Below are 115343 nucleotides of genomic sequence, written 5' to 3' on the forward strand. Positions count from 1 at the left end.
AGCCTCCGGACGCATATGCGGCTTGCTCCGCCTCCTGCGGCGACGCATAGCCTTGCGGCCACACGCCTGCCTGCTCGTAGCTCTGCGGCCATCCGCCTACGTGACCGTAACCGCCATGCTCAAAGCCGTTGTGGCCGAATGGCGCATAAGGCTCGTGGCAGCCCGGCTGCTGTCCGAATACCGGTTTTTCCGCACAATAAGCTCCGTCCGTGTAAGGGGTATGCAAATCCGGTCCGGCTCCCGCGCCTCCGTACAAACCGGGCTGGCTTGGAAACCACGGCTGGGACGGATAGGGCTGACCCTGAATCTGTCCGGCCGGCTGGATGTATTCTTCCTCAGAGGCCACCAGTTCCTGATAGGACGGAATGCTCTGCGGAATCTCCACATCCGGATACGGAAGCGTCTGCGGTTGTCCCCAGCCGCCCTCGTATGCTCCGTGATCTCCGTACGAGACGGGCAGTTTGCCGTCGAACCCGCACGGCTCTTTTTTCCAGGGCTCCTGGTGCTGCCCGTACGGAAACACAAAAGGCGCGTAAGGAGGGCACGGCTGAATCAACGGAAGATTCCCCGGATGTCCTCCGAAGTGCGGAATCGTTTCCGCTTCTTTTACATAAGAAGGATATGGAGCCGGAGCAACGGGCTCGCAGGGGCTCTGGGGCGGCGGCTGCGGTGTGTAAGACGGCAGCTCGACCTGCGGCAGCACAAGTTGGGGCAGCTGGTATTCAGGCACCTGCGGCTGTACCGGAGGCTGGGGAACCGGCTGCACCGGAGGCTGCTCGACAATCGGCAGCTGAACCTGCGGCTCAGGCTGGGCCGGTTGGACGGGAGGCTGCTCGATAACCGGCGGCTGTACCGGAGGCAGCACCGGTTGTAAGGGAAGCTCTGCCTCCGGCTTCAATTCCACCTTCTCTTCCTCCACCGGCGCGGGTTCCTTTACTTCTGGAATCTCATTGATTTCCGGCAGCTCCGGAATCTCCGGAAGTTCGGCCGTTTCCGGCTTCTGCTCTGCCGGTGGTTCGGGCGCGGGAACAGCCGGCTGGATCGGGGAAGTATCCTTCTTGCCGTGAGCTGTTCCGCCATGATGAGGCTGACTGCCGTGCGAGCCTTCTTCCGCTTGAGACTTTTTCGGAATATAGACCGTTTCGCCGGTCATCAACACATTCGGGTTTTTCAGTTGGGTATTCGCTTCGATCATATCCTTCAGCGGAATTCCCCATGCTTTCGAAAGCTTCCACAGCGTATCTCCCTGCTGCACAATGTGCTTCACCAGATGATCCGGCACGGGATGATGAGGCGTGTGGGGCTGCTGCGGTTTCGTCGGCGTTCCCGGAATTTTCACCTTTTCACCAACGTTGATTTGGTCCGGGTTCGCGATCTGAGGATTCGCTTCGATCAGCTTATCGAGATCAACGTCGTATTTTTGGGCGATTTTATACAGTGAATCCCCTTTTTTAACCATATGGATTTTCAACGGGTCTTACCTCCCTCTTCTAAGTACGTATCCGTCTTCCCCAATCCGATTGACATTACATCTTATGCAGGCTTATGGGCATTTGACATCCCCTGGACGAAAAAAAGCCGCGGAAAATTCAAAGGGACAGGCGCAAACACAGCAAATCCGGGCATAAAAAAAACCGCTGCCGCAGGAAGTGCCCCTTCCCGGGAAACGGATTTTTGAAAGTTTGTTGAGTCGTTTTGGAAAAAAACCGGTCCAACCGGTAAAAAAATCGGCACCGGACCCCAAACGAACCGCGCGAGACGGTCTATTCGTATACTTTAACCCCGTCGACATTCACAATGCTGCGGAATTCCTGCAAAAGCTTCGTCGTGATCGGGCCGGCCTTGCCTTCCCCGATAGTGCGTCCGTCCACTTCGCGAACCGCGATAACTTCGGCGGCTGTACCCGTAAAGAACACTTCATCGGCCACATACACGTCGTGCAGGGTAAACGGTTCTTCCTTCAAGGTATAGCCTTGGCGCTCGCAAATCTCGATGATCGCCGCACGCGTGATGCCTTCCAGCGCACCGATATAGCAAGGCGGTGTGTACACGACGCCTCTTTTTACGATAAAAATGTTATCCGAAGAACCTTCGGCCACATATCCTTGCGAATTCAGCATGATCGCTTCGCCCACGCCGGCCAGATTGGACTGGATTTTGACGAGAATGTTATTCAGGTAGTTGAGCGATTTGATTTTCGGATTTACCGCGTCGGGAATGTTGCGTCGGCTGGAGACCGAAACGGTTTTGAGACCGTTAACGTAGGCCTCCTCCGGATAAATCGACAGCTGCTCCACGATAATGATGACGCTCGCTTTGGGCGAACGGCGCGGATCGAGTCCGAGGTCGCCGGGCCCGCGGGAAACGACGAGACGGATGTATCCGTCACGAAGTTCGTTGCGCCGGATCGTCTCCACCAGAGCGTCCTGCATTTCCTGATAGCTCAGCGGAATGTTGAGCATAATCGATTTGGCCGAATCGTAAAGACGGTCGAGATGCTCCTTGCATTTAAAAATGTTGCCACCGTAAATGCGGATGCCTTCAAAAATTCCGTCCCCGTACAAAAAACCGTGATCGTAAACGGATACTTTGGCTTCTTCCTTCGTAACGTAGCTGCCGTCCAGGTAAATCCACTGCTGTGCCATAATTCGTTGTTACACCTCCGGGGTTTGGGTTTCGTACTGATACGTCGGGTAGCAGCCCAGAATCCGGACTTGGCAGCCGATCGCTTCGATTTCTTCGAAAGCGGCGCGGACGAGAACCGATTCCAGTGAGCCCTCTACGTCGATGTAAAAATAGTAGTTGCCGAGCTTGCGTTTCGTCGGGCGGGATTCCAGCCTCGACAAGTTGATCCGGCGCCAGGCGAAGGCCGACAGCACCTGGTGAAGCGCTCCCGGGTAATCTTCGGGCGGCGTGACCAGAATGGTCGTCTTTGTATGGCCGGAGACCGGCAGCTCAAGCTTTTCACGCCCGATCAGAATAAAACGGGTCGAATTGTCGGGGTTGTCCTGTATTTTCGACGCGAGAAGCTCCATTCCGTACATGCCGGCGGCATTTGTCGTACCGATCGCTACCACGTTCGGGTCTCCCAGCTCGCTGACAAGCCGGACGCTCTCCCCGTTGGAACCCGTCTGCTCGATCTCCGCCTGCGGCATATACGTGCGCAGAAACTTGCGGCATTGGGCAAGCGCGACCGAATGGGACAGCACTTTGGTAATGCTTGACCAGGAGACGGGCGGGGAGCTTGCCAGTTCCCCGTTCTCCAGCCTCACCAAGCCGTTCTTGTCATCGGCCGCCCGGTGGGCACTGCCCGGAAGACCGATCAGGTTCATATCTATAGGATAAACCCATTCCACCTGCATCGGCAAATCAACCTCGTGAACGAGCCAGTCGATATGCAGGGTAACGGAGCCCTCAATCGTATTCTCAATCGGAATGACGCTGTAATCCGTTTCTCCCGAAGCGGTCGCCAGGAATACATCGGAGATAAGCTTGAACGGCACATACTCGTACCGGTCTCTCCCGAGAAAATGGTACACGCTCTCTTCCGAGAAGGTGCCCGGTCCCAGCATCGCTATCCGTTTCTTCCTCATGTTATTCCGCTCCTCCCGCAAATTCCTCGAAGGACGGTTCCCCGCCCGTCAGCTTCCAGACGCGGACGCCTTCGCTGGCAGGTCTCAGCCATCGCGTTTCCGCCTCGATGCCTTCGGCGCGGAACGTCTCCCGGAGGAACGCTTCCAGTTCCTCCTGCCTTCCCTCGCTCTTATCGGCGAACGCGATAAGAGTCGATCCCGCGCCGCTGAGCGCAGCTCCCAGCGCACCGTGGTCGGCCGCTTCCCGGAGAATCTTCTCCATGCCGGGAACGAGAGCCGCGCGATACGGCTGATGGAGCGCATCCTTCATCGCGTGCCGGATCATACCCAGCTCGCCGGCGGCAAGGGCCGCGACGAGCAGAGACGAGTGGCCGATGTTGAAGACGGCGTCTTTCATCGGCACCTCGGAAGGCAGCACCCGGCGCGCAAGCTCCGTGGAGAGCTGGAACGCCGGCACGGCGACCAGCGCCTCCAGACGCTCGTGCGGCTCGATGCGCACGTGCTTCGCCTCGCGGCCGTCCCAGTAGGCCGCGATAATGCCTCCGAACAGCGAGGCGCCGACGTTGTCGGGATGCTTTTCCATGCCGGAGGCGATCTGGAAAAGCTCCTCCGGCGGAAGGTCCGCTCCGCTCAGCGCGTTAGCCGCCGCAAGCGCTCCGACGATAGCGGAAGCGCTGCTGCCCAGCCCCCGCGTGAGCGGAATGTCGCTGTCCATGCGGATGCTCAGCTCCGGCATGGGCAGACCCGCGTGATCGTACAAGGTGCGGGCCACTTTGTAGATCAGGTTCGTCTTGTCCGTCGGAATTCCCTGCATATTGCTTCCGAAAAGTTCGATCTGTGTCCGGTCCGCCTCACTCATCTCAATCCGGGCGTACAAATCAAGGGCCATGCCGAGCGCATCGAAGCCCGGTCCCAGATTGGCGGTGCTGGCCGGAACGCGGACGCGTACCGCTGCGGGCGCCATTAGCTGCCCACCTGCTCCAGCTGCCGGATCGCGTCCATCACGGCCGCTTCCGAATCTTCTACGACGAGCGGCTCGGCTTCCACGCTCTGAATGGCGTTGTGCGGATCTTTAAGCCCGTTGCCGGTCAGCACGCACACGACGGATTGTCCCTGCCGGAAGTGTCCTTCCCGCTTCAGCTTGATGACGCCCGCCAGGGATGCCGCCGATGCCGGCTCGGCAAAGATGCCTTCCTGCGAAGCAAGCTTGCGGTAAGCCGACAAAATTTCTTCATCGGTGACATAGTTGATTTGGCCATCGGATGCGTTTGCCGCATTTACGGCTCCGTCCCAGCTTGCCGGGTTGCCGATCCGGATGGCGGTCGCCACGGTTTCCGGATTGAGGATAGGCTCTCCCTTGACGATCGCCATGGCGCCTTCCGCTTCGAATCCGATCATTTTGGGCAGCGAGGATGATTTACCTGCCGCCTGATACTCCTTGAAGCCTTTCCAGTAGGCCGTGATGTTGCCCGCATTGCCGACCGGGATCGCCAGATAATCCGGCGCCTTCCCGAGCTGATCGCACACCTCGAAAGCGGCGGTCTTCTGTCCTTCAATCCGGTAGGGATTGACGGAATTGACGAGTGTAATCGGCTGCTTTGCCGTAATTTCGCGGACAATTTCCAGCGCCCGGTCGAAATTCCCTTCGATGGCGATCACTTTTGCCCCGTAAATGATAGCCTGCGCCAGTTTGCCGAGCGCAATGTTGTTGTTCGGAATAAGCACGATGCAGTTCAGCCCGCCGCGCGCGGCGTAGGCGGCAGCGGCCGCCGACGTATTGCCGGTGGAAGCGCACATGATCGTGGGGCTTCCTTCCTCCATCGCTTTGGCTACGGCCATCACCATGCCGCGGTCTTTGAACGAACCCGTCGGGTTCAGTCCTTCATATTTGACGTAAAGGTCGAGACCCAGCTCCTCCGACAATTTTTCCGCGCGGATAAGCGGGGTGTTTCCTTCGTGCAGCGTAAGCAGCGGTGTTTTTTCCGTAACCGGAAGGTAAGATTTATATTGATGCAGCAAGCCCATATATCTCATTTTCTTCTGCAGCCTCTTTTCTTAAAAGTTAAAATTTAGCCTTCTACGCGGTAAACGCTCTGGATCGTCTGGATGACATCCAGGCTTTCGAATTCGGCCAGGACTTTGTTCATGCCCGCCTGATTCGCGTCGTGGGTAATGATAATGATTTCGGCTTTCGGATTATGCTCGTTCGGATGCTGGAAGACGGACTCCAGGCTGACTTCGTGCTTCGCGAAAATTTGCGTAATCTGGGCAAGGACGCCCGCCTTGTCCTCCACGTGGAGAAGCACAAAATATTTCGAAGAAATTTGCTCGTCCGTTTTCAACTTTTTCTCCAGGTAAGGCACCGTGCTGCGCTGGCCGTTTACGCCGAGATTCAGGTTGCGCACGACAGCCACGAGATCCGCCACGACGGAAGTTGCCGTCGGCATTTCACCGGCGCCGGGGCCGTAGAACATCGTCTCTCCCACGGCTTCGCCGTATACGTATACGGCATTGAATACGCCGTTGACCGAAGCGAGCGGATGCGACGTTTTGACCATCGTCGGCTCGACGGATACGGAGATGTGATCGTCATGCTTCTCCGCGATGCCGAGAAGCTTCACTTCGTAGCCGAGCTTTTTGCCGTATTGGATGTCTTCCTTACTGACGCTGGAAATTCCTTTGACCTTCACGTCGGTCAGCGCTACTTCCGAATGGAAGCCCAGCGTGGAGAGAATGGTCATTTTACGGGCGGCGTCCAGCCCTTCCACGTCGGAAGTCGGATCGGCCTCGGCATAACCGAGCATCTGCGCTTCTTTGAGCACGTCCGCGTAAGCGGCGCCTTCCTGGCTCATTTTGGTCAGGATATAGTTTGTCGTACCGTTGACGATCCCCATGATTTTCGTAATGCGGTCCGAAGAGAAGCCCTCCACCAGCGTACGAATAATCGGGATTCCCCCCGCCACGCTTGCTTCATAGAATACATCGCAGCCTTTTTCGGCGGCTTTGGCGAGAATCTCGGGCCCGTGCATCGCCATCAGATCCTTGTTCGCGGTCACGATGTGCTTTCCTTGCTCCAGCGCTTCCAGAATATACGCCTTCGTATCCTGGACGCCCCCCATCACCTCGACGACCACGTCGATTTCAGGATTGCGGATAATATCCCAAGGCTGGTCGGTAAGCTTCTCGCGGCCAACGGTAACGGAACGCAGCTTGCTCAAATCCTGCACAAGCACTTTTTCCACTACGATAGCGGAGCCTGTCTGTTTCTCCAGATCTTCCCGGTGGCCTTCCACAATCCGGACTACACCCGTTCCGACGGTCCCGAGTCCAAGCAAGCCGATTTTAATAGGTTTCTTCATAGTCATAATTCCTCCCGTATACGTGATGTTCTTTTTCAGTTCTTAGAGTTTGTACCCGGTTTGTATCCGGTTACCCGTTCCTGCCGGTGGGGCCCCGGAGTTAAATCGAGCTGCCCTGTCCGATTACGGCGGCTTTCTTGACCCCGTCCTGGGATTCCAGCAGTTGAACCAGTTCTTTCGCTTTATCGCCCATCAGGGACGTTTCTACGGAAATGACCACGTTCGCCATTCCCTGCAGCGGAATGCTTTGATTGATCGTCAGCACATTACCTTCCTGTCCGGCAATCAGCGCAAGCACCCGGGACAAAATGCCCGAACGGTGCTCCAAATTCATGGAGATGGTGACAATGCGCTCTTTATCCAGCTTGTTCAGGGGAAATACGCCGTCTTTGTACTTATAAAAAGCGCTCCGGCTCAGCCCTACCTGCTCTACCGCCTCGTGAATCGTTTTTACTTCTCCACGGGCCAGCAGTTCTTTGGCCTGCACCGTTTTGAGAATGCCCTCGGGCAAAATCTGCTCGTTGACGAGATAAAAGCCGGACTCGCTCCAACCTGCGGCCTGTTTAGGTTCCATTACAGAAAGTCCGTCCTTTCCAGAAAGACGTGTGTTCTTATATAGAGGACATTATACTTCAACTCTACAAATTTCGGCAATAGGAAAATGGCATTGTTTCCGTATGCCCTGCCGTTTACCCTGATTTCCCCCGGTTGATGAAGCGGAATCTCTCGCTTTGTACTTTGATCCGGCTCTTTGACGGCCGCTGATTTTATCCTATCCGGCCGGGCTGGCCTCTGCCGAAACTCGAATATTTCAGGTGTCTTTCTTTTTATCGGTTTTTTCTGTCTTTCGTTTGAAAAACAAGCGCCGCTCAGGCTCGGAAGGCGCCAAAATGCTTTCCCGACGGGAGTTTGCTTGTCCTTCTTCCCCTATGGTAAGCTGAAAATCAGCAAGGAGGCGACACGTTTGATCACGTTGCGATTAATATCCGCGGCTCTTTTGTTCAACTCCCGGGGTGAACTGCTTATGATGAAGCGGTCCATGAAAAGGACGCTCTCCCCCGGTATGTGGGCGGCGGTGGGCGGACATTTGGAAAGCTTTGAAATGGCACGTCCCCGGGCCGCCTGCCTGCGCGAAATCGAGGAAGAAACCGGCATACGCGAGGACGAAATTTCGGGACTCCGTTTGCAGTACATTCTAATGAGGTTAAAAGATCACGATATACGCCAGCAGTTCATTTATGTCGGTCATACGGATGTTTCACCCCGGATCCGGACCTCGGAAGGCGATCTGCACTGGATCCCACGGGCCGAGATTCTGAACCGCGAGCTTCCGTTTATTTTCCGCTATGCGCTCCAGCATTATTTGTCTTACGGAGACACGCCCCATACGTGGATCGGAACGGCTAGGCTCGGCACCTCCGGTATTCCTGAAGTGAACTGGACCCCGCTCCAAGATCCCGAAATAACCTGAGTCAACGGACCCGGAAAGGACGAAAATCTCTTGAATCGGATACACGCGCTTCTCGACAAGCAGAGAAACTTTTACGCAACGGGTGCGACCAAGCCTCTGAACTTCCGGATGGAACAGCTTCGCCGGTTAAAAGCCATGATCCGGGATCATGAGGAAGCGATTATGGAAGCTCTGAGGCAGGATCTCGGAAAATCCGACTTTGAAGCGTTCGCTACGGAAATCGGTATTCTGCTTGAAGAAATCAATCATGTGCTTAAACATCTTAAACGCTGGAGCAAGCCGCGGCGGGTCAAAACGCCCCTTACGCATATCGGATCGCAGAGCCGCATTTATGCGGAGCCATACGGCATAGCGCTTCTCATATCGCCGTGGAACTATCCGTTCCAGCTGGCAATCTCCCCTTTGATCGGGGCCATGTCCGCAGGAAACTGCGCGGTACTGAAGCCTTCCGAGCTTGCGCCGCATACATCCGCGCTGCTTGCCCGGCTTCTCGGCCAGACCTTCGGGGAAGAATATGTGGCCGTTATCGAAGGCGGTGTCGAGACGAGCAACGCGCTGCTCACGGAGAAGTTCGATACGATTTTTTTCACGGGAAGCGTCGGGGTCGGACGGATCGTCATGGAGGCGGCCGCCAAACATCTCACCCCTGTCACGCTGGAGCTGGGCGGCAAAAGCCCCTGCATTGTGCATGCCGACGCCAACATCAGGCACGCGGCCAAGCGCATTGTCTGGGGCAAAACGCTGAACGCGGGACAGACCTGCATCGCGCCCGATTACTTATACGTCCATGAAAGCGTCAAGGATGAGCTGCTGAACCGGATGCAGGAAGTGGTAGACGCCTTCTACGGCGATCCGCTTGCCGAAGGCAGCCCGTACCCGAACATCATCAATGCCCGCCACTATAACCGGCTCAAAAGCCTGATGGAAGCGGGACAGCTCGTGTCCGGCGGAAGAACCGACGACCGCTCTCTTAAAATTGAACCGGCCTTTATCGACGGAATCGGCTGGGAGGACCCGGTTATGCAGGAGGAAATTTTCGGCCCCCTCCTTCCGGTACTCACTTACCGCAATCTGGAGGACGTGATCCGGGAAGTAAATGCCCGCCCGAAACCGCTCGCCCTGTACGCTTTTTCCGAAAGCGAAGAAGTCCAGCAGAGGATCATCCGATCGATCTCGTTCGGAGGAGGCTGCATCAACGATACGATCCTCCATATCGCAACTCCGTACCTTCCTTTCGGAGGCGTCGGGAACAGCGGAATGGGCGGGTACCACGGCAAAGCGAGCTTCGATGTGTTCACTCATCGTAAAAGCGTGCTGAAGCAGACGAGCCGTTTCGATCTGCCCTTCCGCTATCCCAACGCCAAAAACGCCTTGAAAAGATTAAAAAGCGTTTATAAATAAGCCGTTATCCGTTATCGGGCTATCCGGCATAGAGAGGCATCTCCGGCTGGCAGCCTGTTATGTCCCGGAAGATGCGGTGCGGGATGATTTCGCTGCGGTTTCCATATACGGAATCATCTCATCCTAACCGGGCGAGGGAAACGATTTGAACCTGAACGAAAGCGATTGACCGAATCTATAGATACTACGCCAAAAAACCCCCGTGCCTGCCGGCAATGGGGGTTTCTCCTGTTAAGATCTTTCTACGAATTCGAATTCATAATCGTTCAGACGGATCGTCTGGCCGTCGACTGCGCCGCGCTCGCGGAGCGCCTTGTCGATCCCCATATTCCGAAGAATCCGGGCGAATCGGAGCACGCTCTCTTCCGTTGTAAAGTTGGTCCGTTTCATCAGCTTCTCAATGCTCGGGCTCTCTACAACGAAAACATCGTTCTCGCGGCGAATAACGAAATCGTTATCATATTCGTTCTTCTTCTCCATCCGGTACACTTTGCGCTCTTCGACTTCCTGTACTTCCTCAATAAGCGGAGCGTCGGGAATCGCGTCCAGCATATCGGCTACACGATACAGGAGAGGCTGAATGCCTTCCTTGGTGACGGCCGAAATGGCGAAGATTTCTACCGATTTGCCGTCAGCTTCCATCTGTTGACGGAATGCGGCCAAATTCTCCTGGGCTTCCGGAATGTCCATCTTGTTGGCGACTATCACCTGCGGACGTTCTTCCAGCTTGGCATTGTACAGCTTGATTTCCTCGTTGATCTTCTTCCAGTCCTCATACGGATCGCGGCCTTCGGTGCCCGCCATATCGACCACGTGCACGATGATACGCGTCCGCTCGACGTGACGCAGAAATTCGTGGCCGAGTCCGACACCTTGGCTGGCGCCTTCAATAAGGCCCGGCAGATCGGCCATGACGAAGCTTCTGCCTTCGCCGAGATCGACGACGCCCAGATTCGGTGTAATCGTCGTGAAGTGGTAGGCTCCGATTTTCGGAGTTGCCGCCGACACGACGGACAGCAGCGTCGACTTGCCTACGCTCGGGAATCCGACAAGGCCCACGTCGGCCATCACCTTAAGCTCAAGAACGACCCAGCGTTCCTGGCCTTCTTCGCCGTTCTCCGCGATTTCCGGAGCGGTATTTTTGGCCGTGGCGAAGCGCATATTGCCCCGTCCGCCGCGCCCGCCTTTGGCAATGACCACTTCCTGCTGATGACGCGTCAGGTCGGCGACGATTTCGCCCGTGTCGTCATCGATGACAAGCGTGCCGGGAGGAACGCGAACGACCATATCGTCCGCATTGGCTCCGTGCTGGCATTTGTTGCGGCCTTTTTCGCCGCGTTTGGCTTTAAAGTGCTTCTGGTAACGGAAATCGACCAGCGTCCGGAGACCTTCGTCCACGCGGAAGATCACATCGCCGCCATCGCCTCCGTCACCGCCGCCGGGGCCGCCTTCGGGTACATATTTCTCGCGGCGGAACGCGACAAGACCGTCGCCTCCGTCGCCGCCTTTTACATAAATCTTCGCTTTATCTACAAACATGTGCATCACACCTCAACTGATGTCCGGTAAGGCAGCCGCAGGGCGAAGGCCGCCTCCTGTTCCTGATAGTCATTCTGTTCTACAACCGCAGCCAAGGTACGGCCTGTCCCCGATTCCAACACAAGCGACAATGCCTCTTCCAGAAAGCTCCGGTTATACGGTCCCTGATATACAAAATCGAGCAGCAGTGAATCCTCTTCGGGAACGAGCTGCATACTGAGCATGCCGCCTTCTTCATTTTCTCCCGCAGACGCTTGTTTGAAACCTTCAATCAGCTCGGGAATCAACTTGCAAACCGCATCGCCGTCCAGCGCCAGCTTGCGGATATTTACTTCCTGGTCAAGCTCGACTTCCAGCTTCATGTGCCGGCCTCCCGCCTTCGCGGTCAGCAAAAACACGATAAGGCCCGGATCGCCCAGCTTGGCCATAAAGCTCTCATGCTGGAGCTTTCCCATCACAGAGGCGACTACTCCTTGGAGACGATCGTATTTCTTCAATTGAATATACCCAAGCAGTACCTGGATATCGTTCATCCAATCGTGCCGCAGATGATTGATCGTCAGAAGCATTTCCTGCTGTGCGAGCTGCTGAATGCGTGTACGCTCTTCATCTGCTTCCTTGAGCTTCATCCGGTGCTGCATATACAGAGCCGCTGCAAAACATGCGGCGGTAAAGGCACCCGCGGCCAGACGAAGTCCTGCTGCCAAAGGCGCGGCAGCCAGCATTACCAAACCGAGCAGACCCAGCAAGGCTGCCAGTATCCACAACCTGTTCCTCATGTACGCATACGCTCCGTTTCCGACTTCCCATTAGCACATTATACCATTTCCGGTCCCAAAACGCATCCGGCGTACAGATGGACGCAAGATCCGGATGGATGCCTCTAAAAAGCAAGAAAGCCCCAGCAAACATTACGTCGCCAGGGCTGTACATGCATGAATTTTTAACTTATGCTTCTACAGTAGCCGCTACTGGAGCGGTTTCTACCGGGTAGACGCTAACTTTCTTGCGCTCACGACCCCAACGCTCGAACTTAACAACGCCTTCCACTTTAGCAAACAGCGTGTCATCGGAACCGATGCCCACATTGTTGCCCGGGTGAATTTTCGTTCCGCGCTGACGCACGAGAATGCTGCCTGCGGTAACGGTTTGACCGTCGGCACGCTTAACGCCAAGACGTTTTGCAATGCTGTCGCGACCGTTCTTTGTGGAACCTACACCCTTCTTGGATGCGAATAGCTGAAGATCCAATTTCAACATGGTGTCAACCTCCTTCATTATAGGCTGTATGAATTGCTATATAGTCACTGTAGGAACTTGCAATAGTATGAAGCATAACGATCATGGATTCGATGATCGTCTGAACCTGAGCCATCCGTGCCGGTTCCGCATCAAGAGGAAGGATAACGTCAAGCCAGCCCTTCTCCATCTCTGTACCCGGTACAACTCCTGTTAGCGTTTCGATCGAATTGACCGTCCCGACCGCAATGGCCGATACCGCGGCGCAGACAAGGTCTTTGCCGGGAACGTCGAATTCCGCATGGCCTTCGACCTGGTACGCTTCTATCGTAGGGTCTTGTTCAGACCGCCTTAAAACCGTAACGTGAATCATCTGATGGCCTCTTAAGCTTCGATTTTCTCGATTACGACTTTCGTGTACGGTTGACGATGACCTTGCTTACGACGGTAGTTCTTTTTCGCCTTGTACTTGTAAACGATGATTTTGCGTCCTTTGCCTTGCTTCTCGACTTTGCCGGAAACTTTAGCACCTTCTACGACTGGAGCTCCTACTTGAAGACCGTTGTCGCCAGAAACAACCAGAACACGGTCAAAAGTGACCACATCGCCTGCGCCGGCTTCCAACTTCTCGATGTAAAGAACATCGCCTTGTTGTACTTTGTATTGCTTGCCGCCTGTTTCAATAATTGCGTACATTTCGTTGCACCTCCTCATGTCTCAGACTCGCCAATATCCAGGTGACGTTCAGCGGCAGAGCCTCTGCCCGTGCTTCACAAACCCGATCCGTGCGGTTACAGCGCATGCCTAAAGCAACGCACTCATAGTAGTATAGCAAAAGGGTTCGTCCTTTGCAACGTTTTATTACAAAGCGAAGGACGCAATACTCTCTTGAGAACTCCGGTCTGGCAAAGTGCCGGGATGCTGGTCGGGTACCCGGTGCCGGGCGTCGGAACAAAAATAAACCGGACAGCGTAAATTTCCGCTGTCCGGTATTATCCGCTGCCTGTGCCGTATTCCGGTTTCCGGCCCTATCCGTTCCGAATCGGCCAAGGCGTACGGTTTTATGCTGAGTACTTCACGCCGGCGGCAGTGCTTGTACTTATGCTTGTGTTTATGCTTGTACGCAAGCTGTAACGGTCAGCAACTTCTGCGCAGACAGTCCGGCTTGGCCCCATGCGGGCGTGGCGGCAGGGCTTGAACGTGCGGATTACTACTTATGCCTGCGCAATACTTCCACCAATCAAGCTGCACACGTTCCAGACGCTCCGACAATAAATTCTACTTGCGCTTGCGCGTTATTTCCAGCAGGCCGAGCTTCGTCCAGCCGAGGAGTATCGTTTTAGAGCGGTCTTTCTTGACCGCCTCCGTCATGCACTCCAGCACGCGGTCGCGGTGCGCGGACTGCTCCATGTCGATGAAATCGACAATGATGATGCCGCGCAAATTGCGCAGCCGCAGCAGCCGCGGGATCTCGGCGGCGGCTTCCATGTTCGTGCGGAACACGGTCTGCTCCAGGGACGAAGTCCCTGTAAACCTTCCCGTGTTCACATCCACGACCGTCAGCGCCTCCGTCGGGTCGATGACGAGATAGCCCCCGCTCGGCAGCCAAACCTTGCGGCGCTGCGAGCGGGAAAGCTCTTCGGCGATGCCGAACCGCTCGAAGAGCGGGGTACCGCCGCCGTCCAGGCGGACGCGCGCCGCAAGCTCCGGGCTGCGCTGCCGCAGCAACCCCTGCAACTCCGCGCGGACGGCTTCGTCGTCCACCCAGATCTCGAGCACGTCCTCCGTGATCACGTCCCGCGCAAGGCGCGGGAGCAGCTCGAGATCCTGGTAGATGCACGCCGGCGCCGCGCCGGCCGCCGCCCTCTGCTCGATCACCGCCCAAAGCTCCCGGAGATCGAGCAGGTCGCGGCGCAGCTCCTCTTCGCTGCGCCCCTCGGACACCGTGCGGAGAATGAGTCCTTCTTCTCCGCAGCGGAGGCTGTCCGCCACCTGCTTCAGGCGGACTTTCTCTTCTTCCGCTTCGATTTTGCGGGAGACTGCCGTATACCCCGCTCCGGGCATATAAACCAGCCAGCGGCCCGGAATGGAATAATGAGTCGTGACACGGGCTCCCTTGGACCCTTCCGGTTCTTTGACAACCTGAACAAGCACCCGCTGGCCGGGCTGAAGAAGATCTCCGATAGGCGGTTTCGTCTTAGGCTGTTTCTGCATATTGACAGGCAGCACGTCATCTATGTATAAAAAAGCGTTCTTATCCAATCCGATATCTACAAATGCGGCCTGCATGCCAGGCAGTACGTTTACCACACGGCCGATGTAGATGCTTCCTGCGCGCTGCGTCTCGCTTGGATGCTGAGCCTCGTATTCCACGAGCTTGCGATCTTCGAGCAGAGCCGCCTGAAGCGAAGCCGCTTCGCAGCTTACGATCAGTTGTTTCATGGCGTTCACCCCATCATTATTGTACATGAAGGAGGGAAGTTTCGCACTTTACTGAATAAAAGCAAGGAAGCGGGACAGACAGCCACACCCTGCCCGGGAAACGGACAAGAAAACTGGAAGCCGGCCCGTTTTCTTCTTCAAGGAAGCAGCTCGGAAACCGTGCATGACCGGTTTTTATGCGTCAAATAAGTATCGACCACCTGCTGCTCAGGGAGAATGCCTTCTATCGTTCCCCCGCTGCCCATTACGTAGACGGGATGATATTTTTCACGCATAAACAGCTTCACCACTTCCCCCACCTTCCGCTGTCTTGCGACGGCAATCGGCCTGGCCTGCGTCCCCTTCAGCATAAGTCGCTCCGTGCTCGCTTCGCGGTTCATCATAAACCGGAGAAAATAAAAAGGCAGATGCCTGCGGCTCACCCAATTCTGATAGAGCAGAAACAAGCCGACGATAAGGACGTTCATTTGAATCCTCCCCGTCCCGGCCGGCCAGACGGCGGCAGCCGTCATCGTGAACCCGAGTGCGATAGAAATCCAGACGGAGCACACGAGAGTCCGTTGGAAGGGCAAGCCCAGGCTGAGCAGGCCTTGCAGCAGCTTTCCTCCGTCAAGAGGCAAAATCGGAAGCAGGTTAAACAAAGCGATAACGGCGTTAATTTCGATAAAATAGGACCACCATTCCGGGTCCCCCGCTTCGAGGAAGCGGCAGAGGAAACCGAGAGCGATCAGCCAAAGATGCTGAAGCGGCCCCGCGAGCGCAACGATCATTTCTTCCCGCAGAGGAACGGAAGCCAACTCGTCGACGACAAGTACGCCTCCGAACGGCAGCAAACGCACCTCCCGCACCCTCCAGCCGAAAGCGGCCGCCGCTCCGAAATGGCCGAGCTCATGGAGAAAAACGATGCCAAACAACGTGGCCGATTCCAGAAAATGTCCGGTTGCCAGCGAGAGCAGCATCACGATGGTAAAAAGGGGATGGAAGCGGAAGCGTACCTGCAGCCGGTTATTCAAAAGGGATCACACCCGCCGGATCCACGTAACGGCTTTCCTTTTGGACGGCAAAATAGAGAAGCCCTTTATCGCTCTTGCTGTCTCTGGACACTTGACCGATGGCTTCGCCCCCTTTGATCCAGTCGTTAACCTCGACGCGGGACTGCTCGATCTGCCCGTACTCGGACTGCAGCCCTCCGGGATGACGGATGATGATTGTGTAGCCTGTCTCGTCTTTGGGGCCCGCAAAGGTGACTTGTCCCGCATCGAGTGCGTACACGGGAGTATGAGGCTCCGCCGCCACGCTTATGAAAGGCTTGTCAGCCGTGTAGGTCTCGTGGATTTTTCCTTTCAAGGGGACGAAGTAGGAGCGTTTTTGGGCATCGGCTTTTACCGCCGGATTTTCTTCATCCGAATGAAAGGCCGGAATAAAAGAGGGAGCCCCGGCAAACGTTTTCTGATACCAGGCGGACAGCTGCTGAAAATTGAGCGGCTCACGGAGGGCCGCCGTGACATATCCTTTCCCTCGCTCGATCAAGGGATGCTGGAGCTGAAACATTCCCCAGATCAGACCGAATAGCATGGCACTGGCGACCAGCTGCCGCAGAAACCGGACGCGGTAAGGAATACGCGGATTGTATCCGCCTCCGTCCCCAGAGTCCCTGCCGCCGGGTTCTCGGGCATAGTAAGCGCCGGGCAGCCCGAGCTCGCGCTGCATTTTTTGCTTCCATACATATTCGGGGTCGTTCCATCTGTCGTCAAAATCTTGCCCCTTCCCGACTAAAGGAAGAATGGCAGGCACAGGCTCCACTTCCGAAACCCGACTTTCAAAGGGCAAAAGTTCGTTTGACCCTCGTTGCCGTAAAGTTTTTTCAGGCGGGGTCTCCTGCAGCTTCCTGATTTTTTCCAATCTGCGCTGGCGCACGTTATGCTTGTTCTCCATGACTTAACCTCCTGTGAGGCGGGGCTTGTTTACTACAGCATATGAGCGGCTTGTACGAAATATGAGCATACAAAAAACAGGCCTCGGAGGCCTGTTTATTTATCGTCTTCTATGGCGTGATCGTGGATTTTAACGCTTAGTACCATTCCTATACAAAGCATATTGATTAACAAAGATGTCCCCCCATAGCTGATAAAAGGAAGTGTGATACCGGTCAAAGGCATCAACCCAATCAACATGCCGATATTCTCGAATATCTGGAAGACATACATGGCTACAACTCCGACAACCAGATAGGAGCCGATTCGGTTCTTACTTTGTATAGCTATCAGAATCATTCTGTAGATAAGGAAAAAGTAAAGCATCAGAAGCACGGCTGCGCCGCGGAACCCGAATTCCTCACCAACCACGACAAAGATGGAGTCCGAATACGCATAAGGAATAAAGTTGGAATGAATAGAGCTTCCGTTCAAGTAGCCTTCACCCGTCAGACCGCCGGAACCGATCGCTCTGTATGAGTTTTCCATCTGATAACGGTCGTTCAAGCTTGCCGTAGACGGATCTAAAAACGTGTCGATCCGTTTAAACCAGTGCTGTTTGAAATGGAAATTCTCAATCAGATACCCACTGATCTCTTTCGGATGCATGGAGTAGAAATAGAAGAATAAAAACATTCCGCCCCCGAAAACGATAAGACCGATGAGCGCATGAGAATATTTAACGTTTCCTATCCATAGCATTCCGATAAGAACACCGATTAGGATGATCGCATTCCCCAAGTCGGGTTGAATAAAGACTAAGGCAAAAGGAAGTAAGGTTAGCAATCCCATCGGGATCACATCTTTAATGATTTGGAGGTCTTCTTCATTCTTTCTGCGGAGCCAGGCAGCAAGTGCAATGATCACACAAAGCTTACAGAGCTCGGCCGGCTGAAACAGGAAGTCCCCTATTTGGATCCATCCGCTCGCCCCATTGATCGCTTCTACTCTAAGTACAAAAACAAGCAGCCCGATGCTGATCAAATAAGGAAACATCCAAAACCGGATAAGGATTCTATAGTCCAAAAAACTGCATGCCGTTAAAGCGAATAAAGCAATAACGTAAATAATGATCGTTTTCGTCCAATTTACATGAATGTTAGGGTCGTCTATATCCGCGCTATATACCAAAAAAGAACTGATGGTAATTAGCACCATCAGCAACAGGATGATGGTCAAATCTAATTTTTTTAATTTGGCAAGCATATCGCACTCATCCTAATTTAAAAAACTTTTTCAATTTAGCCAGCATACCCGGCTTTTCGTCAAGCGGCATAAGAGGAACCGATTCGCCAAGTATGCGTCGTGCGACATTGCGGTATGCGATGGCAGCCCGTGAGGTCGGGTTCATTACGGTCGGTTCGCCGGAATTTGCCGCCTTAATGACATGCTCATCATCCGGCACGATTCCCAGCAGGTCGATGGCCAGTACGGAACAGATCTCGTCGATATCGAGCATTTCGCCTTTTTTGACCATGTTCTGGCGGATCCGGTTAATAATCAGCTTCGGAGCATGAATTTTCTCGTTCTCCAGCAGGCCGATAATCCGGTCCGCATCGCGTACCGCCGCATTCTCGGGGGTCGTGACGACAATCGCTTTGTCCGCTCCGGCCACCGCATTGCGGAAACCCTGCTCGATTCCGGCAGGGCAGTCGATGATAACGAAATCGAAATCTTTTTTCAATTCCAGCACGATATCCTTGACGCTCTCCGGGGAAACGGCATGCTTGTCTTTGGTTTGTGCGGCCGGAAGCAGATACAGTTCTTCAAACCTTTTATCCTTGATCAGCGCTTGAGGAAGCCTGCAGCGTCCTTCCACAACGTCAACCAGGTCATAAATGATCCGGTTCTCCAGCCCCATAACCACATCCAGGTTGCGCAGCCCGATGTCGGTATCGACCATACATACTTTCTTGCCCTGCAGAGCGAGTGCTGTCCCCACATTGGCCGACGTGGTCGTTTTGCCGACGCCGCCTTTTCCGGAAGTGATAACGATTGCCTCTCCCATGGTATTCACTCCTCAGCGTTACGATAATTGCGTGCAGCCGGTTTGCAAAAAGGCCATCCGGCTATTAAGCAAGCACCATACGGTGCAGTCCGTTCAATTTATCAATTTCCATACGCCCGTCTTTGATATAGGCGTATTCCATAAATGCTTCCTGGAATCCCCATTCGTCCGGAGGACGGCTGATTACGCCGGCAATGCGCAGCTGAGTCGGACGCATATGGGATGCCGCAACGATCGCAGCCTCGTCCCCGTCCACACCCGCATGTGCCATTCCCCGCAAGGAACCCATGATATAGATGCTGCCGGTGCACAGGATCGTGCCTCCGGGATTAACATCCCCCATGTACAGCAGATTGCCTTCATGTTTAAGTGTCTGTCCAGACCGGACCATCCCTTTAAGCATGGTAATGGGAGCAGCCGTTCCGACAAGCGGCTCCGGTTCATCGGATTCAATGGACTGAATGAGCAGGTTGCCCTTCTGTCCGATGATGGCCCGGATTTCTTCCTTCTCCTCGTCACTGACGCTGCGTTTGCCGAGTCTGACATGAACACGCACGATAGGTCCGGTCAGAATGCGGTCGTGAGTGCTCTCCACCTTGTGCCGCAGTTCTTCTAGAACAGTCGCAAGCTCGCATGAATCGTCGAGAAGAAAGTTCAGGCCGTCTTTGACTCCTTTTATAATCACATGATGTTTACCTGCCGTCGTCATAAACGTTCCAACCTCCCAACCCATACAATTCGGCCTGCTGCCCGGGTTTTCCTGCCGGGTGAAAACGAACGGTCAAAATTAATGTTCCGCCCGGGATCCTTGGCCTTGCAGGGCTTCCATGAGCTTGCGCATCGGAATGTACACCGCCAGGGCGAACAGCATGTTGAACAGCACGCTCGGCAGCATAATATGGGTAAACGCAAACTGGAAATTCACCGTTACGATGTTAAATAAACGGTTGATTCCGAATTTGATAATTTCGAAAATAAGAACGCCGACCCCCATCGTCATCAAAGTGGTGAAAATGAGGTTCGTCTGCCTGCGGGGAAGAAGCCCCGCTATGTAGCCGACCAATCCGAATCCGAAGGAGTAGACGCCGAGTATGTGTCCGAAATAGACGAAATCGTGAAGCAGCCCGAAACCAAGGCCGTACAGCAGTGCAGAATGCCGGTTCAAATAAAGTCCGATATACAAAATAATGATCAGCATAAAATTGGAAGAAATCCGGACGCTTTGCTGCCAGGAATCTGGAATCAGCCAGTGAATAAGCGATCCTTCCAATATGAGCAGCGAGAACAGAATGAGCCAGAGCGAGTTGCGTACCATGGCTATTTCACCTCGGGTATTTCGATGATAAAGACTTCCCTGATATGTCTGAAATCAGCGAAAGGCTTGATCGTCGCTTTCTGGGTAATCCCGAAATCCCCGGGTTCGCGGGAAACGACCGTTCCTACCGGAATACCGCTCGGAAATACTTTGCCGATATCGGAAGTAATGACGGTGTCGCCGACCGCAAGCTGGTCGTTCTGGTCGATTTTGTTCATGACGAGCAGGCCCTTTTCCTTGTCGTACGACTCAATGATCCCGTAGGAGCCTTGACCCTCGGCGGATTTGTACTCCTTGCCTTTGACGGTTGCGGAAATAGCGGGAGCCTTGTTGTTCGTATCGCTCAAATCCGTAAGAAGCTGTACGTTGGAGGTGAATTCCGTTACGGTGAGCACCCGTCCGAGAAGACCGTCTACGTTAATAACGGCCATATTGGGCCGGATGCCGTCTTTCTCGCCCAGATTTACGGTGATGGTTCCGTTATAAGGATCTGGACTTGCCGCGATCACGTCGGCAATCCGGTATTTATAATTGGACACCTGCTTCTGGCGCTCCGTGAAGCCCAAGGCTTCTTTATAGCGTTTATTCTCGTCTTCAAGCGCATTCAGCTGCTGGGTGGCGAGTGCGTAGTCGGTCAGTCTTTTTTTCAAGATCTGATTCTCGTCATAGATGGTTTTAAGCTTGCCGACGTCCTCGAAGAAGCCAGCCACGCCCGCTGCCGGTCTGTAAAATACGCTCTGCGTCCAGGCGATCGAATCTTTCAGAAATTTTTCCGGCCAGTAAAATTTCGTCCGTCCGCTAAGCGTAAGTCCCATCAGGATGAAAAAACAGATGAGACCCACAAGCAGAACCATCAGCCTCTTGTTCCCCATGAATTTCAACAATTCAACACCTTCTCACGTCGGCACAGTCAGACTTAGCGTCTGTATTTGGCGCCGGATTTGGCACCTTTGAACAGATGGATATGATCCAGGGCGCGGCCGGTCCCGATGGCTACACAATCAAGCGGATTATCCGCAACGATAACCGGCATTCCGGTTTCGCCCGCAAGCAGTTTATCGAGATTGCGCAGAAGGGCTCCTCCGCCCGTCAGCACGATACCGCGGTCCATAATGTCGGCGGCGAGCTCCGGCGGACATTTCTCCAGCGTCACTTTAACCGCATCGATAATGGCGTTCACGGTGTCGGTCAACGCTTCCGTAATTTCGTCGGAAGTGACGGAAATCGTCTTCGGCAGACCTGTCACGAGATCGCGGCCGCGGATTTCAAGAAACTCCGGCTGTTCCATCGGCAGGGCGGAGCCCACTTCCATTTTGAGCGTTTCGGCCGTGCGTTCGCCGATCATCAGGTTATAGGTGCGTTTGATGTACTGGGTGATGGCTTCGTCCATCTCATCGCCCGCGATGCGGATAGAACGGCTCGTCACGATTCCCCCGAGGGAAATAACGGCCACTTCGGTCGTACCGCCGCCGATGTCAACAACCATGCTTCCCGTCGGTTCCCAGACCGGAAGGTCCGCGCCGATTGCGGCCGCGAACGGCTCCTCGATCGTGTAAGCGTCACGTGCGCCGGCCTGCTTGGTCGCGTCTTCCACGGCGCGCTTCTCGACGGCCGTAATGCCGGAAGGTACGCAGACCATGACATTCGGATGACGCTGGAACATGAAACGATCCTTCTGTGCCTGACGTAAGAAATAACGGATCATCGTGGCGGTCGTTTCGAAATCCGCGATTACGCCGTCTTTCATGGGACGAATGGCACGGATGTTGCCCGGCGTACGTCCGATCATTTTCTTCGCGTTGTCGCCGACGGCCTCAATGGTTTTCGTATCCGTGCGGATGGCGACCACCGACGGCTCCCTCACGATAATTCCTTTGCCCTTCAAATACACCAATGTATTTGCAGTACCCAAATCGATACCTAAATCCTTTGTAAAACCTCCGAACATAATAAAACGGCTCCTTCCCAAAATCCATCTTCTCTCTGATTAACTGCTTAAATGGCAGCAAAAAAATACCGACGGTTTATTGTTTCGTCATAGTTTTCGTAGTCATTGTCGAAATTAGGGGTCTTTCCACGAACATAATCTTTATTATATTACATATGACCATGCTCCTTCAAACTGACATAGCGGTCATCTCCGATGACAATATGATCGAGGACTTCGATTCCTATAATATCACCGGCTTCTGTCAGCCTGTGCGTAAGTTCAATGTCCTGTGGACTTGGCGTTGGATCCCCGCTGGGGTGGTTATGTACACAAACGATGGAGGCGCTGCTGCGCTGAATCGCGGCGCGGAAAACTTCGCGCGGATGCACAATGGAGGCGTTCAAACTTCCGATGGACAGCGTTTCGCGTCCGATGATGTGGTTTTTCGTATTGAGGAACAAACAAACGAAGTGTTCTTTCTGCAAATAGCGCAGTTCGTCCTTAAGCAGATCGAAAACATCAAACGGAGAACGCACCGTCGTGATTTCTTCCGTGCGGGTCCGGGAAATCCGTCTTCCCAGCTCGATTCCCGCCATAATCTGGAGCGCCTTGGCGTCGCCTATCCCCTTGATTCGGACAAGCTCTTCCCGGCTGGCTTCGACCAACCCCCGGAGTCCTCCCGTTTCGGAAAGAATCCGCTGTGCGAGCGCCAAAGCGGACTCGGAGTATGTTCCCGTACGAACCAGGATAGCCAGCAGTTCGGCACTGCTTAGCGACGAAGCCCCTAGCTGCATCATTCTTTCGCGGGGTCTCTCTTCCGGCGGAATTTCACGCAAGGTGACAATTGATGATATCATATATTCCCCTCTTCCGGTATGTTCTCAGGCCAATTTCCAACATTTCCTTCAAAACCGGCGCCAATTGTCCGAAAAGCGCCGTCTGCCGGGCTTTTTACTGTCTTCATCCGGCGTTGGCCGGACCCGGTTTTACCGGAGCATCCGCAGACTCAAGACTACGGGCGACCGAATCGGAAATTCCATTGAAAAGTCGCATGAGGTCATTCGTTTATTCTCATGCGGTCCCCATATAAAAAACCGCACAAAACCATCCAAAGACAGAGGGGCTGTTAAATAGGACGACACAGGTCCTAAAAAAGTCTGCACACCTCGACAAAAAATATGAAAGATGAAGCACAGGTAAACATTCTGACGGCGGGTTAAGTTCGGAAATCACGGCGGATGGCTGTAAATAAAGCGGCAGATTGAAAAAGCGGTATGATAGAGAGCAGGAGAAGTGAGTAAACGGATGGGAAAGCAGCTTTACCAGCGGAGAAAGACTAAAGCGGAATGCGAAAGAGACAAGCGGAAGCGGTAGACGCGTGAAGGAGTGAATCGAGAGGTAAAAGAAAGAGCGCAGGGGCCCGAAAGCGGAAGGAAGGCGGAGTGCACGGATGGTGCAAGCAGTTAGTAATTAAACCGACTGGACGTATGTAACAGCGGGAAGGACAGCAGGGAGGCAGATGCCCAGGAAGACAGGCGGCCGGATCGGCAAAGCGTCTCTCTGACGAGAAATACCATGCCCGTGAAAGCCGGGTCCGCGCCGCCTTCGCAGCACCGGGTGTCTATTCCTCATTTATCGTACAATAAAGCGGGTCCCGTACCCTCCTTAAATGCGAAGCGCAGGCAAGGACCGCTTCAGGAAATCAGATTCTTCTCGGCAGCGGCGGCTTTCTTCTCCGTCTCGTTCAACGTACGGAGCATACTGCCGATCGTCACGCCTTTTAAATATTGAATCATGTTCTGTTCGGCTCCATCCAGCATGTTGTCCATCACATTCTGCATGTTTGCAGAAACAAGACATTCATTCCCCTGGTCGCCTGAGCACCAGTTCGGTTTGAGGGTGCCGAGCGAAGTTAGCTGATAAATGTCGCCGAGCGTAATCTCATCGGGGTCGTGATTAAGAATAAATCCGCCTCCGCAGCCTTCCTTGGTACGGACAAATCCGGCTTTGCGCAGACAGCCCATAATTTTGCGTATACGCGCGGAATGGGTGCAAACGTTGGAAGCAATATCATCGCTCGAAGCCATGTGTTCCGGCAGATGGGCAAGAAGCACCAGACTGTGCACGGCAATCGTAAACTCGCTGTTCATGACATAGCCCTCCTTTCTCCTGATGTTCTCTCTATTGTAGCAGAATCAGCTCTTAATGAAAACGGTTCAGTACCGGGGACATTTACCTAGATGACGCGGATGCCGAACGGCTCAAGCATCTCGCTCAAGAGTGATACCGGGAGACCGACGACATTAAAATAATCCCCTTCTATCCCCTCGATCAAGGTGGCTCCGATCCCCTGAATCGCGTAGGAGCCCGCCTTGTCCGAAGGCTCTCCCGTCGCGATATAACGGAGTATCCGTTCCTCGTCCATCTGCTTCATCGCGACTTTCGTCCGGCGGTGCCTGACCGATACGTTACCGCGGTCCGCGCTCATGCAGGCGACTCCACTGTATACCTCGTGAGTCCGGCCCTGCAGTGCGAAAAGCATGCGGAGAGCATCCCGTTCGTCCTTGGGCTTACCCAGTACTTCCCCGTCCAGCACCACAATCGTGTCGGAACCGATAATGACGGTTCTGTCCGGTGCGTATGAACCCGGCAAGGCGTCAGCTACCGCTTCCGCTTTGCGCACGGCAAGCGTCTCCACGATCTCCCGGGGACTCAGGCTCTCCTCCACGGTCTCATCCGCATCGCTGGAGATAATTTCAAAATCCAGCCCCATCCCTTTCAGCAGCTCCCGCCGTCTGGGCGAGGAGGATGCGAGAATCAGTTTAATGCCCTGCTCATAGGGCGCGCTGCCGGATCGGCTCATAACCGTTGCCTCCATTTTTCTCAAAACATATAAAAATGCGTTTTCTCACGGACTATACCTTACGGTACAGCCAGAATGCGGCCGCGAGGCCCAAAATGCTGCACAAATTCAGTTTGATCTGCAAAAGGATATCGTACTGGATGACCTGCAGGTCCGCTTTGGGCTGCCAGACGATATCCGTCGTTTTGGTCAGAAACGCCAGTGCTTTGACCGGTGCAAGAAGTTGTCCCACAATGATGCCGACGACAAGACCGATCACTAAAAACAGAACGAGGGTGAAGCCGTTTTTCTTCATCCGTTATCCTCTCTCTTCCCTTGTTTCTCCCTTATTATACGAAGCGGCACGTTTGGCATCAATCCGAAAAAACAACAATTTGTAACATATTTCCGGCTTACTAACCTGGAAAGTCCCTGTACAATTGGAAACGGGAGGGGAAAAACAGGATGAAAAAAACTACAAAATTAGCAGGGCTGACCCTCGCGCTTCTGCTGGTCTTTCCTTACGAGGCGATAGCCTACAAGGTTGTCGTCGATCCCGGTCACGGGGGGAAAGATCCGGGAGCCATCGGTGTAAACGGTCTCAATGAAAAAACGGTCAACCTTGACGTTTCCTTGAAGCTCCGCGACGAGCTCAAGAAGAAAGGCGTCGAAGTCGTGATGACCCGGTCGGACGACCGTTATTTGTCCCTTGACGAGAGAGTTCAATTTACAAATGCCCAGAAAGCCGACGTTTTCGTATCCGTGCATGCCAATTCGAATCCGAGCGCTTCCGCGAACGGATCGCAGGTGCTGTATTACGACAGCCGTTATCCCCAGGACGATTATCCCGCCAGCCCGGAAATGGAAGCCCTTACACCCTCTAGCAAGCTGCTGGCTCAGAAGGTGTTAAGCTCCGTTCTGTCCCAAACCGGACTGAAGGATCAAGGGCTGGTGCCGAGCGCGGTTTATGTCGTCCGCAAAGGAAAAATACCGAGTATTCTTGTCGAAACCGGATTTTTGAGCAATAAAAAAGAAGCGGATCTACTGGCCGATCCGGCCTTCCGCACCAAAATGGCAAAAGCGATCGCGGACGGAGTCTACTCCTACCAGCCGCCGGTTTTCCCGGATACGGCCGGGCACTGGGCACGCGAAGCCATCCTGCGCATCAAAGACAAAGGCTGGATGGAAGGCATCGGGAACAGTTTCGAACCTAACCGGGCGCTCACCCGCGCGGAGTTCGTAACCGTGATGGACCGCGTCTTCGGGTTCGATGGCCTGCTAGGAACGGGAAATTCCGTGCCGGCACCGGTTTTCAGCGATTTGAAAACGACCCAGTGGTCCTATCCGGTAATGACGAAAGCCGTCCGCCTCGGACTGCTCGACGGGTACGCGGACCAGACCGTACGCCCCAACCAGTCGATCACCCGCGGCGAGGTATCCGCTATTCTCCAGCGGCTTCGCGAAATGAAAGGCTTTCCTACTTTGACGCCTCCGGCCGGTCAGGACGTTTACTCCGACGTCCCCGCCTCCATGTGGTGTGCGGGCGCGGTCTACACGCTTGCGAAAGCCGGTATCGTCGACGGGACAAGCCCGACGGAATTCAAACCGAACCGATACATAACCCGGGCGGAGATTGCCGTCATGATGGACCGCTACTCCAAGCTCCAGCCCTAAAAACAAACACGGCCCGCAAAATTCGCAGGCCGTGTTTTTGTGTGTATGGAGCGGCGGCTTGAGCCTATGCCGATGCGGCCGTGAGCTGCTGCATCAGCCGCTTCTCGGCGAAGACGTACCGCATCAGCGCCTCCTGGGCTTCCGCCAGAAGCGGGGCGGACGGCGACTTGCCGTACTCGCCGAGCTTCGTGACCGCCTTGGCGAGAGCCGCGTTCATCTCCTCGACCTGCGGCTTGGCCGCGTCGGGAATTCCCGCGGCTACCGCCGGCTGCAGGGCCGCCCACGCCTTGGCGGCGGCGTCGAGCGGCTGCAGCGAGGCCGCGTCGAGCGCGCCCGGCGAAGCCTCCGCCATCTTCGCGGCGGACAAGCTGCCGGCCGTGCCGGCGACCTTCGCGCCCTGCGCGAGATAATCCGCGAGCGGCTGGGCGCTGCCGCTCTTCCAGTACACCTTGCCGACAGCGGGAAGATCGAGCGGCTTCGCGAAGACTTCGATTTTCTTGGCGGCAAGGGCGGCTTTCAGCTTCGCGGCGTCCTCCTTGCTCCCGGCCACTCCGACGTATACCGTCGTCTTCGTGCCGGGTTCGGCTGCCGCCGCGGCGCCTTTGCTCCGCGCGTCGGTGCGTGCGGTCTCCGCGCTCTGCGGCGTGCTGAAGATGCCGTTCTGCAGCACGGTGTAGGAGCGCGCCGGGATGGACGCCGCCGCAGTCGGCCCGCCGGCCGGCGAGACGGCGGCAGGCGCGGAGGCCGCCGGTGCGGAAGCGGCCGGTGCGGCGTCATCCGGCTTCAGCGGCGTGACCGCACCCGGACTCGGCTGAGCCTGGGCGGTCGCAGCCGGACCCGCGTCGATCGTGATCGGCTTCTCCGCACCGCCCGAGAACATGGAAAGGACGAAATAGCCGAAAGCCGCCCCGGTTACCATCGCTCCCGCCACCGATGTAGAGATGCGCAGCAAGCCTCCCCGCCCGGTCCGGGAAACGCGTACGCCCGATTTTTGGGATTCCTCCCAATGAAGTCGGTTGTACGGATCCTCGTAGACAGGCTCCCTGCGGTATGCCGGCGTCTCGTCTTCATAATAGGCGGGCTCTTCCCGGTTCCGGCCCCGCCTCGGATTGTGACCCAAAGGGGGCGATTCCGCAAGCTGCCGTTCATAGTAGTCCCTCTCCCCGGCGCTTCTTCTCTCCCTCATATCCGGCACCGGCACGCCGCCGGGTACGGAACGGGCATGACCGTCATCTTCCCGCTCGTCTTTTTGCGGAGCATACAGGCTGTTATAGCCCGGCGAGGAAGCTGTCCCGTAATCGATAAAGCCGCTGGGATCCTCCGGCCAGCCCATGTTGGACGGCAGGGGATAGCGTTCCCCTCGTCCCCGTTCACCCGCATGGGCCCGCTCCGCTGCCGGTTCTTCCCTAAACCGGTAATCCGTATAATCGTCCGCCTGCTCGGAAGGACCCTCAAAGTCCCTTCTCCCCCTCCCGGCATCTTCGTCTCTGCGTTCCCCGAACGCGGTCCGGTCCAAATCCTCGTATTCCCGTCTTCTTTCTTTTTCTTCCCTGAAACGTTCGTTGATCGTGCTTTCAAAATGGCCCGAGTCTCCCCGGTAACCCGGTTCCGTTTCCCGGATAAGCTTGGCGATCCGTTCTGTCTCGGTATCGTAAGGACTCTGCCAAGTACCGAAATCGGCCGTATACTCATTCAGCCCTTCCCGGTCCGCGGGTGCCTCTTCCGATTCCCTGCGGTTTTGCCGGTTTCGTTTCGCTCTATCCGCCTCCGCGTCTCTCCAAAGCGTTTCCGACACCGAAAACTCTTCTCTCGTCAAAGGTATAATTTTGCCGCCCGATTTATCTTCTTTACGGTTTGTCCGGTCGTTTCCGTCTATACGATAAGAAATTCTCGCTTTATTCATACGGCCCATCTCCTTATCCGCGTTCTGCTATCAGCCTATGAACGGGAACGGAAAAATATGTCCGGGCCCCGGAAATTTTACTAGACTGGAGATTTCCCAAAAGCTGGTATATGGTATACATATACGGTCCATAACGGAGGGAACCCCATCGTGAAGCTTGGTGATACAAGAAAAACTTTGCTGTTTGCAAGTATACTCGCTGTTTTGGGCTTTATCGTTTTTGCGGCCATTCCGGACTCCAATCCATCCACGACTCTGTACGTGTTCAATCCCCACGCTGATTTAACGCGGGAACAGCTGGAACAGCTGAATGGGGCGCGCATTGATATCATTTCTTATAACCCGCCTATGGAAACGTTTAAGATCACGTCGTTCCCCACCTACGTTCTGGTAAAAACCGAAACACAGGAATTAGTAGGGATCACGAACGATTTTGCGGAACTGGCGAAAATGCGAAAGACTATCAAGTAGGCTTTCAAGTTCGCGCCGCGCCTCACGCCGCTTTGGACAAAATGGCGTTACTTGCGGCGGAATAGTAAAGCGGCCATTCTCCTTTTTACGGGCGGACTGACAAATCGGCCCTCTCCCTTCTCGGAACGTCTGATTTCCCCCATAAAAAAACCTCCCGTCAGCGAGAGCTGCGGAAGGTTTCGTACTGCGGCGTGCCGCATGTTTTCGAATTTTACTGCAAAAGATTTCTCAGTTCGCCTCATAGCGGGCGCGAAGCGTTTTCGCGAGACCGTCCGCCGTTTTCCAGATGTCTCCGGCTCCCATCGTAATAACGAGGTCGCCCGGTTTAACGCGGTCCGTCAAATAGACCTCCGCTTCGCCGCGGGTCGGAATGTAGGTGACATTCGGATTGCTGTTCTTGCGGATCAGTTCGACGAGTTTCTCGGAGCTGATGCCTTCGATCTGCTTCTCGCCGGCCGGCGAGTAGATGTCGGTGATCAGCACCTCGTCCGCCTCTTTGAAAGCATGGCTGAACTGTTCGAATAAGTAAAACGTACGCGTATAGCGCTGGGGCTGGAACACCGCGATAAGATGCTTGCCGGTCGCTTTGGCCGCCGAGATTGTCGCCTCGATTTCCGTAGGGTGATGGGCGTAATCGTCGATTACGAGAATATCGTTCACTTCGCCCAGCACCTGAAATCTCCGTTTGGCGCCGCGGAACTCCTCGATCGCCCCGGCGATCTGCTCGAAGGTAAGGCCGGCTTCCAGACACGTGATCAGCGTGGCCATCGCATTGTATACGTTGTGCCGGCCGGGAACCGACAAGCGCACCTTGCCGAGCGTTTCGCCGCCGTGGCGGACGCTGAAGGATACTTTCCGGTCGCCCAGCTCGATATCCGTCGCCACATAGTCGGCATCCCGGTCAATGGCGTAAGTAAGGGTCTCGCTTTTGATCTGCGGAAGCATGCCCCGCAAATATTCGTCGTCAAGACAGATGATCGCCTTGCCGTCTTCTCTCACCTGACTGAGAAACTGGGCATAGGCTTTTTTCAGATTCTCAAAATCTCCGTCATAGTTTTCGAGATGATCCGCCTCGATATTATTCACAAGCGCCAGCGTCGGATGATACTGCAGGAAAGTGCCGTCGCTCTCGTCCGCTTCGGCCACCACATAGTCGCCTTTGCCCGCTTTGGCATTGGAGCCGATGTTCATGATTTCGCCGCCGATGATATACGTCGGATCGGTTCCGCAGCGTTCCATCACAAGCGCGATCATGGAAGAAGTCGTCGTTTTGCCGTGCGCTCCGGCGACCGCGATCCCTTTGCGCTCATTCATCAATCTCGCAAGCATTTGCGAGCGGTGAATGACCGGAATGTTCTGCTCTCCGGCCGCGACCATTTCCACATTGTCCTTGGACAGCGCCGTGGAATAGACCACGAGGTCCGCTCCGTTCACGTTCCCGGCTTCATGCCCGATATAAACGCGGGCACCTTTGGCCCTAAGCTTTTCCGTCAGTTCCTGCTGGGCCAGATCGGAGCCGGACACCTGGTAACCCATTTCCAGCATCACTTTGGCGATCGCACTCATACCGTAGCCGCCGATGCCGATAAAATGTACGTGTTCTGGGGTATTCAATGTCGTTCTCACCATCCTTTTTCAGAGTCGGTCGTGTATAAGAGCCAAGAACGAACATCAGAAATCAAGTAGAGCGTGCCGGATACGACCGCCAGATCATCCTGTCCCGTTCGGTGCTTCAATTGTTCCAGGGCTTTCTTCCAATCCGGTTCCACCACGATATCGATATCCCGGTTCACGTCCAGTTCCCGGAGGGTCTCCCGGGCCCGGTCGGCCAGACGGGACGCACTTTCTTTTTTATGAAAATCCGGTTCCGTAAGGATAAGCGTATCCACCATTGGTAGTATATGCCTGAAATAGCCGGGTTGATTCTTCGTGGACAACATGCCGGCCATCAAATGCAGTTTCTTGTAGGAATACGTGTCTTTCAAAGCTGCGGCCAGTGTCTGCGCCCCTTCGGGGTTATGGGCTCCGTCCAGCAGAATCCGCGGATTATCGGAAACCATCTCAAGGCGGCCGGGCCACTGTGTTTCGCTCATGGCGGCGAAAAGATCTTCGTCGTCCACGATAAGCGCGTTATACTGGCGCAGGACTTCGAGCGTCATTAACGCCGCAGCGGCATTTTTCAGCTGGTGCGCCCCGTTGAGGGAAACCGGCACGTTCTCGATCGAACGGAACGGTCCCGTGAAGTTCAGCTTCTGGCCGTCCAGCTCCGTCGATACGGGCTCGTAAGTAAACTGCTTGCCGAGGAGATAAACGGTCGTGCGTTTGCTTTTCGCATCCCGGATAAACAGTTCCGCAAGCTCAGGCTGTTCCACGGTCGTGACCAGGGGCACGCCGGGCTTAATGATGCCCGCCTTCTCAAGCGCCACCTGTTCCAGCGTATCGCCGAGAATGTCCATATGATCGTGGCCGATGTTCGTGATAACGGAAATGACCGGCGAAACGATGTTAGTGCAGTCAAGCCGGCCGCCGAGCCCCACTTCCAGGACGACATAATCCGGAAACGTGACCGTGCCGAAATACAAGAGCGCCAGCGCCGTGCAAATTTCGAACATCGTCGGGGAACCCAGCTCGGTTTCCGCCATTTCGTCGGCGACCGGCTTCAGCCGGTTCGCCAGGAGCAGCAGAGCCTCTTCTTCAATATCTTGACCGTTATACTGTATACGGTTCGTAAACTTTTCGAGATATGGGGACGTAAAGGTTCCGACATCGTATCCGCTGCGGACAAGAACCTTCGTCAGGAAGGCGCAGGTCGAGCCTTTGCCGTTCGTGCCGCCGACGTGTATAAACTTCAGTCTCCGGTGAGGATGACCGAATTTCTCCATCAGCAGGTCCATTCGTTTGAGCCCCGGTTTGATGCCGACCGGCACGAGACCGGTAATCCAGTTCACTGCTTCGGTGTAAGTCTTGAACGGGGAAGCCGCTTCTGTATGTTGTTCCATGACTATCATCCCTTTGATTGATGTGAATCGCGGTGCTCCCCGCCAAACCGGACGGGTGCACCGCGATATAATGCAGGCTTAGGCTTTCAATTCGGCCAGACGGGCAACGACTTTGTCGCGCTTGTCCGCGTAGTCGGCCATTTTCGCTTTTTCTTCCTCAATGACTTTGGCCGGAGCTTTGGCGATGAAGCCCTCATTGGAAAGCTTCTTCTCGATCCGGGTCACTTCTCCGATGAGCGTCTGCATTTCCTTCTCCAGACGGGCCACTTCCTGGGCAATGTCGATAAGTCCCGCGAGCGGCAGGAATAGCTCCGCTCCCGTCACGACAGCCGTCATCGCCTTATCGGGCGACGCCAAGCCTGCGGAAATGCTCAGCTCCGAAGTGCTGCAGAAACGGCGGAGATACTCTTCGTTGCGGGAAAGAATCGTCTCCACGTCCTGGCCGGAAGGCTTGACGAGCAGCTCGATTTTCTTGCTCATCGGAACGTTCACTTCCGCACGGATGTTGCGCACGGAGCGGATAATGTCCATGAGCAGCTCCATCTCGCGCACTGCCTCCGGCGCTTCGAACTGCGCATCGTACACCGGCCAGGCGGCCAGCGTAATCGTATCGCCTTCGTGCGGCAGATGCTGCCAGATCTCTTCCGAGATGAACGGCATGAACGGGTGAATCAGGCGCTGCGTCCGGTCAAGCACATAGGCCAGCACGGATTTCGTCGTTTTCTTGGCCGCTTCGTCCTCCCCGTACAGGGAGAGCTTGCTGAACTCGATGTACCAGTCGCACAGATCGTCCCAAATGAAGTTGTACAGCAGACGGCCGGTTTCGCCGAATTCGTATTGGTCGATCAGCCGGGTCACATCGCGTGCCGTTTCGTTCAGGCGGTGCAGAATCCAGCGGTCGGCCGTTCCGAGCTTGCCGCTCAGATCGATGTCCGCGGCCGTGAAGCCTTCGAGATTCATCAGCGCAAAGCGCGAAGCGTTCCAAATCTTGTTCGCGAAGTTGCGCGTCTGCTCCACGCGTTCGATACGGAAGCGCAGATCCTGTCCCGGCGTGCTCGAAGTCGAAAGCATATAGCGCATCGCATCCGCGCCGTATTTCTCGATAATTTCCAGAGGATCGACGCCGTTGCCCAGCGATTTGGACATTTTACGGCCTTCCGAGTCGCGGATGAGGCCGTGCAGAAGTACGTCTTTAAACGGAACCTGATCCGTAAATTCCAGACCGCTGAAAATCATGCGGGCGACCCAGAAATAAATAATGTCATAGCCGGTCACAAGCACATTCGTCGGATAGTAGCGCTGCAAATCTTCCGTCTGCTCCGGCCAGCCGAGTGTCGAGAACGGCCACAGCGCGGAGGAGAACCAGGTATCCAGGACATCCTCGTCCTGACGGATATTCTCGCTTCCGCAGTGCCCGCAGGCATGAGCGTCCTGCTGAGCGACGGTCACTTCGCCGCAGTCCGCGCAGTACCAGGCCGGAATGCGGTGTCCCCACCAGAGCTGGCGGGAAATGCACCAGTCGCGTACATTTTCGATCCACTGCAGGTAGATTTTCTCGAAGCGGTCCGGAACGAAATTGACGCCGGTGCCGTTCTTCTGCGCTTCAATGGCGCGCTCGGCAAGCGGCTGCATTTTCACGAACCACTGCGTGGACAAGTAAGGCTCTACGACGGCGCCGCTGCGCTCGCTGTGTCCGACCTGATGCACGTGTTCCTCGATTTTGACGAGGACTCCCTGCTCCTGCAGGTCGGCGACGATTTTCTTGCGGCAGTCCGCACGGTCCAGTCCCTGGTAAGGGCCCGCGTTCGCATTCATCGTGCCGGATTCGTCCATCACGAGAATTTGCGGCAGGTCGTGGCGCTTGCCTACTTCGAAGTCGTTCGGATCATGCGCCGGTGTGATTTTAACCGCGCCGCTGCCGAAATCTTTCTCGACGTACTCGTCGGCGATCACCGGAATTTCACGGCCGACCACCGGCAGCACGAGCATTTTTCCGATCATATGCTTGTAACGCTCGTCTTCCGGATGAACGGCAACGGCCGTATCGCCAAGCATCGTTTCGGGACGGGTAGTCGCTACCGTAATGGAGCCGCTGCCGTCTTTAAGCGGATAAACGAGATGATACAGATTGCCCTGGATTTCTTTGTATTCAACCTCGATGTCGGACAAAGCGGTCCGCGCTTTCGGGTCCCAGTTAATAATGTATTTTCCGCGGTAAATAAGGCCCTTGTTGTACAGGCTCACGAAAACTTCGCGCACGGCTTTGGACAAGCCTTCGTCGAGCGTAAACCGTTCACGGGAATAGTCGAGGGAAAAGCCCATTTTCGCCCACTGCTCGCGGATAGTTTCCGCATAAAGGTCTTTCCATTCCCACACTTTCTCCAGGAACTTCTCCCGTCCGAGGTCGTAGCGGGAAAGCCCTTCTTCGCGCAGCTTCTGCTCCACCTTGGTTTGTGTGGCGATGCCCGCGTGGTCGGAGCCCGGAAGCCAGAGAGCGTCATAGCCCTGCATCCGCTTCGTACGCACCAGAATATCCTGCAGCGTAAAATCGAGCGCATGGCCCAGGTGCAGCATTCCCGTTACGTTCGGCGGCGGGATTACAATCGTATAAGTTTCCGCGTCCGGACGTTGTCCGGCACGGAAATATCCGTTAGAAATCCAGTAGTCGTACCATTTTTTCTCGCTTTGCGAGGGATCGTAGGTTGTCGGCATGGATACCGAGTTTTTATCGCTTGTTTCTGCCATAGTCCATTTCCTCCATTCAAGTACCTTGCGCAGCTGCTCCAGCTAACAAAAAAATCCCTTCGCCGCAAAGGACGAAAGGATGTGCTTCCGTGGTACCACCTTCATTTCACGCCTGCTCCCGATACGAGCGAAACGTGACACTTGAGACGCATATAACGGTGCGGGCCGGTTCACGCTACACTTTTCCGCCTTAAAGCGGATGAGTGCTCACGCAAACAACTCCGGGGCGACTTCGTACGGCCGTTTGTTTCCCTGTGGAACCTTCCAGCGCTGCAATTCCACTCTCTGAAGGGCTCGCCGTCTACTACTCCCCATCCACGTCGATTCAACGTAATGAAAAATGTTTGTAAAGCAAACCGTTAAATTACACTTTATGATAAACCAAACGGACCAAAAACGTCAATCTTTTCAATGCGAAAAGGCTATTACTCATCATATCCATGAAGGCGCCCGCATAAACTGGTAGCGGAAATTTTTATTATCTGAGGGGGATACTCATGCAAAAATGGTGGTGGAAAACCCGGTACACCGTTCGGGGCGTGCTTTTCCCGCTCATCTGCATTCAGTTTGTCCGCACGCTGATCTTTCCCAACGGCCTGGATGTTTTTCTTTTGTTCGTGCTTTTTTTGGCCTATCTCGGGTTTCTTCTGGACGTCTATTAATAATAGTAGGTTTGCGAAAAAAAGACGTAAAAAACCGGCAACGCTGGATGCGTCACCGGCCGTACCTTTTACTTCACGATGGTATCAAGAAGCATGCGGCCTGTCTCCATCTGAATATCGTACTCACGTTGATACTCGTTGATAATGTCGGTGCTGAATCCTTCATTCTGAAGCGTATTCTGGGCACTGCCCACAATATCCCTGAAATCGGACACGCACTGGGCGAAACGCTCGGAAGCTTCCTTATAAAGAGTGGATTTCTGATGCGTTGTCGTGGCCTGTGAAAACTGGATCGCGTAAGAAACGAGATCACGCTGGCACGCCGATTTCAGCGCATTCAGCTTTTGAATCGTTTCTTTGTTGATGGAGTCGTACCGGTCGTCACGGTCCTTGCCGCCGTTGCCGTTACCTTGGCCATTGTTGCCATTGCCATTGCCGTTGCCGTTGTTTCCGTTATTTCCGTTACCGTTGCCCTGGCCATTCCCTTGGCCGTTGTTTCCGTTGTTTCCGTTGTTTCCATTGTTGCCGTTGTTGCCGTTGTTGCCATTGTTGCCGTTGTTTCCTTTATCTTGGCCGTTGCCACCGGTCTGGCTGCCTTTGTCGGCGTCCTTGTCCGGACCTTTGTCCTGGCCGTTTCCGTTATTCTGCCCTTTCCCGTTACCGGAATCCGGAACCGGTGTTGGGACCGGTGTTGGAACTGGTGTCGGGACAGGCTTAGTCTCCGGCTTAGGGATAGGGAACTTCTGATTGCCGCCCGTAAGAATCGGGAGCAGGTATTCATTCAGGAAGCCCCACACGTTATTGGCGAGCTGATCGAAACTCGCACGGGCATTCTGGTTGACCTCCGCTTGCGCATTCGCCTGTCCCGGCTGGAAAGCCGGGGATAACAGGGCCAGCAGCAGTGCGGCCACGAGCGCTTTATTTAACTTTTTCACACTTACACTCTCCTCTTGGCGGGCGTTCTGCCGGAACCAAAGCTTACTCGTTAACGGACTGCCGGTACGATTTGCCTTTGCTCAAGCCGTATTTGCCCGCAATGGCGATCAGCTCGTTATACTCGTCTTCGCTCAGTTTGGCCAGAATAATCGCCTTCGCCTTTTTCTTTTCCTCGCGTGACACACCGTCCTGCATCAGGAGGCTTAGCTGCTTGATGTCGCTTGCCTGCAGCCGTTTCAGCAGTACGGATGTAATTTTCATCCGCTCTGCCCAGGAAATCTCCCCGCGTACGCGCTCGGCCCGGTCCGCCGGTATGGCTGCCGGGTCTTGGGAGCGGGTCTTCGCGCTTCCGCTCCCCCTTACGGCCTCCGCCGGTCCGGACGCTCGGCGCTCTGCCTCACTCGGGGACGGCTTGGCGGACGGCGCCCCAGATGCAGGAGCTTCCCCGCTGCCCGGCGCGGCTTTTACGCCCGGGAAAGCCTCCTGCGGACGGGAGCCGTCCTGCGCGTACGTACCGGGCAAAGCCGGCACCCCGCCGCCCGGAACCGGGCGGCTGCCGGGCGCGTCCCTGCCGGGCACTTCCGATTCGGTGTCCTCCCGCCCTATGCCGGCGGAGGCCGCCGTCCGGATTATCTCATCCGAAATCATGACCGCGGCAAAACTTCCCGCCATTCCCGCTAAAAGAATACCTATCCCCAGCCAAAGGAACAAGCGGCGTCGTTTGTTCATCTCCCGGCCTCCCGCCTTTTAATCCGGTTGCCTGCCCGCCAGAGCCGAATTCCCCCAGGCACCGCCCACACGGCTGCCGCCAGTCCCGCCAAGCCTCCGGCTGTATCCAAGACAACATCCTGTATTGCGCTGGTACGCATTGCTGCAGCCGATTGAACCCATTCATCGCCCGTCGCGAAAGCGATGACATACAGCAAGGAAAAGAGCAGCCGCTTTCCGCGCCGGTTTTCCATAAGAGAAAGAGCCCGGTACGCAAGTGCGGCAAGTACGGCATAAACAACCAGATGAGCTGTTTTACGGAAAATAAATTCGATGAACCGCATCGGATCGGACTGCGCCCGGATAATCGTATGGTGATAGCGCACCGTCACCTGCGGGATGTAGTCATGAATCTCCTCCTTTGTGAAAAGTTTATGCAATAAAGGCTGTATGCTCTGCTCGCGAAACGATTGATGAGACCAATGGAAGACGAGCAGCGTCCACAGCAATACAGGCAAAATCCATAAAAGCTTAGAGCGAGACGGTTTTGGCCGCACTGGCATTTGCGCTTCCGGTTGTGACGGCGGGACGCCCGACGGAATAATAAACGAACTCCCGCTCCTTCATCTCCCGGACGGAGAAACAGTTGCGCCCGTCCACGATAATCGGGGCCGTCAGCAGTTGTTTCACCCGGGCCAGATCCATTTCGACGATTTCGCTCCATTCCGTCAGAATGAGGCAGGCATCGCAGCCTTCCAGCGCTTCTTCAAGCGTCTCGAAATCTTCGTAATACTCGGCGATCTGATTTCGCGCGGCCTGCATCGCGATAGGATCGTAGGCACGTACGGAGGCGCCGAGCCGGACCAGTTCCGGAATAATCGTCAAGGACGGGGCATAGCGCATATCGTCGGTGTTCGGCTTGAAGGCTAGTCCGAGAACACCGATCTTTTTGCCTTCCAGGCAGCCGAGCGCCTGCTTCAATTTGTCCACGACGACGAGCCGCTGTTCGTCGTTGGCTGCGATAACCGATTTCAGCAGAGAGAAATCGAAACCAGCTTCTTCGGCGATATAAGAAAGCGCGAAGGTGTCTTTGGGGAAGCAGCTTCCCCCGTAGCCGATGCCCGCCTGCAGGAATTTAGCGCCGATCCGGCTGTCCAGACCCATACCTGCGGCAACGGAAGTGACGTCGGCGCCGACACGTTCGCAGACGTTGGCGATTCCGTTGATAAAAGAAATCTTGGTGGCCAGAAAAGCGTTGGCGGCATATTTGATCATTTCCGCGCTCTCCAGATTCGTCTGGAAGATGCGGGTGCGGAAAGGGGCGTGAAGATCGGCGATCCGCTTGGCCGCCTTGTCGCTCGTGGCGCCGATAACGGCACGCTCCATGTTCATGCAGTCCTCGATGGCAGATCCTTCCCGTAGAAACTCGGGATTGGAAACGACGTCGAACTGGACGAACCGGTTTTTCCGGTTTTCCATAATAATCTGCCGGACCTGCTCCCCGGTTCCGACGGGAACCGTGCTTTTGTTCACGATAATTTTGTAGCTGTTCAAATGTTGGCCGATCGTACGGGCAACCTCGTGCACATAGCGCATATCGGCTTCGCCGTTTTCGCCCATCGGCGTCCCGACCGCGATGTAAATGATGTCCGACGCTTCGATGGCGTCGCCGATTTCGGAAGTAAAAAACAGACGGTCGGCATCGACGTTTTTCTTCACCAGCTCTTTGAGACCCGGCTCGTAAATCGGAATTTCGCCTTTGCGCAGCATCGCGATTTTGAACGGATCGACGTCGCAGCATATAACCCGGTTGCCGATTTCAGAGAAACAAGTTCCGGAAACAAGCCCTACATAACCACTGCCGACTACTGTAATTTTTTCCATTCTACTTCGCCACCTTACTGATAGGATTGTGAAGCGCAGCATGCTGCTCGTGAACCGATTGAATGTAGCCCAGCAAATCCTGCTGTAAATCCTCGCGCTGAAGAGCGAAATCCAGGGTGGCTTTGATAAAGCCGAATTTGTCTCCGACATCGTAACGGACGCCCGAGAAGTTGTAGGCGACAACAGGCTTCTGCTCGTTCAGCCTGCGGATCGCATCCGTCAGCTGAATTTCGCCGCCCGCTCCCGGCGCCTGATTTTCCAGAATTTCAAAAATTTCCGGAGTCAGCACATAGCGTCCCATAATCGCATAGTTGGAAGGAGCCGCTTTACGCGAAGGTTTTTCCACGAGCGTTTCCAGGAAAAAGACATCAGGCTCAATGGAGGAACCTCTCGGCGCGATTACACCGTACTTGGAAACATCCTCGTCGCTGACCCGCTGCACGCCCACGACGGACGAGGAGTAGCGGGAATGAATGCGGAGCAGCTGCTTCAGGCAGGGCTCTTCGGACTGCACGATGTCGTCGCCGAGCAGAACGGCGAACGGCTCGTTGCCGACGAAGCTGCGGGCGCACCAGATGGCGTGACCGAGACCCTTCGGTTCTTTTTGCCGGATATAATGAATATTCGCCATATCTGAAATGGCTTGAATTTGTTTAAGTTCTCCGTGTTTACCCTTCTTGTCTAGGGTTTCTTCCAGTTCGAACGACTTGTCGAAATGATCTTCAATCGCGCGCTTGCCCCGTCCGCTGATAATCAGAATATCTTCGATGCCGGACGAAATGGCTTCCTCGATAATGTATTGGATCGTCGGTTTGTCCACGATCGGGAGCATTTCCTTCGGTTGGGCTTTCGTAGCTGGCAGAAAACGGGTACCGAGACCTGCCGCCGGAATTATCGCTTTACGCACTTTCATGATTCATTCCTCCTTATGGTCGTTAACTGCGGGTCGCTCTAAGCGTTCAAAGCGTGAAGCAGAATGCCGATGACAAAATCCTGATCCGATTCGCTGAGACTTGAACCGGAAGGCAGGCACAAGCCTTGTTCGAACAAGCGGTCGGACACGCTTGTTCCCTCTTCGTGCGGGTAGTAGGCGCACTTACCGTACAGCGGCTGCCGGTGCATCGGCTTCCATACCGGCCGGGACTCCACGTTCTCGTCCGCCAGGCGCGCGATAAGCTGTTCCGTCGTGATGCCGGCGGCGGCCGGATCGACCGTAAGCGCGGTCAGCCAGCGCGTGGAACGCCCGTACGGAGCCTCGGGCATAAACGAGACGCCCTCGATGCCGCCAAGCGCCTCGCGGTACCGGTCGAACACGGCCCGGCGGGCGTTCACGCGCTCATCCAGCACACGCAGCTGCCCGCGCCCGACACCGGCGAGAATGTTGCTCAGCCGGTAGTTGTAGCCGACCTCGCTGTGCTGGTAATGGGGAGCCTGGTCTCTCGCCTGCGTCGCCCAGAAGCGGGCCTTCTCCAAGGCTTCCAGGTCGTCCGACACCAGCATGCCTCCGCCGGAGGTTGTAATGATCTTGTTGCCGTTGAACGAGTAGACGCCGAAACGTCCGAGCGTTCCGCTCGACCGGCCGGAACAGGTCGCTCCGAGCGACTCAGCCGCATCCTCAACAACGGGAACGCCGTAGGCGTCGAGCAGTTCCAGAAGCGGCAGCATGTCCGCGCTCTGGCCGTAGAGGTTGACGACGACCGCCGCTTTGGGCAGTCGTCCTTCCCGTTTCGACTCGGCGAGTGCCCGCTCCAAGGCAGCCGGCGACATGTTCCAGGTCGCTTCGTCCGAGTCGATCAGCACAGGCTCCGCACCCTGGTACATGATCGGGTTGACGCTGGCGACGAACGTGAGCGAAGAGCACAGGACGCGGTCGCCCGGGCCTACGCCTAGAAGACGCAGCGCCTGATGGATACCGGCGGTGCCGGAGCTGAGGGCCACGGCTCCCTTCGAGCCGGTGTAAGCCGCCAGCTCGGCTTCGAACGCGTCCACGTTCGGTCCGAGCGGAGCGATCCAGTTCGTCTCGAACGCTTCGCGGACGAACTTCTGCTCCTCCTCGCCGATATGCGGAGGAGACAGGAGAATACGGCTCCGGCCGGTTCCCGGCAGACCATCCGTGGTGCCCGGAACGGCACCTGTTTGCAGCTGTGCGGCGCGGGCCGGTGAAGAATGAGTTTGTAGCTGTGCGGCCATATTCGGTCCTCCTTTTGATTGATCCGGTCATTCGTTGAAATGGAGTAAGAGTGTTCTACCGTCATCTGCACGTTTCGGACGGTTTAGACCTCCGTTCTTTCAGTGCGGTACACGATTTATAAAACCAGAATTGGAATCCTTGCAATAAATCCGCTTGCACCGAGTGCAGTGCGGCTCAGCTCCCGGTGCGCCTGCGGTGCGGCATGACGCAGGCCGTCCGCAAACGGGCACGCTGCCGGACAGCTCGCTCGGCACCCGCGAAGCGGCACCCCCGCCTACAGTACCCCGCCCCTGACGGGTCAATGCAACGCGTGCGAACCCCAGGCGCCCACTGCGCCTGCACGGCGTTCGGACCGCTCAGCCGCTCACGCCTGCCGGATCACCCGGGCAGGCACGCCCGCCGCCGTGCATCCGGCGGGAATATCGCGCACGGCCACGGCTCCGGCGCCCAGCGTGCTCCACTCGCCGACGGCGAGACCCTGGATCACGGAGGCGCCGATGCCGATGTGCGCCCCGGCTCCCACGGCGACACCGCCCGCCAGAGCCGCGTTCGGCGACACATGCGCGTAGTCGCCGATCACGCAGTCGTGCTCCACGACTGCGCCGGTGTTGACGATCGCGTGGGCGCCGATCCGGGCCCCCGCGTTGACGACCGCGCCCGGCATCACGGCGGTGCCGGGCGCCAGGCTCGCGTCCCCGCTCACGACGGCGCGGGGATGGATCAGCAGCGCGAAGCGGCCGGGCTGGGCGCCGAGCGATTCGGCGACCCTGCGGCGCACCGCGCAGCCGCCGATGGCGACGAAGACGCGCAGGTCTTCGTCTTCCGCGAGCATGCGGGCGGCCAGCGCAACCGGTCCGCGGAGCAGGCCGTCCGCTCCGGCGGCCGGGGCCGTATAGCGGTCATCGAGCACGGCGGCCAGCTCGTAGCGCCCGCCGGCCCGCGCGATGTCGCGCACAACCTTGGCGTGGCCGCCGTCGCCGATCAGGAGAAGCCTGTTCACGACGAGCTTCCGATACCGGAGGCGGCGCTTCCGGTGTACTTGTTCGTCGTGGCCTGTCCTTCCTGCGACACGCCTTCCCTGCGGACGACTTTAACGGCGGTCAGCAGAAGAATTTTGACGTAAAGGCGGAAGGAGCGGTTGTCGACGTACCACACGTCGAGTCTGAACTTGTCTTCCCATGAGATCGCGTTACGCCCGTTCACCTGCGCCCACCCCGTAATCCCGGGACGTACCCAGTGGCGCCGCTTCTGCTCATCGGTATACAGGTCCATATACTCCATCAGCAGCGGCCTTGGACCGACCAGACTCATATCGCCCTTGATCACGTTCAAAAGCTGCGGAATTTCGTCCAGGCTGAGCTTGCGCAGCAATTTGCCGAATGCGGTAAGCCTGACTTCGTCGGGAAGAAGATTTCCGAATGAATCTCTTTTGTCGGTCATCGTCCGGTACTTGTAGACGTAGAACGGCTGACCGAAACGTCCCGGCCGTTTCTGCTTGAACAGCACCGGTGACCCCAGCTTCATCCGGACAAGAAGTCCGACGACCGCGTAGACCGGAAGCAGCAGAAGCACCAGAGGCAGTGCGATGGCAAGATCCGCCGTACGCAGGACGGCATGTCCCAGCCATCTTCCGATGCGGCTCTTTTCTTTTTTTCCCGCGCGAAGCTCTTTGTACATCGTTTCTAGTCGTTCGACGACGATCTGCTCGGTGAATTCCCGCTCGATTCTGCACCGTCCGCCCTGGCCCAGCATGGTGCCGTACGCTTTGTTCTCGATGAGTGTCCGGAACGCTTTGGCGAGCGCCCCCGTATTTTTGTAAGGAACGAGCAGGCCCGTATCTTCATGCCGGACCAGCTCCCGCGTACCGAGCACATCGCTTGCGACCACGGGTTTGGAAAAAGCCATCGCTTCCATCAGAAAACGCGGAATGCCTTCTTTCTCGGAAGTCAGGACGACGATGTCGGCCATTTTCAGAAAAGCATACAGGTCGGAACGGTGCCCGATCAGCAGCACTTCCTTCTGCAGGCCGAGCTCGGCGATCCGTTCGAGAATCTGCTTTTCCAGCGGCCCTTTGCCCGCCAGCAGACAAACGAAATCCGTGATTCCCTGGCTTTTCAGCAGGGCAAGCGCGTCCAGCAGAAAATGATGATCCTTCACCGGCTCCATTCTCGCACCCATGAGCAGAACGGTCTTGTTTTGCGGGACACCGTAGGTCGCCTTTAACGTTTCCAGCTCTTCCCGGCTGATTTTGCCGGCCGCCTTGTCCAGCTTGTCCAGATCGACGCCGTTGCCTTCGTAGTACACGATCTTGCCCGCGTTCAGAGACTGAAGCTTCGGCATATCTTCCCGGTTCTGGGAAGCAAGCGCGTCGCAGAAGTACGTGCCGATTTTTTCAAGTGTCCGGTAAATCGTATAAGCCGTCTTGGACTGGCCTTCATAGAACGGCAGGCCGTGGCTCGTATGCATAATGACCGGAGTGCGGGCCAGCCAGGCGGCGGCTCGTCCGATAATTCCCGCCTTGGCCGTATGGGTATGGACGATGTCATAGCCTTCGCGCTTGATAAGCCGTCTCATCCGGAGGATCGAACGCACATCTTCCACCGGACGTATTTTGCGGTTCATCTGCACGAACTTCAGTTTGAGTCCGCTGTTCTTCATCGCCTGCTCATCGTAGCCTTCCGGAGATGAAATCAGGTGGACTTCATGCCCGGCCCGCTGCAGGACGGACATTTTGTCCGCCAAAATTTTGTGAGAGATAGCCGACGTACAAATATGGGCGATTTTGCTCAAGCGAAGCCTCCCCTTTCCGACTTAGATGCGTTTGCTTTAAGATCCGGACCCGTAATACCCGACATACCAGTCGGCGAACTTCTTAAGCCCTTCCGAAATGGGCGTCGACGGACGGAATCCGACATCTCTCTGCAGAGCATCGATATCCGCGAAAGTCGCCTTTACGTCACCAGGCTGCATGGGCTTGAACTCGATATCCGCCCTCGTACCCAGGCTCTCTTCCAGCGTCCGGATAAACGTCATGAGCTCAACCGGCGAATTGTTGCCGATGTTGTACACTTTATAAGGCGCGTAGCTCGTGCTCGGGTCGGGATTTTCCCGGTCCCAGTCCTTGTTCGGCACGGGCGGACGGTCCAGCAGCCTCACGATGCCCTCGACGATATCGTCGATATACGTAAAGTCGCGCCGCATTTTGCCTTCATTAAACACTTGAATGGGCTTGCCTTCGAGAATGTTGCGGGTAAAAGAGAAATACGCCATATCCGGACGCCCCCACGGTCCGTATACCGTAAAGAAGCGCAGCCCCGTCACCGGAATCCCATACAGGTGGCTGTAAGAATGAGCCATCAGCTCGTTCGCTTTTTTGGTAGCCGCATACAGGCTGACGGGATGGTCGACCGAATCGTCCGTCGAGAACGGCATTTTGGTATTGGCGCCGTATACGGAGCTGGAGGACGCATAGATGAGATGATCGATTTTGTAAGTCCGGCACGCTTCCAGGACGTTCAGAAATCCGGTCAGATTCGAATCGGCATACGCCCTCGGGTTCTCGAGGCTGTATCTTACGCCCGCTTGAGCGGCAAGATTGACGGCCACCCGGATATTATGCTCGCCGAACACCCGGTTAAGCTGCTCGTGGTCGCATAAATCAGCCGTATAATGATGATAATTCGGGTAATTTTGAAGCTGCTTCAGCCTGTCCTGTTTGAGCGTTACGGCATAGTAATCGTTGAGATTGTCGTAACCGACTACCTCCGCCCCGCTTTCCAGCAGTCTTAAAGCCAAATGGTAGCCGATAAAACCGGCCGATCCGGTGATCAGAATAGACACTGCCTACACTCCCCTGCTTACATATTGATGAAAAGACTGCCAGAACTCGCTGCGGTCGCGGTCCAGCTTCGTCTTGGTGAAATTAGCCGCTTTGGCAAAATTCCGGCTTGCCTGCTCCAGCATCCAGTCCCGGTTGATGACCGTTCCCGTAAGCAGAGCCGCAAGCTGTTTGTCCTGGCCCGGCTTGAACAGGCAGCCCGGGTCGAGAAGCTCGGGAATCCCCCCGGCCGTCGAGCCGATTACGGGACAGCCCCTTCCCATCGCTTCAATCGTGGCGCGGGGAAGTCCTTCCTGAAAGCTCGGCTGGATGTAGATATCCACGCTGTCCAGCCAGCCGAACACCGCACTGCCGCTCGGAAGGACGCCGTCGAACTGGACGTTCTCCTGCAGCCCGAGGCTGCCCGCCATCGCGATCCAGCGCGACTTGTCCCCGTCCCCGAGAATGCGGAACTTGAATGGGGGCAGTTGGCCTTTGATCCGCGCCAGCGCGTTCAAGGCGGTGTCGATGCCCTTAGTTTTGCCGTTTAACGAACCGATCAAACCGATGGTGACCGGCGTTTTCATGCTGCGGATCCGCTCCAGCCTGCGCTGCAGCACGTCTTCGCCCATCTCGGGAAGCTCGACGTTCGAGCACGACTGAGTGCGGCCGCTCGGGCACGGGTACCTTTTCTGCAAAAATTGTTCCGTCACATAAATCGCGTAGGGAGCTTCCTTGACGTCGGACTTCGTTTTCCACGTGGCGATCGGCGCATACAGCTTGCCCTGCATACTGCCATAGTTCCACAAACCGTCCCAGGCGCAGGCGACCACTTCGACCGCAAACGGCTTGCCCAGCTTCTTCGCAATGGCGATCGCTTCGGAGCCGATTTCGCTCGGCAGACGGGCGATCACCGCGTCCGCTTTCATGACCGCTTCCGTCAGCACGCGCTCGACGTAGCCTTTTTTCGTAATTTTATTAACGGGATTGCTGAGGGAGGGCAGGACGATAAAATTGACGCCCGCTCCGCTCGACAAGCTTTTCTTCTCCATTTCATGGGCGGAGGTCATTCTCTTGCCCCGGGACACGACCGTGAGAGAGTCGAATACGGAAAGATACCTCTCCCATACGGCGTAAGGCAGCTTGCCGCTTGAGTAAAATTTCCCCGAATCCGTAAAGTAAAACGTATGATCATGTGCCCACAGAACGTTCATAGTGACCCTCTTTTCTGATTGACTTAATGATTTTGGCCGGCACGCCCGCCGCCACTGTCATGGAGGGAACCGGTCTTGTTACGACGGCACCCGCAGCGACGATAGAACGGCTTCCGATGCTCGCGCCCGCCAAGATCCTGCATCCGCAGCCGATCCAGACATCCCGGTGGATATGGATTTTGGAACAAACGACCGGATTGTCGCGGATGGGAAGAGACTCGTCCTCCCAGCTGTGCTGGAAGGAAATCAGCGAACTCTGGTGCGCGATGGACACTTCATCGTCGATCTGAAGCTCGCCGCACGCGTCCAGGTAACACTGCTTGTGGATGCTGACATTGCTGCCGATCCGCAGGCGCTCCCAATATTTGATCTCCACCGACCGGCCGACGAAGACATTGTCTCCGCAGCTCAGCGCCAGGCACTTCAGCAGACAGTACCGCATCGCCACACCCGCCGTGTCCGGCAGAAGATCGGTCAGCGTCCAGGCGTACTTAAGCGCCGGCCTCGGGAAGAGACGGAGAATGCGGATGACGATGTTCAGCACCGTTTTGAATTTGTGAAACCGGTCTCGGCCTCTCATGGATTCCTCTCCTTTTGTCCCGGATAGACTTCAGCCATTTCAGCGTCCAGCCGGCCGTATAGGCCTGAAACATATACAGCAGGGGCAGAATGGGCAGCTTCTTGCGCACCATGTTGTCCCCGATCGTGCCGACGCCGTATTCCAGATCGCGGCCCGTTACGGTCATATAGCCGACGAGCACCAGCGTGCAGGCATAAGCGAAAAGCAGCACCACGACAATTCCGTAAAACGCCCTCGTCTCTTTATACCGGATAAACATCAGCACCGCAAAAGCAAGCCCTACAAGCATCGCGACGGCTTCCATGGAACGGTACATCACGTTCGTGTCCCAATTTTCCAGATTTATGGGATTTGGGCTCAGGAACAGGAAAGCCGTCAGCAATACCGCATTGACGATGCCCAGTCCGCCGATTTTGACGGCGAGCACCCCGGCCGATACGGCCAGCATGGCGACTGCGGTTTTGAATCTTTTCGTAAACAGCAGGTAAAAGCAAAGCGTATACACGATGGCATAGTCGCGCAGGCCGGTCGCGTACAGCATGACGAGCAGGAACAGTACGTACTTCCGCTTCAGCAGCAGATGTGTGCAGTACAGGCCGAGCGCCACACACGTGACGTCTTTTGCGAAAAGCGAAGTCATCATCATGAACGACGGGCTGACGAACAGTCCCAGAATGATCCAGCCTTCATACAAACGGCGGTTTGCCTGCTCATAGCCGAAAAACGACCGGTTCAGCGCATAGATCAGATAAGCGATCCAGATCAGCATCACCGAATTGTACGTGATGATGACAAGCGGATCGGACACGTCCAGAAATTTAAAGAACGGCATATACATCAGCCCGAAAATCGGGTAGGCCGACGAATTGAACAGGTAAGTCGAAATATGCTCAAAAGCGTAATTCAGAAAATCACTCAGTCCCAGGTACGTGACGACCTGCTCGTAATAATGATTTTCGTCGGGACCCGCCAAGGGAGTCGCCGTGAGCGCATAAACGAACTTCCCAATCAGCATCACGCAAAAGCCGATATACAGCAGGAACGGCTGATCCGGCCAACGGATCATGCAGAAGAGCGGCAGCAGCAGAACGAAAAAAGAAATGATCCCCATGCGCTCATCCAGCAGAAAAATTCCTTTTTCCAGAAGCAGCATAAGGAGTACATATCCGATCACGAACAGGTTCCGAAGGGGAGGCGCTCCCTTCGGCAGCCCGGCTGCGGGGCTATGGCGCCGCAGCGTACATCCGCTCCAGTCTCCGCACACTTGTCTGAATGTCGTATCCGCACTCCTGCAGCGCCTCCAGCCGGACGGGCCAGTCCAGCCGCGATCCGGAGGTTTGCTCCCGGATCGCCCCGGCCCACGTCTCGGCCGGTTCGTTCAGGGACAGGCGGCTGACCAGCCCCAGCTTCAGGTCCGCTTCTGCGGGCACCTGATCGGAGATGAGGCAGGGAACGCCCGCAGCCTGCGCCTCGATGACCACGATGCCGAGTCCTTCGTACAGCGAAGGCAGCAGGAAGAGGTCGAAGGCTCCGATCAGCTCGGGGATGTTCTTGCGGACCCCGAGCAGGTGCACGTTGTCCGCAATTCCCAGCTCGCGGACCCGGGCTTCCATCTCGCTGCGCAGCGGTCCGTCCCCGATCAGCACAAGCTGAGCGTCCGGACGGGTCCGCAGGAAGCGGGCAAAGATTTCGAGCAGAAACCGGTGGTTCTTCTGCTCGCTGAATCTGCCGATGTGCCCGATCACGGGCACATGAGGGTCCGTGACCCCGACCGCTCTGCGGTAAGCCGAGCGGTCTCTCTCCAGCTGCCCGTAAGGCTGCACCTGGATCGAGTTCGGGAACACGACGACCCGCTCGTCCCGCCAGCAGTCGGGCCCGAAAAGCGCTTCGCAGGCGGAGCGGGAGCAGCCGAGCATCGTCGTGGAGTTGCTGCGGATCAATCCCCGCATATACCTGCGGTACAAGTTGCGCAGCCACGATTCCCGCTTGCTGTCGTGCGTGTTGTGGCTGTGGCTGATTCTTACCGGGACGTTCATCTCTCCCGCAAGCTTCAGCACGTAGCCGCTGAACTGGTAAATATGGCTGTGCACGACCTGATACGGCCCGTGCTCCTTCAAGTTGGCGAGGAAAGCACGGCGGAAGGCGCGCAGCCCTTTTTTCGGATGGGGCTGCCTGAAGATGCGCCCTCCCAGCTCGATGATCTCGTCATCGTAAAATCCTTTTTCTTCAAACTGTACGGCAAAATGAAATTCGTATTTATCCCGGTCAATCGTCCGGTACAGGTTCATCAATAACGTTTCGATCCCGCCGGGATGCATTTTTCCGACGACGTGAAGAATTTTCGTTTTAGGCTTCATGCAGAATCCTCCCGACGTAAGTAACAAGCTCCCGTTTCTTCTGGTTGACGATCCGGACGGAGCCTTCCTGGCGGCTCTTCTCCGGGACAAGCCCGGCAAGCACCGCTTTGGGGTCCGTACGGAAATCGAGCACGTGCCCGGAAAGGCCCAGATCTTTAAAAATGCTTGCCAGTTTCTTGTCCCAGGCGATGCCGTAGGTAGGCTTGCCGAAGGAGATGGCCGGGATGCACGCATGCAGGCGCTGCGCGATAACCGTATCGCAGTCCCGGATGCTCTCCACCAGATCCCCGACATCGTCCGGATAAGGGGCGAATTCCACGCCGGGCATTCCGGCCAGCCGCGGTTTGACGTACCGTTCCACGAAGGCGTTGTCGGTATCCGCTCCGTTCGTAAAGACCCGGACGCGGCTGCCGCCGTCGGCCGCCCCTTTCGCCAGGCTGTACCACCAATCCGCGCAATCGTCCCGTTCCCACTGGTACGGGGAATGCCGCCTCATCTCATTGGGGTCCATGATGCCAAGTCCGATGGTCCGGGCGGTAACGGCTCCTGCGTCCCCGGCCGCGCGCCTTCCCGGAAATGCTTCTAGGGTAACCAGCGCCGGATCGGATAAAGCCACGGCCTTGTGCGCCAGAGACGGGGCGATGGAAAGTAAATAAGCCAGCGAATCTTCGTCTCGGACTGAAATCGTTTTGGCGTAATGCAAAATATCGGTAAACCACTTCCGGGCCAGAAAGCTCCAGGGCCCTCTCATGCCGACGAACACGACATGCAGCGGCTTGCCCTGTCTCTTCACTTCCCGGACCAGACGGCGCATGGCGATAGGAAACGACAAGTACGTGTCGATAAACAAATGCCCTCCGCCGATCAGCACCGCATCCGCCCGGGTGACAAGCTCGCGGATCTGCTCGCCGAGTACGGCGTCCTTGCGCTTATGGACCGAATACGACTTCATGTAGCGCAGAAAATCCGGCGTCAGCTTTTTTTTCACACTGACTTCGTTCAGTTTGTAGTCGCGCGTTAACGCGGGCTTACCGGTTTCCCGGGTTGATCCGCCGCCCTCAGCGGGTTCTTTGTACAGACCGGCCGTCAAATCGAAGTTGGTGACGGTATATTCCCCGCACGTGCGGATCAGTTGATTGACGGTCATGGCGATAAGCCCGTCTCCCAGATTCGTCGAATGGGGCACACCCGCAAGCAATATATGTTTCACGTTAATTCCCTCGCTTTTTGTTGGCGGTCATCCAGGCAAACATTCCGATGGAAATATTCAGCTTCCGCCGGATGACGATCACCATGGCTGTTTTCCAGCAGACGGTGCAGAGCAGATTCGTAACGGCCGCTCCCAGCATGCCGAAGGCAGGGATCAGAGCCAGGTTCAGCACAATGTTCAGAACGGCGGAACCGGCCAAAATCCGTCCCAGCGTTTTCTGCTGCCCCGTCATCGTCATCAGCGTACCCGTCTGTCCGCTGAAAGCGGAGACGAGCTGGCTGGTGGACAAAATCAGCAAGGCCAGCGAACCCCGTTTGAACTCTTCTCCGAACAGGCCGAGAATGGGATCGTTCAGAAACAGGAAGGCGACGTAGATGACTCCCGCAAACAGGAATCCCGCCAGGTTGCTCAGACTGAGCACTTGCTGGAGCTGCTTGTCGTCCTTCTTGGCGTAAGACTCCGAAATAAAAGGAGCCGCCGTCATGTTGATGGCCGTCAGGCCGAACGAAACGAGCGTCGCGATCCGGACGGCCGCCCCGTAAATCCCCGCCTCGGTCGTCCCTTCCATCCAGCCGAGCATCAGCACGTTAAGCTGGCCCAGCACAAGGTACATGCCCGAGACAAACATGAGCGACAGGGACACGTTCACCCATTCGCGGGTGTTGTAGGCGGTGCCGGCATCCCGGGTCTGCGGGGTCAGTCTGCGCTTGAGCACCCAGGCGCCTATGGCGTAAGACACGGCCATGGCGGCCAGGAAGAGCAGCATCGCCTCGCCCGCTCCCGCCTTCGACTCCGCGAAGGCGTTATAGAGGAACAGCAGCGCGATGAACACGACCGGGCGGATGATTTTCTCCGGCAGCTGCGCGTGCAGCATCTCCTTCAGCGCCTGAAGGGAGCTTTGGCGGAGCAGGGCCAGGGCCATTACCGGTATGCCGAGCAGACCGGCTATGTAGGTATAGAGCAGTTCGCCGTTCATGGTCCCGCTCATCAGGAGCACGACGAGAAGCGAAATGACCGTAACGGCCAGCGACAGCCCCGCCGTGATCTGATTCGCCCGGCGGAGCAGCCCTTTCACCTCCGCCCACTGCCCGTGCGCCCGGTAGGACGAGACGTAGCGTACGATGGCGGTGTCGAACCCGAGCTTCGTCGGGAAAACAAGGAACGTCACTACGGTCGTGACGAACGAATAGTAGCCGTAGCTGACGGCGCCCAGCTGTCTGGCCAGCAGGATTTGCAGAATCAGCGCGATGCCGATTCCTCCCACGTTAACCAAGAAGGACAGCGAGCTGCTTTTCATCAGCATTTTCGATAAAGAACGCTGTGTAAGTGGTTTCGCGGTTGTATTCATACTCATCCCGGATTCAATTCCATTCCTGCTTGAGTTTTAAGAAACATTGCGGTAGGTCGGCACCAGATGCTGCAGCAGCGCGCGGATTTCCTCGGGATCGCTGCCGAGCACGCGTTCGAGACGGCGCATTTCGAATTCCAGCTCGGTCCGGTTGATGTTCATCGGCTTTCCGATAAAAATCCGGTCGTGCATCGTGGAGGACATGCCTTCCTCACTGGTCAGCAGCTCCTCGTACAGCTTCTCGCCGGCGCGGATGCCGGAAAATTCGATATCGATGTCGACGTTCGGCTCGTAGCCGGAAAGCCGGATCAGGTCGGTCGCCAGATCGACGATTTTCACTGGTTTGCCCATGTCGAGAATAAACACTTCGCCGCCCTTGGCGAAAGCCCCCGCCTGAATGACGAGCTGCACCGCTTCCGGAATGGTCATAAAATAACGCACCATCTCGGGATGGGTTACCGTCACCGGGCCTCCCCGGGCGATTTGGTCCTTGAATCTCGGGATCACGCTGCCCCGGCTGCCCAGGACGTTCCCGAAACGGACGGCCACGAATTTCGTCTTGCTGTGCTTGTCCAGGCTCTGGATAAACATTTCCGCGATCCGCTTGGTCGTTCCCATGATGCTCGTCGGGTTGACCGCTTTGTCCGTGGAGATGAGCACGAAACGCTCCGCGCCGAATTCGTCCGCGCATTCCGCGACGTTTTTGCTGCCGAACACGTTGTTCTTGATCGCCTCCGACGGGTTGCGCTCCATGAGCGGCACATGCTTGTGCGCTGCGGCGTGGAAAACGACCTGCGGGCCGAACTCGCGGAACACGTCCGCAATACGGGTCCGGTCCTGCACATCGGCGATCACCGTTTCGATCGGCAGGTTCGGGAACAGCCGGCGCATTTCCATCTCGATGCCGTAAATGCTGTTCTCGCCGTGGCCGAGCAGGAGCAGCCGGGCCGGTTTGAACGGGGCTACCTGGCGGCAGAGCTCGGAGCCGATAGACCCGCCCGCGCCGGTGACCAGCACGATTTTGTTCTGTACGTAATCGGCGATATTTTGTAAATCCGTCTGGATCGGATCGCGTCCGAGCAGGTCTTCCACCTGCACGTCGCGCATCTGGTTCGCCGCCATTTTTCCCTGGATGTATTCCTGGATGTGCGGAATGATTTTCAGACGGGCTTTCGTCGTTTTGCAAATATTGATAATGTCCGAAATCTGCGTCTTCGACACCGAAGGCAGCGCGATGATAATATCGTCGATCCGCTGCTCTTCCACGATCCGGGGAATATCGAGGCGGTTCCCCATGACCGGTATGCCGTGAAGCTGAAGCTTCTGTTTGTAGGGATCGTCGTCCACGAAGGCGACCGGCTTCATCATGAAGCTGTCGTTGTGCGCAAGCTCCTTCACGAACATGACGCCGCAGCTTCCGGCTCCGACGACAAGCGTCCTTTGGGCGGGTTTGCCGCCCCGGGACCTTGAGCTGCCGTAAAAATTGTCGCAGAACACGCGCCAGACAAATCGTGAACCGCCCAGCATCAGCAGGATGCCGTTCAGATTCTGGAGGAACATGTACAGCGTAATCTCTCCCGCGGACAAGAACGATGTCACCGCATACGAGACCAGACAAGATACGATGACCGCTTTGGCGATCGCTACCATCTCACCGACGCTGGCATACTGCCAGATCCGGTTATAGAGCTGGAAGTAGAACATCGCGCACGCCAGCGAGATACCGGATACCAGTGTGTAGAGCATAATGACACTCATGACTTCCTGCGGGATGCCGCCCCGGAAATGCGCCAGGAAAGTCAGGTAAATGCTCGCCCATACGATAATCATGTCGATCAGGACTAGCATGGGCGTCCGTTTAGAATAACTCATCTTTTCCCCTCCCTTAGTGTTGAAAACCGTTTTGATAAAAGGATGATGAATCTAAATGGATAAAGCCGCCTTTTCCCAAACCAATCAGCTGCTGTAGTCGTAATATGTATTCATCTTGGCGTCCTTGCGGGCGACTTTATTCAGCACGACGCCCAGTATCCTTGCATGGACGAACTGCAGGCTGTCCCGCGCTTTCTGCACCAGCTCGCGTTTGACGCCGCCCGCGTTCACGACGAGCACGACGCCGTCGCACTGGGTCGCCACGACCTGAGCGTCGCTGACGGCGAGAACGGGAGGCGTATCGACCAGAATCACGTCGAACTCCCGCTTAAGCCGCTCCAGCAGATCCGTCATCCGCCGGGAACCGAGAATCTCGGACGGGTTGGGCGGCACGGTGCCGCAGGTCATGACGTACAGGCCCGGAATGTCCGTCTCCTTGAGCGCTTCCTCCACTTCGGCCTGCCGCGTCAGCACATCCGTCAATCCGGTGCGGTTCGAGAGGCCGAACGTGCGGTGAGCCGTCGGTTTGCGCAGGTCCGCGTCGATGAGCAGCACCTTCTTGTCCGTCTGGGCGTACACGACGGCCAGGTTGTCGATGGTGGTGGACTTCCCTTCCCAGGGGCTGGCCGAGGTGACCATCAGCGTCCGGATTTCTCCGTCCACTCCGGAATATTGAATGTTCGTCCGCAGGGTGCGGTATGTTTCGGATATCGGCGACATGGGATTGCTGTGGGCGATAATCGGCCGCTGTTTACTGGATTGGGACACCGGATGCTTCACCTACTTTCTTCCCCAGCGGGGTGCGTTTGGGCTTCATATCTCCGGCCCGTATTTCCGGAACGGCTACAAGGGTCGGAAGGCCGAGATAATGCTCCACGTCTTCCTCCGTTTTCAAGGAGTCGTCGAAATATTCGAGTGCGAAAACGAGTCCGATCGCAAACATGAGCGAAGCCAGAAAGCTGATGGCCACGTTAAGCGGCACATTCGGCTTGACCGGCGCCGGCGTTTTGGCCGGGTCCGCTTCGTGCAGCACGAAGACGTTGTCGATTTTCATAATGTTCGGAATCTGCTTCTGAAACATTTGCGCCACCGTGTTAATCATCTGGGCCGCTTTGGAGTAAGATGCATCTTCAAGACTCAGCGTAAAAATCTGCGTATCGCTGACCGAACTGAACTGGATGCGCCGCATAAGATCGTCGGAGGTCACTCCGTATTCCGGATGCTCCTTGACGACAAGATCCATAATCGCCGGCGTTTTGATAATTTCTTTGTAAGTGTGAATCAGGGAAATATTCGTGTTAATCGCATTCATATCGAGCCTCAGCATTCCCTGGTTGTCCGCAGGGGAGTTCACGATCAGCTTCGTGGAAGCCTGATAAACGGGCTTCAAGTAATATTTGCTTACGACGCCGGTAATGAGACAACCCGCCGCCACGATCAGCAGAATGAGCCACAGTCTTTTACGGAGGACAGCCAAATACCGTTTAATTTCAAAATCTATACTCACTGAATTGAATCCCTCGCTTTCCTTTGGTATTCGTACGACGCGGCCCGGATGAAGGCTTTCGTGCAGCCGGGCCGCCGCTTCATACGCTTCATCGCATTAAAACAATGGTTAATTGCCGCTTTGTAACCTTAAAGCACAAAGGTGCGCCATCTAGCGGAACATCGCAAAAAGCCTTCGCGGCCGGCTTGAGACCGGCTCCAGTTTTTCCAAGGGGAGATCGTTCGCTACCCGGATGGCGTTGCGGCGGCAGTATTCCGCGTAATCACGGCCTATCTTCGCTTCTATCTTCGCGTAGGCTTCGCTCAGCCTGAACGGTCTGCGGACCAGATCATGCGCATCCGACGCAACCAGATGGATCAGCCGGCGGGAGCATAGCTCGTAAGCGAGTGATTGTACTTTCGAGCCGAACGTACCCAGGATGGAGTCCGAGGTAAGCTGAAACACCGCTCCCCATTCCGCCAGCCGCAGCAGCTTGTCCGGATCTCCCGCAGCCTCCGCATTTCTCTCCGGGTGCGCAATGACGGGGACGAGCCCCAAAACCGAACATTCGTGGCAAATTTCGGCCAGCTCCCCGGGAAGGGAGTATGCGGGACATTCAATCAGCAGATACCGGGTTCCGCCGAGCGTAAGCAGCGTATCCTCGTACCAGTCGTCAATCAGATTCGGGGTAACGCGGATCTCCTGGCCGCTTTTAACGTGAAGCGGAATGCCATGCTCCAGCAAGGATGCATTCAATCCGGCCACCGCTTCTTCTATTTCAGCGGGAGAGGTGAAATATCGGCTTGTCCGGTGGTGAGGTGTAGCGAATACCGTCGATATTCCATTCGACACCGCCATTCGCGCCATTTCGAGTGAATGCTCCAGGCTGCCTGGTCCATCATCCAGACCGTGAAGGATATGGGTATGGATATCAATCATTCATTTTCCCTCCAGATCCGAATGTTACTAAAATTATGTCACAAATCGTATGGATTGCATGAGGGTGTATAGTTATAAATTCATGTAGTTACTACTGCTTATTTTGCAAAGCGAAGTATGAGCTGGATTTCCTGTTTGTTTTTGTTTTTATTTATCACATTTTCCAGTTATTTATAATTTTTTTCGAGTATTTCACGGTTAAAATGCTTTCTTCGGAGACTTGTAAGGTACAACGAATCAGACCTTTGTCTCTACGCCGTAACCGTCCGTACATGTTTCTTTTCCACGGTAAAAGTCCCCCGATGCTTGTCAAAGACTGGCTCCGCGGGCTTTCAGGGGGTCGTAAACGTATTTTTAACAGTTGCTACCAAAGACAGGTCCCAGGGAAAGCCATTCGGCTCAATTTTCGATTTGGGGGTGGGACAGGGTAACTATGCTAGGTCTTAGGGACGGATTTAGGGGCGGAAAAAGAAGGACATTTAATTCCCACAATTTCACTTGGAATAGTCCCGGCTTGTACCTACCTCTTCCGAAAACCGGGACAAAATCCCTTTTTCCGTCCCAGTCTTCCGGGCAATACCGCTACTAAATTCCCGTCCGGTACGTGCTTATCATGCGGAAAAGCCGACATTGGGCTCTCCCGTAACGACTCAACCCCGCGGAAACAGCCGTTTTTCGGCCGGTTCAGGTTATATTAGCCTCCGGGCAGTGACTTTGGACACAAGGAGGCGCACGCCTTCCTTCTTTCAGCCCAATCCGATACGGTCTCAAGAGCTGTTTTTTGCAAGCGTTTCCATTCAAATTTTTAGGGGCTTCTCCTGTACTTTCCTTTTCATGTTCAAAACTCTGCCCGGCTTCCCGCCGGCCAAAAGAAAAAAGCCGCACGCGGCGGCTCCTCTTTCAACCCCAATTATTCTGTTCATCGGTGCTATCGGAATTTATCGGACCTCATCGAACTTATCGAACCTCGGGGGACTTGCCGGAATGTCCGCCGGATTACTGGTCGGAGGAAGAAAACACGGCTTTCCCGGGGATATAAAGGATCTGTCCGGGGCTGACTTCCTGATCCTCCAGCCGGTTGTAAAGCTGCAGCTCCCTCGGATTGATCTCATACCGCTTGGCGATAAGATCGAGCGAGTCTTCCTTCTGTACGATGCACATCGTCACTTTGCGGAACTGCTGATCTTCTTTTTCCGCTTGGATAAAAAGCTTTTTCCACTCCAAGGAGTCTGCCTTGGATTCTTCCGAGCCCGCCGCGGCGGCGTATTCCTGCTCATCCTTTTCGGTTCGCTCGTAAGAGGATGCGCTGCTGCTGCCTGCACCATTTGCGAAGAGCGACTGGAGACCGGAACCTCCGGACGATGGCGAGTCCTGCTGCTTCTTGCTTCCGAACGCCACCTTCAGCTCCTTCGTTTCTTCCTGCACGGCAGGCTCTTCACCGGCGAATACTTCCAAGCTCTCCTCGGGGGGAACGGAAGCGATCACCGGCTCTTTATCGGGCTCGATGACTTCCGCCTCGACGCCGAAAGCCGGCGCCGTTTCCCCGCCGTCCGCTTTACCGGCCGCCTCCTGCTCCCCCGGAGAGGCCGAAGCGGGGTCCGCCGCCTGGGCAAGCGGCTGCTGACCCGCACCCGCGGACGGCGTGCGCTGCTCCTGCGCCTCTTCCTCGCCCGCGCTGCGGTAGGAGCGCTCGGACGAGAGCTGATTCAGCGTCAGCTCGCCGAAAGACCGCTCCGCATACGCAGCGGACGAATCCGCCTGCGGCGAAGGTGACTTTGGCGCGGCCAGCCGGTCCCAGGCGCTTGGCGCCGGCGCGGACGGCGCCGCGGTCTGAGCCTCTGGCTGCTCCCCCCGCGTCTCGCGCAGCCAAGGGTTCTCGGCCTTGTAGGCGCTGCCCGGATTAACGGGAGCCTGCGGCTGCGCGTAGAACTGGGCCGATGCCGACGGCTGCTTCGCCGGCCCGTCCGCCGCGGCCGCATATTCCGTCTGCTGGCGAAGCTGCAGGCCGTCGCTTGCCCCGGCGGATTCACCGGACTGCTCCACCGGAGCAATACCGGGCTGCTCTGCCGGAGCATGCTGCGGAGCGGAAGCCGTCTCGTGCACGAAAACAACCTCTTCGTCCTCTTCGCTCCATCCTCCGGCTTCGTATGCCATCTCCACGCCGTGCAGGGAAAGCACCCCGGTCACATTCAGGCTCCGTGAATTCAGCACGTCCACGTCAAACGTTTCGATATCGACCAGAATATCCTCGATCCGCTGTACCCGGCTGAGCGGCAGCGTAATCTCCACCGGAATGGAATGCTCCAGCGAACGTTTCGTTTCCTGCTCATCCAGATAGCTTCCGTTCAGCAGCAGGCTGCCTTTCAACAAAGCTTGTTCCTGCTGGGGTATTACCTCTATGCGGGGAATCAGTTCCACATCGTCCAGATCCCGTATGGCGGCGGCTCCTTCCGCCAAATGTACGCGTTCGTAGATGTCGAATCGCAGACCGTTCTGCTCTTCCGTCAACGTTGCCATCCTCCCTTCGGTTGTCCTCTAGTAAAGCTGCGTCTTATCGCGGGACTCCGTTCTTTACTATGTATATGAGAGATGGAGGACGGCATGACTGCATTTTCGCATTTATACGTTCAAGTCGGCAAGAAGCTTACGGAAATCTTCCGGATAAGGGGCATCGACGGCCAGATTCTCGCCGGTAACCGGGTGACGGAGCACCAGGCGTGCGCCGTGCAGCGCCTGCCTTCCGAAAGCGCTCATCCGTCCGCCGTACAGCGAATCCCCGAGCAGCGGATGGCCGATGTGGCTCATATGCACGCGGATCTGGTGCGTCCGCCCGGTTTCCAGCCGGAGCTCCAGCAGTGCCGCGTCTCTGAAGCTCTCTACCGTGCGGTAATGAGTCACCGCCGCGTCCCCTCCGGGAGATACACGGCGGCGCGCCCGGTGATGACGGTCTTTGCCGATCGGGGCCGAAACCGTTCCCGCCGGAGGTACCGGCCGGCCGCCGCAGACGGCCGCATAAATGCGCCCGATCCCCTTCTCCCGCATCGCTTCATCGAGCAGAAGATGCGGCAGCTCATACTTCGCGTACAGCACGGCACCGCTCGTATCCTGATCCAGCCGGTGGATGTGGCGGACACCGCAGCTCTGTCCCGTGGATTCGTAATAGCCGGCCACCGCGTTCGCTAGTGTCCCTCCCTGCCCCGGTTCCGACGGATGAACCGCCATCCCCGCGGGTTTGTTGACGACAAGCAGATAATCGTCTTCAAACAATACCTGCAGATCGGTCCATTCTCCCGGCACGGATGAAGGCTCGTCAGGGAATACCTTCAGCAGGACTTTCTTCCCCTGGCGCCGGATTCCGTCTTCGCGCTCCAGCCTGCGCCACAGCTTGAGCGGAACCGGCAGTATGGCGTGGACCTCTTCCCACGTACACGTATCGCCCGGGAGGGTCAGCTCAATCCATTCCCCTTTTCTTCTGCCCGTCACGATAGCGCCCTCCCTTCCGCAGCCTGACTGCCATGGCGGCAAGCAGCACGACAAATACGAATACGATAAAAATCAAATCAATCGGAAAATCAAAAAAATAATACCGTTTCATGCCAATAAACAGCTCCGTTCGTCATCGAAAGTCTTCCCCATTTTATCATCTCCGCCTTTTAAAAGAAAACAAGCTCCGCGCGAAGCGGTACGCCCTTTCCCTGAACGGCATCGGCCGGCTTTCCGGCATTGGCCCGCCACAAGGCAGAAAACGAGAGCTGCCCCAGCTGTGGTTGACCACCTTCATGTGACGCCGAGCGCTGCGTGCTGGGAGCTTCGCGCGATGCGGAAAAACGGCTGATCTCTCGGGACGGAACCCGATGCAAGCACAAACACCGCTCCTTGCGTCCGCACTGATACGCACAAAATTCCCCGGTCCTGACAGACCGGGGATTCATCATACAGCAGGAAAATCCGAGCAAAACAGCCGGCTAACGCCTACAGCCGTTTCAAAGCTTCGCGATTCACCTCAATCGTCGCTTCGATGTCTTCATCCGTATGAGCGGCCGAAACGAACATACCCTCGAACTGGGAAGGAGCTACCGAGACACCCAGATCCAGCAGATGGCCGAAATAACGGTTGAAAACCGACAGATCAGACGTTTTGGCCGTCTCGTAATTGACGACCTTCTGCTCCGTGAAGAACGGGCACACCATGGACCCGACGCGGTTCAGCGTGCTCGCTACGCCGGTTTCCTTGGCGTTGGCCAGGAATCCTTCCGCCAGCCGGGCCGACTTACGTTCAAGATCCTCATATACGCCCGGCTGTCCAAGCAGCTTAAGGGTCGTATAACCCGCCGCCATCGCGAGCGGATTTCCGGACAGCGTACCCGCCTGATAGATGGGACCGCTTGGCGCAATCTGCTCCATGATGTCTTTGCGTCCGCCATAAGCGCCAACGGGAAGCCCGCCGCCGATGACTTTGCCGAGACAGGTGAGATCCGGCGTCACACCGAATAACCCTTGCGCACAGTTCAGATGAACACGGAAGCCCGTCATCACTTCGTCGAAAATGAGCAGAGCCCCGAATTTGGAAGTCACTTCGCGCAGCCCTTCCAGGAACCCTGGCAAAGGAGGCACGACACCCATGTTGCCCGCAATCGGTTCGACGATGATGGCGGCGATATCCTCGCCGAATTTTTCGAACACCAGCTTGACGGTCTCCAAATCGTTATAAGGCACCGTCAACGTGTTTTGGGCGACCGATTCCGGCACGCCCGGGCTGTCCGGCAGGCCCAGTGTCGCTACGCCCGAGCCCGCTTTGATCAGGAGCGCATCGGCATGACCGTGGTAGCTTCCCTCGAATTTCAGAATCTTGTTGCGCTTGGTGAAACCGCGGGCCAGCCGCAGTGCGCTCATCGTCGCTTCCGTACCGGAATTCACCATCCGTACGATATCGATGGAAGGTACGCGCTCGGCGACCAGCTTGGCCATTTCTGTCTCGATCAGCGTGGGCGCTCCGAAGCTCGTTCCTTTTTCCGCCGTCGATTTGACGGCTTCGATCACTTCGGGATGGGCATGTCCGAGAATGAGAGGGCCCCAGGAACCGATATAGTCGATATATTCGTTGCCATCAATGTCATATACCCGCGAGCCGCTTGCGCGCTCCATGTACATCGGAGTCAGACCGACCGATTTAAATGCGCGGACCGGGCTGTTCACCCCTCCGGGGATCACTTTCTTGGCTTCGGCAAAAGCAGCCGCGGACTTCGTATCGTTGCGTTTGTGATTCAGTTCCATTATTGCCGGATACCTCCTGGTTTCAGTCATCAATAAGCTCAACCGGGCCGCTCGGACAGACGAATGCGGTAAAACCGCCAACCACCGCCGTCCTCTGCCGCCCGCTTGACTAAAGCCGGAACGCTTCAACGAACAAAGACGGCCCGGCTTCTGCTTGTCAGTATTTTCTATTATACACGCTTCCGCGCGTGATTGCTGTAAGAGGTACATGACGTTCGCTATCACCGCGCGCGTTACCTGTGAGCATAGTCAGCTTCTTGCTTCATTTCGGCAAGCGGCGGCTCGTTGCGGTGCGGAGCGTTGTACTTGGTCTTGTACTTGGTCTTGTACTTGCTCTTGTACTTGCTCTTGTACTTGCTCTTGTACTTGCTCTTGTACTTGCTCTTGTACTTGCTCTTGTACTTGCTCTTGTACTTGCTCTTGTACTCGTATCGCGCCCTTAAGCATCCCGTGAAGAACCACTGCCCGGGATTTATCCATCGCATCAGCTTTCACGTTTGCTGTTGCGGCACTGGCGGCGACTCCGGCGACGGCCCTGGTTCTGCGCTAGACCTTCGCAGCCGCCTTCACGCCATCTGCCGAAGCCTCCCCAGCCGCTCCTCCGCCAGCTCCGCCCGTCAAGCGCTCGACCGCTTCGAACGCCGCTTCCCGTCCCTGACGGATGCAGTCCGGCAGACCGACGCCGTGGAAGCCCGCGCCCGTCACGTACACGCCCGGCATACGCTCGGCAAGATCGCTCCGCAGCTCCCGGACATGATCCAGATGACCGACCGGATACTGCGGCATCGACCGGTACAGGCGGGTCACTTCGTAGAACAGAGGCTCCGCCGTGATGCCCATCAGCTCCGCAACGTCCTTGCGGACTTTAGCCACGATTTCTTCGTCTGTGAGATGAACCCAGTCTTCCTCGCCCGAGCGCCCCACATAGCAGCGGAGCAGTACGTGTCCTTCCGGCGCTGTGTGAAGCCACTTCGTGGACGTCCAGGTACATGCCGTAATCGAGCGCCCTTCGGATCTCGGGATCAGGAAACCCGATCCGTCGAATTTGACGTTCGCGTCTTTCTCCCGGTAAGCGATGACTACGTTCGCCACCGATACGTAATTGATCGCCTTCAGCTTGTCGACAGTCGGGTGATCGCCCAGCAGCTCCGCGGAATGATACGTCGGCAGGGTCAAAATGACGCTGTCGGCCGTCTCCCGCTGTCCGCCTTCGTACCCGAGCTCGTAGCGCTCCCCTTCCTTGCGCAGTTCCGTTACTTTCGTGCCCGTCCGAATCGCAATTCCTTCCTCCCGCAGCACTTCCTCCAGACGCTCAACCAGCGTCTGCAGGCCGTTCTTGTAGGTCAGGAAGACGGAATTGCGGCCGGGTGCCGGCAAGTTCAAAGCCTCCTGCTGGGATTTCTTCCGATTCGACATCATGCCGTAGATCAGACTGCGGTACTTCTGCTCCATTTCGCCGAACTGCGGAAAAGTCGACTGCAGACTGAGCGCATACGTATCGCCGGCATAAATGCCCGCCAGAAGCGGTTCGACGATCTGATCCAGCACTTCTTTGCCCAGCCTCCGGTGAAGGAAATGGCCGAGAGATTCGTCCTTGTCGTCTTCCTTCTTGGGCAGCACCAGATCCATCAGCGCCCGCGCCTTGCCTTTTGCAGAAACGAGACCCGTTCTCATAAACGGTTCTATATCCGTCGGAATGCCCAGCACGAGTCCCGCAGGCATCGGATGCAGAGTGCCGTCCCGCAAAATATACGTCTTCTTCGCCTCCGGATTCGTACCGGTGAGCTCCCCTTCCAGTCCGAGCTCGCGGCTCAGTTCAATGATCGGAAGCTTCCGGGCCAGGAAAGAATCCGGCCCCTTCTCGATGACGAATCCCTCTTTACGCAGGGTATGGATTCTGCCGCCAAGCTTTTCCGTTCCTTCAACCAGGGTAACATCAGCCGCACATCCGGCCTCCTTCAACCGCTTCTGCACGTAATAAGCGGCGGTCAATCCGGTGATGCCTCCGCCGACAACAATTACTTTACGGGCCTCGTTCATAGGGCTACTTCCTTTCCGCCCGGACCGCATCTTAAGGCCGTCCGGATTATAAAATCGCAAAGAGGCGCATCCGAATGTCTGCGCTCTCTTATCGTCACATTTAAACTTGCTTCGTCAATTCGCCGTACTGCTTCCATACGGCATCGCTGAGCGTCTGCATATACAACGGGTCCGTATTAAGCGAATCCGTACGTTCCAGGTGCAAGCCGATTTCCTTGGCAAGCTGCTGCGCCTCGATGTCCAGATCGTACAGTACTTCCAGGTGATCCGATACGAATCCGATCGGACACACGAGTACGCGCTTCTCGCCCTCCTGAGCGAGAGTTCGCAGTACATCCAGAATGTCCGGGCCAAGCCAAGGTGTTGCCGTTTGGCCCGCGCTCTGCCACGCAAACTGCCAGTTCTCGATGCCGGCTTTCTCTGCGATCGCCCGCGACGTTTCTAGCAGCTGCTCCGGGTAAGGATCGCCCAGCTCCAAAATCTTCTCCGGCAGACTGTGCGCCGAGAACAGGACACGGACGGAGGAGCGGTTCTCCTCTCCGAACTTGTCCAGCGCGCGCTCCACCCGCTCGGTAAGAGCTTGAAGCAGCTTCGGATGAAGATGGTAGCTGTCGACAAACGTCATGGAAATGCCATGCTCGGCCGCTTTTTCGCGTGCGCGTTTGTTATAGCTGCCGATGCTCATCGTCGAATAGTGGGGGGCGAGAACAATACCCACGCCTTCCGTGATTCCGCTTTGAGCCATTTGCTCAATACCGTCTTCGATAAAGGGATAAGCGTGCTTCAAGCCCTGAAAACAGACGAATTCCACCTCGTCATGCTCGGAAGCCAGTGCACTTTGCAGACCCGCTACCTGATTATCCGTATTTTCCCGCAGTGGAAAAACACCTCCAACAATCGCTTCATAACGGCTTGTCAGCTCATGCAGCTGTTCGGGACTCGGCTTGTTGCCGCGCCGGATATGCGTGTAATAGGCTTCGATATCCTCCATGCTCTGGGGCGTGCCGTAAGACATCACCAGTACGCCGACTTTCTTCCTGCTCATGCTCAGACCCCCTTGCCCGTGTTCCGCCCGGCCAGCGCCTCGGCGGAATACGCATGTATAAAATCAGTGAGTTCCTTCAATTTATCCAGCGACGCTTCCGGGAACAGGCCGTGACCCAGGTTGAAAATGAAACCCGGCTCCGTGATCCCCTGGTCGATGATGCGCTTCGCGTGCTCCTGGATGACCGGCATCGGCGCCGTAAGCACGTAAGGATCGAGATTTCCCTGGACGGCAAAGCGTCCTCCGGTTCTTCTCCGTCCTTCCGGAATGGAGACGCGCCAATCGAGACCGATTACGTCTGCCTGAAGGTCTCCAAGCAGAGGAAGCAGTTCGCCCGAGCTCACACCCGGGAAGTAGATCTTCGGCTGTTCCAGATCCCCGAGCTCGCGGAAAATCCGCTGGATCGTAGGCAGGACGAACACCCGGAAATCTTCCGGTGCAAGCGCGCCGACCCAGGAGTCGAAAAGCTGGACCGCTTTCGCGCCCGCCTCGATATGAGCCCGCAAATATGTAATGACCATGTCTCCGAGCTTATCCATCAGCGCGTGCCAGACTTCCGGACTTCCGTACATGAGTTCTTTTGTGCGAATATAGCTTTTTGAAGGACGGCCTTCTATCAAATAACTTGCGATGGTGAAAGGCGCTCCGGCGAACGTAATGAGCGGAACCGTCAGCTCGCGGTCCAAAATCCGGATCGTTTCGATGACATGGGACAAGTCGCCTTCCACGTCGATCGGTTTCAGCTTCATCACATCTTCACGGGAGCGGATCGGATTATCGATCACCGGCCCCACATTTTTTACGATATCGAATTGAATACCGAGCGACGCTACGGGATTCATAATGTCGGAATACAAAATAGCCGCATCCACGCCGAGCTTTTTTACCGGCATCAAAGTGACTTCAGCAGCCAGTTCCGGCTGTTCGCAAATTTCTAGCAGCGAGTAATTTTCTTTGATCTTGCGGTATTCGGGATCGTAGCGTCCGGCTTGACGCATATACCACACAGGCAGCCGGTCTACTTCCTGCCTGCGGCAGGCTCGAATAAAACGGTCATTATTTATCACAAGACACCTTCTCCTGACCCTGTCATGATTTGTTACCATTATGCCCTAATTATACCCCGGTCACAACCGGAACCGCGTACCGACTTCCGACAAATGTTTGACAAAGCCGCCGGCAGCGGGCTTAGCTCCGTGCTCTTACTTTCATAAAAGCGATAGTTTACCTGGGATACGGTTTCATCTATACACGGCTGTTTGAGCCGGCTCCCGCCCTATTTTACCCGGATAAAAAACACTCCGCAGTTTCCCGGCCGGGCTCCTGCGGAGAAAGATAACGGAATGTATTTTCGTTAAACGTTTTTCAACCAGCGTGCGGCATCCTTGGCATGGTAAGTCAAAATGATATCGGCTCCCGCGCGCTTAAATCCAAGCAGCGTTTCCAGCACGATTTCTTTTTCGTTGATCCAGCCGTTCTGGGCCGCAGCCTTGACCATCGAATATTCCGCGCTTACGTTGTAAGCCACGAGCGGAAGATCGAAGTTTTGCTTAAGAAGCTGCAGAATGTCCATGTACGCAAGCGCAGGCTTGACCATCAGAAAATCCGCGCCTTCCAGTACGTCGCTTTCGGCTTCGCGCAGCGCTTCCCGGGAGTTAGCCGAATCCATCTGGTACGTTTTGCGGTCCCCGAACTGCGGGGCGGAATCGACCGCTTCACGGAAAGGTCCGTAGTACGCGGAAGAGTACTTGACGGAATATGCCATGATCGGCACATGTTCCAAACCTTCCGCATCCAGCCCTGCCCGGATGGCATGCACGTAGCCGTCCATCATGTTGGACGGAGCAATAATGTCCGCCCCTGCCTTCGCCTGGGAAACGGCTGTTTTGACGAGCAGCTCCAGCGATTCGTCGTTGGCGATATCCGTGCAGCCCGTTTCCGGATTATGATGCACGACGCCGCAGTGGCCGGTATCCGTGAACTGGCACAGGCAGGTATCCGCAATAATGAGCAGGTTCGGGTTGATCTTCTTGATCAGCCGCGATGCCTGCTGGACGATACCTTCCTCATGAAAAGCCGATGTTCCTACCGCGTCTTTCGTCTCGGGAACACCGAACAGAAGAATCCCCTGGATACCCAGCTCGGAAATATCGCGGATTTCTTCTTCCAGACGATCCAGGGAAAAATGGTAAACGCCCGGCATCGACGGAATTTCGGATTTGATATTATGACCGGCCTCTACGAAAACCGGCTGAATCAGATCGTTAACGGACAACGCGTTTTCACGCACGAGATTGCGGATTGCAGCCGAACCGCGCAGACGGCGGTGGCGCACTAATGGGAAACTCATCATAACTTCCTCCTTTTAATCCATGCCGGCAGGGCAGCGGACCCTGAACCTGGGACCGGCGCTCCCGCCGCATAACGAAAAGTTTATCGGATTCAAGAGCCGGCAGGCTCTCCTGCTTTAACGGCCCGGCCTGCGGCAATGCTTTCCACAAGGGACGAAATGGTCGCTTCCTGCGGCATATAAGCCGCTGCCAGCTCGTAACCGGCCAGCGTCGCTTCGGTTTTCGGACCTATGCAGGCGATTTCCGTGTTTTTCAACAGGGATACGGGATTTTGAACTCCAAGCTTCTCAAGCGCTCCGATCAAATTCGTAACGGTCGAGGAACTGGTAAAAGTCGTAATGTGCAGCTGCCCTTCTTCCAGCAGCCGGACCACATCTTCGCCGCCTTCGACTTCGGGAACATTCTCGTAAACGTCCACCTCATTTACTTCAAGACCTAGTGAACGCAGCCCCTGTGGAAGCGCATTGCGGGCAATGTCTGCAGTAGGCAGCAGTGCGCGCTCTCCCGCGCGGACGACTTTCCCCAGTTCTGCAAGCAGTTCGTCCGCATGAAACTCCCCGGGAAGCGTCTCGACGAGCAGGCCCCGGGATTCCAGAGCTTCGGCGGTCTTAGGTCCAACTGCCGCGATCCGTACGCCGGACAGGCTGCGTATATCCAGGCGCAGCTCCCGCATACGGCGGAAGAAGAACTCCACTCCGTTCGTGCTCGTAAACACGATCCAATTGTAACTGCCGAGTCCGCGAAGAGCTTCGTCCAGCATACGCTGCGCGTCCGGGCTGCTCGGCGGCTGGAGCTTGATGACCGGAAACTCGACCGGTTCTCCTCCAAGCTCCTCGATCATCGCGACGAGCTCGCTGGCCTGACTGCGCGCCCGCGTAACGAGCACGCGTTTGCCGAACAGAGGCTTCTTTTCGAACCAAGCCAGCTTCTCCCGCAGCTTCACCACTTCGCCGATGATAATGACGGCCGGAGACTGAAAGCCCGCCTCCTTCGCTTTGGCGCTAATGTCCGCCAAGGTACCGGTCAGCGTCTGCTGCTCGGTCCAAGTGCCCCAGCGAATCAAGGCGACCGGCAGATCGGCAGGCTTCCCGTGGCGGATCAGCTCCTCGCTGATCTGCTCCAGATTCGCCACGCCCATCAGGAACACAAGTGTGCCGATCCCTTTGGCCAAATGCTCCCAATCAAGCTTCGTGTAAGTCTTGTTCGGATATTCATGCCCGGTTACGATGGCGACCGAAGAAGTGAAATCCCGGTGTGTGACGGGGATGCCTGCATAAGCGGGAACCGCTATGGCGGAAGTAATGCCGGGAATGATTTCGAACGGAACCGCATGGTCGGCCAGAAGCTCGGCTTCTTCCCCGACACGGCCGAATACGCTCGGATCGCCGCCTTTCAGACGGGTCACGACTTTGCCCTGGAGGGCCAAATCCACGAGCAGACGGTTAATGTCTTCCTGTTTCATCATATGTTTGTCCGGGAGCTTTCCCACGAATACCAGTTCCGCATCAGGCTTGCGGTGTTTGAGCAGTCTCGGACTTGCCAGCCTGTCGTAGACAATCACGTCGGCCCGCTCAATCGCCTGGAGCCCACGGACCGTAATCAACTTCGGATCGCCGGGTCCTGCACCGACTAAATAAACTTTCCCTCTCTCCACTCGCCCACTCCCTCTCAGCTGCTTCCGTCTCTGCGGGAAGGCCCGCCATTTCTTCCCCGGCGTTCCTTCTGCCGCTTCTCGATCGGAAGCTTTCCCCCGCTGCTTGCACTCGTTCCTCTATCCCTCACTGCTAATTGCTTAATCGGATGACTGAAAATGCAACCCGTGCCCGTCAAGCTCTTGCCACCGGGCCGTCCAATTCCATTCACTATGAGCCGACTAGCCGAGGCGTTTTTCGCATTGATGAATTCGTCGCTGCCGTTCGGTATTTAAACGTGAACGCCGGCTCTGCGGATAAGTTGAAACGGATCTTCCTTCTTACGGAAATCCATTCCCGCAGCCATGCTCGATTTGTAAAAGTAAGAGCGAACAGACCCATACGTCTGTTCGGTTCGGCTGCTTTCGTAAGGGTCGGCGAAATCCATGCGCTCACGAATCACCAGCAAACACCCGCCGACCCTATACGCCAAAACCTTTACCCTGACTTCTCATGTAAAGCTTCGGAGCGGCAGTATATACCTACTGTCCAAAACGCTAAAGCCATCCAGCCCTACGGCTGCTCGATCTGCCCGCTTTCGTAAGCTTCGGCCAAAATTCGGTCCGCACCGCGGGCGATCAGCTTCTCCGCGGCTTCTATGCCGAGCGCTTCCGGATCGCTGCCCCGCAGCGTCTCCTTCAGCAGCTCGGCGCCGTCCGGCGAACCGACCATCGCCGTCAGCGACAGCTCCGTGCCGCTGCCGGTACGCTCGACGGTCGCGTGAGCGCCGAGAGGCACCTGGCAGCCTCCGTTCAGTCTGCCGAGGAAACTGCGCTCGGCTCTGACTGCGAACGCCGTATCTTCATCTTGAATCTTGCCCAGCAGATTCAAGACGAACTCGTCATCCGCCCGGCATTCGATGCACAGCGCGCCCTGTCCTACGGCAGGCACGCACACTTCGGGCGGAACGTAAGCGCTGATGCGATCCTGCCAGCCGATCCGGTGCATACCGGCGGCGGCCAATACGATCGCATCGAAGCCTTCCGATTCGAGCTTGCGCAGCCTCGAATCGATATTGCCGCGGACCGGCTGGATGCGCAGGTCCGGGCGGCTGTGCTGCAGCTGGCTGGAACGCCGCAGCGAGCTCGTGCCGACGAGCGCGCCCTGGGGCAGCTCGTCCAGGGACTTCTCCCCTTTCGTGATGAGCACATCACGCGGGTCCTGGCGCTTCGGTACCGCGCCAACCATCAGCCCTTCGGGAAGCTCGAACGGCATGTCCTTCATGCTGTGTACGGCAATGTCGATTTCTTTGTCCATCATCGCCTGCTCGATTTCTTTGACGAACAGCCCTTTGCCGCCGACCTTGGACAGCGTTACATCCAGAATCCGGTCTCCTTTGGTCACGATCTTGCGAAGCTCAAACTCGCATTCGATGCCGTATTGCCGGCTCAGTTCCTTTAATTCGTCGATTACCTGATTCGTTTGAGTGAGGGCCAGTGCGCTCTGACGGGTGCCCACGACGATCGTACGCATGTGTAATTCCTCCGTTTCTACTATGAAGCCATGAAGATGTCTATTCACTGCCGGGCCCGCAGCCGGGTGCCGGCTTTAATTCCGATCCGCTTCCATCCAGGCCGCGGCGAAAGCTTCTTCCGTATTCTGCGCCCGGAGCCTGTCCAGCAGCGCGGTTTTCCAAACTTCGTATGTACCGGCGGCGATGCGTTCCAGGACACGCCAGTGGGGCAGCTCTCTGAGCAGTTCGTGCCGCAGCGGCATATCGCCGACCCGGCGGCGGGCGAGTTCTCTCAGCTCCGCCAAAAAATCCACGTAAGACTCATACTCCGGTCCGTATCTCTCCAGCAGGTCGCGGCGTATGGCCGCCGACAGAGCGGGACTCGCCCCCGACGTCGATACGGCCAGGGTCAGCTTGCCGCGCCTTACCACGGCCGGCACGACCAGGCTACCGCCGTCGGGCTTGTCCGCCACGCTGACCAGCTTTCCCGCCTCGTCGGCATCGGCTCGGACCCGCTCGTTGACCTGCGGGTTGTCCGTCGCCGCAAAAACAACGAGATATGGAGAGAGGTCCGGATATAAGGCGGCCTCCTTGCCCGGCCGGCCCTTATCCGAACCCACACTATCTTTTGTGTAAGAATGAGCTTGCTCTCCGTAGCATCCGCGGTGCCAGACGATCCGTCCGGTTTCCGCCCACTTCTCTACGGCTTCGGCGGCCGACGGGCTGATCACCGTTACGAGCGCGCCCGCTTCCAACAGGGAAGCGATTTTTCTTTCGGCTACGGCCCCGCCGCCTACAACGAGGCAGCGCTTGCCCTGAAGCCGCAGCATCGCCGGGTATTCCTTCATCCTCCGACCCCCGTCTGCTGCCAGTTATGAAACCCGGAGAGTACGTTGGAAAGAATAAAATTCAGCAGCACGATGACAAAAGCCGCCAAATTCCACTTCGCCAGCTTGGGACCCGACATGCTTAGCGAATGATGCTGGAACAGGTAAAATCCGTACGCGCACAGCACCAGCAGCGAATTGATGACTTTCGAGTCGAACAGCACGTTGACATTCTTCTCGATAAGCACCCACACAACCCCCAGTGCCAGCGCCAGCATAAGCAGAGGCGTTCCGATGACGACGCTCACATACGTGTACCGCTCGATTTTTTCCAGGGAAGGCAGCCGTTTCATCGTATTCGTCCAGCTCTTCTGCTTCAGTTTGCGGTGCAGGAACAAGTACATGCCGGAGAAAATGGCCGAGATCGTATAAGCCGCATAACTGCCGACAGCCAGTGATACGTGAATAAACAACAGCTCGTCGTTGACGTTCCAGGAATCAATCAAGGGAGAAACGTTCGAATCGCTGAAAAAATTTAAAGCCAGTACGGCAAGCCCGAATAAATTGACGAAAAAGACCACAAGTTCAATCCGGAAAAACCGGCTCATAATGAGCGATACCGTAACGAGCACCCATGAAAATAAAAACAGCGTTTCGAACATGGAGAACACCCATCGTCCCAGGTGCTCATATAAATTGTAGCCTAGATAGCCTGTCTGCAAAACCCATACAAAAGAAAGCAGCCCCGTACCCATCCGTTTCGCACTCCGATTCGCGCGCGCAACATCAGAGAAGTAAAACAGCAGGCTCAGGGCATATAAATAAATTATCGCATCGTACACAAAGCTGCGAGTGAACACGGCATTTCTCCTTCCTCTATCTCGGAGAACCGGGAATCAGGAGCGTGCAAGCGCCGGCTGCATCGTAAATCCGCCGGTCAGCTCTTCTTTGGCATGCTTCTGGGCAGCCGTCTGGACCGCTTCCGCTCTGGCTTCTTCCAAAGCTTCGGCTTGTGCCTGCTCCGCCATAAGTTCCTCTAAAGCGAACATTTTCGTAAACATTTCAAGCGCCTCGTCGCCCTTCTTCTCCGCAGCCATTTCCTTAATGGCCAGAATCGGGTCCCTCAGCATCTGATTAACAATGCTTTTGGTCAATTTCCGGATCACTTTCATCTCGCGCTCATCAAGGTCCGGCAGCTTCTTGAACAAGCTTTCCATCGTTTCCTGATGCACCAAGTTCGCTTTGGCCTGGAGAGCGTGAATAACCGGGCTCACTCCGAGCGTCTTCGTCCACTGTTCGAAAGCCGCAATCTCGGCGCCGATCATTTCCTCGATTTTGACAGCTTCTTTCTTGCGTTCCTTTAGATGGCTGTCCACGATAGCCTCCAGATCGTCAATGTCGTATAAGAAAACGTCCGGAAGATCGCTGATGTCCGGATCAAGGTCGCGCGGAACCGCAATGTCCATCATGAACAACGGACGAGACTTCCGCTTGGGCAGCACGGACTGCAGCTGCTTCTTCGTCAGCACGTAATCGCTCGATCCCGTGGACGAAATGACGATGTCCGCTTCGGCCAGCCGCTCGTAAAGCTGCGCCATCGGGTAAGCGTGGCCGTTGAACTTGCCCGCCAGCTCCAATGCCCGCTCATACGTGCGGTTCACGACGTCAACGCGTTCGGCGCCGCTCGCGTACAGGTGCTTCACCGTCAGCTCGCTCATCTTGCCCGCGCCCACGATCAAAATTTTCTTGCCCTCGTAGCTTCCGAAAATCCGTTTGCCCAGTTCCACGGCGGCATAGCTGACGGAAACCGGGTTTTCTCCGATCGAAGTCTCCGAATGAGCGCGTTTGGCCATCGTTACGGCCTGTTTAAACAACGTATTAAAAATCGTGCCCGTGGCGCCAAGACGCTGGGCTTCCAAAAACGCGTCCTTCACTTGCCCCAAAATCTGCGTTTCGCCGATAATCATCGAGTCAAGACCGCTTGCGACCCGGAACAAATGCTCAATGGCCCGGTCATGTTCATATATATACAGATGGTTATTGAATTCCGTCCGCGGAATCTCGAACCACTCTTCCATAAACTTGCGAATGTAGTGCCCGCAAATGTGTACACGATCGACCACGGCGTAGATTTCAGTACGGTTGCAAGTGGCCACGACAACACATTCCAGTATGCTTTTTGTCTGCCTCAGCTCCACGAGCGCCTGCGACAACTCTTCCTGTGTAAAAGTAAACTTCTCGCGGATCGCGACGGGAGCTGTCCGGTAATTTAATCCGACGACGACAATATGCATGGGGCACACCTACCTTTCTTTGCAGCTAACAATAATTATTATAACATAGCCGACGTTCGTGACCGACAAATATTTTGACTAAATTTTGAATGCTGCCGGCGGCCGCTATGCCTAGTGTGGTCTATGTTTCTTGTAGATATACCGATTATTGGAGCAGCTTTTTTTCAAGCAGTTCTCTTAACGCTTCATCATTTTTCGACACGGCTTCACTTTGCGAAGCAACGACGCTCCCCGAGGAGGTCATAAGCTTGCCGTAGGCCTCGTAAAGCTGCGCGTAGAGCTTGGCGGATTCCTGCAGGACTCCCTGTTCATCCGCTTTAAGAGCCCGTTCTCCGCCGATCTGCAGCCTCAGTATGTACTGCATCAGTTGAGGCAGGCTGCCCAGCGTATGCAGCTTCTCGCTACCTTCGGCAAGAACGAGCCGCTCGTGCGTATAACTGGCCGTGTACAGGGCCTGTTTAAGCGAATCCAGCTCCCGTGTATCGGCCGAACGCGCGGCGTCCTGCAAAAAACGATTCAGCAGTTCGATCTGAAACAAAGAAACTTGGAACAAAAGACGCTCCGCATCCGGCTTAGCCGGGCCTTTCGTCACATAGCCATACAAGCTGGTAAGCGGCCAGGCGATAAGCCCGGCTGCCAGCACAAACACGATGATCTTCGATTTGATCCGGCTTCGCACGGCACCTCTCTCCTTCCGGGTCGTTAGGAAGACCCGTACCATTGTATGAGAGGCCTGACAAACAAATAACCACGGAATGCGGACTCCGTGGTTATCTTACTTATATAAACGCTTATCTTGTATACTGAAACAACGAACTTACTTAGCCAATACGGCTTGCTTGATTTCCGGCGTTTCGACTTCAAACTCGCCCATTCCGCGAACCAGTTTCTTGGCATAGACCTTCTCGGGCTTAAGCAGCGAGATCATGTGGTCGATAGCCAATTGAGGATCTACCGTTTCACCGCAAGTGTAGCAATCCAGCGCGGCAAAACCTCTCTCAGGATACGTATGAATGGAAAGATGACTCTCAGACAGCAGTACTAGTACTGTGGCACCTTGTGGCTCAAATTGCTTGGACTGAACAGACATGACCGTTGCTCCACACGCTTCAGCTGCGTCTACCATTTGGGCTTGCAGCCACTCTGCATTGTTCAAAAGTTCAAAATCTACTCCCCAAGTATCTACAGCAACGTGTCTTCCGAAAGTTGAATATTCCATCTTCCGGTTCCCCCTTCCTAGGAATAAAATTGTTCTCGCATTTCATCCGCTAGGACCTACGTCATTCACTTCCCGAGGGAATAATCTCTCGCAACATTCAATGTCCTGAGTGAATCCTGGTTCCTATATTGTTTTCAACGAAATTAAAAATAACATCTATTGAACAGAAATGCAATAGTTTTTTTTCATATTCGCTAAATTCATTTTTGAAAGCTTCGCCCCGCATTTCTGTCGTAATACACTATGCAGCGGCACCCCGCTTGGTGTCTGCGGAAGCGCATCGGCCGAATCCATTTTTTTCTTCACGGAAAAAATAAAAAAAGAGCCTGTGGACAGGCTCCCCGCTTCTGTATATAGAGCTTAACTTGCACGTAAAATAGTAGGCCTACTGCCGGGCTTGTGCCGGTCTACGCTTCGAGTACGAACAAACGGCGGGTCAGCATGCTGAGCCGGTCGTCGATATCGCGCTTGAGCGAAGGGCAGGGAACTTCATTGCGCATATCCAGCAGATGGTTGATCTGATCCTGGATCATGCCGATTTCGCGTTCGATCTCCGTCCGTCGGAACAGGTTCTCGAGCTGGCCGAGCGTATCGTGGTATTCATAGACGACGTTCGTATGCTGGCCTTTGATCTCGACGATTTTGACGACTTTGCCGTTCTCGTAGGTGTACATCATCACAAACGTAGCGTATATCCGCTTAACGATGGCCGAACCTTTGAATTCCGCTATCGCCTTACGCATAAGATTAGTCAAACGCAGACTCGTTACACGGCAGGATCCCGAGCTAATATACTGCTTACCGACGCGTTCAAACGAAAGAACGATCTCTTCTCCCGCTTCTTCCTGAAAGACAAACTCCTGGTTTCCGTTCTCGATGACTTTGACCTGAGCCGTGATTTGCTGGTCGGCAAACATTTGGACAAATTTGGACATTTCGGCTTCCGTTAATTGCAGGCGGGTTTTGACATATTCAGTCGCTAACCTCTGTGCCATGGAAATCCCTCAATTCTATTTTTTCAACGCCTTTGATCTTGCCTACTTCATATTATACTACATCAAGACTTAATATTCCTGCGTGCGATGCATGAAAATCCGGCGAAAACAGGAAAAAACGCTCTCCTGCCTGAAAAAATTGGCTATCAGCACCGTTTAGTCTCCAATTGCCTTGAAAACTCATCGCTTTCCATATAGACTTCCCAAAATAGTCTTCCATACGGCTGTTTACCCGTTCATGCTTCCGATTAAACAAAAAAAGCGCGGAATCCGCGCTTTTCACTTTCAATGCCGTTATCGACCGTCGGTCAGGAATTTAATTTTTCAGCTCCCGGTATTTAAGAAAGGAATATAAGGTCGGGACGAGCACGCTCAGCAAAATAACGACTAGACCGAACCAGACGGGCACGACCGCCGGGAACAGCGACACTCCGATAAATACGACTCCCGCCAGCATCCAGACGGGACCGGCCATCCGGTGGGTCCGGCGCCATACCTCCTCGTCAGCCAGCGTCCACGGAGTCCGGATGCCGAACGTATAGTTGGGGCGCGCGCGTCCCATATAGTTGCCGACCACCATCCAAAGAGCGCCGACGCCAAGCGGAACCCAGAAGTTGACGGGCACGTCGTACCCGAGATTGGTGAGCAGGGTGATGAAGAAAACGCCGCTTAACAAAACCGTGATTAAAATCCGGAAAAGATCGTAAAACCCTTGGAATTTCTCGTAATTCGTACGTTTCGGATCCAGGGATGGCGACCATTTCATCAGCAGAGGAAGACCCAGGCTGAGGACGGATATCAGAATCAGGAACGCCCCTTTGCTCTGGTATCCGTTGGCTTCACCGCCCGTTCCGAAGTGGACAGCCATTTGCTCGGGCAATCGGTCGTAAACCCCTAAGGCGTAAAGGATGGGCGCGGCGGCAATGAGCAGCAGCAGGGTGTCCTTCCACGTCCATCTCGGCGTTTTACGAATCGCGTTAGTCATGTTGATTTCCTCCTTCGTCTTTATGCGTAAAATCCATCAACCATCCCAGAGCATCCTGGATAACGGTCGTGTTCAGCGAATAGATAATGCTTTGGCCTTTGCGTTCGTCCAGCACCAGCTTAGCCTGCTTCATGACGCTCAGGTGATGGGAGATACTCGGTTTGGACATTTGAAAATGGTCGGCGATTTCGCCCGCGGATAAATCCCTTTCCTTCAGGAGCTTCAGGATTTGTCTCCGCGTCGGGTCCGACAGGGCTTTAAAGGTATCGTTCACCACCCTCACCTCCTCATGAAAACTTATTTGAAATAGCAGGATGATAGAAAGGAACCGGGTGTGCGGCAGTTTCCGGGTTACAAGTACAGCTGCCAGCCGATCGCAAGCACTGTCGTTCCGACGAAAGCGGCGATGGCTTCGGCCTGGGGCAGCGATTTTTTGGCGGCTGCCGTTACGGCCAGGTTCAGCAGGGAATGAACCGGTATGAGAATGACCACCGACCAGGGATAGCGGGCTATGCACAAGGCGGCGCCGATGTGGAAAGCGCTGGCGAAAACCCGTTCGATGAGTCCCCATGCCGGATGGGCCCCGTATGTCCCCTGAGCCTCCAGCATGGCTTTGGCCTGCATAGCTTTCTCATCCGTGCGCTTGGAAAGGGAGATTACCGCGAAAAGAGTTACGAGCGTGTACACGATCTCGATCGCGGCCCAGCCTATGCCTATCGAAGCCGCGGAGCCGATCGTCATACCGGCTGCAAGCAACGTAAACAGACGGACAAGCTCCTCCAGAGGTCCGGATGACGACACGAGCAGCAGGCGCCCTTTAGCGGCGGGCATCCGGGCTGCAAGAAAACTTACCGGTCCTCTCAGAACGAGAGCCGCTATCCAGCCGGCTGCGCCCAGGAGGACAAGTTTTACGGTTACGGCCACACCCTGATAGTCGAAAAACGCCCAGAAGGCAAGCGGTATCAGGAGATAAAGCGGAGACATGAGCTGGGCCAAGCGAATGTGGTGATCCTGAAGTTGTTTGGAATCGGCAGGCTGGTTCACGGTCGGCTGCACATCCTTTATCGTTCTTAATTAGATATTTAGATAAATGTCTAAATAAAGAATACAATGTTTTCCGCTCTCCGTCAAGAGACCGTTCCGCCCTTCTTATGTTCGGCCGTACAAGGCCCCCGACCGCGGCATTCGGCATTACGCGGCGTTCATCCCTTCACCGGGCGGACAGCAAAAAACCGTCTCCGTAAGAGACGGTTCTCGCCCTGCGGCCGCGGCCTAACGAGAGGCCACGGAATTTATTGCTCCGAAGGGGCCGATTCCGGCAAAGCTTCGCTATCCGGCTCCTGCTGTCCCCAGCCGATGGCGGACTCCAGGATCTCCCACAGCTCGTCCTTCCCCATTCCCGTTTCCGATGAGAAGATGATAAAAGGACCGGAACGGTCAAACTCCAGATCGTCCTTGATGATCTTGGCGTGCTTCTGCCACTTGCCTTTGGGCACCTTGTCCGCTTTGGTCGCAACCACAATAACCGGCACGTCCATATGCTTCAGCCATGCGTACATGGCCTGGTCGTCCTTGGACGGCGGGTGACGCAGATCGACCAGCTGCATGACCGCTTTCAGCGGTTCCCGCTTCAGCAGGTAATTTTCGATAAACTTGCCCCATTCGGCACGTTTCGTTTTGGAAACTTTGGCATAGCCGTAACCGGGAAGATCGACGAAATATAAGTCATCATTAATGCGGTAATAATTGAGGGTTTGCGTTTTGCCCGGCTGGGAGCTTGTCCTGGCCAGATTTTTACGGGAAATCATGCGGTTGATGAGCGAAGACTTACCCACGTTGGAACGCCCTGCCAAAGCAATCTCCGGCAAGGCATCCTCAGGGTATTGTCCCGGTCCCACCGCACTGATAATAAATTCAGCCTGGTTGACCTTCATGTTTCACACTCTTTTCATCGATATGCGCCCGGTCTCCGCTTTGGGGAAAGGAAGACGGGAAGATCTCCGGCGCTTAAGCCTTCAGATCCACTTCCTTGACGAGCGCGTGTTCCAGTACCTGGTCCATATGAGAGACCGGAATAAACGTAAGATCGTTACGGACGCTTTCGGGAATATCCCGGATGTCTTTCTCGTTGTCCTTCGGCAGGATGATGGTGCGGATTCCCGCGCGATGCGCGGCAAGCGCCTTCTCCTTCAGTCCGCCGATCGGGAGGACGCGGCCGCGCAGCGTAATCTCCCCGGTCATCGCCACTTGGCTGGACACGGGGATGTTCGTCAGCGCGGAAATCAGCGCCGTTCCCATCGTAATCCCCGCCGACGGTCCGTCTTTGGGAATCGCGCCTTCGGGAATATGAATATGGATATCATTCTTTTCATGGAAATCCGGCGCGATTTTGAGCTGCTCCGCTCTTGAGCGGGTGTAGCTGAATGCCGCCTGGGCGGATTCCTTCATCACGTCGCCGAGCTTGCCCGTCAGCGTCAGCTTGCCGCTGCCCGGCATAACCGTGACTTCGATGACCAGCGTATCGCCGCCCACTTCCGTCCAGGCAAGACCCGTCACGGCACCGATCTGGTCCTGCTCTTCCGCCATATTATAGCGGAATTTAGGCGGACCGAGGTCTTCTTTGACGGTGTCGACCGTAACCTCAACCGTCCGGCCGGGTTCGGAGACGATTTTCTTGGCGGCCTTACGGCAGATCGCGGCAAGCTGCTGCTCCAGATTGCGGACGCCCGCTTCGCGGGTGTACTCGCGGATCACCTGGAGCAGAGCATCGCGGTTCATCACCATCTGGCCGTCTTCGAGCCCGTGATCGCGTTTCTGCTTAGGCAGCAGGTAGCTGTCCGCGATTTCAAGCTTCTCGATTTCCGTGTAGCCCGGAAGGTACAGGACTTCCATCCGGTCGAGCAGAGGCCGCGGAATGTTGTGCAGGGCGTTGGCCGTCGTAATGAACATCACGTTGGAAAGATCGAACGGCACTTCGATAAAGTGGTCGCTGAACGTGTTGTTCTGTTCCGGATCGAGCACTTCAAGAAGTGCGGCAGCCGGATCTCCACGGAAGTCCATCGCCATTTTGTCGATTTCATCGAGCAGGAACACCGGGTTCACACTGCCGGCCGTCTTCATGGCCTGGATAATCCGTCCCGGCATAGCCCCGACATACGTGCGGCGGTGGCCGCGGATTTCGGCCTCGTCCCGGACCCCGCCCAGTGAAATGCGGACGAATTCACGGTTCATCGATTTCGCGATCGAACGCGCGATGGACGTTTTACCTACTCCCGGAGGACCCGAAAGGCAAAGGATAGGCCCTTTCAGCTTTTTGACGAGCTTCTGGACCGCCAAATATTCCAGCACGCGTTCTTTCGGTTTTTCCAGTCCGTAATGATCGGCGTTCAAAATTTCTTCCGCTTTATGAATATCGAGATCGTCTTCCGTCTTCTTCGTCCACGGGAGGGCGAGCAGCCAGTCGATATAATTGCGGATAACGCTTCCTTCCGCCGACGTGGAAGGCATTTTCTCGAGACGGTCGATTTCCTTCTCGATTTTTTCCTGAACGTTCTCCGGCACTTCCGAAGCGGCAAGCTGGCTGCGGAGCTCTTCGATCTCTCCGGCCCGGCCTTCTTTATCTCCGAGTTCCTTCTGAATCGCCTTCATCTGCTCGCGCAGGTAGTATTCCTTCTGCGTCTTCTCCATCTGTTTCTTCACGCGCTGGCTGATTTTGCGTTCCAGTTCAAGCACTTCGCGTTCGTTATTCAAAATACTAAGCAGTTTTTCCAGACGGCTTCGCACGTCCACCGTTTCCAGAATATCCTGCTTATCTTTGATTTTAAGGGAAAGATGGCTGCAGATGACATCGGCAAGTCGCCCCGGCTCGTCAATGTCGGATACCGCTGCCAAAGTTTCCGGCGTTACTTTCTTGGACAGCGTAATGTAGTGCTCGAACTGATTGAGCACCGTACGCATCAGCGCGTCGATTTCGGCGTCGTTCACTTCTTCTTCGGGAAGCTCTTTCGCGTTGACCTCATAAAACTCGTCGTTGGCGATGTACTCCGCGATCTCCGCACGGACGACTCCTTCTACAAGCACGCGAATCGTACCGTTCGGAAGCTTGAGCATTTGACGCACTTTCGATATGGTCCCGACCCGGTAAATATCTTCCTTGGCGGGTTCTTCTATATTCACTTCGGCCTGGGAACAGAGCAGGATCATACTGTCTTCGATCATTGCTTTTTCCAAGGCTTTGACCGACTTCTCCCGGCCTACGTCCAGATGCAGTACCATGCTCGGATATACGAGCAGTCCCCTGAGAGGCAATAACGGCAGGCGGCGTATCCGCGTTTTATTAGTCCCCATGTTCCGACACCTCCACTTTTTTACTGGTGGGCTAATGCTGTAGATAACATTTTAACAAAATTGTCTGCAAAACACCAATTGGGCACAAAACGGCCCCCGGAAAGGAATTTCTCCCTGCCGAAAGCCGCTTCTGCCCGGAGACGGAATATTACGATTTGGCGGATTCCGATCCGTCGGTCGGTCCCGCGTGCAGGAACGGCATCGTGCCCGTCATCATCTGCTCTCCCGCCGCAGGCATCGGAATGACATTGCCGCCGATCTGCAGGCCCAGGGCAAGCGAAAGCACCTCTTCGACCGATTCTACCGCGACCACCTCGACACCCGGCAGATCCGCGAAAAGCTCCTGCCAGTTCTCCTTCGGAATGAGCACGCGCGTCGCCCCCGCCTGGAAGGCGGCTTCTACCTTGGCGACCACGCCGCCCACCGGCTTCACTTTCCCGTGTATGCTCATCTCGCCGGTCATGGCAAGCTTGTTGTCCACGGGAATCTGGTGAAGGGCCGAAGCGATCGCCGTGGCCATGGCGATTCCCGCCGACGGTCCGTCGATGGGCGTACCGCCGGGAAAGTTGATATGCAGGTCGTAGTCCGATGTGCGCAGCCCCATCCGTTTCAAGACTGTCAGCACATTTTCAACGGAGCCGCGGGCCATGCTTTTGCGGCGGAGCGTCCGGGAACCTCCGCCCATCTCTTCTTCGTCGACGACTCCGGTGATGTTAAACGAACCGCTTCCCGGACGGGCGGCGGGGATCGCGATAACTTCCAGCTCCAATAGCGTGCCCAAATTCGGACCGTATACCGCAAGCCCGTTAACAAAACCGATCTGCGGCTCCGAAGGGATTTTGCGTTCCGGTCTGGGCTGGATCTGGGAGCTGTTGACGACCCACTCGATATCGGCCGCCGTCACCTCTTCGCGTTTGTCCGTCAGAGCGAGTCCGGCCGCGAGCTGAATCACATTGACCGCTTCGCGGCCGTTTGTGGCATAGCGCTTGACGACGTCAATAGCGGATTCATTCGCCGGGAACCCGATTTTGGCCAGCGCATTGGCCGCGATTTCGCCGATTTCCTCCGGAAGGAGCGGACGAAAGAAGATTTCCATACAGCGGGAACGGATAGCCGGAGGAATTTCATTCGGCGTGCGCGTCGTTGCCCCGACGAGACGAAAATCCGCAGGCAGCCCGTTTTGAAAAATATCATGGATAAAGTTCGGAATGTTGTTGTCTTCCGAATTGTAATAGGCGCTCTCCAGAAAAACTTTACGGTCTTCCAGCACCTTGAGCAATTTATTCATCTGGATCGGATGGAGTTCCCCGATTTCGTCAATGAACAAGATACCTCCGTGAGCCTTCGTAACGGCACCCGGCTTCGGCTGCGGAATCCCGGCAACGCCCATTGCGCCGGCGCCCTGGTAAATCGGGTCGTGAACGGAGCCGATCAGCGGGTCGGCGATTCCCCGCTCGTCGAAACGGGCCGTAGTCGCGTCGATTTCGGTAAATTTCGCTTCGTTGCGGAACGGCGACTGCGGATTTTTCTTCGCTTCTTCCAGAACGACCCGGGCAGCCGCCGTTTTTCCCACGCCCGGAGGACCGTAGATCAGCACATGCTGGGGATTCGGACCGCACAGAGCGGCTTTTAACGCTTTAAGCCCTTCTTTTTGGCCGACGATATCCTGCATGCTGGAAGGTCTTGTTTTTTCCGCCAGAGGCTTGGTCAACGAAACGGACCGGAGTTTTCTCAGCTTCTCCAGCTCTTTCTTCGACTCTCTATCGATGGCAGACCGGTTGGTCTGCTGGTTGCGCAGTAAATTCCAGAAGTACATCCCGATGACAACGGCAAAAAACACCTGAATCAACATTAAAATCATACTAAAGCTCATATCCATTTTATCTTCAGTCCTTTCCGGTCCGGTCTCATACATGGCAGTATTCCCCTCCTGTGACGGAATAATCATGCCGTTCAAATGTTTTCTCCCCGAATAGTGAATGAGAGAACCGATGGCGTAGAAAGCTACGCGTATACTTATTCCGGAAAGGATGGACCGGATGTTTACCAAACGTTTACTGGCGGGCACTTGTCTGGCCGCTTGCATAACCGGCTTTTCTTTGCTTTCCGCGGCTTGCGGAGCGCAAAACCGGCTCGCCGAAACCAAGCCTCATACCGGCGATCCCGCAGCACAGGCATCCAGGCTTGCAGCCGATGCCGGAAAGTCGCTCCTTACGGGGAAAGCCCATGCGGAATCGCTGCCCGAGGCAGAACCCCCGCCGACGTCCGACACCGGCTTTTTCACGGTTCCGCCAAAAGACGCTTCCAGAACCAACAGCCATATAAATCCGCCTGATGTGCTGATTGATGTCGGACACGGCGGCATTGACGGCGGGGCCGTTCACGGCAGCCTGCTCGAAAAAGACATCAACCTGGCCGTTGCCAAACAGACTTATCAACTGCTGACGAAAGCGGGCTACCGGGTCGTATTGAACCGCGACAAAGACTACGCTCTGAGCGACGACAACAAATGGCTCAATAACCGCAGCCGGCATATTCGGGATCTTGCCCAGCGGATGCAGATGGCTAACGACCTTAAACCGAAGCTGCTCATTTCGCTTCATGTCAATTCTTCTTTCGTCCGGTCCAAAAAAGGGCCGTATGTGCTGCATCAAAACAATGCGGGTTCACTTTTTCTAGCCACCCAGATTCAGGAGCGCTTAAATGCCCTTTCCGGAACCCGGCATCTTCCTATCCACGGTAAAACGTATTATCTTCTTAAAAGGGCGCAGAGCCCGGCGGTTATCGTGGAAGTCGGATTTATCACGAATGCGGAGGACCGGACACGGATGACTAGCGACGAAGGTCGGCAAAAAATCGCCGCAGCGATCCGGGATGCCGTTGCCGCTTATATCGCGCATGGAGATTTAGGACCCGGACCTAGCGGGAAAGCAGGCAGCGCTCCTTTACCGGTAAAATAACGGGCAACCGGTAGCTCAACAGGGAAAGGCAGCTTGGGGCTAAAGCAGGCGAAAAGATTTCGGCAGTGCTGCCAGAATAAGCTCCAGGATGGCGGAGGGCGAAAATGCCCGGTACCGTCTCCACCCCGCTTCTGTGGATAGTTCAAAACTCTGCATACAATAATTTGGGGTTAAATTCCGGCACACGGTGACGATAACAGTTAGGATTGCATTCCGGCATACACTAATTTTAGGACAAGCACCGGTTTGTGCAAATGTCAGTTCAAGCTTCAACAAAAAAAGTCACGATCCCAGAGGATCGTGACTTTGCTTTTTTAACGTTCGTACCGGTCGCCCCAGCCTAAGCCGGGGAATTCTTCCGCATCAGGAATGCTGGGCTTGAGCCTGCTTCTGAGCGAGCTCGATACGCTCTTGATGCTGGCGGCGTCCCGGAATTTCACCCGTACGGTTGAATTCATGGACAATGATGTCGATTTCCTTCTTCAGTTCATTCAGAAGCTCGGCTTCCGGTACCTTGCGAACCATCTCCCCGTAGCGGAAAAGCAAGCCCTCGCCTCTCGCTCCGGCAATTCCGATATCGGCTTCGCGGGCTTCGCCCGGGCCGTTCACGGCGCAGCCGAGTACGGAAACTTTAATCGGCACCTTAAGGTTGGCAATGTAAGCCTCGACTTCATTCGCGATGGAAAAGAGGTCGATGTCCAGACGTCCGCAGGTCGGACACGAAATCAGCGTCGCCGCATTGGTAATGAGGCCGAATGTTTTCAGCAGCTCGCGGGCGACTTTCACTTCCTCGACCGGATCTGCGCTGAGCGAGATCCTCATCGTGGAGCCGATGCCCATGCTGAGCAGCGCGCCCAGCCCCGCGGCGCTCTTCACCGTACCGGAAAACAGCGTTCCCGCCTCGGTAATACCGAGGTGAAGCGGATAATTAAATGCCTGTGCAGCCTGGGTATACGCGGCAATCGCCATAGGCACATCGGACGCCTTCAGGGACACGATGATGTCGTGGAAATCGAGCTCTTCCAAAATACCGATGTGGAACAAGGCGCTCTCCACCATCGCCTCAGGCGTCGGATAACCGTATTTCTCCAAGAGGTGGTTTTCCAAAGAACCGGCGTTTACGCCGATACGGATCGGAATTCCCCGCTCTTTACAAGCCTTCACAACGGCTTCGACTTTCGAGCGGCGGCCGATGTTGCCCGGGTTGATCCGGACTTTATCGATGCCGTTCTCAATGGCAGCCAAGGCGAGGCGATGATCGAAATGAATATCCGATACAAGCGGAATGTTAATCTGCTTCTTGATTTCCTTGACGGCGTCCGCCGCTTCCATATTGTTGACGGTCACACGGACGAGCTGGCAGCCGGCTTCTTCCAGACGGTGGATTTCGGCTACCGTCGCTTTGACGTCCGCCGTTTTCGTCGTACACATACTTTGAATGATAACCTCGTCGCTGCCGCCGATCGTTAAATCTCCGACACGAACCGGTCTCGTATCTTTTCTGTGAAACATACGTGTCTTCTCTCCCATGAACCAAACATCCTCCGCGCCGCATCGGCAGAAGCCGCGCCGGCCTCAAATGATGAAGCGGGCAGCCAAGGCCGGGCAGCTTGGAGGCTGTCGGTTACTCTATAGTATGAGCTCCAGTCTCAACCGAGATCAGGCGCTTTCTTCTTTCTTCTTGTTGACATCCTGGCCTTCCTGAGAGGAAAGAATAGGGGTCAATTTATCCTGAACCGTATCTTTCGTAACGGTGCAGTTCGTTACATCCGTGCGGGACGGCACGTCGAACATCACATCAAGCATAATGCTTTCGATGATGGCACGAAGACCGCGGGCACCGGTGTTGCGCTTAATGGCTTCCTTGGCGATAGCATCCAGCGATTCCGCATCGAATTCGAGCTTGACGTTATCCATGTCGAGCATCTTCTGATACTGCTTCACGAGCGCATTCTTCGGTTCGGTGAGAATACGAACGAGAGCGGCCTCATCCAGCGGTTCCAGTGTGGAAACAACCGGCAGACGTCCTACGAACTCCGGAATTAATCCGAATTTCAGCAGATCTTCAGGCAGTACCATGGACAAGTATTCGCCCGGTTTCAAATCGGTTTTCAGTCCGTCGGAGCTGAAGCCGATGACTTTCTTCCCGATTCTGCGCTTGATGATTTGCTCCAGGCCGTCAAACGCGCCGCCGCAGATGAACAGGATGTTCGTCGTGTCGATCTGAATGAATTCCTGATGCGGGTGCTTGCGTCCGCCTTGCGGCGGTACGGAAGCGACCGTACCTTCCAGAATTTTCAGAAGGGCCTGCTGTACGCCTTCGCCGGACACGTCGCGTGTAATCGACGGGTTCTCGGATTTACGGGCAACTTTATCGATTTCATCGATGTAGATAATGCCGCGCTCGGCTTTCTCCACATCGTAGTCGGCCGCTTGGATCAGCTTCAGAAGAATGTTTTCGACGTCCTCGCCCACGTAGCCGGCTTCCGTAAGGGAAGTCGCATCCGCGATGGCGAAAGGAACGTTGAGAATTTTGGCAAGCGTCTGGGCGAGAAGGGTCTTCCCGCTTCCCGTAGGACCGACGAGAATGATATTACTCTTCTGCAGCTCCACTTCCTCCAGCTTGCTTTGGGAGTTAATCCGCTTATAGTGATTGTAAACGGCAACGGACAGCGATTTCTTCGCCTGATCCTGGCCGATTACATATTGATCGAGAATGCCGCAAATGTCTTTCGGCTTCGGAATGTCTTTAAGATCCAGCTCTTCCTCGTGTCCGAGCTCCTCTTCCACGATTTCCGTGCACAATTCGATGCACTCATCGCAGATGTAAACGCCGGGACCCGCAACGAGTTTACGGACTTGATCTTGGGACTTTCCGCAGAAAGAACATTTCAACTGACCTTTTTCATCGTTGAATTTAAACATTGGATCACTCCTTTAAGATTTCAGGTCGCTTCGAGTGATGACTTCGTCGATCAAACCGTACGCCTTCGCATCTTCCGCGCTCATGAAGTTATCGCGGTCTGTATCGCGATCTATTTTATCATACGGCTGGCCGGTATGCTTCACATAGATATTATTCAGCTTCTGCTTCGTTTTAATGATCCAGTCGGCGTGGATTTTGATATCCGACGCCTGCCCCCGGACACCGCCCAGCGGCTGATGGATCATAACCTCGCTGTTCGGCAAAGCAAAACGCTTGCCGGGTGCGCCGGCCGTCAAAAGCAGAGAACCCATGCTCGCTGCCATGCCCACGCAAATCGTCGACACGTCCGGTTTGATATGCTGCATCGTATCGTAAATTCCGAGTCCGGCCGTTACCGAGCCACCCGGAGAATTAATGTATACGTGAATGTCTTTCTCTGCGTCCTGGGACTGTAAAAACAGCAGTTGGGCAATGACAAGGTTAGCCACATCATCATCAATCGCGCTGCCGATAAAGATAATACGGTCTTTGAGCAGGCGAGAATAGATGTCGTAGGAACGCTCACCACGGGCTTCTTGCTCCACAACCATAGGGATAAGACTCATTGGACCAACTCCTTTGCGGGTACTTACTTTTCATTTTACCATGTTTAAAAGGTAAAGTCATTTTTAGGATAAATCCCGCCAAAAATCGTTTCCGCGGCTGTTTTCGGGTAAAACAAAGGCACGCTTTGGATTACGTGCCTTTGTATGTGTCCTATTTTACAGCTTTTGTCGGGATCGTGCAGTGCCTGTGAAGGCGAAGCGATTTACTCGGCCGCTTCTTCTTCTTTAGCTTCCTCTTTCGCTGCTTTTTTAGCTTTCGTTTCTTTCTTAGCCGGCTTTTCCTTCTCTTCCGTGCTGTTAGCGAGCAGGAAGTCTACGGTTTTGCGAACAGCCAGATCCTGCTTGATGCCTTCCAGGCTGCCGTTAGCTTCGAAGATCGAACGAAGCTCTTCAACGGATTTCTGGTACTGCTCGGCAAGACGCTCCAGCTCGGCGTTCACGTCTTCGTCCGTCGCTTCGATTTTCTCCGCGACCGCGATCGCTTCAAGAACCAGGTTGTTGCGGACGCGTTTTTCGGCGTCTTCTCTCATTTGAGATTTCAGCACGTCCACGTTCTGGCCGGAGAATTGGAAGTACAGATCCAGCGTCATGCCCTGCATGCGCAGACGTCTTTCGAATTCACTTACCATCTGGTCGAGTTCGGTTTCGATCATGGAAGCCGGGATTTCAACGTTCGCGTTAGCTGCGGCCTTCTCAACCACGGCCGTTTCACGCTGAACTTCCGCCTCCTGCTTCTTCTTCTCTTCCAGGTTCTTCGCGATGTCCTGCTTGTACTCTTCGAGCGTGTCGAATTCACTTACGTCTTTAGCGAACTCGTCGTCGAGCACAGGAAGGTTTTTGCGTTTGATGTCATGCAGCTTCACTTTGAAAGTAGCCGCTTGACCTTTAAGCTGCTCGGAGTGGTATTCTTCCGGGAATGTCACTTCGATATCCTTCTCTTCGTCCTTGGTCATGCCGACGATTTGCTCTTCGAAACCAGGGATGAAGCTGTTGGAGCCCAGCTCAAGGGAATACTTCTCCGCTTTGCCGCCTTCAAACGCTTCGCCGTTCACGAATCCTTCGAAGTCGATGATCGTGATGTCGCCGTTAGCCGCCGCGCCTTCTTCAACCACGACAAGCTCAGCGTGTCTTTGCTGCAGGCGTTCCAGCTCTTCGTCGATTTCTTTCGGAGTTACCGCGCTGTCGGCTGCAGGAATCGCGATGCCTTTGTAGTCGCCGAGTTCCACTTCCGGCTTCACGGCTACTTTCGCTTTGAACTTCAGGGCTTGGCCTTTGCCGAATTGTTCAACGTCCACTTCAGGACGGTCAACAGGCTCGATGCCCGTTTCTTGAACGGCCTGCATGTAAGCTTCCGGCAGAATGATGTCCAGTGCATCCTGGTACAGGCTTTCGATGCCGAAACGCTTTTCAAAGATGGACCGCGGTACTTTACCTTTGCGGAATCCCGGAACGTTCACTTTGGCTACGACTTTCTTAAAAGCTCTGTCGAGAGCGTCGGCAACTTGCTCCGCTTCCACTTCGATATCAAGAACTGCAGTGTTCTTCTCTATTTTTTCCCAGCTTGCTTTCATTTTATGCTTTCCCCTCCAAAAATGTACCCTGACAAGTATTTTTTCACGTTCTGACCTCGTAAATAAGCTTATAAGCCTTTTAGTGGCCATTATAACCATTCTAGTATACCACAAAACCTTGCTTTTTCAAGCGACTGACTGGAATGCCTTTATTTTACCCGCCCGTGTACAAAGCCTGGATAAAAGATTGCAGGCAAGCGTAAGCTTCGCCCCACGGCTGCAGCATGGAAGCGGTGATCCCGTACTGCTCCCGCAGGTGCTCCCTGTCCGCGCTCCCGAACAAAGATTCGTGAAGAACGGTATGCAGGGCGCTCGCCCAGACGTCCACTTCTTCTTCCCGGCAGTTGCTCATGGACGTGTACAACTCCGTGCCGTACACCGTTTTGAGAAATTCCATCCACGTCTGCTCCGCAAAAAAACCGAAGTCCGGCTGCTCAGACTCGCTGATCTGCTGAACCCGGTAAACCATCTCGCGGATCCGCTCCGGAAAATCTTCCAGCTTCAGCGGCGTATCCTCGGTGCGGAGCACGATTTTGTTCTGGGCGCGGGCAAGCACGACCGGCCCTTTGCCTCCCCGCTGCTTCAGCATCTGCAAGGCTCTGAACTGGACGAAAGGATGGCTCCGGGCCGTATGGAGCCACTCTTTTACAAACTCGTCGATCCGGTCGTCCTCCGCAAAAGCAAGCTGCTCCAGGGCAATCATCTGCCGCTCCATATCCGTACCGTCTTCGAGCATATCCAGCAGACGCCCGACATACTGCCGGCCTTCCGCGGATTTTCCGGCGACGGACTGGCGCTTGAGATCTTCCTCGGTAATCTCCTCCTCTTCTCCGCCCTCCTTCATGATGGCGTCGTCGTACAGAGTTTCCGGGAACATCGTTTCCAGCCATTGCAGGAGTGCTCTCCACTGGGCTTGTTTCTCGGCGTCCTCCCTGGCGAACTGCAGCAGGTAACGAAGCAGGCGGACCGCTTCTTCATAGCGTTCCTGCTCCAGCAGCTCGGTCATCTGCTTCTCGTAGGAAGCGGCCGTTTTCGGAAATAAAACTACATTATCGTAGGAATGAGTCAAAGGTTCCACCTCAAAGCCGATCTCGTCCCGGCTGATTTTGAAAATTCTCTCGCAGACGCTCCTGCAAAAAGTTCATCCATAAAGTGTACCGGATTACCGGGAGGAAATCAAAAGAGCGGGATTATAGGAGGGAAAGAAGCACGAAATTATTCATGCCAAAATAATTCAATTTATGACTAGAAGTATTTTCCTTATTCTGTTAAGATCTGTTTTGTGACTATTTATCTATATCGAGAGGGTGTCAAGTGTGAAAAGTCAGATTTTTAAAAAATGGTGGTTTTGGGTGATCGTCGTCGTATTCATCGGCGCATTGGCAAACAACAATAACAGCGATAAAGAAAAAGCGGAAGCAGCACCTAAACAACAGCCTGCCGCTACACCGGCCGCAACCCAGCCACCCGCTGATGCAGTCGTTCAAAAAGAAGCTCCCGCGACGGCAACGCCGGCTCCAACCGACGCTAAAAAAGAAGCCGATAAAAAGGAAACATCCGATAATAAGTTCGGAAATATCGGAATTACCGCTAACCAGTTCAAGACCGCCTTCAATAAGGCAGCCGCTGAATTCAAATCCGATTTGAAGATAGGCAGCCTGAAAGTGGAAGACGGAGCCGTGCAGAACACTTTTTCGACAAAGTTGACGGAGCACCTTTACGTAAACGGATCCGTTAATAAAAGCGACGGAAAGTTAAGAGAGGTTTATGTTTTAGGAAACGGGGACGGAACACCTAAATCCGGAGCTGATCTGATGGTGTCCTTCGGTCTCATCGTTACGGCAACCAATCCTAATTTAAGCGCCGACGAGAGAGGCACCGTCTTTAAAGATTTAGGGTTGATCGGGGATAATGTGGATATCAAAAAATTAGATAAATCCATTGTTAGAAAAAACATTAAATACACCATTAAATATATGGATCAGATCGGATTTATGTTTATCGCCAGCGATCCGAACGAAAAATAATATTTACACAAAAAAGAACCGCGGATCTCCTTCTTTTCTTAAGGAAGATTCTCGCGGTTCTTTTTGATTCGATAACAAATCGAACAATCAGACCAGTTCAACGACCGGAATCTCTCCGGCGCATTTGTTTAACCCGGCGGGCCGGCCGCCTCTCCGTACAAGCGTAAAGTATTCGTAGCGCCCGATAACCGAATAATCGCCGTGCATGACGCCCGGGTAAGCCCGGTCCACGGAATAGACCTGGCTTTTATGCGCCTGGAGCGCTTCTCCCTTGCGGCTGCGGAATTCGGATATGTTCACGCGTGCCGTAATGGGGCAGCATTCGGACGGCCCGCAGTCTCCGCAGTGGTCGTAGTAGTTCGGAATGGACGCGTAATAAAGGTCGGGCGCGGCCCGACCGTCCGCCGCTAATCCCTCGACCGCCCGCAGCACCGCCTTGGAAATGGCGATATGGTCGGGATGCCCCGTAACTCCGTCCGGGGGAAACGTGACGACGAGATGAGGCTGCAGGGCCTGAATCGTTGCGGCTACCCGGGCGGCCAGCAGATCTTCGCGGACCCCGGCAAGGCCGCCGTCCGGGTAGCGGTAGAAGTGAACCTGCTCAACGCCGAGAACGTCTGCCGCCCGGCGGAGCTCCCCTTCCCGGTACAGCGCGATCTCTTCCCTGCAGGTAAACGTATACTCCCCTGTTTTGCCTTTGCAGCCGGACGTGGCGCAGGCCAGATGGACAGCATGTCCACGCTCCGCATATTTGGCGATCGTGCCTCCGCAGGCAAACGATTCGTCGTCCGGATGCGCAAAAACAAAGAGCAGCGTTTTTCTCATAACGTCCCCGACCCTCCTCCGGTTTACGGCAGCAGGGTGAGCCCCTGGGCGATTACTCCGTAAATCGGTTCTTTTTTTATTTCTTCCAGATTACATGAAGGGGCGAATTCGCGCAATTTTTTCGTTAAACGACTCCGCACAAATTCATTATTCTGGAGAACCCCGCCCTGGAGAATCAAAGTGAAGGAAGTGTCTTTCATTCCAAGCTTGTCGATAACGGCCCGCCCCCCGTAAAAAAGCTCATCCGCCGCAGCTTCGAGGATACGCATGGAAGCCGCGTCCCCCTCACGCGCGGAATCGCTGACGAGAAGCGACAGCTCCGCAACGGTGTCTACCCGGTAGTCCGCCGAATAGACCCAGTTGTACAGCTCCTCCTCCGAGCGGAGGTCAAGATAGGGAAGCACTCTGCGGGCGAGGCTTGTCGGCCCCTGTCTGCCGTCCAAACTCTGCAGAATGGCCGTAAGAGCCTGCTTGCCGATCCAATACGCGCTCCCCTCGTCTCCGACCCTGTAACCCCAGCCGCCCGCGCGTGCGCTGCATCCCTGCACGTTGACGCCGTAGACGATGGAGCCGGTGCCCGCAATGAGAAGGACGCCCGGTTTGCCGTCCGTCGCTCCGAGCAGCGCGGCAAGCCCGTCGTTCTCGACAACGATGCGGTCCGCCCGAATCTCCGCCTTGGAGAGGGCTTCCCGGACGAGCGCTTCAATGATCTCCCGGTCATAGCCGGTATCCAGCCCGGCCATTCCGAAGACGGCGCATTCGACGCTCAGCGTTTCGTCCGGGCCGGCAGGCTCCGGCAGATCCTCTCTGGCGATCCGCATGGCCCGCACCAGCTCATCCGCGGCCGCTTCCGTGCCTGTCGTCTGATAATTGCAGGAACCTCCCCGGCCGGTTCCCTCTATTTCCCCCTGCTTACCGGTAAAAACAGCCAGGCACTTGGTTCCACCGCCGTCTACGGCAAGCAGCGGAATTTTGCGCCCCTTCATTGGCCGGAGCTCCATCCTTCAAGCGCCGCATCCAGATGCGACAGCGCCTCTTCCGTTTGGCTCTGCGAGTCCCGGAGCCAGTCTTCCTGGGCTTGCTGGCGGCTGCGGCGGTCTGCGATCGTGCGGCGGATTTCGTCCGGAGCGGGACCTCCGGGCAGGGTGCGGATGTAGACGAAGTGGACCGGGTCCAGCGAGCTGCGGAACGCTTCCTCCGTAATCGATAAGTCGCGGCCGATCACCTGGCGGGCAATCCCGTTGACCATCTCCAGCGTGATCTCGTTGGCCGCCAGTCCTTCGGCTACCGCCCGTTTCACGACGCCGCTGACGATGTGATGGGCTTTGCGGAAAGACAGATTGTCGGTCCGCACCAACGTATCGGCAAGCTCGGTCACCGTGGCGAAGCTTCCTTCCGTCCGCTTGCGCAGCACTTCCTTGTCCACATGAATCGTGCCGATGACGCAGGACAGGAGACGGTACATCTGATCGAGGACGGCCAAGGCTTTCCACGCGTAAGGCTGCATGTCGTCTTCGGTGTCGACGATGTCGCCGAAAGGCGTGTTGTGCATCATCGTCAGAACGGTCTGGGTGTTCCCCACGCAGCTCGAAAGAAGCGAGCGCATATGTTCGAACGAGACCGGATTCCGTTTCTGCGGCATGATCGACGAGATCTGAACGTAAGGGTCCGCAACGCGCAGAGCGCCGAATTCCTGTGTGCACCACAGCAGGAAATCCTGGGAGGAGCGGCCGAGGTTAATGGCGGCCAGCTGCACCGCCGTCGCAATCTCCCCGACATAATCGGCACCGCCGATGGCGTCGTAGGAGTTGTAAATCAGCTCGTCAAAGCCAAGCAGTTCCTGCATTCTCTCCCGGGAAATATTGAACCCCGAGGTAGTCAGGGCGGCGGAGCCCATGCTGCTGCGGTTGCAGTTGGCGTAGGCGGCCTGGAGGCGGCGCACATCCCGGTCGAGCGAATCCGCCACCGCCATGATGTAGTGAGCAAGCGTTGTCGGCTGCGCCTGCTGGGTATGCGTATAGCCGATCATGATCGTTTCGGCGTGTTCCTCGGCGAAGGCGAGCAGCTGGCTTTTCAGGGCAAGCGCTCCCCGGATCGTGGTCTGGAGCTTCTCCCGGAGCACGATGCGGTAAATCGAGATGCCCATATCGTTGCGGCTGCGGGCCAGATGCAGATTGCCGGCGATGTCTCCCGCCGCTTCCAGCAGATCGCTTTCCACCTGGAAGAACAGGTCTTCGAACTGGCCGGTATATTCGGCCCGGCGAAGTCCTTCCAGATCCAGCCCGCGGATCGCCTTCGCGATTTGCGCCGCTTCTTCTCCGGTAACGAGCCCCTGGTCCTTGAGCATAATCAGGTGCGCTTTGTTAATCGCCATCATGGGGCCGAGAAGGCTTGCTTTCGCTTCGTTGAATGCGGGTTTAAGCACAGCTTCCGTATAAGTCAGTCCCGGAAAAGCCGCCCCTTCTTCCTGTAAAATCTGTTCGCGGTTTCTCATGCAGTCCATTCCTCCTAATGGTACTTTCTATATGTTTATGATGCCGGCAGACTCTGTGCGGGTTCAGGGAGTGCAGCGGCCAAGCCAGTTCGCTATAAGCGCGTTCATATTGGCCGTAACCTCGCCTACAATCCAGTCGCCTGCCTGAAGAGAAATCTGGCGGATGTGCCCCGTGTAGCCCTCCCAGCCTTCCGGCGTGCCTTCCACCAATACGTAAGGCATCGGGGAAAGCGGGGGAGGCGGAGTCAGCTCCGCGTCTTCTTCCGAAACATGAACCAGGTCGGGACGGAACGCTTTGACAGCGGACATTTCGTAAGGACCGCCATGTCCTCTTCCTGTCGTCCCTTGAAAAAATCCGAGCTTTTCCGGAGCGTCGGCGGCAGCCAGCTGCCACCAGTTGATCAGGAGAAAGCTTGCATCCTTCCAGCGGGAAGTCACTTCCTCGGCTACCGTTCTGGAGACGCCGATATTGCCGTCATGGGCGTTAAGCAGCACGATTTTTCTCAGGCCCGAACGGCAAATGCCTTCCAGCACATCGCTCAAATACCGATGAAACACGGCCGGATCGATGGAAATGGTACCGGGATAATCATTCGTTTTGCCCGGACATGCCGTGTAAGGAACGGCCGGGTATACGAGCGGTTTTAACCCCTGGTCAATAAGGGAGGCAAAGCCTTGGGCCAGAAAAAAATCCGTCCCCAGCGGAGAATGCGGACCGTGGTATTCGAAGCTGCCAAGCGGAACGACCGCAAAGGCGGCACTCGCGAAAGCGGCCTCGGCATGCCTTCCGTGAATATCTAGCGCCTGCATCTTATCCCCTCCGGTTTCTTTAGGTTGTCACTGCTCTTTTGATCAAGCGGACCGCGATAGAACGGAGGATCGGAAGATCCCCCGCTGCGGTCTTTCTTCATTAATAATGACTAGCCCTGAAGAAAGGCTGCCATGCTTTTTCAAATAAAAGAACGGTACAAGTTCAAATCACGACTGCCTATCTTACTGCTTCAGGCTGATCATGTTCACGAACATCCGGATGGAGCCCGGAACAAGACTAGGCATTTCACGGTACCACACAAGCGAGCTGTACGTGTACGTGCCTTTGCCGTAATCGGCGGACAGGAAGGTGCCCGTAAATTCTTTCTCGCCCGGATCGCCGTTGGAAATCAGTTCGGTATACTCCTTGCCCCACTCAGCCGGATTATAAGCCGAACGGTCCTGAATCCAGTTCTGCCAGTCGGCGTCCGTAATTTTGTTCGGCGTATTGAAAATCTTGTGATCCGGAGCCAGCATGGTGACCTTCGAATTCTCGTCGGTTACCCTCCATTGAATGAGAGGCTGGCCGATTTTGATCGGGTACGGAGCGAGGTCCGGCGTCCATTTGTCTTCCGGCTTGTGGTACTGAACGACCAGGTTGCCGCCGTTTTTCGCATAATCAAGCAGACGCTGGTTGCTCGGAATCAGCTCCGGACGGAACGCGTAAGCGCGAATGCCGAGCACGATCGTATCGTATTGGGACAGGTCCCCGAACTGGATCGCTTTCGCATCCAGATTCGTCACGTTAACGCCTACCTGGCGCAGAACGGCGTCGATATTGTCAAAGCCGCTGGAAACGTAGCCGACTTTAAGATCTTTAGGCAAGTTAAGATCGAAAGCTTGAATCGTCAGTGTGGCCGGCTTAACGTAATAGGTCGTGCCGATATGCGGGTACGAAATAACCTGCACCGTCCGGCTCGTGTCGGTCTGCCCTTCTTTGGCCACAGCGGAAATTTCCACCTTGCCCGGTTTCACGCCCTTCGGCGCTTTCACGGTAAACTCGACGGCTTTCGTTTCGTTCTTCGCCGCAAAGCTCACTTCCCGGGAAGCGGGCTCGATCGTCCAGCCTTCCGGAGCTTTCAGCGTCACGGTCGTTTTGGAAGCTCCCGGCGCGTAATTGCGGGCGGTTACTTTCACCGGTACCGCTTCGTCCGGCTTAAGCGTATTGAACACGGCCGCTTCCGGGCTGAGAGTCAGGGACGTTGCCGGAAGAACGGCAACCGCGTTGTCCGGTACCGCGTGGACGTTTGCCTGCGTGCCGTAGGCTGTGTATGTAACATCAGCGCTGATGAGCGGCAGGGCGTACGGATTGAAGTCGGCGGATTTCGCCGGAACGGTCACTTCGAACTCGGTCTTGACCGTCTGGTTGTAGCCCAGTTTCTTGAATTCGGCGACGCCCGCCGGCTTGGCCGTCCAGCCTTCGGGAACGTTCAGCTTCATCGCGATGTCCGAGACATCCACGCTGCCGCCACTGTGTGCGGTAACCGCTACCTTCGCCGTCTGTCCGGCTACAAGCTCGCCCGATACGGGCTTCACTTTAACGGTCAGAGAGGCCGCTTCCATGCTTGCTTTGTTAAGCTGATCGGTTTTCACCTGAAGCCTATGAAGGAGATCTGTTTTAATAGAAGATTCTAAAGTGGATTTTTCCACATTTTCAATCGCTGACTTTACGTCCGCTTTCATCTCATGAACCTCGCGTGCGACGCTCGCGAATTTCGGATAAGCGGCTATAACTTCATTGGCATCCTGCTGCAGGGTTTTCAGATCTTTGACGATCTTGTTGTCCTTGCCTTTGGTGTCCAGTTCTTTGGCAAGATCCTCGAACGTAAAGGAAATACCCTCGAAGAGCGAGCTGCTTTTCGAAACGGCTGCCTTGTCGTTCCCCGCCGTCCCTGCCAGCTTGTAATAGGAGTTGCCGGGACCTTCATCTACGTGGCGGCCCATGCCTTGGCTTTTGTGCATAAAACGCGACTCTTCACCCAATTGGGAGTAGGAGGCTCCGTAAATTTCGTTATAATCTCCGACCGGAAGGGCGACATCGTAATCTTTGTCCGTGGCCGGGAGATACAGCTTCTTCGGCTGCCATACGGCAAGGCCTTCTTTAAGCTGCTCCGGGAAAATCGCCGGATTGCCTGCGTCTTTGAACGCCCGTACCGTCAGCACGTTGATGGCCCGGTGATGCCCGTGCGTGGACGCTTCGTTGAGGAAAGCGGGAATCAGCACATCCGGCCGCTTCTGGCGGATTTGACGGATCAGCCGCTCGTAGGCGACGGATTCGCCCCACTTTTCCAGCGTTTCGTCCGGGCTTTTGGAAAAGCCGAAATCGTAGATCGGATCGTCGAGCTTCACGCTGAGGTTCGCCAGCGTAATGTTCGTGATCTTGGAAGCTTCCTGCAGTTCCCGGGTCCGGATAATGCCGAGGGCATTGCCGAGCTCGCTGCCGATTTCGTTCTGTCCGCCTTCTCCGCGGTTGGCGATGACACTGGAGGTGTCGGCCCCTTGACCGAGAGATACATACGCGAGTGTAGCACTGTGCTCATCATCGGGGTGAGCCCCCGTGTTCATGGCACTGGCGATTGTGGTGAGCGGCTTGATCGATTTCCAGAGATCGACAACCCCTCTGTCGGCCGAGGCTGTCTGCGGCGCCGCCGGTAAGGCGACGGTTCCGACAACCGTCAGCGAGACGGCGGCTGCCACCCACTTTTTCATCCATCTGTTTGCACTTGCTTGACTCAATCGCTTCTCCTCCTCAGGCGTAAAAGTGGCGGCAGGAATGCTGCGTGACTCCCTGCCTTTATCAAAATCGCGGGACGCGGCGTTCCGCGGGGGAACGGCCGGCGTCCGTGCGACAATGAACCGTAGCTGGGTCAGATAGCGGACCCGGCGTTGCCGCCGGTCAGCTTTCTGGAAACGAAAAGAACGAGAATGATCATAACAATTTGCAGAACCCCGTAGGCGCACGCCGTACCGAATTCGAACGCGTACATGCGCTGGAAAATTTCAACCGACATAGGTGTCGTGTTATTCGTATACAGGAGAATCGAGGCCACGAACTCACCGAGCCCTTCCACCATGGCGAGCAGCGTTCCCGCGAGAATACCGCTCAGGGCCATCGGGAAGACGATCCGGCGGAAGCTGTACCACCAGGAAGCTCCCAGATTGCGCGCCGCTTCCTCTACCGAGCTGTCCATCTGCATGAGCGTCGACGAGGTCGACCGGAAAATCAGCGGCAGGTGGCGGACGAAATAGGCGAGCGGCAAAATCCAGAAGCTGCCGATCAGAACCTGATTGAACGAGAAGACGTTCGGCTCGCTGAACGCCGTGATCAGGTTGACGGCTACGACCGTACCCGGCAAGGCCCACGGCAGCATGATCAGGATGTCGAGCAGCGTTTTGCCCTTGAATTTCATCCGTACGATGGCATAAGCCGCCGCAACGCCGAAGAGCAGGTTGCCGATGGTCGCCACGAAACTCATCTTGAAGCTGTTGGCGATCGGCCGCCACGTTTTCGGATCGGTAAACAGGTCTTTAAAGTGCTGGAGCGTGTACTCCGGCGGAAGAACCTGGACCGTCCATGTACTGTCTTCGGAGAAGGAAAGCAGGACGATGACGAGTATCGGCAGCATCAGCACGAGCGTGGCGATAAAAGACAGCACCATCGCCGTGTACTTGCCTGCCTTGCTTTTCACTTCGGTCCGGTGGACGCTGACGCCCTTGCTCATGTTCTGATAGTTCCGCGCGTTCTGGTACCAGCGCATCATAATCAGGAACAGGATCGATACGATTGACAGCAGGGTCGATTGGGTCGCCGCCATGTCCAGGTCCCCGTTCGTGCGGGACAAATAAATCTGCATGGTGAGCGTCCGGTCGATCCCGAATACGAGCGGCGCCGTATAAGACGCCATCGAGATCATGAAGACGAGCAGCGAAGCCGCAATGATGGCCGGCGTCAGCATCGGCAGAATGACTCTGCGCCAGATGAGCAGGCGCCCGGCGCCCAGATTGGCCGCCGCTTCTTCCAGCGACGGGTCCAGACCTCTTATGGCGGTGGACGCCGTCATATAGAAATAGGTGTACATCGTGAACGTATGAACGACGATAACACCCCAGATGCCCTTAAGCGCAAGCGGCGCGTGATCGAGGTCAAACAGCTTCTGCAGCGCGCGCGGGATAATCCCGCTGTCCCCGTACAGGAACGAGAAGGACAGCACCCCGATCAGCGGCGGAAGAGCCATCGGCACGATCGCGAGGACGGACAAAATTTTGCGTCCGGGAAACTCGTACCGCTCCAGCAGGAACGCCATCGCGACACCGACGATGCCGCAGGTGACGACGCTGAGAACGGAAATGTAGACGCTGTTCCAAAGCGCTTCCAGATTCGATGTATGATCAAGGCTGAAGAAACGGGCGTAGTTTTTGAACGAAAAAGCCCCTTCTAGCTTCACACTCTGCAAAAACGTCTGAAAAAACGGATAAATGACATAGGCAAGCAAAATCAGAAACAACGGCGCGATGAGCACATAGACGAAGTAAGGCGACGTCGTGATCGTGGTCCATCGGCTGTTCGGACGGATGGCCGGCTGCTGCTTGGCTTGCGGTTTGTTCGTCTGCACGGGCGCACCCTCCTTATTCTACGAAATAGACGCTTTCCTTCGGGACGGCAAAAGCAATATCCTCATCGCGGTGGCGCATGCGCTGGCCGGGGCCGATAAACATCGCTTTCACCGGCAGCGTGCCGACCTGCGCGACGTAGTTGACGCTCACGCCCGTAAATTCCGACATCAGTACTTTGCCGGCCAGAACGTTCTCCAGGCCTCTCTCCGAAGCCGCGGCTTCGCGGATCGATTCCGGACGGACCGAAACCGTCACCTTGCTGCCCAGGGACAGGCGGCACTCGGGGGAAGCGTTGGCGGCAAATCCCGTGATAAGCGTGCCGGACGAAGTGCGGACATACACCGTGTCGCCTTCCAGGCGTTCCACGGTTCCTTCCCACAGGTTCGATTCCCCGATAAAAGAGGCGACGAACCGGTTGACGGGACGGTTGTAAATGTCGTGCGGGGTGCCGATCTGCTGCACGATGCCGTCTTTCATGACCATGATTCTGTCGGACATGGACATGGCTTCGGCCTGGTCGTGCGTCACGTAAATCGTCGTAATGCCGAGCTCCAGCTGTAAGCGCTTAATTTCCAGGCGCGTCTCTTCCCTCAGCTTCGCGTCAAGGTTGGACAGCGGCTCATCAAGCAGGAGAATATTCGGTTCGATCACCAAGGCGCGGGCCAGTGCCACACGCTGCTGCTGCCCGCCGGACAGCTGGTCGATTCTGCGGTCGCCGTATCCGTCCAGGTGGACGAGCTTCTGGGCGCGCGTCACCTTCTCCATAATTTCCGATTTGGACTGTTTGCGGACTTGGAGACCGAAAGCAATATTCTCGAATACGGTCATATGCGGAAACAAGGCGTAGTTCTGAAACACCATTCCGGTGTTGCGTTTATTCGGAGGCGTGTAGGTCACATTGTTCTCGCCGAACATAATGCGCCCCTCCGTCGGGTAATAGAAACCGGCGATCATGCGGAGCGTCGTCGTTTTGCCGCAGCCGCTGGGTCCGAGGAACGTGAAGAATTCGCCTGGCTGGATGTGAATGTCGACGTTCTCGACGCCGCGGGCGCCGTTAAACTGCTTGCTTACTTTATCGAGCTTGACTTCTATCAAGTGGAATCCCTCCTAAAAAGTAAAACTTCCCTGCCTATCCGTACGTCTCTCCCGCCGGCACAAAGGCGCAAATCGTATGCGGCGCCCGGCCTAAACGGGCCCGGATGAGGCTTCCCCCACCCGGATCTGTCAGGCTTCGGGCTTTATTTCTTGCCTTTGCCCTTGATGTTTTCATCCCAGTACTGCATCCACTCTTTTTCTTTGGAGGCCAGTACTTTCCAATCGAGCTGCAGCGGTTTCGTTTCGATTCCTTTCAGCCAAGCCGGGAATTCATCCTTGTTGATATCCGTCCGGGTCGGGATCTGGAACAGCTTCTCCGCTTTCTTCTTCAGTTCATCTTTATCGAAAAGGAACTCGTAAAACTTCTTGGCGGCGTCCATGTTTTTGGCGCCTTTGACAATGCCTACACCGTCCACGAGAATCGGCGCGCCGCTGGCCGGATAGATGAAATCGAACGGCTGCTTCTTCATTTCCTTCTGGATCAGGATGTCCTGAAGGTTCCAGAGGGAGAGCGTGCCTTCCTGTCGGGCCATTTTCAGATACAGGTTAGTCGGGTCCTGCGTGTATTCTTTTGTGTTCGCATCCAGCTTCTTGAGCCACTCGTACCCTTTTTGGGGGTCCGCAGGGTCCTGGCGGTAAATCATCGAAGAGTAAATCGTGCGCATCGTACCGGACGCCATAACGCCGCGGATCAGAAGCTTATCTTTATATTTCGCGTCGAGCAGCTCATCCCAGTCTTTCGGAGCGTCTTCTTTCTTCAGCGCCTGGGAGTTGTACATGATCACTTCGGGCAGGAGCATTTCGCCGTACCAGCGGTCCTGGGCGTCTTTGTTCTCGGCCGCCACATTATCCGCGAAGGTCGGTTTATACGGCTCAAGCAGGCCTTCCTCGGCTCCGGTTATGAAAGAGGACTGCGTGCCTCCCCACCAGAAGTCCGCCTGGGGATTCGATTTCTCGCCGCGGATACGCTCCAGAACCTGCTGGGCGCCCATCGTCATGACTTCCACGTCGATGCCCGGATTTTTCTCTTTGAATCTCGGCAAAATCTCGTCTACCACGTTCTTGTCGCGGGCCGTATAGATCACGAGTTTCTGGGAACCGGAAGCGGCCCCGCCGCCGGCGCCTTCGGCACCCTTCTTCGCGCCGTCGTCACCGCCGCCGCAGGCCGAAAGGCCGACAGCCATTGCCGCGATAAGAGTCAAACTGGTCCATTTGGTCATCTTCTTTTTCACTTGTACTCCCCCTAGTTCTAGATTGTATCGTTTAATCCGCGCCGGCAGATCCGGAGGATCTTGCCGGCTGGGCGGACGGAAACGCTTCCAGCACACTGTGCACGGCTCCCAGCAAACCGGCCCGCTCCCGCAGGCCCGCCAGCTGAATGTCCGGCAGCACCGGTACCCACTGCCCGAGCAGCTCGCGTATACGCGCCAGGCCGCTTTCGCTCAGATGGACCATTTCGCCGCTCAGGATGAGCAGCTCCGGGTCCAGTACGCTGACGGTATTGGCGATACCCGACGCCCAATGTGTGTAAACATCTTCGAGCAGCGTCCGGGCTTGGCGGCTTCCCTGATCCGCCTGCTCGCCCAGCTGCCGCAGGATGCTGCGCCCGGGGTCGACGGTCAGGCCGGCAGCCTTCGCCTTGTCGCAGATGCCGGTAACGGAGTAGTTCTTCTCGAACACCCCGAATTCGCCTTGTCTGCGGAGACGGTCGCCGCCGATGAGCATGTAGCCGATTTCGCCGGCGGCTTCTTTGCTGCCTCTGTAAAACTGCTTGTCGATGATAATGCCGGCCCCGATTCCGGTTCCCACATACATGTAGACAAGACTGGAAACCCCCGAGCCGGCGCCTCCGTAAAACTCGCCCATCGTCATCATATTGACGTCGTTGTCGAGAATAACGGGAAGCCCGAGCCGTTCTTCGATTTCCTTCCCGACCGGCAGGTTCATCCAGCCCGTACTCGGCGCGTAGCTGACGGTACCGCTGCGCTTCTGGGTAATACCCGGCAGGCCGACGCCGATCCCGATGACGCGGTCGCGGCCGAACCCGCTTTTCTCAAGCAGCGTGTCCAGGTTGGTCTTGAGCGCTTCCAGAGCGGAATCGCCGTCAACCGGCTGCTCCAGACGGGTATGTACATGATGGAGCAGCTCGCCTTTCATATCGGCAATGGCCATCTCCAGTTCACTGCCTTCAAAAACGGCCCCGACGACCGTGTACGCCTGCACATTGTATTCCAGGAGAATCGGCTTGCGTCCGCCCTTCGACTCTCCGGTTCCCACTTCATGAATAAGCCCTTCATGGATCATTTCGTCAACGAGAGAGGAGACGCAGGGTCTGCTCAGCTTCGTCCGGACCGACAATTCGGCTCTCGACAAACGGGGATGCTGGCGCAGCTGGTAGAGAATGCCTTCCCGGTTCATTTGTTTCACTAACTTCGTATTTCCCGTTTTCCCCCTGCCGATCACAAGCCTCATCACCACCTTACTTAGTTAAAATGACTAACAAACTAATTAAATCAAGTATATGTATACGTTTACATGATGTCAATATAAAAAGTGAAATTAGTCATAGAATCTAATTATTAATTGCGTTATTATGAATAATTTCGCCTAATTCCCGCCTTTCTCATTCTTAATAAGCTTATATTCTTCCCCTTCAGTTTATTAGCTCCTCCGCTTCCTTATGCGTCCGCGCCGAAAAGCCCGCTGCCGATGCAGCGGGCTTTTCGCGTTCCCTACGCTTACTTCTCCGTCCCGTGGCTGGGATTGTTCTGGGCCGCATGCTTGACGTTTTTGGCCTCCATCTCCTCGGCAAATTCCGCGTTGACTTCGTACTTTTTGCCTTTGGTCGCTTTCGAAACCTTCGCCATGTTCATCACCTCCGCCCGGTTGTCGATTTTTCGTTTCCCGGCTTCCGCCGCAAGCGGACGGTTCACCGGATTACTCAAAGCGGCACGGCTCAGTGCTGTTTGTTCGGGAGCCGTTTTTCCGGGCGGTTTCTGCCTTGTGTCCTCCGGTTGCGTTCGTCTTTACGCTGAGTGTCATGCAGTTTGCTGATGAAATGACTGTCCATCTCCGCAAGCCTCCCCGAGAAATAAGTTTCGTGAAGCCGTCTTAGTATGTCCGGGCTTAAGGGGATAACATGCCGGGGTTTCTGAAAAAAAGAAAAAGAGCACCATCCGGCGCTCCTCGGTTCTTTATACGTATAAGTGCGTGTCCATTCGAAAAAACTTAAGCTTCCGCTTCCAGTCTCATGGCCATGTCAACCAGAACCGCGCGCGCTTCCGGCTTCGTTTTCACTTCGCTGTAAAGCTTCTCGAAAGCCGCTTTGTTTTCTTTGAACTCGCCTTCGTTCTTGATCGTGAAATGACTCCACTCGATCAGACGGTTCTCCGCTTGGCGCAGCTCATTGAAAGCTTTATGGAAACCGCTGCGTTCAATCGCGTCTTCCATTTCTTTCTGACCGATCTCCGCACCGTCTTGTCTCATGTCGTTCAGTTTCTTGTCAGCCTGCTGGCTGGCTGCGAGAAATTGTTCCTTGGCCGCCAAATAATCGATTTGCGCCCTGGCGTATTTACGTTTCATCAATAACAGTCCACCTTTAGCATGATTTCCCCGATAGCGCTTGCAGGGGGAGTTTTCTTCTACCGGATTCTATTGTAACAAAATTTTTCTGGAAACAAAACCGATTTCGCCCTTCCAGTTCTTCCGCACCTTCCGGGATGGACAGACATTTTCGCCTCCGGCGCCGCATACCTTTTAATCATCGCATTCGGCAGTCTTCTCGAAAGGCTCGCTTAGAACGTATTTGGAAAGGGTGAGCATCATGTGCGGAATTACAGGATGGATAGACTGGCGCAAAGATCTGACCACATCTTCATCCATTCTCGAAAATATGACGGAAACCTTGGTCCACCGCGGTCCTGACGCTTCCGGCACGTGGATATCGGGCCACTGCGCCCTGGGACACAGACGGCTGAGTGTCATGGACCCGCTTAACGGCGCCCAGCCCATGATCCGCAAGGACGGGGACCGGACATACTCCATCGTATATAACGGAGAGCTATACAACGCTCCCGAACTGCGCAGCGAGCTTGAACACCGGGGCCACCGGTTTACGACCTCCTGCGACACCGAAGTGCTGCTGGCCGCATTCGTCGAATGGGGCCGAAGCTGCCTGGAGCGGCTGAACGGCATTTTCGCGTTTGCGGCCTGGAACGAACAGGAACAGACTCTGTTTCTGGCCCGAGACCGCCTTGGCGTCAAGCCGCTTTTCTACAGCCACACGGACGGGGCGTTCCTGTTCGGCTCGGAGCCGAAGGCCATCCTGGCCCATCCCGATGTCAAAACCGAGGTAGGAGCCGAAGGCCTTGCCGAGATTTTCGCCGTCGGGCCCGCACGCACGCCCGGTCACGGCATTTACCGCAACCTGGCGGAACTGAAGCCGGGACATTTTATGGTGTACGACCGCAGCGGGCTGACGATCCGTCCGTACTGGAAGCTGGAAAACCGCCCCCATACGGAAAATGTGGAGGAAACGGCTCTCCATATCCGCGAGCTCCTGGCCGATACCGCCCGGCGGCAGCTCGTCTCGGACGTCCCGGTCTGCACCCTGCTCTCGGGCGGGCTGGATTCCAGCGCGCTGACCACCCTCGCCGCCCACCATTACCGGGACAGCGGCAGCGGCGTGCTGGATACGTACTCCGTCGATTATGCCGATAACGACAAGAACTTCAAGGAAAACGCGTTCCAGCCGAACTCCGACGCCCCCTGGATCAAGCGGATGACGGAGTACCTCGGGACTGAGCATCACTACATCGAGTTCGACACGCCCGAGCTCGTCGAATCGCTCCGCACCGTCGTACTCGCCCGCGACACGCCCGGAATGGCCGACATCGACGGCTCGCTTTACCTGTTCTGCCGCGAAATCAAGAAAGGCGCCACGGTGGCGCTTTCCGGCGAAGCGGCTGACGAAATCTTCGGCGGCTACCCCTGGTTTCACCGGGAAGACGCCCTCAATGCGAACACGTTCCCGTGGTCGCTTTCGCTGCCTCAGCGGGTCGGCATTCTGGCGCGCGATTTCGCCGACTGGATCAAGCCCGAGGCTTACGTCCGCGGCCGCTATGAGCAGGCGCTGGCCGAGGTGCCCCGTCAGGCGGGGGAAACGCGGGAGCAGAACCGGATGCGGGAGATGTCCTACCTGAACATTACCCGCTTCATGCCGACTCTGCTTGACCGCAAAGACCGAATGAGCATGGCCGTCGGGCTCGAGGTCCGGGTGCCCTTCTGCGACCATAGGCTCGTCGAATACGTGTGGAACATTCCGTGGGACATCAAAACGGCCGGGGAGCGGGAGAAAGGTATCCTGCGGAAGGCGCTCGCCGGCGTACTGCCGGAGGATGTGCTGGCCCGCAAAAAAAGTCCCTATCCCAAGACGCACAACCCGAACTACGCGACCGCGGTCAAAAGGCAGGCGCTTGAAATTTTAAGCGATCCGTCGTCACCGCTGCTTCCTTTTGTAGATGCCAAAACGCTTCGCGCCATGGCGGCTCCGGGAGCCGAATCGACGGAATTCCCCTGGTTCGGCCAGCTCATGTCCGGCCCGCAAATGTTCGCGTATCTGATCCAGGTGGATACGTGGCTCCGCGAGTACAAGGTGTCGATCCGCTAAGGAACTTACACACTCTCTAATAACCATAACGCACGTGCTGCACGTCTATGCGTACGACTGTTTGCACGCATACGCACATGATTTCCGAGTTGGTACCGGGTATCTCAAAAAACCTCCGGCCGCCATTCCAATGGCACTGGAGGTTTTTCGCTTTTCACGCAGAGCTTGGAGTTTCCGTTTCTCTTGCTCTCTCTTGCTCTTACGCTAGCGCTTTCTGCTTCCTATCCGCTTCTTCTGCCGCAGCCGCTGCCGGACCACACCTCCGTGTCGTATCCCTTGTCCGTATCCCCGACCCGGCACCGGATCTCGCACTAGTCGAGCCAGCCGTTCTTCTCCGCCGCGGCAATGGCGTCGATCCGGTTCTTGGCCTCCAGCTTCTGGATCGCCTCCGACAAGTAATTGCGTACCGTGCCGCCCGAAAGGAACAGCCGCGACGCGATCTCCCCGGACGACAGCCCCTCTCTGGCCAGCTTAAGCACCTCGCGTTCCCGGTCCGTCAGCGGATTCTCCGCCTCCCAGAACGTGAGGGCCAGCTCCGGGCTGACCGCGCGCTTGCCCGCCTGCACATCCCGGAGAGCGGCCGCAAGCTCACCGACCGGCGAATCCTTCAGAAGAAAGCCGCGCGCTCCCGCACGCATGGCCCGCTGAAAATAACCGGAACGTGAAAAAGTCGTTAACATAACGACTCCGCACGGATCTTTGCTTTTCTGGAGCGCCTCGGCCACTTCGAGGCCCGACATTTTCGGCATTTCAATATCCATGACGCAAAGATCCGGCCGGATCTTACGGATCATCTCCAGCGCTTCCGCACCGTCCGCCGCCTGGCCGACCACCTCGATATCGTCTTCCAAATCAAGCAGGGCGCTCAGCGCTCCCCGCAGCATGCCCTGATCTTCCGCTACAATGACCTTCATTCGCCGCCCGCCTCCTTTTCCGTGCTTTTGGTAACTTTAGGAACCTTAAAAACGACCCGCGTACCCCGGCCGCCCGCCGATTCGAACGAGCAGGTCCCGTCCACCAGCTTAAGCCGCTCCCTCATGCCCCGGAGCCCGTTCGTTCCCAAATCCGGCTGTCTTTCATCCCTGTCGAAGCCGATGCCGTTATCCGAAACGGTCAGCCTGTAGCCCTCCTCATCGGAAGCCCACTGTACGGCACACACCTTCGCTTTGCTGTGCTTGACGACGTTCGTTACCGCTTCCCGCAGACACATGCCGAGGATGTTGCCGATAAGCGGGGGAGCTTCGTCTTCCGCGCCTTCACCGGCCATTAATTCCAGTACTATTCCGCCCGCCGCAAGAATTTGCTTGGCCCGGTCAAACTCTTCCCGGATCGTCACCATATTCATATCCGAGACAAGCTCCCGCACCTGTTTCAGCGCCGCCCGGGAGGTCGCCTGGATATCTTGTACTTCCCGGACCGCTTTCTCCGGATTTTTCGGGATCATTTTTTCGGCCAACTCTCCCTTTAGCGTAATAAGAGACAGCGTATGCCCGAGCGTATCATGCAAATCGCGGGATATCCGCTGACGCTCCTCGATTTTGGACAGACGTGCAATTTCTTCGTTAGCCAGCTGGAGCTTGCCCCGGAGTTCCTTCGACCTGCGCCCGATGCGCATCGCAACCGGCATGATCAGAATAATGACAAGCGCCGGCAGAAGCTGCAAAAACAAATCGACATCGTTCATTAGCTTGTAGTGCCAGCCTACCGCCACGAACATCAGAAACAAACCCGCTATCGCGGCGGCCATCTGTCTGACGCTCCGCAGCATCCCGATCACCGGGGACGGGTAAAACGCCAGATAAATGAAATTCTCGTTATACCGGATCGCCAGAAAGCCGATAACGATAGTCTGAAACAGAATGAACCAGTACCTTCCCGCCGCCCGGTTAAAAGAAGTCAAATAAGCCGCCACAAAGGCGATAAGCAGTCCCGAACCCAGTATTTTTTCCGGAAAAGGAAGCTGCAGAACCGAAACGACCGGAAAGATCAGATAGACCAGCCAGATGATCGTAAAAATAAAAGGGGGCCCCTCGCGGGGCCTTGCCGGTTGCCGACGAAACATTTAAACCGCTTCCTGTCTCTTGATGATATAGGAAGATAATATCACAAATACGACGACGTACACAGCCAGAATAAGCACGCCCGTCCAGTCGATCGAACCGCCTCCGATCAAATTCCAGGCTCCCTGCCCCAACCGGTAGGTCGGCGTGAACTTGGCGATCGTCTGAAGAGTCCCGGACATGGACGCGGTCGGGAACCATAACCCACCCAGAATGGATAGACCCATATACAGAATCATCGTCAGCACCTGAACCACATCAGGGTTGCGCATGGAACCAAGCAGCGTACCGAGAGCCATGAACGAGAAACCGCCGATCCAAATCCAGAGGAAGCTTTCGATCCATACGGAAACCGGCAGATCAACCTGTTTGCCGAGCCCTCCGATAATAAACATCATCAGAATGATAAATAAATTAATAACGCCTTGGGCGGCTACCTTCGATACCATGTAAGACCAGGAAGGCAGCGGCGTAATGCTGAGCAGGCGGACCCAGCCCTGGGTGCGTTCCCTCGAAATCCGCTGGGCAAAGGAAGTCAGGCTGGCGCCGATAACACCATATACCGTCATAGACATGAGATAGTAGGATGTCCAGTCCACACTGCCGATCTTCGTATCGCTTCCCATCGTACTCGTAAACAGAAAATAAAAGGCCACCGGCATAACGATCGAAAAGAAAATAAATCGTTTGTTACGGAAGGTGCGCAGCAGCTCCGCGCGGCACTGGGCCATAGTCGCTTTCAGAATCGTCGCATTCATATTCGTTATCTCCCCTTCAGCCTGCATTCGTATTTTGAATTAAAGTCTGGAAGGCGTCTTCCAGTCCGCCGCTACGAACTTCGATATCTTTCATATCGATGCGTTTGTCGATCAGCACGGTAAGCAGCCGGTCCGTGTCCGGTCCGAACATTTCGATGCGCCGTCCGTTCCACTTGATATCGCTGACTCCCGGGAGAGCCCTCAGCAGATCATGAGTAACCCCGGCGCCCGCCGTAAATGAAATGATTCTTCCCGTCGTTTCCGCCTTAATCTCGCTGGGTGTCCCGTCGGCAATTAGTCTGCCGTTATTGATCACGACGACTCTGTCGGCCAACTGATCCGCTTCCTCCAGATAGTGAGTCGTCAGGACAACGGTTTTTCCTCTCGCGGCCATGGCGCGGATCGTATCCCAGAACAGCTGTCTGGAGGTCACGTCCATGCCGACGGTCGGTTCGTCCAGGAAAATAATTTCCGGGTCTCCCGCCGCGGCCATCGCGAAGCCCAGTCTGCGCTGCTGGCCGCCGGAAAGAGCCGAAGCCGTCTTGTTCCGCTCGGCTGCGAGACCCGAGATAAGCAGAAGCTGCTCCATCGGGAGCGGGTTCTCGTAATAGTGGCGGAACAGGTCGATCGTTTCCCATACCTTCAGATTGTCGATCACACTGACATCCTGGAGCATGGCTCCGATTCTGTTCCTCACCCGCCGCTCCTTCGGATGGCCTCCCAGCAGCTTGACAGTTCCGCTCGTAGGCTCCTGCAAGCCGAGAATCATCGAAATCGTGGTCGTCTTTCCCGCTCCGTTCGGGCCGAGCAGCGCAAGCACCGTTCCTTGTTCCACGGTCAGCGTTAACCCGTCCACCGCCTTTTTACCTTTAAATTGTTTCGTAACCTGCATCAATTCGATAGCTGTTGTCACAGGGATTCAGCTCCTTCTGTACTATGTGGGCTTTCCGGTTCTTCGGTTCATCGCTGCGTGAAGCTCTTTAACCTGAATTCATCATACCGCGAGGCGGATTTCCTCCCTACCCACAACCGTAACCTTTTCCGGGTGACAATTGTCACCTTCGTCCGCCGGGCCCTTGTGACACGAAAAAAGAACGAAAAAACCGGTTTCCGAGAAAACTCGGAAACCGGTTTGGTTCGTGCCCGCAATGGAGGCACGTTGTCTATGCGGTTAAGTCAAGCGGCCGGAGTGGCGCTCGAAAAACTGGCGCAGCGCCGCAGCCCGGTGGCTGACCGCATTTTTCTCTTCGAGCGGCAGCTCCGCCATCGTCCGTCCGAGCTCGGGCAGGTAAAACAGCGGATCGTAGCCGAATCCGCCCGCACCGCGCGGCTCCGCGATAATAACACCCTCGCAGGTCCCCTCTGCCTCGAGCGTGTCCCCGCGGAGCGGGTCGACCAGCGCCAGCGCGCAAACGAAGCGCGCGGTGCTGAGCACCTGCGGCGCAGCCGCATCCGCGGCCTCCGCGGGGCCCGTCGCCCGCGCGGCGCTGCTGTCCGCCGCTGCGTGGGCGACGGCTGCGGTCGCCGCATCGCCGGCGGTAGCCGCCTGCCCGGCAGCGCCGGACCCGGGCCGGCCGGCCGCGGCCGTGACCGCGCCAAGCTCACGCAGCAGCTTGGCGTTGTTGTCCGCGTCGGCGGCGTGCTCGCCGGCATACCGGGCGGAGTATACGCCCGGGTCGCCGCCGAGCGCGTCGACGCACAGCCCGGAGTCGTCGGCTAGTACCGGCAGGTTCAGCCTGCCTGCAATCGCCGACGCCTTGATCCGGGCATTCGCCGCGAAGGTCGCGCCGTCCTCGACGATGTCGGGCATATCATCGAAATCGTCGAGGCTGCGCACTTCCTTGCCGAAGCGGGCGAAGTAATGGGCAAATTCCCGGACTTTGCCCTTGTTGCGCGTCGCGATCACCACGACGCGGGAAGCAGATAGATCAGACACGGACACCCGCTCCGATCAGGCCGCTTACGCGTCCGAGCGCTTTTTTCTGCTCCTCGACCATTGTGTGGATACCGCCCTCGGCCAAGGCCAGCAGGGTGTTCAGCTCCTCGCGCGAGAAAGGCGCCTCTTCTCCTGTCCCCTGAACCTCCACGAATTTCCCGGTTCCGGTCATAACCACGTTCATATCGACGTGCGCCTGGGAATCCTCCGTGTACATCAGGTCCAGCAGAGGCTTGCCGTTCACGATTCCGACGCTGACGGAGGCAAGGTAATCCGTAATCGGCAGCTTGCTCAGCTTGCCGCCCGCCACCAGCTTCTCCATGGCAAGCGCCATCGCGACGAATGCTCCCGTAATGGAAGTCGTTCTCGTCCCGCCGTCCGCCTGGATCACATCGCAGTCAAGCGTCACGGAACGCTCTCCGAGCGCTTCCAGATTAACGACGGAGCGCAGCGCGCGTCCGATCAGCCGCTGGATTTCCATCGTGCGGCCGCCGAGCTTTCCTCTGGCCGCTTCTCTCTGGTTGCGGACCTGGGTAGCGCGCGGAAGCATCGAATACTCCGCGGTTACCCAGCCTTTGCCCTGGCCCTTCATAAAGGGAGGAACCCGCTCTTCCACGGTTGCGGTACAAATGACTTTCGTCTCTCCGATTTCTATTAGAACCGAACCTTCGGCATGTTTGATATAGTGCGGCGTAATTTTCATCGGTCTTAGCTGGTCATTCTGTCTTCCATCGGCTCGCATTCTGTATCCTCCTGTACGATCATAGCATCCATTTCTATCCTTCCTATTGTAGCAAACAAAGGAGCCGAGCAAAAGCGCCGCGGAATTTGACGAAAAAAGAGAGAGCTCTCCTCTCCCCGAAATCTCCGTAAGGTCCGGCAATGAGGCTCCGACCCTTCCGCTTTTCACCCTGCCCCGCGGCGCACTCCCCCCGGATGCCCCTACAGTTTTTCCGGGTTCGGGTTCAGATGAAGCGGACGCGATACGGGCTGGCTGTAGGTCTGGGAATCGGAGGTTTCCACCTTCGGGCTGCCGTTCACCGTAATTTGCACTTTGGCGGCGTTCGTATTTTCCGTCAGGGACAAAATAACCGACTGGAGCCCGTCCGCAGGCGCTTTTTTGTTCTCGTCCAGAAGCTGATCCGAGAAGTTTACCGTGAGCACCGTATCCGACGTCTTCTTGACATCAAGCACCTTGGCGGAAGCGTTAAGCACCGGCTGCAGGCCCTTCGACGTGTTGGGACCTTTCAAAAGTTCGTCCATGACCGCCTTGGCGACGTCATCGGTCCTTTTTACCAGGCGTGTAACCGGTACATAATATTTGCCGTTTTGCGCCGTTGCATTCGTAAAGTACAGCGTTACGGGCGTGGACTGGCCGTAATCGACCCCTTCCTGCTTCTCCAGGTTGATGCCGATTTTGCGCGAAAGCGGTTCGTCCAGCGGGGTGCGGGCCACCGGCATTTCCTTGAGCTCCTGCCCGTTTATTTTGATTTTCACCTGTTCGACGGTTGAAAACCCGGTCATCGCCCAGGTGATTCCCTCCATGATTTTGCGTTCTTCTTTGGCGTCGTATTTTTTGAAGGCCTGGTTGAAATTGACCGTGGCCAGTTTATCCTTTATGTCCACCGTCAGCGTAGTCCCTTCGGGCAGCAGAGAAGCAAATCCGGCGGGAAGCTGGCTTTCGCCCGGGCCTTTGGCCACCATATATTCCAGCGTGGTTTTCGCCACCGACTGTGTTTTCGGCAAATCCAGACTGACCGGAACGACGAAGCCTTTCGGGTCTTTCGCATAGACGGTCATTTTGGCGGTTTGCGAAGTTTTGGCGCCCGCGTCCGCCGCTCCCGTTCCCCCCGTGCCGGTTCCCGTCTCCATCGCGGTTTCGGTACCGGGCGGCGGAGCGTCGATCGATTGGGACTCTGTCCCCCACAAGCTGCATCCCGTCCCGAGAATCGCGATCGCCCCTGTCATGGCTGCCGCCTGAAGCCAGCGTACTTTTCTCAATTCCATCCCCTCCTGTTCGTATGTGCCCTGCGCAAAGGTTCGGTACGGCCTGGGCCCGCCGCCGGCAGCGCCTTCTTCCGGGTGTTTCCTGCCGGTCCTGATGACGTTTGTCCTTCGTACTCCTATGTATACAGGGGGCTCTCTTACTTTATGCCCGAGTTGTCCGAAAAAACGGGACAATTTCCAGGCTTGTTCCATTCCCGCTTTCCTTTAAGGAACACAAATCCGAACTAAAGCGATACTCTTTCCTAAAATAAGGGTATACTAGGGTATCTGCTTTCATTTGACAACGGAGGAGAAGCCCACGTGAAATATTCCCTGGATAGTGAAAAAGTAGCTTCAGCTACCCGCGAGCTGCTTGAAAAAAGAGGCGTTCAAACGTCTCAAATCGCCGAGCTTACCTATTTTCTGCAAAAAGATTATTTCGAATCGCTAACGCTGGAGCAGTGTCTGGCGAGCGTTGAATCGGTCCTTGCCAAGAGGGAAGTACAAAACGCCGTACTGACCGGCATTCAGCTGGACATGCTGGCGGAAGAAGGCAAGCTGATCTCCCCTTTGCAGGAGATGATTCAGCATGACGAAGGGTTATACGGCTGCGACGAGATCCTCGCCCTGTCGATCGTGAACGTCTACGGCAGCATCGGATTTACGAATTTCGGCTACATCGACAAGCTGAAACCGGGCATCCTGAAAAAGCTCAACGATAAAAGCACCTACGAAAAACATACGTTTCTCGACGATATCGTCGGCGCCATCGCCGCTGCCGCAAGCTCCCGGATTGCCCACCGCAAGCAGTCGGAAGCCGAAAAGAAAGGCGACGCGCCGGGAAGCTGAGTAGCTTGACTCCATTCAGCATGCGCCCACGTTATGCGGCACACCCGTTCGCGGCCTGCCCAAACACCGCAAGCTGCCGGGAACTGCGAGCAGAGCGAGAAGATGAGCCCCTTGTGAAGGAACGGATAAGGCGGACACAACCGTCCGTCCGGAGAGTGGTTTCCCGTTCTCGCAGAGGACGCTTTGAATATAGGAGCGACAAAAAAGGGAACCGCCGTTATAGCGGTTCCCTTTTTTTCTTTTTTCATCGCAAGATGGCTCTGCGGCTTTCTTCCTGCCCGCCCCACGTATATAGGCGGCATGCGGCGGCCTATCCGGTTACCGGTACTTCCGGGCCACGATATATTCCGCCGCCGGGAGTAGCACGATGCCCAGTCCAAGCAAAATCAGCACCCCCATGTTATCCCGGCCGAAAGCCAGCTTCTCGACCATACAAACGATAAGGGCGGCCGCAAGCATAATAAAATAGGCCGCTTTAACGCTGACGAAAGTAATGTGCCTGCCCATCTCTTCCTCCTGCGTAATGCCTTCCCCGTCCTCCTTGCTCCCCCAGGTCAGGGCTCCGAACATGGCTGCCAGCGCAGCCGCTATGCTCGTTAATTCACTGGTGCCGACCGGTTCTCCGGACCAGCACTTTTTAAGCGTAAATCCGATAACAACTAGTGAAGTAAGTCCGAAACCCGCGGCGATGAGCCGCCGCTTCGGTGTTTTCCGTCCGGTCAAAATTCCCGCCCCCTCTTATCCTGCCGTTTACGTCGCTTGGTCTGCCTGGAACAAATCATCCACGGTTACGCCCAGCGTCCGGGCCAGATGAAAGGCCAGCTGGAGACTCGGATCGTACTTGTTGTTTTCAATGGCGTTAATGGTCTGTCTGGAGACGCCGCACGCTTTGGCGAGGTCTTCCTGTGACAGCCTGATTCGTTTGCGCAGCTCATGAATCCGATTTTCCATAACAAGCTCCAATGTCCAAATGTTTTTACATCCTGATTGTAAGCAAGGTGTGTTTTGAATGTCAAATGTTTTTTACATTAAGCCGGGCAGAACGGCATCTGGCGGGGCCAGATTCCTCGGCAGGGAAGACAGGGAGCCATCTCTGCGATGCACAAAAAACGGACTCTCTTACACGAGAGTCCGCCGTATGGTTATTTGCCGGGCACAGGCAGCACGAGAAAAAAAGTGTGTGCCGCCGGCATGAGGTTTGTGCGAGAACAGACACGAGTCCGCACGGGGCATCGGCACCGTCCTTCGGTCAGCCACGCCGTTACGTGTTACGAAGCCTGACGGAATGTCCGCCCCGGCGTTACGAAACCTGGCGGAACATCAGCCGCTGAGCTTGAAGTGGTGCAAGATGAAGGGGAATCCGCGCCTGGAAAATCAAGCTCGCTTTCCATGCGCAAGATTGAAACCGCGAGCGAGACACGAGGATTTCCGCGTCTCCCCCTTACACCCGCGCCCGGTACACGATGACGCCTTCCCTCTCGCTCTCGGCCACTCTGCCCTCAATCGCAAGACGCACGGTGTGGGCGATCG

At 55.8% G+C, this 115343-nt stretch carries 108 protein-coding genes and 1 pseudogene (1 of these 109 running past the window's edge); 9 read left to right on the forward strand and 100 right to left on the reverse strand.

The window, feature by feature from the left end; translation table 11 throughout:
* The 7 genes from C4S74_RS12500 to C4S74_RS12530 form a co-directional block, all read right to left on the reverse strand.
* Nucleotides 1-1471 (reverse strand): LysM peptidoglycan-binding domain-containing protein (locus C4S74_RS12500; RefSeq protein ID WP_103995666.1); only part of this gene is annotated, 1471 nt, incomplete at its 3' end.
* A gap of 292 nt (nucleotides 1472-1763) precedes the next feature.
* On the reverse strand, nucleotides 1764-2645 hold the full coding sequence (ilvE, locus tag C4S74_RS12505; RefSeq protein WP_103995667.1) for a branched-chain-amino-acid transaminase: 882 nt from the start codon (nucleotides 2643-2645) through the stop codon (nucleotides 1764-1766).
* 9 nt (nucleotides 2646-2654) lie between these two features.
* On the reverse strand, nucleotides 2655-3593 hold the full coding sequence (locus tag C4S74_RS12510; RefSeq protein WP_103995668.1) for a prephenate dehydratase domain-containing protein: 939 nt from the start codon (nucleotides 3591-3593) through the stop codon (nucleotides 2655-2657).
* 1 nt (nucleotide 3594) lies between these two features.
* A complete protein-coding gene (gene thrB, locus C4S74_RS12515) occupies nucleotides 3595-4557 on the reverse strand; it encodes a homoserine kinase (RefSeq protein WP_103995669.1) in 963 nt (320 codons plus the stop codon).
* A complete protein-coding gene (gene thrC, locus C4S74_RS12520) occupies nucleotides 4557-5627 on the reverse strand; it encodes a threonine synthase (protein WP_103995670.1) in 1071 nt (356 codons plus the stop codon). The genes thrB and thrC overlap by 1 nt, the downstream gene beginning before the upstream one ends.
* Nucleotides 5628-5662: 35 nt before the next feature.
* The gene (locus C4S74_RS12525) at nucleotides 5663-6952 is read right to left on the reverse strand and encodes a homoserine dehydrogenase (protein WP_103995671.1); all 1290 of its coding nucleotides are present in this window, start codon (nucleotides 6950-6952) and stop codon (nucleotides 5663-5665) included.
* 100 nt (nucleotides 6953-7052) lie between these two features.
* Nucleotides 7053-7526 carry an ACT domain-containing protein gene (locus C4S74_RS12530; RefSeq protein WP_009675461.1) on the reverse strand — a complete coding sequence of 158 codons (474 nt, stop codon included), beginning with the start codon at nucleotides 7524-7526 and terminating at the stop codon, nucleotides 7053-7055.
* A gap of 390 nt (nucleotides 7527-7916) precedes the next feature.
* On the opposite strand from C4S74_RS12530, the gene C4S74_RS12535 reads away from it, so the two are divergent.
* Together C4S74_RS12535 and C4S74_RS12540 are read left to right on the forward strand one after the other, a co-directional pair.
* The gene (locus C4S74_RS12535) at nucleotides 7917-8423 is read left to right on the forward strand and encodes an NUDIX hydrolase (RefSeq protein ID WP_103995672.1); all 507 of its coding nucleotides are present in this window, start codon (nucleotides 7917-7919) and stop codon (nucleotides 8421-8423) included.
* Nucleotides 8424-8453: 30 nt separating this feature from the next.
* Nucleotides 8454-9824: an aldehyde dehydrogenase gene (locus C4S74_RS12540; RefSeq protein ID WP_103995673.1), complete on the forward strand. Its 1371-nt coding sequence runs from the start codon at nucleotides 8454-8456 to the stop codon at nucleotides 9822-9824.
* A gap of 231 nt (nucleotides 9825-10055) precedes the next feature.
* Here the strand turns inward: C4S74_RS12540 and obgE are convergent, their stop codons facing one another.
* From obgE to C4S74_RS12630, 18 genes are all read right to left on the reverse strand, one after another.
* Nucleotides 10056-11363: a GTPase ObgE gene (obgE, locus tag C4S74_RS12545; RefSeq protein ID WP_103995674.1), complete on the reverse strand. Its 1308-nt coding sequence runs from the start codon at nucleotides 11361-11363 to the stop codon at nucleotides 10056-10058.
* Nucleotides 11364-11368: 5 nt separating this feature from the next.
* Nucleotides 11369-12142 carry a Spo0B domain-containing protein gene (locus C4S74_RS12550; protein ID WP_103995675.1) on the reverse strand — a complete coding sequence of 258 codons (774 nt, stop codon included), beginning with the start codon at nucleotides 12140-12142 and terminating at the stop codon, nucleotides 11369-11371.
* A 169-nt stretch (nucleotides 12143-12311) separates the two neighbouring features.
* Nucleotides 12312-12623, reverse strand: coding sequence for a 50S ribosomal protein L27 (gene rpmA, locus C4S74_RS12555; protein ID WP_009675465.1), 312 nt, complete (start codon nucleotides 12621-12623; stop codon nucleotides 12312-12314).
* 4 nt (nucleotides 12624-12627) lie between these two features.
* Nucleotides 12628-12975 carry a ribosomal-processing cysteine protease Prp gene (locus tag C4S74_RS12560; protein ID WP_103995676.1) on the reverse strand — a complete coding sequence of 116 codons (348 nt, stop codon included), beginning with the start codon at nucleotides 12973-12975 and terminating at the stop codon, nucleotides 12628-12630.
* Nucleotides 12976-12986: 11 nt separating this feature from the next.
* Entirely contained in the window at nucleotides 12987-13298 is a 312-nt protein-coding gene (rplU, locus tag C4S74_RS12565) for a 50S ribosomal protein L21 (RefSeq protein WP_009675460.1), read from the reverse strand.
* 582 nt (nucleotides 13299-13880) lie between these two features.
* Nucleotides 13881-15044 (reverse strand): Rne/Rng family ribonuclease, encoded by a 1164-nt coding sequence (locus tag C4S74_RS12570; protein ID WP_181024419.1) that lies wholly within the window; start codon nucleotides 15042-15044, stop codon nucleotides 13881-13883.
* A 137-nt stretch (nucleotides 15045-15181) separates the two neighbouring features.
* Complete coding sequence (locus tag C4S74_RS12575; protein ID WP_103995678.1) at nucleotides 15182-16057, reverse strand: site-2 protease family protein; 876 nt, start codon at nucleotides 16055-16057, stop codon at nucleotides 15182-15184.
* A complete protein-coding gene (locus C4S74_RS12580) occupies nucleotides 16050-16838 on the reverse strand; it encodes a M23 family metallopeptidase (protein ID WP_181024399.1) in 789 nt (262 codons plus the stop codon). The genes C4S74_RS12575 and C4S74_RS12580 overlap by 8 nt, the downstream gene beginning before the upstream one ends.
* A gap of 236 nt (nucleotides 16839-17074) precedes the next feature.
* Nucleotides 17075-18223 (reverse strand): FtsW/RodA/SpoVE family cell cycle protein, encoded by a 1149-nt coding sequence (locus C4S74_RS12585; protein ID WP_103995680.1) that lies wholly within the window; start codon nucleotides 18221-18223, stop codon nucleotides 17075-17077.
* A gap of 7 nt (nucleotides 18224-18230) precedes the next feature.
* On the reverse strand, nucleotides 18231-19025 hold the full coding sequence (minD, locus tag C4S74_RS12590; RefSeq protein WP_009672982.1) for a septum site-determining protein MinD: 795 nt from the start codon (nucleotides 19023-19025) through the stop codon (nucleotides 18231-18233).
* 64 nt (nucleotides 19026-19089) lie between these two features.
* Entirely contained in the window at nucleotides 19090-19758 is a 669-nt protein-coding gene (locus C4S74_RS12595) for a septum site-determining protein MinC (protein ID WP_258042471.1), read from the reverse strand.
* Between the two features lie 54 nt (nucleotides 19759-19812).
* Nucleotides 19813-20340 carry a rod shape-determining protein MreD gene (mreD, locus tag C4S74_RS12600; protein WP_103995682.1) on the reverse strand — a complete coding sequence of 176 codons (528 nt, stop codon included), beginning with the start codon at nucleotides 20338-20340 and terminating at the stop codon, nucleotides 19813-19815.
* A 2-nt stretch (nucleotides 20341-20342) separates the two neighbouring features.
* Nucleotides 20343-21221 carry a rod shape-determining protein MreC gene (gene mreC / locus C4S74_RS12605; protein ID WP_103995970.1) on the reverse strand — a complete coding sequence of 293 codons (879 nt, stop codon included), beginning with the start codon at nucleotides 21219-21221 and terminating at the stop codon, nucleotides 20343-20345.
* A 35-nt stretch (nucleotides 21222-21256) separates the two neighbouring features.
* Nucleotides 21257-22288, reverse strand: a complete 1032-nt coding sequence (locus C4S74_RS12610) for a rod shape-determining protein (protein WP_009672964.1) — start codon at nucleotides 22286-22288, stop codon at nucleotides 21257-21259.
* A gap of 149 nt (nucleotides 22289-22437) precedes the next feature.
* On the reverse strand, nucleotides 22438-23127 hold the full coding sequence (gene radC / locus C4S74_RS12615) for a DNA repair protein RadC (protein WP_103995683.1): 690 nt from the start codon (nucleotides 23125-23127) through the stop codon (nucleotides 22438-22440).
* Nucleotides 23128-23964: 837 nt separating this feature from the next.
* Entirely contained in the window at nucleotides 23965-24420 is a 456-nt protein-coding gene (locus C4S74_RS12620) for an Rrf2 family transcriptional regulator (protein ID WP_103995684.1), read from the reverse strand.
* A gap of 86 nt (nucleotides 24421-24506) precedes the next feature.
* Nucleotides 24507-25133 carry a nucleoside triphosphate pyrophosphatase gene (locus C4S74_RS12625; protein ID WP_103995685.1) on the reverse strand — a complete coding sequence of 209 codons (627 nt, stop codon included), beginning with the start codon at nucleotides 25131-25133 and terminating at the stop codon, nucleotides 24507-24509.
* A gap of 52 nt (nucleotides 25134-25185) precedes the next feature.
* Entirely contained in the window at nucleotides 25186-25428 is a 243-nt protein-coding gene (locus tag C4S74_RS12630) for a DUF4321 domain-containing protein (protein WP_103995686.1), read from the reverse strand.
* 149 nt (nucleotides 25429-25577) lie between these two features.
* On the opposite strand from C4S74_RS12630, the gene C4S74_RS12635 reads away from it, so the two are divergent.
* Nucleotides 25578-26786, forward strand: a complete 1209-nt coding sequence (locus C4S74_RS12635; protein ID WP_103995687.1) for an N-acetylmuramoyl-L-alanine amidase — start codon at nucleotides 25578-25580, stop codon at nucleotides 26784-26786.
* A 64-nt stretch (nucleotides 26787-26850) separates the two neighbouring features.
* On the opposite strand, the gene C4S74_RS12640 is transcribed toward C4S74_RS12635, so the two are convergent.
* Nucleotides 26851-28689 carry an SPOR domain-containing protein gene (locus C4S74_RS12640; protein ID WP_103995688.1) on the reverse strand — a complete coding sequence of 613 codons (1839 nt, stop codon included), beginning with the start codon at nucleotides 28687-28689 and terminating at the stop codon, nucleotides 26851-26853.
* Nucleotides 28690-28839: 150 nt separating this feature from the next.
* Here C4S74_RS12640 and C4S74_RS12645 point away from each other — a divergent pair, with 150 nt between their 5' ends.
* On the forward strand, nucleotides 28840-29160 hold the full coding sequence (locus C4S74_RS12645; RefSeq protein ID WP_103995689.1) for a hypothetical protein: 321 nt from the start codon (nucleotides 28840-28842) through the stop codon (nucleotides 29158-29160).
* Nucleotides 29161-29388: 228 nt separating this feature from the next.
* Here the strand turns inward: C4S74_RS12645 and murC are convergent, their stop codons facing one another.
* From murC to C4S74_RS12660, 3 genes are all read right to left on the reverse strand, one after another.
* Complete coding sequence (murC, locus tag C4S74_RS12650) at nucleotides 29389-30774, reverse strand: UDP-N-acetylmuramate--L-alanine ligase (RefSeq protein ID WP_103995690.1); 1386 nt, start codon at nucleotides 30772-30774, stop codon at nucleotides 29389-29391.
* A gap of 8 nt (nucleotides 30775-30782) precedes the next feature.
* Nucleotides 30783-32159, reverse strand: coding sequence for a folylpolyglutamate synthase/dihydrofolate synthase family protein (locus tag C4S74_RS12655; RefSeq protein ID WP_103995691.1), 1377 nt, complete (start codon nucleotides 32157-32159; stop codon nucleotides 30783-30785).
* Nucleotides 32160-32237: 78 nt separating this feature from the next.
* Nucleotides 32238-34904, reverse strand: coding sequence for a valine--tRNA ligase (locus C4S74_RS12660; protein ID WP_103995692.1), 2667 nt, complete (start codon nucleotides 34902-34904; stop codon nucleotides 32238-32240).
* A gap of 497 nt (nucleotides 34905-35401) precedes the next feature.
* Here C4S74_RS12660 and C4S74_RS26530 point away from each other — a divergent pair, with 497 nt between their 5' ends.
* Nucleotides 35402-35566: a hypothetical protein gene (locus tag C4S74_RS26530; RefSeq protein WP_181024400.1), complete on the forward strand. Its 165-nt coding sequence runs from the start codon at nucleotides 35402-35404 to the stop codon at nucleotides 35564-35566.
* Nucleotides 35567-35634: 68 nt separating this feature from the next.
* Here C4S74_RS26530 and C4S74_RS12665 read toward each other — a convergent pair whose 3' ends face one another.
* From C4S74_RS12665 to lonB, 44 genes and pseudogenes are all read right to left on the reverse strand, one after another.
* Nucleotides 35635-36501 carry a hypothetical protein gene (locus C4S74_RS12665; protein ID WP_103995693.1) on the reverse strand — a complete coding sequence of 289 codons (867 nt, stop codon included), beginning with the start codon at nucleotides 36499-36501 and terminating at the stop codon, nucleotides 35635-35637.
* A 43-nt stretch (nucleotides 36502-36544) separates the two neighbouring features.
* Nucleotides 36545-37231 carry a hypothetical protein gene (locus tag C4S74_RS12670; RefSeq protein ID WP_103995694.1) on the reverse strand — a complete coding sequence of 229 codons (687 nt, stop codon included), beginning with the start codon at nucleotides 37229-37231 and terminating at the stop codon, nucleotides 36545-36547.
* On the reverse strand, nucleotides 37228-37719 hold the full coding sequence (locus C4S74_RS12675; protein ID WP_103995695.1) for a VanZ family protein: 492 nt from the start codon (nucleotides 37717-37719) through the stop codon (nucleotides 37228-37230). Before C4S74_RS12675 ends, C4S74_RS12670 begins: the two co-directional genes overlap by 4 nt.
* A 22-nt stretch (nucleotides 37720-37741) precedes the next feature.
* Nucleotides 37742-39094, reverse strand: coding sequence for a UDP-glucose/GDP-mannose dehydrogenase family protein (locus C4S74_RS12680; protein WP_103995696.1), 1353 nt, complete (start codon nucleotides 39092-39094; stop codon nucleotides 37742-37744).
* Between the two features lies 1 nt (nucleotide 39095).
* Entirely contained in the window at nucleotides 39096-40007 is a 912-nt protein-coding gene (gene galU, locus C4S74_RS12685) for a UTP--glucose-1-phosphate uridylyltransferase GalU (protein ID WP_009672971.1), read from the reverse strand.
* Between the two features lie 38 nt (nucleotides 40008-40045).
* Nucleotides 40046-41284 (reverse strand): DegT/DnrJ/EryC1/StrS aminotransferase family protein, encoded by a 1239-nt coding sequence (locus C4S74_RS12690; protein ID WP_103995697.1) that lies wholly within the window; start codon nucleotides 41282-41284, stop codon nucleotides 40046-40048.
* Nucleotides 41285-41649: 365 nt separating this feature from the next.
* The gene (locus C4S74_RS12695) at nucleotides 41650-42285 is read right to left on the reverse strand and encodes an acetyltransferase (RefSeq protein WP_103995698.1); all 636 of its coding nucleotides are present in this window, start codon (nucleotides 42283-42285) and stop codon (nucleotides 41650-41652) included.
* Nucleotides 42282-42962, reverse strand: coding sequence for a sugar transferase (locus C4S74_RS26990; RefSeq protein WP_258042485.1), 681 nt, complete (start codon nucleotides 42960-42962; stop codon nucleotides 42282-42284). The genes C4S74_RS12695 and C4S74_RS26990 overlap by 4 nt, the downstream gene beginning before the upstream one ends.
* 117 nt (nucleotides 42963-43079) lie before the next feature.
* Nucleotides 43080-44015: pseudogene (locus C4S74_RS26995) on the reverse strand (glycosyltransferase family 4 protein); the annotation flags it as partial.
* Between the two features lie 96 nt (nucleotides 44016-44111).
* Entirely contained in the window at nucleotides 44112-45125 is a 1014-nt protein-coding gene (locus C4S74_RS12705) for an NAD-dependent epimerase (protein ID WP_103995700.1), read from the reverse strand.
* Nucleotides 45126-45128: 3 nt separating this feature from the next.
* Entirely contained in the window at nucleotides 45129-46316 is a 1188-nt protein-coding gene (locus C4S74_RS12710) for a glycosyltransferase family 4 protein (RefSeq protein ID WP_103995701.1), read from the reverse strand.
* Nucleotides 46294-46896, reverse strand: a complete 603-nt coding sequence (locus C4S74_RS12715) for an acyltransferase (RefSeq protein ID WP_103995702.1) — start codon at nucleotides 46894-46896, stop codon at nucleotides 46294-46296. Before C4S74_RS12715 ends, C4S74_RS12710 begins: the two co-directional genes overlap by 23 nt.
* Nucleotides 46808-48049 carry a hypothetical protein gene (locus tag C4S74_RS12720; RefSeq protein WP_258042472.1) on the reverse strand — a complete coding sequence of 414 codons (1242 nt, stop codon included), beginning with the start codon at nucleotides 48047-48049 and terminating at the stop codon, nucleotides 46808-46810. The genes C4S74_RS12715 and C4S74_RS12720 overlap by 89 nt, the downstream gene beginning before the upstream one ends.
* A gap of 70 nt (nucleotides 48050-48119) precedes the next feature.
* The gene (locus C4S74_RS12725) at nucleotides 48120-49253 is read right to left on the reverse strand and encodes a glycosyltransferase family 1 protein (protein WP_103995703.1); all 1134 of its coding nucleotides are present in this window, start codon (nucleotides 49251-49253) and stop codon (nucleotides 48120-48122) included.
* The gene (locus C4S74_RS12730; protein WP_103995704.1) at nucleotides 49243-50463 is read right to left on the reverse strand and encodes a polysaccharide pyruvyl transferase family protein; all 1221 of its coding nucleotides are present in this window, start codon (nucleotides 50461-50463) and stop codon (nucleotides 49243-49245) included. Before C4S74_RS12730 ends, C4S74_RS12725 begins: the two co-directional genes overlap by 11 nt.
* 1 nt (nucleotide 50464) lies before the next feature.
* Nucleotides 50465-51817 carry a flippase gene (locus C4S74_RS12735; RefSeq protein ID WP_258042473.1) on the reverse strand — a complete coding sequence of 451 codons (1353 nt, stop codon included), beginning with the start codon at nucleotides 51815-51817 and terminating at the stop codon, nucleotides 50465-50467.
* Nucleotides 51818-51847: 30 nt separating this feature from the next.
* Nucleotides 51848-53683 carry a nucleoside-diphosphate sugar epimerase/dehydratase gene (locus C4S74_RS12740; RefSeq protein WP_103995705.1) on the reverse strand — a complete coding sequence of 612 codons (1836 nt, stop codon included), beginning with the start codon at nucleotides 53681-53683 and terminating at the stop codon, nucleotides 51848-51850.
* A gap of 84 nt (nucleotides 53684-53767) precedes the next feature.
* Nucleotides 53768-54451, reverse strand: coding sequence for a CpsD/CapB family tyrosine-protein kinase (locus C4S74_RS12745; protein ID WP_103995973.1), 684 nt, complete (start codon nucleotides 54449-54451; stop codon nucleotides 53768-53770).
* The gene (locus tag C4S74_RS12750) at nucleotides 54435-55190 is read right to left on the reverse strand and encodes a YveK family protein (RefSeq protein ID WP_103995706.1); all 756 of its coding nucleotides are present in this window, start codon (nucleotides 55188-55190) and stop codon (nucleotides 54435-54437) included. Before C4S74_RS12750 ends, C4S74_RS12745 begins: the two co-directional genes overlap by 17 nt.
* A 150-nt stretch (nucleotides 55191-55340) precedes the next feature.
* Complete coding sequence (locus tag C4S74_RS12755) at nucleotides 55341-56108, reverse strand: tyrosine-protein phosphatase (RefSeq protein WP_103995707.1); 768 nt, start codon at nucleotides 56106-56108, stop codon at nucleotides 55341-55343.
* 996 nt (nucleotides 56109-57104) lie between these two features.
* On the reverse strand, nucleotides 57105-58625 hold the full coding sequence (locus tag C4S74_RS12760; RefSeq protein ID WP_258042474.1) for a LysM peptidoglycan-binding domain-containing protein: 1521 nt from the start codon (nucleotides 58623-58625) through the stop codon (nucleotides 57105-57107).
* A 102-nt stretch (nucleotides 58626-58727) separates the two neighbouring features.
* Entirely contained in the window at nucleotides 58728-59591 is an 864-nt protein-coding gene (locus C4S74_RS12765) for an RluA family pseudouridine synthase (RefSeq protein ID WP_103995709.1), read from the reverse strand.
* On the reverse strand, nucleotides 59560-59703 hold the full coding sequence (locus C4S74_RS26535; RefSeq protein ID WP_181024401.1) for a hypothetical protein: 144 nt from the start codon (nucleotides 59701-59703) through the stop codon (nucleotides 59560-59562). Before C4S74_RS26535 ends, C4S74_RS12765 begins: the two co-directional genes overlap by 32 nt.
* 377 nt (nucleotides 59704-60080) lie before the next feature.
* Complete coding sequence (hemL, locus tag C4S74_RS12770; protein WP_103995710.1) at nucleotides 60081-61382, reverse strand: glutamate-1-semialdehyde 2,1-aminomutase; 1302 nt, start codon at nucleotides 61380-61382, stop codon at nucleotides 60081-60083.
* A gap of 233 nt (nucleotides 61383-61615) precedes the next feature.
* Nucleotides 61616-61867, reverse strand: a complete 252-nt coding sequence (locus C4S74_RS26540; RefSeq protein WP_181024402.1) for a hypothetical protein — start codon at nucleotides 61865-61867, stop codon at nucleotides 61616-61618.
* Between the two features lie 61 nt (nucleotides 61868-61928).
* Nucleotides 61929-63422 (reverse strand): protoporphyrinogen oxidase, encoded by a 1494-nt coding sequence (hemY, locus tag C4S74_RS12780; protein ID WP_103995711.1) that lies wholly within the window; start codon nucleotides 63420-63422, stop codon nucleotides 61929-61931.
* 100 nt (nucleotides 63423-63522) lie between these two features.
* Nucleotides 63523-64467, reverse strand: a complete 945-nt coding sequence (hemH, locus tag C4S74_RS12785; RefSeq protein WP_103995712.1) for a ferrochelatase — start codon at nucleotides 64465-64467, stop codon at nucleotides 63523-63525.
* A 2-nt stretch (nucleotides 64468-64469) separates the two neighbouring features.
* Nucleotides 64470-65534 (reverse strand): uroporphyrinogen decarboxylase, encoded by a 1065-nt coding sequence (gene hemE / locus C4S74_RS12790; RefSeq protein WP_103995713.1) that lies wholly within the window; start codon nucleotides 65532-65534, stop codon nucleotides 64470-64472.
* 287 nt (nucleotides 65535-65821) lie between these two features.
* Nucleotides 65822-66817 carry a porphobilinogen synthase gene (hemB, locus tag C4S74_RS12795; protein WP_103995714.1) on the reverse strand — a complete coding sequence of 332 codons (996 nt, stop codon included), beginning with the start codon at nucleotides 66815-66817 and terminating at the stop codon, nucleotides 65822-65824.
* Between the two features lie 92 nt (nucleotides 66818-66909).
* Complete coding sequence (cobA, locus tag C4S74_RS12800) at nucleotides 66910-68472, reverse strand: uroporphyrinogen-III C-methyltransferase (RefSeq protein ID WP_103995715.1); 1563 nt, start codon at nucleotides 68470-68472, stop codon at nucleotides 66910-66912.
* A 269-nt stretch (nucleotides 68473-68741) separates the two neighbouring features.
* Nucleotides 68742-68918 carry a hypothetical protein gene (locus tag C4S74_RS26545; RefSeq protein WP_181024403.1) on the reverse strand — a complete coding sequence of 59 codons (177 nt, stop codon included), beginning with the start codon at nucleotides 68916-68918 and terminating at the stop codon, nucleotides 68742-68744.
* 104 nt (nucleotides 68919-69022) lie between these two features.
* Nucleotides 69023-69982: a hydroxymethylbilane synthase gene (gene hemC, locus C4S74_RS12805; RefSeq protein WP_103995716.1), complete on the reverse strand. Its 960-nt coding sequence runs from the start codon at nucleotides 69980-69982 to the stop codon at nucleotides 69023-69025.
* 75 nt (nucleotides 69983-70057) lie between these two features.
* Nucleotides 70058-70810, reverse strand: a complete 753-nt coding sequence (locus tag C4S74_RS12810) for a bifunctional precorrin-2 dehydrogenase/sirohydrochlorin ferrochelatase (RefSeq protein ID WP_103995717.1) — start codon at nucleotides 70808-70810, stop codon at nucleotides 70058-70060.
* Nucleotides 70807-71649 (reverse strand): cytochrome c biogenesis protein, encoded by an 843-nt coding sequence (locus C4S74_RS12815; RefSeq protein WP_103995718.1) that lies wholly within the window; start codon nucleotides 71647-71649, stop codon nucleotides 70807-70809. Before C4S74_RS12815 ends, C4S74_RS12810 begins: the two co-directional genes overlap by 4 nt.
* Nucleotides 71650-71685: 36 nt before the next feature.
* Complete coding sequence (gene hemA / locus C4S74_RS12820) at nucleotides 71686-73083, reverse strand: glutamyl-tRNA reductase (RefSeq protein ID WP_103995719.1); 1398 nt, start codon at nucleotides 73081-73083, stop codon at nucleotides 71686-71688.
* Nucleotides 73084-73228: 145 nt separating this feature from the next.
* Complete coding sequence (locus C4S74_RS12825) at nucleotides 73229-73762, reverse strand: hypothetical protein (protein ID WP_103995720.1); 534 nt, start codon at nucleotides 73760-73762, stop codon at nucleotides 73229-73231.
* A gap of 138 nt (nucleotides 73763-73900) precedes the next feature.
* On the reverse strand, nucleotides 73901-74302 hold the full coding sequence (gene speD / locus C4S74_RS12830; RefSeq protein WP_016423520.1) for an adenosylmethionine decarboxylase: 402 nt from the start codon (nucleotides 74300-74302) through the stop codon (nucleotides 73901-73903).
* Between the two features lie 407 nt (nucleotides 74303-74709).
* Nucleotides 74710-75297 (reverse strand): non-ribosomal peptide synthetase module, encoded by a 588-nt coding sequence (locus tag C4S74_RS12835; RefSeq protein WP_103995721.1) that lies wholly within the window; start codon nucleotides 75295-75297, stop codon nucleotides 74710-74712.
* Nucleotides 75298-75613: 316 nt separating this feature from the next.
* Entirely contained in the window at nucleotides 75614-76282 is a 669-nt protein-coding gene (locus C4S74_RS12840; protein WP_103995722.1) for an SdpI family protein, read from the reverse strand.
* Nucleotides 76275-76556, reverse strand: coding sequence for an autorepressor SdpR family transcription factor (locus C4S74_RS12845; RefSeq protein ID WP_181024405.1), 282 nt, complete (start codon nucleotides 76554-76556; stop codon nucleotides 76275-76277). The genes C4S74_RS12840 and C4S74_RS12845 overlap by 8 nt, the downstream gene beginning before the upstream one ends.
* Before the next feature lie 77 nt (nucleotides 76557-76633).
* The gene (locus C4S74_RS12850; protein WP_258042475.1) at nucleotides 76634-77326 is read right to left on the reverse strand and encodes a hypothetical protein; all 693 of its coding nucleotides are present in this window, start codon (nucleotides 77324-77326) and stop codon (nucleotides 76634-76636) included.
* Nucleotides 77327-77574: 248 nt separating this feature from the next.
* Nucleotides 77575-78216 carry a ribosome biogenesis GTP-binding protein YihA/YsxC gene (gene yihA, locus C4S74_RS12855; protein WP_103995724.1) on the reverse strand — a complete coding sequence of 214 codons (642 nt, stop codon included), beginning with the start codon at nucleotides 78214-78216 and terminating at the stop codon, nucleotides 77575-77577.
* 73 nt (nucleotides 78217-78289) lie between these two features.
* Entirely contained in the window at nucleotides 78290-80629 is a 2340-nt protein-coding gene (lon, locus tag C4S74_RS12860; RefSeq protein WP_103995725.1) for an endopeptidase La, read from the reverse strand.
* 148 nt (nucleotides 80630-80777) lie between these two features.
* Entirely contained in the window at nucleotides 80778-82502 is a 1725-nt protein-coding gene (gene lonB, locus C4S74_RS12865; protein ID WP_181024406.1) for an ATP-dependent protease LonB, read from the reverse strand.
* 166 nt (nucleotides 82503-82668) lie between these two features.
* On the opposite strand from lonB, the gene C4S74_RS12870 reads away from it, so the two are divergent.
* Entirely contained in the window at nucleotides 82669-83589 is a 921-nt protein-coding gene (locus C4S74_RS12870; protein ID WP_103995727.1) for an N-acetylmuramoyl-L-alanine amidase, read from the forward strand.
* 363 nt (nucleotides 83590-83952) lie between these two features.
* Here the strand turns inward: C4S74_RS12870 and ispG are convergent, their stop codons facing one another.
* The 5 genes from ispG to C4S74_RS12895 form a co-directional block, all read right to left on the reverse strand.
* Complete coding sequence (gene ispG / locus C4S74_RS12875; RefSeq protein WP_009674222.1) at nucleotides 83953-85101, reverse strand: flavodoxin-dependent (E)-4-hydroxy-3-methylbut-2-enyl-diphosphate synthase; 1149 nt, start codon at nucleotides 85099-85101, stop codon at nucleotides 83953-83955.
* Between the two features lie 147 nt (nucleotides 85102-85248).
* Nucleotides 85249-86514 carry an ATP-dependent protease ATP-binding subunit ClpX gene (gene clpX / locus C4S74_RS12880; protein ID WP_103995728.1) on the reverse strand — a complete coding sequence of 422 codons (1266 nt, stop codon included), beginning with the start codon at nucleotides 86512-86514 and terminating at the stop codon, nucleotides 85249-85251.
* 12 nt (nucleotides 86515-86526) lie between these two features.
* Complete coding sequence (gene clpP, locus C4S74_RS12885) at nucleotides 86527-87120, reverse strand: ATP-dependent Clp endopeptidase proteolytic subunit ClpP (RefSeq protein ID WP_009674201.1); 594 nt, start codon at nucleotides 87118-87120, stop codon at nucleotides 86527-86529.
* Between the two features lie 203 nt (nucleotides 87121-87323).
* On the reverse strand, nucleotides 87324-88691 hold the full coding sequence (tig, locus tag C4S74_RS12890; protein ID WP_103995729.1) for a trigger factor: 1368 nt from the start codon (nucleotides 88689-88691) through the stop codon (nucleotides 87324-87326).
* Between the two features lie 154 nt (nucleotides 88692-88845).
* Nucleotides 88846-89760 carry a hypothetical protein gene (locus C4S74_RS12895; protein WP_103995730.1) on the reverse strand — a complete coding sequence of 305 codons (915 nt, stop codon included), beginning with the start codon at nucleotides 89758-89760 and terminating at the stop codon, nucleotides 88846-88848.
* Between the two features lie 247 nt (nucleotides 89761-90007).
* Between C4S74_RS12895 and C4S74_RS12900 the strand changes: the two genes are divergently transcribed.
* Nucleotides 90008-90718 (forward strand): hypothetical protein, encoded by a 711-nt coding sequence (locus tag C4S74_RS12900; RefSeq protein ID WP_103995731.1) that lies wholly within the window; start codon nucleotides 90008-90010, stop codon nucleotides 90716-90718.
* Nucleotides 90719-90805: 87 nt separating this feature from the next.
* Here C4S74_RS12900 and C4S74_RS12905 read toward each other — a convergent pair whose 3' ends face one another.
* From C4S74_RS12905 to C4S74_RS12960, 12 genes are all read right to left on the reverse strand, one after another.
* On the reverse strand, nucleotides 90806-91543 hold the full coding sequence (locus C4S74_RS12905) for a PIG-L deacetylase family protein (protein WP_103995732.1): 738 nt from the start codon (nucleotides 91541-91543) through the stop codon (nucleotides 90806-90808).
* A gap of 23 nt (nucleotides 91544-91566) precedes the next feature.
* On the reverse strand, nucleotides 91567-92529 hold the full coding sequence (locus C4S74_RS12910) for an N-acetylglucosamine kinase (protein ID WP_103995733.1): 963 nt from the start codon (nucleotides 92527-92529) through the stop codon (nucleotides 91567-91569).
* Nucleotides 92526-94037: an argininosuccinate lyase gene (gene argH / locus C4S74_RS12915; protein ID WP_103995734.1), complete on the reverse strand. Its 1512-nt coding sequence runs from the start codon at nucleotides 94035-94037 to the stop codon at nucleotides 92526-92528. The genes C4S74_RS12910 and argH overlap by 4 nt, the downstream gene beginning before the upstream one ends.
* A gap of 63 nt (nucleotides 94038-94100) precedes the next feature.
* Entirely contained in the window at nucleotides 94101-94847 is a 747-nt protein-coding gene (locus C4S74_RS12920) for a creatininase family protein (RefSeq protein WP_103995735.1), read from the reverse strand.
* A gap of 183 nt (nucleotides 94848-95030) precedes the next feature.
* A complete protein-coding gene (locus tag C4S74_RS12925) occupies nucleotides 95031-97556 on the reverse strand; it encodes a PIG-L family deacetylase (protein ID WP_181024422.1) in 2526 nt (841 codons plus the stop codon).
* A 158-nt stretch (nucleotides 97557-97714) separates the two neighbouring features.
* Nucleotides 97715-99421 carry an ABC transporter permease gene (locus tag C4S74_RS12930; protein ID WP_374755402.1) on the reverse strand — a complete coding sequence of 569 codons (1707 nt, stop codon included), beginning with the start codon at nucleotides 99419-99421 and terminating at the stop codon, nucleotides 97715-97717.
* 52 nt (nucleotides 99422-99473) lie between these two features.
* On the reverse strand, nucleotides 99474-100556 hold the full coding sequence (locus C4S74_RS12935) for an ABC transporter ATP-binding protein (protein WP_103995738.1): 1083 nt from the start codon (nucleotides 100554-100556) through the stop codon (nucleotides 99474-99476).
* Nucleotides 100557-100699: 143 nt separating this feature from the next.
* A complete protein-coding gene (locus tag C4S74_RS12940; RefSeq protein WP_103995739.1) occupies nucleotides 100700-101788 on the reverse strand; it encodes an extracellular solute-binding protein in 1089 nt (362 codons plus the stop codon).
* A 31-nt stretch (nucleotides 101789-101819) separates the two neighbouring features.
* The gene (locus C4S74_RS12945; protein ID WP_103995740.1) at nucleotides 101820-103019 is read right to left on the reverse strand and encodes an ROK family transcriptional regulator; all 1200 of its coding nucleotides are present in this window, start codon (nucleotides 103017-103019) and stop codon (nucleotides 101820-101822) included.
* A gap of 275 nt (nucleotides 103020-103294) precedes the next feature.
* On the reverse strand, nucleotides 103295-103501 hold the full coding sequence (locus C4S74_RS12950; protein ID WP_146065496.1) for a hypothetical protein: 207 nt from the start codon (nucleotides 103499-103501) through the stop codon (nucleotides 103295-103297).
* Nucleotides 103502-103512: 11 nt separating this feature from the next.
* Nucleotides 103513-103626, reverse strand: coding sequence for a DUF4023 domain-containing protein (locus C4S74_RS12955; protein ID WP_103995742.1), 114 nt, complete (start codon nucleotides 103624-103626; stop codon nucleotides 103513-103515).
* A gap of 158 nt (nucleotides 103627-103784) precedes the next feature.
* Complete coding sequence (locus C4S74_RS12960; RefSeq protein ID WP_103995743.1) at nucleotides 103785-104138, reverse strand: hypothetical protein; 354 nt, start codon at nucleotides 104136-104138, stop codon at nucleotides 103785-103787.
* A 241-nt stretch (nucleotides 104139-104379) separates the two neighbouring features.
* On the opposite strand from C4S74_RS12960, the gene asnB reads away from it, so the two are divergent.
* A complete protein-coding gene (gene asnB / locus C4S74_RS12965) occupies nucleotides 104380-106224 on the forward strand; it encodes an asparagine synthase (glutamine-hydrolyzing) (protein ID WP_103995744.1) in 1845 nt (614 codons plus the stop codon).
* A 311-nt stretch (nucleotides 106225-106535) separates the two neighbouring features.
* Here asnB and C4S74_RS12970 read toward each other — a convergent pair whose 3' ends face one another.
* The 7 genes from C4S74_RS12970 to C4S74_RS13000 all read right to left on the reverse strand — a co-directional run bounded on the left by C4S74_RS12970 (nucleotide 106536) and on the right by C4S74_RS13000 (nucleotide 112979).
* A complete protein-coding gene (locus C4S74_RS12970) occupies nucleotides 106536-107138 on the reverse strand; it encodes a response regulator transcription factor (RefSeq protein WP_103995745.1) in 603 nt (200 codons plus the stop codon).
* Nucleotides 107135-108286, reverse strand: coding sequence for a sensor histidine kinase (locus C4S74_RS12975; RefSeq protein ID WP_103995746.1), 1152 nt, complete (start codon nucleotides 108284-108286; stop codon nucleotides 107135-107137). Before C4S74_RS12975 ends, C4S74_RS12970 begins: the two co-directional genes overlap by 4 nt.
* Nucleotides 108287-109042, reverse strand: a complete 756-nt coding sequence (locus C4S74_RS12980; protein WP_009674210.1) for an ABC transporter permease — start codon at nucleotides 109040-109042, stop codon at nucleotides 108287-108289.
* Between the two features lie 16 nt (nucleotides 109043-109058).
* A complete protein-coding gene (locus C4S74_RS12985; RefSeq protein WP_103995747.1) occupies nucleotides 109059-109955 on the reverse strand; it encodes an ABC transporter ATP-binding protein in 897 nt (298 codons plus the stop codon).
* Between the two features lie 258 nt (nucleotides 109956-110213).
* Nucleotides 110214-110978: a non-canonical purine NTP pyrophosphatase gene (locus C4S74_RS12990; RefSeq protein ID WP_103995748.1), complete on the reverse strand. Its 765-nt coding sequence runs from the start codon at nucleotides 110976-110978 to the stop codon at nucleotides 110214-110216.
* A complete protein-coding gene (gene rph / locus C4S74_RS12995; protein WP_103995749.1) occupies nucleotides 110971-111720 on the reverse strand; it encodes a ribonuclease PH in 750 nt (249 codons plus the stop codon). Before rph ends, C4S74_RS12990 begins: the two co-directional genes overlap by 8 nt.
* Before the next feature lie 200 nt (nucleotides 111721-111920).
* The gene (locus C4S74_RS13000) at nucleotides 111921-112979 is read right to left on the reverse strand and encodes a GerMN domain-containing protein (protein ID WP_103995975.1); all 1059 of its coding nucleotides are present in this window, start codon (nucleotides 112977-112979) and stop codon (nucleotides 111921-111923) included.
* A 306-nt stretch (nucleotides 112980-113285) separates the two neighbouring features.
* Between C4S74_RS13000 and C4S74_RS13005 the strand changes: the two genes are divergently transcribed.
* Nucleotides 113286-113813 carry a phosphatidylglycerophosphatase A gene (locus C4S74_RS13005; RefSeq protein ID WP_009672297.1) on the forward strand — a complete coding sequence of 176 codons (528 nt, stop codon included), beginning with the start codon at nucleotides 113286-113288 and terminating at the stop codon, nucleotides 113811-113813.
* A 318-nt stretch (nucleotides 113814-114131) separates the two neighbouring features.
* Here C4S74_RS13005 and C4S74_RS13010 read toward each other — a convergent pair whose 3' ends face one another.
* From C4S74_RS13010 to C4S74_RS13020, 3 genes are all read right to left on the reverse strand, one after another.
* Nucleotides 114132-114536, reverse strand: a complete 405-nt coding sequence (locus tag C4S74_RS13010; protein WP_103995750.1) for a hypothetical protein — start codon at nucleotides 114534-114536, stop codon at nucleotides 114132-114134.
* Nucleotides 114537-114563: 27 nt separating this feature from the next.
* Nucleotides 114564-114764: a helix-turn-helix transcriptional regulator gene (locus C4S74_RS13015; RefSeq protein ID WP_103995751.1), complete on the reverse strand. Its 201-nt coding sequence runs from the start codon at nucleotides 114762-114764 to the stop codon at nucleotides 114564-114566.
* A gap of 490 nt (nucleotides 114765-115254) precedes the next feature.
* A protein-coding gene (locus C4S74_RS13020) for an MBL fold metallo-hydrolase (protein ID WP_103995752.1) crosses the window boundary here: on the reverse strand, nucleotides 115255-115343 show its 3' portion. It continues 901 nt past the right edge of the window; the window shows 89 of its 990 coding nt (coding positions 902-990); the start codon falls outside the window, past its right edge; the stop codon is at nucleotides 115255-115257.

The sequence above is a fragment of the Paenibacillus sp. UNC499MF genome (assembly GCF_900107975.1).
Classification (GTDB): Bacteria; Bacillota; Bacilli; order Paenibacillales; family NBRC-103111; genus Paenibacillus_F.

Excerpts from the sequence above, each read along its gene's own strand:
- ilvE (WP_103995667.1), bottom strand. The coding sequence starts at position 2,645 with ATGGCACAGCAGTGGATTTACCTGGACGGCAGCTACGTTACGAAGGAA.
- C4S74_RS12510 (WP_103995668.1), bottom strand. The coding sequence starts at position 3,593 with ATGAGGAAGAAACGGATAGCGATGCTGGGACCGGGCACCTTCTCGGAA.
- thrB (WP_103995669.1), bottom strand. The coding sequence starts at position 4,557 with ATGGCGCCCGCAGCGGTACGCGTCCGCGTTCCGGCCAGCACCGCCAAT.
- thrC (WP_103995670.1), bottom strand. The coding sequence starts at position 5,627 with ATGAGATATATGGGCTTGCTGCATCAATATAAATCTTACCTTCCGGTT.
- C4S74_RS12525 (WP_103995671.1), bottom strand. The coding sequence starts at position 6,952 with ATGAAGAAACCTATTAAAATCGGCTTGCTTGGACTCGGGACCGTCGGA.
- C4S74_RS12530 (WP_009675461.1), bottom strand. The coding sequence starts at position 7,526 with ATGGAACCTAAACAGGCCGCAGGTTGGAGCGAGTCCGGCTTTTATCTC.
- obgE (WP_103995674.1), bottom strand. The coding sequence starts at position 11,363 with ATGTTTGTAGATAAAGCGAAGATTTATGTAAAAGGCGGCGACGGAGGC.
- C4S74_RS12550 (WP_103995675.1), bottom strand. The coding sequence starts at position 12,142 with ATGAGGAACAGGTTGTGGATACTGGCAGCCTTGCTGGGTCTGCTCGGT.
- rpmA (WP_009675465.1), bottom strand. The coding sequence starts at position 12,623 with ATGTTGAAATTGGATCTTCAGCTATTCGCATCCAAGAAGGGTGTAGGT.
- C4S74_RS12560 (WP_103995676.1), bottom strand. The coding sequence starts at position 12,975 with ATGATTCACGTTACGGTTTTAAGGCGGTCTGAACAAGACCCTACGATA.
- rplU (WP_009675460.1), bottom strand. The coding sequence starts at position 13,298 with ATGTACGCAATTATTGAAACAGGCGGCAAGCAATACAAAGTACAACAA.
- C4S74_RS12570 (WP_181024419.1), bottom strand. The coding sequence starts at position 15,044 with ATGAAACAACTGATCGTAAGCTGCGAAGCGGCTTCGCTTCAGGCGGCT.
- C4S74_RS12585 (WP_103995680.1), bottom strand. The coding sequence starts at position 18,223 with ATGCTTGCCAAATTAAAAAAATTAGATTTGACCATCATCCTGTTGCTG.
- minD (WP_009672982.1), bottom strand. The coding sequence starts at position 19,025 with ATGGGAGAGGCAATCGTTATCACTTCCGGAAAAGGCGGCGTCGGCAAA.
- C4S74_RS12595 (WP_258042471.1), bottom strand. The coding sequence starts at position 19,758 with ATGGGTTGGGAGGTTGGAACGTTTATGACGACGGCAGGTAAACATCAT.
- mreD (WP_103995682.1), bottom strand. The coding sequence starts at position 20,340 with ATGGTACGCAACTCGCTCTGGCTCATTCTGTTCTCGCTGCTCATATTG.
- C4S74_RS12610 (WP_009672964.1), bottom strand. The coding sequence starts at position 22,288 with ATGTTCGGAGGTTTTACAAAGGATTTAGGTATCGATTTGGGTACTGCA.
- radC (WP_103995683.1), bottom strand. The coding sequence starts at position 23,127 with ATGATATCATCAATTGTCACCTTGCGTGAAATTCCGCCGGAAGAGAGA.
- C4S74_RS12620 (WP_103995684.1), bottom strand. The coding sequence starts at position 24,420 with ATGAACAGCGAGTTTACGATTGCCGTGCACAGTCTGGTGCTTCTTGCC.
- C4S74_RS12625 (WP_103995685.1), bottom strand. The coding sequence starts at position 25,133 with ATGAGCCGATCCGGCAGCGCGCCCTATGAGCAGGGCATTAAACTGATT.
- C4S74_RS12630 (WP_103995686.1), bottom strand. The coding sequence starts at position 25,428 with ATGAAGAAAAACGGCTTCACCCTCGTTCTGTTTTTAGTGATCGGTCTT.
- C4S74_RS12635 (WP_103995687.1), top strand. The coding sequence starts at position 25,578 with ATGAAAAAAACTACAAAATTAGCAGGGCTGACCCTCGCGCTTCTGCTG.
- C4S74_RS12640 (WP_103995688.1), bottom strand. The coding sequence starts at position 28,689 with ATGAATAAAGCGAGAATTTCTTATCGTATAGACGGAAACGACCGGACA.
- C4S74_RS12655 (WP_103995691.1), bottom strand. The coding sequence starts at position 32,159 with ATGGAACAACATACAGAAGCGGCTTCCCCGTTCAAGACTTACACCGAA.
- C4S74_RS12660 (WP_103995692.1), bottom strand. The coding sequence starts at position 34,904 with ATGGCAGAAACAAGCGATAAAAACTCGGTATCCATGCCGACAACCTAC.
- C4S74_RS26530 (WP_181024400.1), top strand. The coding sequence starts at position 35,402 with ATGCAAAAATGGTGGTGGAAAACCCGGTACACCGTTCGGGGCGTGCTT.
- C4S74_RS12670 (WP_103995694.1), bottom strand. The coding sequence starts at position 37,231 with ATGAACAAACGACGCCGCTTGTTCCTTTGGCTGGGGATAGGTATTCTT.
- C4S74_RS12680 (WP_103995696.1), bottom strand. The coding sequence starts at position 39,094 with ATGGAAAAAATTACAGTAGTCGGCAGTGGTTATGTAGGGCTTGTTTCC.
- galU (WP_009672971.1), bottom strand. The coding sequence starts at position 40,007 with ATGAAAGTGCGTAAAGCGATAATTCCGGCGGCAGGTCTCGGTACCCGT.
- C4S74_RS12690 (WP_103995697.1), bottom strand. The coding sequence starts at position 41,284 with ATGGCCGCACAGCTACAAACTCATTCTTCACCGGCCCGCGCCGCACAG.
- C4S74_RS26990 (WP_258042485.1), bottom strand. The coding sequence starts at position 42,962 with ATGTACAAAGAGCTTCGCGCGGGAAAAAAAGAAAAGAGCCGCATCGGA.
- C4S74_RS12710 (WP_103995701.1), bottom strand. The coding sequence starts at position 46,316 with ATGAACGTTCTGTGGGCACATGATCATACGTTTTACTTTACGGATTCG.
- C4S74_RS12715 (WP_103995702.1), bottom strand. The coding sequence starts at position 46,896 with ATGAGAGGCCGAGACCGGTTTCACAAATTCAAAACGGTGCTGAACATC.
- C4S74_RS12720 (WP_258042472.1), bottom strand. The coding sequence starts at position 48,049 with ATGCTGCTTCTGGAAAAAGGAATTTTTCTGCTGGATGAGCGCATGGGG.
- C4S74_RS12725 (WP_103995703.1), bottom strand. The coding sequence starts at position 49,253 with ATGAAGCCTAAAACGAAAATTCTTCACGTCGTCGGAAAAATGCATCCC.
- C4S74_RS12735 (WP_258042473.1), bottom strand. The coding sequence starts at position 51,817 with ATGAGTATGAATACAACCGCGAAACCACTTACACAGCGTTCTTTATCG.
- C4S74_RS12740 (WP_103995705.1), bottom strand. The coding sequence starts at position 53,683 with ATGAGTTATTCTAAACGGACGCCCATGCTAGTCCTGATCGACATGATT.
- C4S74_RS12755 (WP_103995707.1), bottom strand. The coding sequence starts at position 56,108 with ATGATTGATATCCATACCCATATCCTTCACGGTCTGGATGATGGACCA.
- C4S74_RS12760 (WP_258042474.1), bottom strand. The coding sequence starts at position 58,625 with ATGGCAACGTTGACGGAAGAGCAGAACGGTCTGCGATTCGACATCTAC.
- C4S74_RS26535 (WP_181024401.1), bottom strand. The coding sequence starts at position 59,703 with ATGAAACGGTATTATTTTTTTGATTTTCCGATTGATTTGATTTTTATC.
- hemL (WP_103995710.1), bottom strand. The coding sequence starts at position 61,382 with ATGGAACTGAATCACAAACGCAACGATACGAAGTCCGCGGCTGCTTTT.
- C4S74_RS26540 (WP_181024402.1), bottom strand. The coding sequence starts at position 61,867 with ATGCGATGGATAAATCCCGGGCAGTGGTTCTTCACGGGATGCTTAAGG.
- hemY (WP_103995711.1), bottom strand. The coding sequence starts at position 63,422 with ATGAACGAGGCCCGTAAAGTAATTGTTGTCGGCGGAGGCATCACCGGA.
- hemH (WP_103995712.1), bottom strand. The coding sequence starts at position 64,467 with ATGAGCAGGAAGAAAGTCGGCGTACTGGTGATGTCTTACGGCACGCCC.
- hemB (WP_103995714.1), bottom strand. The coding sequence starts at position 66,817 with ATGAGTTTCCCATTAGTGCGCCACCGCCGTCTGCGCGGTTCGGCTGCA.
- hemC (WP_103995716.1), bottom strand. The coding sequence starts at position 69,982 with ATGCGTACGATCGTCGTGGGCACCCGTCAGAGCGCACTGGCCCTCACT.
- C4S74_RS12810 (WP_103995717.1), bottom strand. The coding sequence starts at position 70,810 with ATGAAGGAATACCCGGCGATGCTGCGGCTTCAGGGCAAGCGCTGCCTC.
- hemA (WP_103995719.1), bottom strand. The coding sequence starts at position 73,083 with ATGCATATTGTCGTCGTCGGATTAAATTACCGGACAGCTCCCGTCGCG.
- speD (WP_016423520.1), bottom strand. The coding sequence starts at position 74,302 with ATGGAATATTCAACTTTCGGAAGACACGTTGCTGTAGATACTTGGGGA.
- C4S74_RS12835 (WP_103995721.1), bottom strand. The coding sequence starts at position 75,297 with ATGGCACAGAGGTTAGCGACTGAATATGTCAAAACCCGCCTGCAATTA.
- C4S74_RS12840 (WP_103995722.1), bottom strand. The coding sequence starts at position 76,282 with ATGACTAACGCGATTCGTAAAACGCCGAGATGGACGTGGAAGGACACC.
- yihA (WP_103995724.1), bottom strand. The coding sequence starts at position 78,216 with ATGAAGGTCAACCAGGCTGAATTTATTATCAGTGCGGTGGGACCGGGA.
- lon (WP_103995725.1), bottom strand. The coding sequence starts at position 80,629 with ATGGGGACTAATAAAACGCGGATACGCCGCCTGCCGTTATTGCCTCTC.
- lonB (WP_181024406.1), bottom strand. The coding sequence starts at position 82,502 with ATGAGCTTTAGTATGATTTTAATGTTGATTCAGGTGTTTTTTGCCGTT.
- C4S74_RS12870 (WP_103995727.1), top strand. The coding sequence starts at position 82,669 with ATGTTTACCAAACGTTTACTGGCGGGCACTTGTCTGGCCGCTTGCATA.
- ispG (WP_009674222.1), bottom strand. The coding sequence starts at position 85,101 with ATGTTTCACAGAAAAGATACGAGACCGGTTCGTGTCGGAGATTTAACG.
- clpX (WP_103995728.1), bottom strand. The coding sequence starts at position 86,514 with ATGTTTAAATTCAACGATGAAAAAGGTCAGTTGAAATGTTCTTTCTGC.
- clpP (WP_009674201.1), bottom strand. The coding sequence starts at position 87,120 with ATGAGTCTTATCCCTATGGTTGTGGAGCAAGAAGCCCGTGGTGAGCGT.
- tig (WP_103995729.1), bottom strand. The coding sequence starts at position 88,691 with ATGAAAGCAAGCTGGGAAAAAATAGAGAAGAACACTGCAGTTCTTGAT.
- C4S74_RS12905 (WP_103995732.1), bottom strand. The coding sequence starts at position 91,543 with ATGAGAAAAACGCTGCTCTTTGTTTTTGCGCATCCGGACGACGAATCG.
- C4S74_RS12910 (WP_103995733.1), bottom strand. The coding sequence starts at position 92,529 with ATGAAGGGGCGCAAAATTCCGCTGCTTGCCGTAGACGGCGGTGGAACC.
- argH (WP_103995734.1), bottom strand. The coding sequence starts at position 94,037 with ATGAGAAACCGCGAACAGATTTTACAGGAAGAAGGGGCGGCTTTTCCG.
- C4S74_RS12920 (WP_103995735.1), bottom strand. The coding sequence starts at position 94,847 with ATGCAGGCGCTAGATATTCACGGAAGGCATGCCGAGGCCGCTTTCGCG.
- C4S74_RS12925 (WP_181024422.1), bottom strand. The coding sequence starts at position 97,556 with ATGAAAAAGTGGGTGGCAGCCGCCGTCTCGCTGACGGTTGTCGGAACC.
- C4S74_RS12955 (WP_103995742.1), bottom strand. The coding sequence starts at position 103,626 with ATGGACAGTCATTTCATCAGCAAACTGCATGACACTCAGCGTAAAGAC.
- C4S74_RS12960 (WP_103995743.1), bottom strand. The coding sequence starts at position 104,138 with ATGAAACGTAAATACGCCAGGGCGCAAATCGATTATTTGGCGGCCAAG.
- asnB (WP_103995744.1), top strand. The coding sequence starts at position 104,380 with ATGTGCGGAATTACAGGATGGATAGACTGGCGCAAAGATCTGACCACA.
- C4S74_RS12970 (WP_103995745.1), bottom strand. The coding sequence starts at position 107,138 with ATGAAGGTCATTGTAGCGGAAGATCAGGGCATGCTGCGGGGAGCGCTG.
- C4S74_RS12975 (WP_103995746.1), bottom strand. The coding sequence starts at position 108,286 with ATGTTTCGTCGGCAACCGGCAAGGCCCCGCGAGGGGCCCCCTTTTATT.
- C4S74_RS12980 (WP_009674210.1), bottom strand. The coding sequence starts at position 109,042 with ATGAATGCGACGATTCTGAAAGCGACTATGGCCCAGTGCCGCGCGGAG.
- rph (WP_103995749.1), bottom strand. The coding sequence starts at position 111,720 with ATGCGAGCCGATGGAAGACAGAATGACCAGCTAAGACCGATGAAAATT.
- C4S74_RS13015 (WP_103995751.1), bottom strand. The coding sequence starts at position 114,764 with ATGGAAAATCGGATTCATGAGCTGCGCAAACGAATCAGGCTGTCACAG.